102 protein-coding genes, 2 tRNA genes and 1 other RNA gene (2 of these 105 only partly in view) are annotated in these 115,343 nt (G+C 61.3%); 66 read left to right on the top strand and 39 right to left on the bottom strand.

The features are described from left to right. Positions 1-1,732 carry the 3' portion of a nitric oxide reductase activation protein NorD gene (locus M1D78_RS17000; protein WP_437421162.1) on the top strand. 113 nt of this gene lie to the left of the window's left edge, so 1,732 of the gene's 1,845 nt are visible here — the last part of the coding sequence; the start codon falls outside the window, past its left edge; it ends in the stop codon at positions 1,730-1,732. Positions 1,733-2,361: 629 nt separating this feature from the next. Here M1D78_RS17000 and M1D78_RS16995 read toward each other — a convergent pair. The 4 genes from M1D78_RS16995 to ytfE form a co-directional block, all read right to left on the bottom strand. Next, positions 2,362-2,544, bottom strand: a complete 183-nt coding sequence (locus M1D78_RS16995) for a DnrP protein (protein WP_437421161.1) — start codon at positions 2,542-2,544, stop codon at positions 2,362-2,364. A gap of 98 nt (positions 2,545-2,642) precedes the next feature. Then, positions 2,643-3,323: a Crp/Fnr family transcriptional regulator gene (locus M1D78_RS16990; protein ID WP_437421160.1), complete on the bottom strand. Its 681-nt coding sequence runs from the start codon at positions 3,321-3,323 to the stop codon at positions 2,643-2,645. A 139-nt stretch (positions 3,324-3,462) separates the two neighbouring features. Next, positions 3,463-3,600: a hypothetical protein gene (locus M1D78_RS16985; protein WP_437421159.1), complete on the bottom strand. Its 138-nt coding sequence runs from the start codon at positions 3,598-3,600 to the stop codon at positions 3,463-3,465. Between the two features lie 52 nt (positions 3,601-3,652). Beyond that, entirely contained in the window at positions 3,653-4,321 is a 669-nt protein-coding gene (gene ytfE, locus M1D78_RS16980) for an iron-sulfur cluster repair protein YtfE (protein ID WP_437421158.1), read from the bottom strand. A gap of 148 nt (positions 4,322-4,469) precedes the next feature. On the opposite strand from ytfE, the gene norR reads away from it, so the two are divergent. The 5 genes from norR to ubiT all read left to right on the top strand — a co-directional run bounded on the left by norR (position 4,470) and on the right by ubiT (position 8,859). Then, positions 4,470-5,999: a nitric oxide reductase transcriptional regulator NorR gene (gene norR / locus M1D78_RS16975; RefSeq protein ID WP_437421157.1), complete on the top strand. Its 1,530-nt coding sequence runs from the start codon at positions 4,470-4,472 to the stop codon at positions 5,997-5,999. 78 nt (positions 6,000-6,077) lie between these two features. After that, a complete protein-coding gene (locus M1D78_RS16970) occupies positions 6,078-6,287 on the top strand; it encodes a hypothetical protein (protein WP_437421156.1) in 210 nt (69 codons plus the stop codon). A 185-nt stretch (positions 6,288-6,472) separates the two neighbouring features. After that, positions 6,473-7,468 carry a ubiquinone anaerobic biosynthesis protein UbiU gene (gene ubiU, locus M1D78_RS16965; protein WP_437421155.1) on the top strand — a complete coding sequence of 332 codons (996 nt, stop codon included), beginning with the start codon at positions 6,473-6,475 and terminating at the stop codon, positions 7,466-7,468. A gap of 12 nt (positions 7,469-7,480) precedes the next feature. Next, positions 7,481-8,371: a U32 family peptidase gene (locus tag M1D78_RS16960; RefSeq protein WP_437421154.1), complete on the top strand. Its 891-nt coding sequence runs from the start codon at positions 7,481-7,483 to the stop codon at positions 8,369-8,371. Next, positions 8,365-8,859, top strand: a complete 495-nt coding sequence (ubiT, locus tag M1D78_RS16955; protein WP_437421153.1) for a ubiquinone anaerobic biosynthesis accessory factor UbiT — start codon at positions 8,365-8,367, stop codon at positions 8,857-8,859. The genes M1D78_RS16960 and ubiT overlap by 7 nt, the downstream gene beginning before the upstream one ends. Here the strand turns inward: ubiT and M1D78_RS16950 are convergent, their stop codons facing one another. Together M1D78_RS16950 and M1D78_RS16945 are read right to left on the bottom strand one after the other, a co-directional pair. Continuing rightward, positions 8,860-9,258 (bottom strand): putative zinc-binding protein, encoded by a 399-nt coding sequence (locus M1D78_RS16950; protein ID WP_243605934.1) that lies wholly within the window; start codon positions 9,256-9,258, stop codon positions 8,860-8,862. It abuts the gene before it with no gap. Positions 9,259-9,300: 42 nt separating this feature from the next. Continuing rightward, complete coding sequence (locus tag M1D78_RS16945; protein WP_243605935.1) at positions 9,301-9,978, bottom strand: Crp/Fnr family transcriptional regulator; 678 nt, start codon at positions 9,976-9,978, stop codon at positions 9,301-9,303. A 236-nt stretch (positions 9,979-10,214) separates the two neighbouring features. Here M1D78_RS16945 and M1D78_RS16940 point away from each other — a divergent pair, with 236 nt between their 5' ends. The 3 genes from M1D78_RS16940 to M1D78_RS16930 all read left to right on the top strand — a co-directional run bounded on the left by M1D78_RS16940 (position 10,215) and on the right by M1D78_RS16930 (position 13,301). Then, positions 10,215-12,221, top strand: a complete 2,007-nt coding sequence (locus tag M1D78_RS16940; RefSeq protein WP_437421152.1) for a ribonucleoside triphosphate reductase — start codon at positions 10,215-10,217, stop codon at positions 12,219-12,221. 218 nt (positions 12,222-12,439) lie between these two features. Further along, the gene (gene nrdD / locus M1D78_RS16935) at positions 12,440-12,604 is read left to right on the top strand and encodes an anaerobic ribonucleoside-triphosphate reductase (protein ID WP_437421151.1); all 165 of its coding nucleotides are present in this window, start codon (positions 12,440-12,442) and stop codon (positions 12,602-12,604) included. 1 nt (position 12,605) lies between these two features. Next, on the top strand, positions 12,606-13,301 hold the full coding sequence (locus M1D78_RS16930) for an anaerobic ribonucleoside-triphosphate reductase activating protein (RefSeq protein WP_437421150.1): 696 nt from the start codon (positions 12,606-12,608) through the stop codon (positions 13,299-13,301). Between the two features lie 894 nt (positions 13,302-14,195). On the opposite strand, the gene M1D78_RS16925 is transcribed toward M1D78_RS16930, so the two are convergent. Genes M1D78_RS16925 through M1D78_RS16910 form a run of 4 tightly spaced genes read right to left on the bottom strand, consistent with a single transcriptional unit; the run spans position 14,196 to position 17,327 of the window. Next, positions 14,196-15,572 carry a 4Fe-4S binding protein gene (locus M1D78_RS16925; RefSeq protein WP_437421149.1) on the bottom strand — a complete coding sequence of 459 codons (1,377 nt, stop codon included), beginning with the start codon at positions 15,570-15,572 and terminating at the stop codon, positions 14,196-14,198. After that, on the bottom strand, positions 15,569-16,426 hold the full coding sequence (locus tag M1D78_RS16920) for an FTR1 family iron permease (RefSeq protein WP_437421148.1): 858 nt from the start codon (positions 16,424-16,426) through the stop codon (positions 15,569-15,571). Before M1D78_RS16920 ends, M1D78_RS16925 begins: the two co-directional genes overlap by 4 nt. A gap of 21 nt (positions 16,427-16,447) precedes the next feature. After that, positions 16,448-16,780: a cupredoxin domain-containing protein gene (locus M1D78_RS16915; RefSeq protein WP_437421147.1), complete on the bottom strand. Its 333-nt coding sequence runs from the start codon at positions 16,778-16,780 to the stop codon at positions 16,448-16,450. Positions 16,781-16,793: 13 nt separating this feature from the next. After that, positions 16,794-17,327: an iron transporter gene (locus M1D78_RS16910; protein WP_437421146.1), complete on the bottom strand. Its 534-nt coding sequence runs from the start codon at positions 17,325-17,327 to the stop codon at positions 16,794-16,796. 310 nt (positions 17,328-17,637) lie between these two features. Between M1D78_RS16910 and mdtD the strand changes: the two genes are divergently transcribed. After that, positions 17,638-19,050, top strand: coding sequence for a multidrug transporter subunit MdtD (gene mdtD / locus M1D78_RS16905; RefSeq protein WP_437421145.1), 1,413 nt, complete (start codon positions 17,638-17,640; stop codon positions 19,048-19,050). 31 nt (positions 19,051-19,081) lie between these two features. Here the strand turns inward: mdtD and M1D78_RS16900 are convergent, their stop codons facing one another. Continuing rightward, on the bottom strand, positions 19,082-19,360 hold the full coding sequence (locus M1D78_RS16900) for a hypothetical protein (protein WP_437421144.1): 279 nt from the start codon (positions 19,358-19,360) through the stop codon (positions 19,082-19,084). Between the two features lie 326 nt (positions 19,361-19,686). Between M1D78_RS16900 and M1D78_RS16895 the strand changes: the two genes are divergently transcribed. Then, positions 19,687-19,932: a hypothetical protein gene (locus M1D78_RS16895; protein WP_437421143.1), complete on the top strand. Its 246-nt coding sequence runs from the start codon at positions 19,687-19,689 to the stop codon at positions 19,930-19,932. Here M1D78_RS16895 and M1D78_RS16890 read toward each other — a convergent pair. Then, on the bottom strand, positions 19,929-20,828 hold the full coding sequence (locus M1D78_RS16890) for a MurR/RpiR family transcriptional regulator (protein WP_437421142.1): 900 nt from the start codon (positions 20,826-20,828) through the stop codon (positions 19,929-19,931). The two genes, M1D78_RS16895 and M1D78_RS16890, sit on opposite strands and share 4 nt — an antisense overlap. A 231-nt stretch (positions 20,829-21,059) precedes the next feature. Here M1D78_RS16890 and M1D78_RS16885 point away from each other — a divergent pair, with 231 nt between their 5' ends. From M1D78_RS16885 to M1D78_RS16815, 15 genes are all read left to right on the top strand, one after another. Continuing rightward, a complete protein-coding gene (locus M1D78_RS16885) occupies positions 21,060-23,003 on the top strand; it encodes a bifunctional 5-dehydro-2-deoxygluconokinase/5-dehydro-2-deoxyphosphogluconate aldolase (protein ID WP_437421141.1) in 1,944 nt (647 codons plus the stop codon). A 42-nt stretch (positions 23,004-23,045) separates the two neighbouring features. Next, complete coding sequence (gene iolE / locus M1D78_RS16880; RefSeq protein WP_437421140.1) at positions 23,046-23,960, top strand: myo-inosose-2 dehydratase; 915 nt, start codon at positions 23,046-23,048, stop codon at positions 23,958-23,960. An 11-nt stretch (positions 23,961-23,971) separates the two neighbouring features. After that, positions 23,972-24,778: a 5-deoxy-glucuronate isomerase gene (iolB, locus tag M1D78_RS16875; RefSeq protein ID WP_437421139.1), complete on the top strand. Its 807-nt coding sequence runs from the start codon at positions 23,972-23,974 to the stop codon at positions 24,776-24,778. Positions 24,779-24,889: 111 nt separating this feature from the next. Beyond that, positions 24,890-26,359, top strand: coding sequence for a sugar porter family MFS transporter (locus M1D78_RS16870; RefSeq protein WP_437421138.1), 1,470 nt, complete (start codon positions 24,890-24,892; stop codon positions 26,357-26,359). Between the two features lie 78 nt (positions 26,360-26,437). Further along, a complete protein-coding gene (locus M1D78_RS16865; protein WP_437421137.1) occupies positions 26,438-27,937 on the top strand; it encodes a CoA-acylating methylmalonate-semialdehyde dehydrogenase in 1,500 nt (499 codons plus the stop codon). 28 nt (positions 27,938-27,965) lie between these two features. Next, positions 27,966-28,808, top strand: a complete 843-nt coding sequence (locus tag M1D78_RS16860) for a TIM barrel protein (protein WP_437421136.1) — start codon at positions 27,966-27,968, stop codon at positions 28,806-28,808. Positions 28,809-28,895: 87 nt separating this feature from the next. Beyond that, the gene (gene iolD, locus M1D78_RS16855; RefSeq protein ID WP_437421135.1) at positions 28,896-30,833 is read left to right on the top strand and encodes a 3D-(3,5/4)-trihydroxycyclohexane-1,2-dione acylhydrolase (decyclizing); all 1,938 of its coding nucleotides are present in this window, start codon (positions 28,896-28,898) and stop codon (positions 30,831-30,833) included. A gap of 52 nt (positions 30,834-30,885) precedes the next feature. Next, positions 30,886-31,896: a Gfo/Idh/MocA family protein gene (locus M1D78_RS16850; RefSeq protein ID WP_437421134.1), complete on the top strand. Its 1,011-nt coding sequence runs from the start codon at positions 30,886-30,888 to the stop codon at positions 31,894-31,896. A gap of 75 nt (positions 31,897-31,971) precedes the next feature. Continuing rightward, positions 31,972-32,832, top strand: a complete 861-nt coding sequence (locus M1D78_RS16845; protein ID WP_437421133.1) for a sugar phosphate isomerase/epimerase family protein — start codon at positions 31,972-31,974, stop codon at positions 32,830-32,832. Positions 32,833-32,939: 107 nt separating this feature from the next. Next, positions 32,940-33,956, top strand: coding sequence for a Gfo/Idh/MocA family protein (locus tag M1D78_RS16840; RefSeq protein ID WP_437421132.1), 1,017 nt, complete (start codon positions 32,940-32,942; stop codon positions 33,954-33,956). A gap of 393 nt (positions 33,957-34,349) precedes the next feature. Continuing rightward, on the top strand, positions 34,350-35,282 hold the full coding sequence (locus M1D78_RS16835) for a sugar ABC transporter substrate-binding protein (protein WP_437421131.1): 933 nt from the start codon (positions 34,350-34,352) through the stop codon (positions 35,280-35,282). Between the two features lie 145 nt (positions 35,283-35,427). Next, positions 35,428-36,660, top strand: coding sequence for a maltoporin (locus M1D78_RS16830; protein WP_437421130.1), 1,233 nt, complete (start codon positions 35,428-35,430; stop codon positions 36,658-36,660). 346 nt (positions 36,661-37,006) lie between these two features. After that, the gene (locus M1D78_RS16825) at positions 37,007-37,921 is read left to right on the top strand and encodes a substrate-binding domain-containing protein (RefSeq protein WP_437421129.1); all 915 of its coding nucleotides are present in this window, start codon (positions 37,007-37,009) and stop codon (positions 37,919-37,921) included. 56 nt (positions 37,922-37,977) lie between these two features. Next, positions 37,978-39,528, top strand: coding sequence for a sugar ABC transporter ATP-binding protein (locus tag M1D78_RS16820; RefSeq protein WP_437421128.1), 1,551 nt, complete (start codon positions 37,978-37,980; stop codon positions 39,526-39,528). A 59-nt stretch (positions 39,529-39,587) separates the two neighbouring features. Beyond that, positions 39,588-40,610 (top strand): ABC transporter permease, encoded by a 1,023-nt coding sequence (locus M1D78_RS16815; protein ID WP_437421127.1) that lies wholly within the window; start codon positions 39,588-39,590, stop codon positions 40,608-40,610. A 213-nt stretch (positions 40,611-40,823) separates the two neighbouring features. Here M1D78_RS16815 and M1D78_RS16810 read toward each other — a convergent pair whose 3' ends face one another. Together M1D78_RS16810 and M1D78_RS16805 are read right to left on the bottom strand one after the other, a co-directional pair. Further along, positions 40,824-41,561 (bottom strand): PIN domain-containing protein, encoded by a 738-nt coding sequence (locus M1D78_RS16810; protein ID WP_437421126.1) that lies wholly within the window; start codon positions 41,559-41,561, stop codon positions 40,824-40,826. Between the two features lie 301 nt (positions 41,562-41,862). Beyond that, the gene (locus M1D78_RS16805; protein WP_437421125.1) at positions 41,863-42,189 is read right to left on the bottom strand and encodes a hypothetical protein; all 327 of its coding nucleotides are present in this window, start codon (positions 42,187-42,189) and stop codon (positions 41,863-41,865) included. A gap of 828 nt (positions 42,190-43,017) precedes the next feature. Between M1D78_RS16805 and M1D78_RS16800 the strand changes: the two genes are divergently transcribed. The 12 genes from M1D78_RS16800 to M1D78_RS16745 all read left to right on the top strand — a co-directional run bounded on the left by M1D78_RS16800 (position 43,018) and on the right by M1D78_RS16745 (position 61,724). Continuing rightward, positions 43,018-43,665 (top strand): peptidase M15, encoded by a 648-nt coding sequence (locus M1D78_RS16800; RefSeq protein WP_437421124.1) that lies wholly within the window; start codon positions 43,018-43,020, stop codon positions 43,663-43,665. Positions 43,666-43,936: 271 nt separating this feature from the next. Continuing rightward, positions 43,937-46,300, top strand: coding sequence for an EcoAI/FtnUII family type I restriction enzme subunit R (gene hsdR / locus M1D78_RS16795; protein ID WP_437421123.1), 2,364 nt, complete (start codon positions 43,937-43,939; stop codon positions 46,298-46,300). Positions 46,301-46,335: 35 nt separating this feature from the next. After that, entirely contained in the window at positions 46,336-47,199 is an 864-nt protein-coding gene (locus M1D78_RS16790; protein ID WP_437421122.1) for an HNH endonuclease, read from the top strand. Positions 47,200-47,254: 55 nt separating this feature from the next. Further along, positions 47,255-48,088: an HNH endonuclease gene (locus M1D78_RS16785; protein ID WP_437421121.1), complete on the top strand. Its 834-nt coding sequence runs from the start codon at positions 47,255-47,257 to the stop codon at positions 48,086-48,088. 2 nt (positions 48,089-48,090) lie between these two features. After that, on the top strand, positions 48,091-49,557 hold the full coding sequence (locus M1D78_RS16780; RefSeq protein ID WP_437421120.1) for a type I restriction-modification system subunit M: 1,467 nt from the start codon (positions 48,091-48,093) through the stop codon (positions 49,555-49,557). Continuing rightward, positions 49,554-50,522 carry a RhuM family protein gene (rhuM, locus tag M1D78_RS16775; protein WP_437421119.1) on the top strand — a complete coding sequence of 323 codons (969 nt, stop codon included), beginning with the start codon at positions 49,554-49,556 and terminating at the stop codon, positions 50,520-50,522. The genes M1D78_RS16780 and rhuM overlap by 4 nt, the downstream gene beginning before the upstream one ends. Then, positions 50,519-52,186 (top strand): restriction endonuclease subunit S, encoded by a 1,668-nt coding sequence (locus tag M1D78_RS16770; protein WP_437421118.1) that lies wholly within the window; start codon positions 50,519-50,521, stop codon positions 52,184-52,186. The genes rhuM and M1D78_RS16770 overlap by 4 nt, the downstream gene beginning before the upstream one ends. Before the next feature lie 16 nt (positions 52,187-52,202). After that, complete coding sequence (locus M1D78_RS16765; protein WP_437421117.1) at positions 52,203-53,288, top strand: nuclease; 1,086 nt, start codon at positions 52,203-52,205, stop codon at positions 53,286-53,288. Positions 53,289-53,333: 45 nt separating this feature from the next. Beyond that, positions 53,334-55,679 carry an anti-phage ZorAB system protein ZorA gene (gene zorA, locus M1D78_RS16760; RefSeq protein ID WP_437421116.1) on the top strand — a complete coding sequence of 782 codons (2,346 nt, stop codon included), beginning with the start codon at positions 53,334-53,336 and terminating at the stop codon, positions 55,677-55,679. Beyond that, positions 55,679-56,443: an OmpA/MotB family protein gene (locus M1D78_RS16755; RefSeq protein ID WP_437421115.1), complete on the top strand. Its 765-nt coding sequence runs from the start codon at positions 55,679-55,681 to the stop codon at positions 56,441-56,443. Before zorA ends, M1D78_RS16755 begins: the two co-directional genes overlap by 1 nt. Beyond that, complete coding sequence (locus M1D78_RS16750; RefSeq protein WP_437421114.1) at positions 56,440-58,686, top strand: EH signature domain-containing protein; 2,247 nt, start codon at positions 56,440-56,442, stop codon at positions 58,684-58,686. The genes M1D78_RS16755 and M1D78_RS16750 overlap by 4 nt, the downstream gene beginning before the upstream one ends. Beyond that, a complete protein-coding gene (locus M1D78_RS16745) occupies positions 58,686-61,724 on the top strand; it encodes a DEAD/DEAH box helicase (RefSeq protein ID WP_437421113.1) in 3,039 nt (1,012 codons plus the stop codon). Before M1D78_RS16750 ends, M1D78_RS16745 begins: the two co-directional genes overlap by 1 nt. A gap of 538 nt (positions 61,725-62,262) precedes the next feature. On the opposite strand, the gene M1D78_RS16740 is transcribed toward M1D78_RS16745, so the two are convergent. From M1D78_RS16740 to M1D78_RS16690, 11 genes are all read right to left on the bottom strand, one after another. After that, positions 62,263-62,619, bottom strand: coding sequence for a hypothetical protein (locus M1D78_RS16740; RefSeq protein ID WP_437421112.1), 357 nt, complete (start codon positions 62,617-62,619; stop codon positions 62,263-62,265). A gap of 150 nt (positions 62,620-62,769) precedes the next feature. Then, positions 62,770-63,051: a hypothetical protein gene (locus M1D78_RS16735; protein WP_437421111.1), complete on the bottom strand. Its 282-nt coding sequence runs from the start codon at positions 63,049-63,051 to the stop codon at positions 62,770-62,772. Beyond that, entirely contained in the window at positions 63,032-63,868 is an 837-nt protein-coding gene (locus M1D78_RS16730) for a helix-turn-helix domain-containing protein (protein ID WP_437421110.1), read from the bottom strand. The genes M1D78_RS16735 and M1D78_RS16730 overlap by 20 nt, the downstream gene beginning before the upstream one ends. An 80-nt stretch (positions 63,869-63,948) precedes the next feature. Beyond that, a complete protein-coding gene (locus tag M1D78_RS16725; protein ID WP_437421109.1) occupies positions 63,949-64,686 on the bottom strand; it encodes a phage antirepressor KilAC domain-containing protein in 738 nt (245 codons plus the stop codon). Beyond that, the gene (locus M1D78_RS16720; RefSeq protein WP_437421108.1) at positions 64,687-65,085 is read right to left on the bottom strand and encodes a helix-turn-helix transcriptional regulator; all 399 of its coding nucleotides are present in this window, start codon (positions 65,083-65,085) and stop codon (positions 64,687-64,689) included. A gap of 228 nt (positions 65,086-65,313) precedes the next feature. Next, on the bottom strand, positions 65,314-66,552 hold the full coding sequence (locus tag M1D78_RS16715; RefSeq protein ID WP_437421107.1) for a tyrosine-type recombinase/integrase: 1,239 nt from the start codon (positions 66,550-66,552) through the stop codon (positions 65,314-65,316). Positions 66,553-66,716: 164 nt separating this feature from the next. Further along, positions 66,717-67,095, bottom strand: a transfer-messenger RNA (tmRNA) gene (ssrA, locus tag M1D78_RS16710). Positions 67,096-67,239: 144 nt separating this feature from the next. Beyond that, the gene (locus M1D78_RS16705) at positions 67,240-67,548 is read right to left on the bottom strand and encodes a hypothetical protein (RefSeq protein WP_437421106.1); all 309 of its coding nucleotides are present in this window, start codon (positions 67,546-67,548) and stop codon (positions 67,240-67,242) included. Between the two features lie 168 nt (positions 67,549-67,716). Continuing rightward, positions 67,717-70,554, bottom strand: a complete 2,838-nt coding sequence (locus M1D78_RS16700) for an FAD-binding and (Fe-S)-binding domain-containing protein (RefSeq protein ID WP_437421105.1) — start codon at positions 70,552-70,554, stop codon at positions 67,717-67,719. A gap of 59 nt (positions 70,555-70,613) precedes the next feature. After that, positions 70,614-71,789, bottom strand: a complete 1,176-nt coding sequence (gene lldD / locus M1D78_RS16695; RefSeq protein WP_243605957.1) for an FMN-dependent L-lactate dehydrogenase LldD — start codon at positions 71,787-71,789, stop codon at positions 70,614-70,616. Between the two features lie 147 nt (positions 71,790-71,936). Beyond that, positions 71,937-73,631 carry an L-lactate permease gene (locus M1D78_RS16690; protein WP_437421104.1) on the bottom strand — a complete coding sequence of 565 codons (1,695 nt, stop codon included), beginning with the start codon at positions 73,629-73,631 and terminating at the stop codon, positions 71,937-71,939. 279 nt (positions 73,632-73,910) lie between these two features. Between M1D78_RS16690 and M1D78_RS16685 the strand changes: the two genes are divergently transcribed. Then, complete coding sequence (locus tag M1D78_RS16685) at positions 73,911-74,702, top strand: GntR family transcriptional regulator (RefSeq protein ID WP_437421336.1); 792 nt, start codon at positions 73,911-73,913, stop codon at positions 74,700-74,702. Positions 74,703-74,723: 21 nt separating this feature from the next. Here the strand turns inward: M1D78_RS16685 and smpB are convergent, their stop codons facing one another. After that, positions 74,724-75,206, bottom strand: a complete 483-nt coding sequence (gene smpB, locus M1D78_RS16680; RefSeq protein ID WP_437421103.1) for an SsrA-binding protein SmpB — start codon at positions 75,204-75,206, stop codon at positions 74,724-74,726. A gap of 190 nt (positions 75,207-75,396) precedes the next feature. Between smpB and M1D78_RS16675 the strand changes: the two genes are divergently transcribed. Both M1D78_RS16675 and M1D78_RS16670 read left to right on the top strand, forming a co-directional pair. Continuing rightward, positions 75,397-75,831, top strand: coding sequence for a type II toxin-antitoxin system RatA family toxin (locus M1D78_RS16675; protein WP_437421102.1), 435 nt, complete (start codon positions 75,397-75,399; stop codon positions 75,829-75,831). Beyond that, positions 75,824-76,144, top strand: a complete 321-nt coding sequence (locus M1D78_RS16670) for an RnfH family protein (protein WP_437421101.1) — start codon at positions 75,824-75,826, stop codon at positions 76,142-76,144. Before M1D78_RS16675 ends, M1D78_RS16670 begins: the two co-directional genes overlap by 8 nt. 47 nt (positions 76,145-76,191) lie before the next feature. Here the strand turns inward: M1D78_RS16670 and M1D78_RS16665 are convergent, their stop codons facing one another. Then, positions 76,192-76,710 (bottom strand): outer membrane protein assembly factor BamE, encoded by a 519-nt coding sequence (locus tag M1D78_RS16665; RefSeq protein ID WP_437421100.1) that lies wholly within the window; start codon positions 76,708-76,710, stop codon positions 76,192-76,194. A 94-nt stretch (positions 76,711-76,804) separates the two neighbouring features. Here M1D78_RS16665 and fur point away from each other — a divergent pair, with 94 nt between their 5' ends. Further along, positions 76,805-77,212 (top strand): ferric iron uptake transcriptional regulator, encoded by a 408-nt coding sequence (gene fur, locus M1D78_RS16660; protein WP_437421099.1) that lies wholly within the window; start codon positions 76,805-76,807, stop codon positions 77,210-77,212. 204 nt (positions 77,213-77,416) lie between these two features. Here the strand turns inward: fur and recN are convergent, their stop codons facing one another. Continuing rightward, positions 77,417-79,090, bottom strand: coding sequence for a DNA repair protein RecN (gene recN, locus M1D78_RS16655; protein ID WP_437421098.1), 1,674 nt, complete (start codon positions 79,088-79,090; stop codon positions 77,417-77,419). Between the two features lie 230 nt (positions 79,091-79,320). Between recN and grpE the strand changes: the two genes are divergently transcribed. From grpE to M1D78_RS16615, 8 genes are all read left to right on the top strand, one after another. Beyond that, positions 79,321-79,890, top strand: a complete 570-nt coding sequence (gene grpE / locus M1D78_RS16650) for a nucleotide exchange factor GrpE (RefSeq protein WP_437421097.1) — start codon at positions 79,321-79,323, stop codon at positions 79,888-79,890. Positions 79,891-79,984: 94 nt separating this feature from the next. After that, complete coding sequence (dnaK, locus tag M1D78_RS16645; RefSeq protein ID WP_437421096.1) at positions 79,985-81,898, top strand: molecular chaperone DnaK; 1,914 nt, start codon at positions 79,985-79,987, stop codon at positions 81,896-81,898. A gap of 162 nt (positions 81,899-82,060) precedes the next feature. Beyond that, a complete protein-coding gene (dnaJ, locus tag M1D78_RS16640; protein ID WP_437421095.1) occupies positions 82,061-83,188 on the top strand; it encodes a molecular chaperone DnaJ in 1,128 nt (375 codons plus the stop codon). 83 nt (positions 83,189-83,271) lie between these two features. Further along, entirely contained in the window at positions 83,272-84,078 is an 807-nt protein-coding gene (gene dapB, locus M1D78_RS16635) for a 4-hydroxy-tetrahydrodipicolinate reductase (RefSeq protein ID WP_437421094.1), read from the top strand. Between the two features lie 180 nt (positions 84,079-84,258). Beyond that, complete coding sequence (gene carA / locus M1D78_RS16630) at positions 84,259-85,407, top strand: glutamine-hydrolyzing carbamoyl-phosphate synthase small subunit (RefSeq protein ID WP_437421093.1); 1,149 nt, start codon at positions 84,259-84,261, stop codon at positions 85,405-85,407. A gap of 30 nt (positions 85,408-85,437) precedes the next feature. Beyond that, positions 85,438-88,659: a carbamoyl-phosphate synthase large subunit gene (gene carB / locus M1D78_RS16625; RefSeq protein WP_437421092.1), complete on the top strand. Its 3,222-nt coding sequence runs from the start codon at positions 85,438-85,440 to the stop codon at positions 88,657-88,659. Next, the gene (gene greA, locus M1D78_RS16620; protein ID WP_437421091.1) at positions 88,656-89,135 is read left to right on the top strand and encodes a transcription elongation factor GreA; all 480 of its coding nucleotides are present in this window, start codon (positions 88,656-88,658) and stop codon (positions 89,133-89,135) included. Before carB ends, greA begins: the two co-directional genes overlap by 4 nt. Positions 89,136-89,145: 10 nt before the next feature. Beyond that, entirely contained in the window at positions 89,146-89,544 is a 399-nt protein-coding gene (locus M1D78_RS16615; protein ID WP_437421090.1) for a DUF4149 domain-containing protein, read from the top strand. A gap of 7 nt (positions 89,545-89,551) precedes the next feature. On the opposite strand, the gene M1D78_RS16610 is transcribed toward M1D78_RS16615, so the two are convergent. Beyond that, positions 89,552-89,863, bottom strand: coding sequence for a YhbY family RNA-binding protein (locus tag M1D78_RS16610; protein WP_437421089.1), 312 nt, complete (start codon positions 89,861-89,863; stop codon positions 89,552-89,554). A gap of 82 nt (positions 89,864-89,945) precedes the next feature. On the opposite strand from M1D78_RS16610, the gene rlmE reads away from it, so the two are divergent. From rlmE to M1D78_RS16530, 16 genes are all read left to right on the top strand, one after another. Further along, complete coding sequence (gene rlmE, locus M1D78_RS16605) at positions 89,946-90,581, top strand: 23S rRNA (uridine(2552)-2'-O)-methyltransferase RlmE (protein WP_437421088.1); 636 nt, start codon at positions 89,946-89,948, stop codon at positions 90,579-90,581. Positions 90,582-90,774: 193 nt separating this feature from the next. After that, entirely contained in the window at positions 90,775-92,685 is a 1,911-nt protein-coding gene (ftsH, locus tag M1D78_RS16600; RefSeq protein ID WP_437421087.1) for an ATP-dependent zinc metalloprotease FtsH, read from the top strand. 14 nt (positions 92,686-92,699) lie between these two features. After that, the gene (gene folP, locus M1D78_RS16595; RefSeq protein ID WP_437421086.1) at positions 92,700-93,551 is read left to right on the top strand and encodes a dihydropteroate synthase; all 852 of its coding nucleotides are present in this window, start codon (positions 92,700-92,702) and stop codon (positions 93,549-93,551) included. A gap of 8 nt (positions 93,552-93,559) precedes the next feature. Next, complete coding sequence (gene glmM / locus M1D78_RS16590) at positions 93,560-94,897, top strand: phosphoglucosamine mutase (protein WP_437421085.1); 1,338 nt, start codon at positions 93,560-93,562, stop codon at positions 94,895-94,897. Between the two features lie 65 nt (positions 94,898-94,962). Further along, positions 94,963-95,718, top strand: a complete 756-nt coding sequence (tpiA, locus tag M1D78_RS16585; RefSeq protein ID WP_437421084.1) for a triose-phosphate isomerase — start codon at positions 94,963-94,965, stop codon at positions 95,716-95,718. A gap of 4 nt (positions 95,719-95,722) precedes the next feature. Next, the gene (gene secG, locus M1D78_RS16580; protein WP_437421083.1) at positions 95,723-96,106 is read left to right on the top strand and encodes a preprotein translocase subunit SecG; all 384 of its coding nucleotides are present in this window, start codon (positions 95,723-95,725) and stop codon (positions 96,104-96,106) included. A 7-nt stretch (positions 96,107-96,113) separates the two neighbouring features. Next, positions 96,114-96,199, top strand: a tRNA-Leu gene (locus tag M1D78_RS16575). A gap of 93 nt (positions 96,200-96,292) precedes the next feature. Beyond that, positions 96,293-96,369, top strand: a tRNA-Met gene (locus M1D78_RS16570). A 128-nt stretch (positions 96,370-96,497) separates the two neighbouring features. Then, positions 96,498-96,956, top strand: a complete 459-nt coding sequence (gene rimP / locus M1D78_RS16565) for a ribosome maturation factor RimP (RefSeq protein WP_437421082.1) — start codon at positions 96,498-96,500, stop codon at positions 96,954-96,956. Between the two features lie 46 nt (positions 96,957-97,002). Further along, positions 97,003-98,484 carry a transcription termination factor NusA gene (gene nusA, locus M1D78_RS16560; RefSeq protein WP_437421081.1) on the top strand — a complete coding sequence of 494 codons (1,482 nt, stop codon included), beginning with the start codon at positions 97,003-97,005 and terminating at the stop codon, positions 98,482-98,484. A 29-nt stretch (positions 98,485-98,513) separates the two neighbouring features. Next, positions 98,514-101,012: a translation initiation factor IF-2 gene (infB, locus tag M1D78_RS16555; RefSeq protein WP_437421080.1), complete on the top strand. Its 2,499-nt coding sequence runs from the start codon at positions 98,514-98,516 to the stop codon at positions 101,010-101,012. Between the two features lie 116 nt (positions 101,013-101,128). Next, positions 101,129-101,518, top strand: coding sequence for a 30S ribosome-binding factor RbfA (rbfA, locus tag M1D78_RS16550; RefSeq protein WP_437421079.1), 390 nt, complete (start codon positions 101,129-101,131; stop codon positions 101,516-101,518). Further along, complete coding sequence (gene truB / locus M1D78_RS16545) at positions 101,519-102,436, top strand: tRNA pseudouridine(55) synthase TruB (RefSeq protein ID WP_437421078.1); 918 nt, start codon at positions 101,519-101,521, stop codon at positions 102,434-102,436. 112 nt (positions 102,437-102,548) lie between these two features. Further along, on the top strand, positions 102,549-102,818 hold the full coding sequence (rpsO, locus tag M1D78_RS16540) for a 30S ribosomal protein S15 (RefSeq protein WP_437421077.1): 270 nt from the start codon (positions 102,549-102,551) through the stop codon (positions 102,816-102,818). Between the two features lie 168 nt (positions 102,819-102,986). After that, positions 102,987-105,092 carry a polyribonucleotide nucleotidyltransferase gene (gene pnp / locus M1D78_RS16535; RefSeq protein ID WP_437421076.1) on the top strand — a complete coding sequence of 702 codons (2,106 nt, stop codon included), beginning with the start codon at positions 102,987-102,989 and terminating at the stop codon, positions 105,090-105,092. Positions 105,093-105,400: 308 nt separating this feature from the next. Then, positions 105,401-105,775, top strand: a complete 375-nt coding sequence (locus M1D78_RS16530; protein WP_437421075.1) for a BON domain-containing protein — start codon at positions 105,401-105,403, stop codon at positions 105,773-105,775. 53 nt (positions 105,776-105,828) lie between these two features. On the opposite strand, the gene M1D78_RS16525 is transcribed toward M1D78_RS16530, so the two are convergent. From M1D78_RS16525 to M1D78_RS16480, 10 genes are all read right to left on the bottom strand, one after another. After that, entirely contained in the window at positions 105,829-106,137 is a 309-nt protein-coding gene (locus M1D78_RS16525) for a DUF2845 domain-containing protein (protein ID WP_437421074.1), read from the bottom strand. 12 nt (positions 106,138-106,149) lie between these two features. After that, positions 106,150-106,449 carry a DUF2845 domain-containing protein gene (locus M1D78_RS16520; RefSeq protein WP_437421073.1) on the bottom strand — a complete coding sequence of 100 codons (300 nt, stop codon included), beginning with the start codon at positions 106,447-106,449 and terminating at the stop codon, positions 106,150-106,152. Position 106,450: 1 nt separating this feature from the next. Continuing rightward, positions 106,451-109,342 carry a DUF748 domain-containing protein gene (locus M1D78_RS16515; protein ID WP_437421072.1) on the bottom strand — a complete coding sequence of 964 codons (2,892 nt, stop codon included), beginning with the start codon at positions 109,340-109,342 and terminating at the stop codon, positions 106,451-106,453. Positions 109,343-109,528: 186 nt separating this feature from the next. Then, positions 109,529-110,404, bottom strand: a complete 876-nt coding sequence (locus tag M1D78_RS16510) for an oxygenase MpaB family protein (RefSeq protein ID WP_437421335.1) — start codon at positions 110,402-110,404, stop codon at positions 109,529-109,531. 78 nt (positions 110,405-110,482) lie between these two features. After that, positions 110,483-112,147 carry a glucose-6-phosphate isomerase gene (gene pgi / locus M1D78_RS16505; RefSeq protein ID WP_437421071.1) on the bottom strand — a complete coding sequence of 555 codons (1,665 nt, stop codon included), beginning with the start codon at positions 112,145-112,147 and terminating at the stop codon, positions 110,483-110,485. 357 nt (positions 112,148-112,504) lie between these two features. Continuing rightward, entirely contained in the window at positions 112,505-112,885 is a 381-nt protein-coding gene (gene panD / locus M1D78_RS16500; protein WP_437421070.1) for an aspartate 1-decarboxylase, read from the bottom strand. Positions 112,886-112,985: 100 nt separating this feature from the next. Next, positions 112,986-113,849, bottom strand: coding sequence for a pantoate--beta-alanine ligase (panC, locus tag M1D78_RS16495; RefSeq protein ID WP_437421069.1), 864 nt, complete (start codon positions 113,847-113,849; stop codon positions 112,986-112,988). Then, the gene (gene panB, locus M1D78_RS16490) at positions 113,846-114,646 is read right to left on the bottom strand and encodes a 3-methyl-2-oxobutanoate hydroxymethyltransferase (protein ID WP_437421068.1); all 801 of its coding nucleotides are present in this window, start codon (positions 114,644-114,646) and stop codon (positions 113,846-113,848) included. Before panB ends, panC begins: the two co-directional genes overlap by 4 nt. Before the next feature lie 161 nt (positions 114,647-114,807). Further along, entirely contained in the window at positions 114,808-115,302 is a 495-nt protein-coding gene (gene folK, locus M1D78_RS16485; protein WP_437421067.1) for a 2-amino-4-hydroxy-6-hydroxymethyldihydropteridine diphosphokinase, read from the bottom strand. Then, positions 115,303-115,343, bottom strand: the 3' portion of a protein-coding gene (locus tag M1D78_RS16480) for a polynucleotide adenylyltransferase PcnB (RefSeq protein ID WP_437421066.1). 1,354 nt of this gene lie beyond the right edge of the window; 41 of the gene's 1,395 nt are visible here — the last part of the coding sequence; its start codon lies off the right edge, out of view; it ends in the stop codon at positions 115,303-115,305.

The following is a 115,343-nucleotide window of genomic DNA, read 5'->3' as shown; positions in this document are numbered from 1 at the left end:
ACGCCCGCTCTCGGTGCTGTTTCGCGCCATGGGCGGCGCCAGCGGGGTGGATGTCGGCGCCGCCAACGCGCGTGACCTGATGCTGCGTCGCAACCTGCTGCAACAGGTCGCCGGAACCTGCAAGCAATTGCCGGTCGCCTGGTGTGATGCCAGCAACTTGCGCCTGCCGCAAAGCCTGGCCGTCTATCCTGAGCGATCCCTCAACGAAGACCTCTACCGCTGGCTCGCGCTGCTCGCCGCCCAAGCCGGTGAAATGCGCCACTGGGCGCGTGACAACCAACGCTGGACTCAGGCCATCCTCGAGCGCTTCCCTGCCATGCGGCCGCGCTATCGCCGGCTGGTCGAGGCGCACCTGCAACTGCGGCCCGACCCGGCCAGCCTGCCCAAGGCCGAAGGCGCGCTGGAGCAGGCGCTGTGCCAGGCCCTGCGCGAGCCGGGCAGTGTCGTGCAATTCCCGCGTAGCGAGGTCGCACCTTGGCCGCTGCCGATGTGGCTGTACCCGGCCGAGAATCTCGGTGCGCCCCAGGCCACCGACCTTGGCGAGGAGGATCAGGACAACCACCTCAGGGCACCGTCTGCCGAACAGAAGAGCATGCGCAAGCGGGCCAAGCGCGTCGAGGAGACGACCAGTAAGAGCGGGCTGATGATCTTCCGTTTGGAAAACCTGTTCAGCTGGTCCGAACACATCGAACTGGACCGCCAGGGCGACGACAGCGAGGACGAGGATGCGGCGCGCGTCGCCGATGACCTAGACGAGATTGCGCTGTCGCGCCAGCGCATGCGCAAGGGCGGCGGCCTGAAATTGCATCTGGATCTGCCGCCGAGCGATGTCGACGACATCCCGCTGGGCGAGGGCATCAAGCTGCCCGAGTGGGATTACCGCAAGCAGCGGCTGCAAGACGATTTCGTCAACCTGCAGATGATGTTGCCGCGCGGCTCGGAGCCCAAGGGCCTGCCGCTGCATCTCAGCCCGCTCGCCCGCAAGCTGCGCCGCCAGTTCGAGCATTTGCGCAGCGACCGCCAATGGCTGCGTGCGCAACCCCAGGGCTCGGAGCTGGACATGCAGGCCTGGCTGGATTTTCACGTCGAGCGGCAGCACGGCCAGTGCGCCGAGCGCGGGCTGTTCATGGAACAGCGGCAAAACCGTCGCGATCTGGCCTGCCTGCTGCTGGCCGACCTGTCCATGTCAACCGACGCGCACCTGGACGATGAGCACAAGGTGATCGACGTCATTACCGACAGCCTGCTGCTGTTCGGCGAGGCGCTGTCGGCGGTGGGGGACGACTTCGCGCTGTATGGTTTTTCCTCGCTGCGCCGGCAACAAGTGCGCATGCAGGAGCTCAAGCGTTTCGGCCAACGCTACGGCGATGACACCCGCGGTCGCATCCAGGCCATGCGCCCGGGTTATTACACCCGCATGGGCGCGGCCATTCGCCAGGCCACCGAGCTGCTGGGTAAATGCAAGCAGCGGCGTAAGCTGCTGTTGCTGGTGACCGACGGCAAGCCTAACGACCTTGACCTCTACGAAGGCCGCTACGGCGTCGAGGACACCCGCCAGGCGGTGCTCGAAGCACGGCGCCAGGGGCTCGTGCCGTTCTGCATCACCATCGACCGCGAGGCCGGCGACTACCTGCCGCACATGTTCGGCGCCAACGGCTTCACCCTGATCAAAGACCCGCAACAGCTGCCGTTCCGCTTGCCGCAGCTGTACCGGCAGTTGACGAAGGAATAGGTGCGTGGAGCTCAGAGCCTAACGCTGCTCGTGTTCTAGCGGCATGTCCGTTCACCTGTAGGAGCCAGCTTGCTGGCGATCCGGGAGGCTTCGGAGTTAGTCGGATCGCCAGCAAGCTGGCTCCTACGAAAGGCGATCGTTGTGGCGCGCTGGCGTGCAGGCAGTCGTCCATCGAGTTGAGCGCGATGGGGAGACAGGTTCGGCTTTGGAGGCAGATGTCTCCGTGGTTACCGCAGAACTACGCCAAACGCCCCAATCGGGGTAAAGCACTCACCTGCAGGAGCCAGCTTGCTGGCGATCCGGGGCTTCGGAGGTGAGCCGATCGCCAGCAAGCTGGCTCCTACGGAACATGCGCGGTGTGGCGCGCTTAGCGTGTAGGCAGTCGTCCATCGATTTGAGCGCGATGGGGAGACAGGTTCGGCATTTGGATGCATTCGCCTCCATGGTTACCGCAGAACTACGCCATACGCCCCAATCGGGGTAAAGCACTCACCTGTAGGAGCCAGCTTGCTGGCGATCCGGGTGGCATCGGAGGTGAGCGGATCGCCAGCAAGCTGGCTCCTACGAAAGGCGTTCGGTTTGGTGCGCCAGTGTGCAGGCTTTGGCAAAGCGCGAAGCGGCCGGCCGCTTCAGCGCGGCAACCACAGGATCATCACCGCGCAGAAGATCGTCAGGGCGATGCAGAAGAGAAGAAACTTGCGCTGCCGGCGAGCGCTGGCCGTGTCGGCAAGGGCGGGGAGGGGCATGCCGCAGTTTTGGCACTCGGCTTCCTGAGGGGGATTTTCGTCTTGGCAGTACAGGCACTTGGGCATGGCAACTTCCTCTTTACTGAAATCAGCTTGCCACGCCCCGTGCTCGTTCCCGGTTGACTGCGATCAACCGTCGCAGAAAGCCCTGGGCTGACTTGCCGTCATTCGAATTGCTCGAGGCGTTCCCGGTCGAGGATGGTGATCTGACGGCCGTCCTGGTCGATGATGTGTTCGTCGATCAGGCGCCGCATGATGCGCGAGAAGGTCTCCGGCTGGATCGATAAATGCCCGGCGATCAGCTGTTTGGCCATGGGCAATTCGAAACTGCTTCCCTCACGTACACGGGACAGTTGGGTCATCAGGTAGCGCACCACACGGTGGGTCGCGTTCTTCAACGACAGGGTCTCGATCTCGTTGATGCGCTGATGCAGGCGCACGCTGAGCTTGCCGAGCAACGCGAAGGACAGGCGTTGGTTGGCCTCGAGCAGGCGCATGTACGCCGCGTTGGAAAACCGGTAGGCCTGCGTCGGGCAAACGGCCTGCGCTGAGGCGACGTAATTGGGCGTGTCCATCAGCATCATGGCTTCGGCGAACGTCTGCCGATTGCCGATGACCTCGAAGACCTTCTCCTGCCCGTCGGGTGTCAGGCGGTAGATCTTCACTGCGCCGGAAATGACGAAATAGAACGAGTGCGCCGGCTCGCCCTGGTGAAAGAGGTTGTCGCCCTTGTCCAGGTTGAGCAATTGGCTGGCACCCATCAGCTCGTCCATCTGCTCGTCGTTCAGCGGCTCGAACAGGTGGTGGCTGCGGAGGATCTGGTTGTGTACGCGGTGAAGCACCATGCAAGGCATCCTGTTTTCTAGGTATGGACGAGGCGATCGTGCGGCGCGGGCGGCGACATCGATCGTCGGGATAGAGCCTAGCCCAGCACACCGGCCGGTTCATTGACGCAGGCCGGTGTCGTGGGCTGGGTAGCGGACGCTAGCGCGGCGTGAGCGGCGCCTCCTGGGGCGCTGTAGGGTTCGCGTGCACCGCCATGTCCAATGCGACGCCGCTGGCCAGCGCCAGGATGGTCGCCATCGCCAATCCCCAGGCCAAAGGTTGGATAACTGCTTTCATATCGCCTCCGCATGTTGCCAGGCGCGCCGGCGGGCGCGCGATGCTCGTCGGGTTACTGGGAAGCCTTGACGAACAGGATGTTGTTTTCAAGGTGAATGTGCTGCATCAGGTCGTCGCGCAGCGCTTCGAGGCCGCGGTAGAGCGCCCGCCAGGTGTTGCAGGCGTTGGCCGGCGGCACGATGTCGTTGGTCAGCGCGGCCAGGCGATCCAGCGCGGCGCCGTGCTGCTCGTGCTCCAAGCGCATCACCGCGATAGGGCCTTGCTCCTGCGGTACGCGCAGGCCGCGGCGGATCATCGGGAAGAGGATCTGCTCCTCCTTGAGCATGTGGCTCTCCAGCTCTTGCTGCATGCTCCACAGGTGCTCGGCGAGCCCGAGCGGGCAGTCCGGCTTGTTGCCGTGGACGTGCTCCACGCGGGTTGCCAGCTGGATCAGCTCGGGGAACTGCTCGCGGTGGCCTTCGTGGTAGCGTTCGAGGATATGGTCGATCAGCTCGCCGGCCGGTGCCTCTCGCCAGTCGGCCTGGGCGTCGGTTTCGCTGCCCAGGGCGGCCAGTTCACTGGCGATCAGCTGAGCGTCCAGCGCGTGATGCGCGGCGGCGTCGAGCAGGCGGGTATTGCCGCCGCAGCAGAAGTCGAGCTTGTACTGGCGGAACACCCGGGTCGCCCCGGGAATCTGGCAGGCGAGGCTGCCCAGCGTCTGTTCGGTCAACGCACTTGTCATGATGAGCGTCCTGATAGGGTGATGTGCCTGGTCCATCGCAAGCGGTGTGCCATCCCTAACTCGTTGATTCTCAGGGGCTAAAAATTAGCTGTGGTTGAAACGACCCGAACGGTTTAGGGTTTAAAAAACCTCGAAGGTAAGAACGACCATGATGGAAGAAGCCCTGCTGGCGGACCTGATCACCGAACTGCCCAATGCGGTGCGTCTGCAGCGCCTCGTGCATACGCTGCACCAGCGCTTTCGCTGCGGTGCCGTGGTGTTGCTGCGTCTGGATGAAGACACCCTGCGCCCGCTGGCCGCGGTGGGGCTGGTGCGCGAAGCCCTGGGGCGGCGCTTCGTGGTGGCGCAGCACCCGCGGCTGGCTGCGATCCTTTCGCAGCGCGAGCCGACCTGGTTCGAGCCGGACAGCCGCCTGCCGGACCCCTATGATGGCTTGCTCGACGAGCGCGTCGGCGAGCCCCTGCCGGTGCATGACTGCATGGGCGTGAGCCTCTACGTGGAGGGCAAGCTATGGGGCGCGCTGACGCTCGATGCGCTGCATGCCGGCACTTTCGATGACGACGCCCGGCGTGATCTGCAGCGCTACACGTTGGTGATCGAGGCGGCGATCCGTATCACGCGTTTGGAGCACGAAAACCGCAGCCTGCGCCTGGCCCGCAGCGACGTGCTCGAAGCCAGCCAGATGCCGCGCGACGGGGAAATCCTCGGCCAGAGCTCGGTGATTCGCGAACTGCTGCGCGAGTTGCAAGTGGTGGCGGATTCCGAGTTGCCCGTGCTGCTGCTGGGCGAGACTGGCGTCGGCAAGGAACTGTTCGCGCGCTGGTTGCACCGCCATTCGCGGCGACGCAACAAGCCGCTGGTGCTGGTCAATTGCGCCGCGTTGCCTGAGTCGCTGGCCGAAAGCGAACTGTTCGGCCACGTCAAAGGCGCGTTTTCCGGGGCGACCACCGATCGCCCGGGGCGGTTCGATGCGGCCAATGGCGGCACCCTGCTGCTCGACGAGGTCGGCGAGCTGCCGCTGGTGGTCCAGGCCAAGCTTCTGCGCACGCTGCAGAACGGCGAAATCCAGCGGTTGGGCGCGGACAAGCCACGGCAGGTCGATGTCCGCATCATCGCGGCGACCAACCGTAACCTGCGCGAGAGCGTACGCGACGGCCATTTTCGGGCGGACCTTTACCACCGGCTGTCCGTGTACCCGGCGCCGATCCCGCCGCTGCGTGAACGCGGCAATGACGTGTTGATCCTCGCCGGTTACTTCCTGGAGCTGAACCGCGCACGCCTGGGGCTGCGCAGCATGCGCCTGTCGCCGGCGGCTGAGCGCGCTCTACTGGGCTATGCCTGGCCGGGCAACGTCCGCGAGCTGGAGCACGTGATCAGCCGCGCCGCGCTGCGACTGCTTAGCCGCGGTGCGGCGCGCAGCGACATCCTCACCCTGGAACCGGACATGCTCGACCTGGACGCCTCAGCCTCCCTGGCGCCGGGCACCGCGGTCGAGGAAACGGCTGCGCCGGAGCCGGGCGAGATCCTTTCCCTACGCGAAACGGTCGATGCCTGCCAGCGACAGGCGATCATCCATGCGCTGGAGGCGAGCGGTGAGAATTGGGCGCAGGCGGCGCGCTTGCTGGATGTCGACCCAAGCAACCTGCACAAGCTGGCGCGGCGGTTGCGGCTCAAGTGACGGGCGCCGCCCGCCGGCTCGAATCAACCGCAAGGGGCGGTGGTCTACTCTGAAATCAATGCAACGGAGGAAACGCCCATGGCTCTCGACCACGACCAGTTCCATGCACTTTTGAACGAGGCGCAGGCGCACGCCGACCGCGCCGCCAGCGAGAGCGATCCGCAACACTACCGGCAGGCCTTCGAGGCGAGCCTCAAGGCCATGCGCCTGCTAGCAGAGGAATCTGGCGCGTGGCGGCAGATGGTGGCGCGTGCGACCGAGGAGTTCGAGGGCGACGAGGGCATCTAGCAGGCCGCATCGCCCCGCATTTAAGTGCTGTGCGCCTTGGCTTTTGTGGTTACAAGCCTGCGGGGCGCCTTGACCTTCATCAATGCCAAGCCGCAAGTGGCTACCTAGACTGCCCGCTTTGCGCCTACTCATGGGCGGCCGCCGGGCTCGCCCGGTGGGCATGAATCGAATGTCTAGGAGTAGCCATGCACCTGGTCTGTCCGGCAGGAAGCCTGCCCGCGCTCAAGGCCGCCGTCCAGCAGGGCGCCGATGCCATCTATGTCGGTTTTCGCGACGACACCAATGCCCGCCATTTCGCCGGGCTGAACCTCGATGAAAAGCAGCTCGACAAGGGCCTGCAGCTGATCCGCGAAAAGCGTCGCCAGCTCTATATCGCCGTCAACACCTACGCGCAGCCCGATGGCTGGTCGCGCTGGCAGCGGGCCGTGGACCAGGCCGCGGACATGGGTGTCGATGCGTTGATTGCGGCAGATCCCGGCGTGCTGGGCTATGCCGCTCGGCGCCATCCGCAGCTCAATCTGCACCTGTCGGTACAGGGCTCGGCGACCAATGCCGAGGCGCTGGCCTTCTATCAGGATCGCTACAACATCAAGCGCGCAGTGCTGCCACGCGTGCTTTCGCTCAAACAGGTCAAGCAAGTGGCAGTGAGCAGCCCGGTGCCGATCGAGGTATTCGCCTTCGGTAGCCTGTGCATCATGGCAGAAGGGCGTTGCCACCTGTCTTCCTACCTCACCGGCGAGTCGCCAAACCTTTGCGGCGTCTGCTCGCCAGCCAAGGCGGTGCGCTGGAGCGAAGAACCTGAAGGCCTGACTTCGCGGCTGAACAACGTGCTGATCGACCGCTACGCCGAAGGTGAGTCAGCCGGTTACCCAACGCTGTGCAAAGGCCGGTTCGTCGTTAATGGCGAGCGCTTTCACGCCCTGGAAGAACCGACCAGCCTGAACACCCTGGACCTGATCCCCGAACTCGCCGCCATTGGCGTGACGGCGATGAAAATCGAAGGGCGGCAACGCAGCCCCGCCTATGTCGAACAGGTGACTCGGGTCTGGCGCGCAGCGCTGGATGCCTACCTGCAGGCACCACAGCGTTACGCCGTGCAGCCGGGGTGGCGCGCCGTACTCGACGGCCTTTCCGAGGGCTCGCAGACCACCCTGGGTGCCTATCACCGCGCCTGGCAATAGAGGAGCCCGACCATGAAACTCAGCCTCGGCCCGATACTGTTCTACTGGGATCGGCAAAAGACCTTAGACTTCTACGCCGACATGGCCAGCCAGCCGCTGGATGTCATCTACCTGGGTGAAACCGTCTGCTCTAAACGCCGCAGCATGGGGCTCGACGACTGGATCGGCCTGGCCCGCGACCTGTCCGGCATCAGCAAGGCGCAGATTGTGCTGTCCGGGTTGACGCTGGTCGAAGCGGCGTCGGAGCTGTCTGCCTTGCGACGCTTGTGCGACAACGGCGAGCTGCTGGTCGAGGCCAACGATATGGGCGCTGTGCATTACCTGTCCCAGAAGCGTTTGCCCTTCGTGGGCGGCCCGGCGCTCAACCTTTATAACGGCCATGCCCTGGCGCAGCTGGTCGAAAGCGGCATGTGCCGCTGGGTACCGCCGGTGGAAATGTCCGGCGGGATGATCCGCAGCGCGCGCGACCAGCTCGAGCGGCTCGACGCTGCGGTGCCGGAAATCGAAATCTTCGCTTACGGCCATCTGCCGCTGGCCTATTCGGCGCGCTGCTTTACCGCACGCGCCGAGAACCGCCCCAAGGACGATTGCCAGTTCTGCTGCCAGAACTACCCCGAGGGCATCCCACTGCTCAGTCAGGAAGGCGAGGCGCTATTCACCATCAATGGCATCCAGACCCTGTCCGCATCGGTCAGCAACCTGCTCGCCGACTACCCCGCGCTGCAGGCCAGCGGCGCTGAGCTGCTGCGGTTGAGCCCGCGTGCGGCGGGCATGGCCGAAGTGATCGCCGCTTTCGACGCGGTCCGCAACGGCGCGTTGCCACCGCTCGCGGTGGAAGGCTGCAACGGCTACTGGCATGGCCAACCCGGCATGCTGCGTGCGGAGGAGGCCGGCCTGTGCTGAACCCCCGTGAGCATTTGTTGAAAGTGGGCGAGCGGCTATTGCCGTTGGCCGCCCGTACACCCTTCGCTCTGCAGCGCCTGGCACTCGAACGCAGCCTCAACCAGCTGTTCGCCGAGCCCCTGGCCGATGATGCCTTCGAGGCGCTCGAAGGCCACTGGCTGCGCCTCGAAGTGGCGGACCTGAAGCTGGCCTGGTGCCTGACCTGTGAGCGACAGCGTCTGCGGGTCGCCGAGCAGACGCCGGTCGCGGTGACCATTCGCGGCAACTGGCGCGAGTTCCTGCTGTTGGCCAGCCGCCAGGAAGACCCGGATACGCTGTTCTTCCGCCGCCGCCTGGTGATCGAAGGGGACACCGAGCTGGGCCTGGCGATCAAGAACCTGATCGACAGCCTCGACCCCGACCTGCTGCCGCCCTGGCTGTGGGCGCTGCTGCAATGCGCCGGCGCGGGTGTCGCCGAGGCGGGGCGGGCACAGCCGGCGCCCGGCTGATCACACCGGGCGCAACGGCTGGCGCGCCTGCATGCGGTCGCTGGCGATGATCCGGCGCATGTCCTCGAACAGCGCGTCGGCTTCGGCCTGGCTGCAGTCCTCTCGGTAGCGCTTGCGCAGCCCGTAGCGGCTCAAGGTGATGTGCACGTTCGCCGTGACGCCGTGTTGTGCCAGGCAGGCGCGGGCGCAGTGCAGCGGGCAACCGTCGATGGCGAGGATGGCGCGCCCGGAGTTGGCCTTGTTGACCAGTGAACCGACCCGCCCGCCAACCCCGGCGATGCACGACATCTCCGCCAGCCCGGCGCGGTCGAGGCGCACCGCGAGCGTGTTGGCCAGCTGCGCCACGTTGGAGCAGCCGGAGCAGGAATAGACCAGCGGGAGGTGGGTGGCACTGGGCATCATCATTCTCCGGTCGGTGCGAGGGAAGAGGGGTGGGCGAAATCACTCCTGATAGGCGGCCAGGCCCTGACTGTCGAGAATCTCGATGCGCCGGCGCTGCACGCTGATCATTCCCGACTCGATCAGCCGGTGCAGGATGCGCGAGAAGGTCTCCGGCTGGATGCCAAGCTTGGAGGCGATCAGCCGTTTTGGTACATCCAGGGTCACCACGCCGCTGTCGTCTTCCTGCGACTGGTAGAGGAAGCGCACCACCCGATGGCTGGCGTTGGCCAGCGTCAGGGTGTCGATCTCGTTCATGCGTTGATGCAGGCGGATGCTCAGGGTGGCGAGGATGTCCAGGCAGATGCTCGGGTGCTCCTCAAGCATGCGCCGGTAGTGTGGCCCATGCAGGCTCGCCACCAGGCTCGCTTTGAGCGCCGTGGCGCTGACCGGGTAGTGCGGCGTGCCGGTGAACAGCAGCGCTTCGGCGAAGGATTCGCGCGGACGGATGATTTCCACGAGCTTCTCCTGCCCGTCGCACACCACGCGGTGCAGCTTCACCTGGCCGCTGAACAGGAAATAGAAGCGCTCGGCGCGGTCGCCCTGGTGAAACAGCGCGGCGCCAGCGGGCACGCGCTTGAGGTTGGCCGACATGCAGACTTCCTGCAGCGCGGCCTCCGGCAAGCGGCTGAACAGGTGGTGTCGGCGCAACTCCGCAACGAGTGAAGGTTCGGTGAGCATGGTTCCTCCGCTGCGCGCGTCCGGGATGGTTCGAGCCTGCATCCTAAGAGCCGCCAGGCGCCGGTTTCCTTGATCGCGGACAAGATCGCCGGCCGCGACGGCGCGACCTCACGTTCGTGAAAACAGCCTCCTCGACTTGACGATGGTCAATTCATCGCAGCGCTCGATCTCCTACATTGCACCGCATCTTGTGTGTTTTATTTATCTGGTATCAACATATTGTGGTGGAGGTTGTGATGGACGGGCTCGCCGAGGGGCAACGACCGGTATCGTTACGCAAGCGCGACGGCCGGCTGCTGGCATTCGAACCGGGCAAGATCGAGCGGGCTATCACCGCCGCTGGCCTGGCGACCGGTGAGTTCGATGCCGCGATTGCATGCGCGCTGGTCGACCAGGTGTTGCGGCGGTTGCCATCGCGCATCGTTGAAGTGGAGCGCGTGCAGGACACCGTCGAACGGGTGCTCATGGAGGCGGGCCACTACGACACGGCACGCGCCTACATCCTCTACCGCGAGTGCCACGGGCGGTTGCGGCGCGATCGCAAGTCGCTGGTCGATGTCGCCGCTTCGATGAACGAATACCTGTCGCGCGAGGACTGGCGCGTGCGCGCCAACGCCAACCAGGGCTATTCGCTGGGTGGCTTGATCCTCAACGTGGCCGGCAAGGTGACGGCCAACTACTGGCTGGACGAGGTCTACAGCCCGGATATCGGCACCGCGCACCGCGAGGGCGACCTGCACATCCATGACTTGGACATGCTTGCCGGCTATTGCGCCGGCTGGTCGCTACGCTCGTTGCTCAACGAAGGCTTCAACGGCATCCCCGGGCGGGTCGAGGCGGGGCCGCCAAAGCACCTTTCCAGCGCGCTGGGGCAGATGGTCAATTTTCTCGGCACCTTGCAGAACGAGTGGGCCGGCGCCCAGGCGTTCAGCAGTTTCGATACCTACCTTGCGCCGTTCGTGCGTAAGGACGGTTTGGGCTACGACGAGGTGCGCCAGGCAATCCAGGAGTTCATCTACAACCTCAACGTGCCGTCGCGCTGGGGCACGCAGACGCCCTTTACCAACCTGACCTTCGACTGGGTCTGCCCCGAAGACTTGCGCGAGCAGATTCCCTACATCGGCGGCGAGGAGATGCCCTTCGCTTACGGTGAACTCGAGGCCGAGATGGCGTTGATCAACCGCGCCTACATCGAGGTGATGATGGCCGGCGATGGGCTCGGGCGGGTGTTCACCTTCCCAATTCCGACCTACAACATCACGCATGACTTCCCCTGGGATAGCGACAACGCCGAGCGGCTGTTCGAAATGACCGCGCGCTACGGTCTGCCGTACTTCCAGAACTTCCTCAACTCGGACATGAAGCCCAACCAGGTGCGCTCGATGTGCTGCCGCCTGCAGCTCGACGTACGTGAGCTGCTCAAGCGCGGCGGCGGCCTGTTCGGTTCGGCCGAGCAAACCGGCTCGCTGGGTGTGGTGACGGTCAATTGTGCGCGGCTGGGCTACCTGCACGCCGGCGATTGGGGCGGGCTGATCGACCATCTCGATGCGTTGTTGGAGCTGGCGCGACAGAGCCTTGAGGTCAAGCGCAAAGTCATTCAGCACCACATGGATGCCGGGCTGTATCCCTATACGAAGCGATACCTGGGCACGCTGCGCAATCACTTCTCAACCATCGGTGTGAACGGCCTGCACGAGATGGTGCGCAACTTCACCGAGGATGCCGCTGGGCTGCATACCGAGGCGGGGCGGCGCCTGGCGGTCGACCTGCTCGATCACGTGCGGGCGCGGCTAGTCCAGTTCCAGGAGGAGACCGGCCATCTTTATAACCTCGAGGCGACGCCAGCCGAGGGCACCACTTACCGCTTCGCCAAGGAAGACCGCAAACGCTTCCCGGACATCCTCCAGGCCGGTTCGGCGGCGGCGCCGTACTACACCAATTCGTCGCAATTGCCGGTGGGTTTCACGGATGACCCGTTCGAAGCCCTGCTGCTGCAGGACGAACTGCAATGCAAGTACACCGGCGGCACCGTGTTGCACCTGTATATGGCCGAGCAGATTTCCTCAGCGCAGGCCTGCAAGAACCTGGTCCGCACGGCGCTTGGCCGGTTCCGCCTGCCTTACTTGACGGTCACTCCGACGTTCTCGATCTGCCCGGTGCATGGCTATCTCGCCGGCGAGCACGAGTTCTGCCCGAAGTGCGACGAGGCGTTGATCGCCAAGCAAGAGGGCTGCTGCGCCTGAGCGCGCAGCGACTGCGGCCCAGTCGTTGCGCATTCCGGCGTAAGTGCAACCGGACCAACCTGTAGGAGCCAGCTTGCTGGCGATCACCGTTGCTGATGCGTCAACTGGCGCATCGGCCTGAACGGTGGAGGGACCTCGTTCGCAAAAGGGGTCGCCTCCGCATTCGCGAGCAAGCTCGCTCCTACAACAAATCGTTTTCACCACTGAAGGAGCGACACATGACCCAGTCCACTCAACTACCCGAAGCCCAACGCCAGCGCTGCGAAGTCTGGACCCGTGTGATGGGCTATCACCGTCCCGTTACGGCATTCAACCCGGGCAAACAGTCCGAGCACCGCGAGCGGAGGCACTTTACCGAGCAGGCGGCGGGGCTGGCTCGATAAGATGGGCGCTGCGCTCCGTGTCGGGGGGCTGGTGCCCCTGACCACGCTCGACTTCCCCGATCACCTGGCGTGCGTATTGTTCTGCCAAGGTTGTGGCTGGCGCTGCCGCTATTGCCACAACCCGCAGCTGATCCCGACGTGCGGCGCCGAGGAGCGCAGTTGGGGCAACATCCTCAGCTTCCTCGACCAGCGTGTCGGCTTGCTCGAAGCAGTCGTGTTCAGCGGCGGCGAGCCGACCTTGCAGCTGGCGTTGCCGGAGGCCATCGCCGAGGTACGCGCCAAGGGCTTCAAGGTTGGCCTGCACAGTGCCGGCATCAAACCGAAGCTGTTCCGCCAGGTATTGCCGCTGGTGGATTGGGTAGGCTTCGACGTCAAAGCCTTGCCTGAGCATGGTCGGCTTATCACGGGCGTCGAGGGCAGTGGCGTCGCGAACTGGAACAGTCTCGAAGCGCTCGTTAAAAGCGGTGTCGACTACGAATGCCGGACCACCGTGCACTGGCAGCTGTTCGATGCTGAGCGATTATGGGAAATGGCCCAGCGCCTGCGTCGGCTGGGCGTGGAGCGTTTCGCCGTGCAATGCGTTCGCACCGCCCGAATGCTCGACGACACGCTCGCCGACAGCCGCGCGCCATACGATCAGCAAAAGCTGTGGGATCGCATGGGCCGGCTGTTTCCGTCGTTCGTACTGCGGGGCTGACGCCCGCGCTCCGAAAGGTCGTTTTTTAAGCTGACTGTGGCTACGAGCCGGGCGCTGCGTGGCTACGGGTCGCAAGCAGAGCTTGCTCCTACATAGAGCGTGGTGCAGTGGTGGAGGCCGTTGCTCGTGTAGGAGCGGCCTCTGGCCGCGACCTGGGGTCTGCGCGGCTGCGGGTCGCAAGCAGAGCTTGCTCCTACATAGAGCGTGGTGCAGTGGTGGAGGCCGTTGCTCGTGTAGGAGCGGCCTTTGGGCGCGACCCGGGTTTGCGTGGCTGCGGTCGCAAGCAGAGCTTGCTCCTACAGAAAAGCATGGTGCGGTAATCGACGCCGCTGCTCTTGTAGAAGTGGCCTCTGGCCGCGATCCGGGATTTGCTTAGCTGCGGTCGCAAGCAGAGCTTGCTCCTACAGAAAAGCGTGGTGCAGTAATGGACGCCGTTGCTCTTGTAGGAGTGGCCTCTGGCCGCGACCCGGGGGCTCCGCGTGGCTGCGGTCGCCAGCAGAGCTTGCTCCTACAGAAAAGCATGGTGCAGTAATCGACGCCGTTGCTCGTGTAGGAGCGGCCTCTGGCCGCGACCCGGGATTTGCGTGGCTGCGGGTCGCAAGCAGAGCTTGCTCCTACAGAAAAGCGTGGTGCAGTGGTGGAGGCCGTTGCTCTTGTAGGAGTGGCCTCTGCCGCGACCCGGGGTTTGCGTGGCTGCGGTCGCAAGCAGAGCTTGCTCCTACAGAAAAGCGTGGTGCAGTAATGGACGCCGTTGCTCTTGTAGGAGCGGCCTCTGGCCGCGACCCGGGGCTCCGCGTAGCTGCGGTCGCAAGCAGAGCTTGCTCCTACAGGTGCGGGCTGGGGCTGGGGTTCTGCGGCAAGAGGGGCTTCAGTCCACCATCGAGTGAGAGCGAATCAGCTCCAGCCCCAGAACTGCAGGTACCAACCGTACCCGACCACCGCCGTTGCCAGGCAGACGCAGGCGAACGCCATCAGGCGGCGCAGCCCGTTAGCGCCATGACGTGTGATCACCTTCCATGCCAGCGTCAGGCTCCAGCCAATCGCACCGGCCAGCAGCAGGGCGCGTGTCGGTTGCGCCCAGGCGAGGATGAAGCCTTCGTAGCGCAGCAGCTTGATAGTGGTCGCCGACAGGCCCAGGAAAAGCCCGGCCCCGCCCAGCGGCGTGAACGACAACGCCAGATGATGAAACACGTTATCGCCCCGGTTCATCAGCCGCACGGCACCTTGCAGCAGGAGCCACAGCGCGCCGCCGATCACCAACGCGCTGGCGCCGATGTAGGTGAGAATCGCCGCGCCATCGAGCCAGGTGAAGGCATCGTTGTTCTGCGGGTAATGGGTCAACAGCCACCAGGGCGCATTGGCCTCCAGTGGCCAGAAGATGTCACGGTCGACCAGCCACTCGGCGGCGGTCTGCTTGAGCGTGATGAACCACGGGCTGACCGTCCACTGGAACGCACCCATGGCGAGCCCGATCATGCCGAACAGCAGCAACGTGCTGTCCCAGTGACCGTGCTGCGCCTGGTTGCCGACGATAAGGATTTCCTCGTTTGGCGAGCGAGCGGCGAGGGCGACGGCGCCGCGCTGGCCGCTGCAGCGTCCGCAGGCATGGCATTCGCTGTTGCCCTGCATGCGGCGGATGTCGATCAGTGGAGCACAGTTGGGTGTGGCGAGCTTCGGTGCCTGGTTGGCTTGCCAGCGCTCCTCGTCGACCTTGTAGTGCATCGGTGCCAGACGCGCCAGCAGGCCGAACACGCCACTGACCGGGCAAAGATGCCGGCACCAGACCCGCTTGCCGCGACCGTAGAGAAAGCCGACGAGCATCGCCGCCACCGTCGAGCCGCCGAGAATCAGCGCCGCGGCGCGGCCATAATCGTAAACGCTGATCAGCTGGCCATAGATGGTTGTCAGCACGAAGGCGACCGTCGGCCAGCCGCTCCAGCGAATCCATTGCGGGGTCCGCTTGTTCAGCCCGCGCCAGCTGATCCACTCACTGAGCGAACCTTCCGGGCAGAGCACACCGCACCAGAGCCGCCCGAACAAGACCATCGACAGCAACACGAACGGCCACCAGAGCCCCCAGAACAGGAACTGGGCGAACACCGTGATGTTGTCGAGCATGCGCGCTTCGGAGGGCGGCAGCGAGAGGAACGCCGGCACCAGCAGCAACACCAGATAGAAACCCACGACCGCCCATTGAATCAGGCGGATGGTCTTTGCGTGCTGGCGTAACAGATCGCCCGCGCGCGCCAGCCAGGGAGCGGTGCTGATCATGCAGTGCGAGCCTCCAGACGGGCCTCCGACCGGGGGCGCAGCCAGAGCCAGACGGCGAGCCAGTACAGCCCCATCAGCACGACAGCGGCCGTCGACGGCATCGCGCGGTAGCCGGTCAATCCCGCGACAGTGCTGCCCAGGGTGCTGCCATCATCGAGCAGCGCGGAGGTATCCCACAGCGGATCGCCGAAAACGGTATAGAGCACTTCGGGCACGTTCATGCCCATCAACTGACCGCTGAAACGGTCGAGCCCGGCCATCAGCAGGGCGGCGCCGAGCAACAGCAGCAGGGCTTCGCTGACCTTGAAGAAACGTTTCCAGGAGAACAGTCGGCTGCCGGCCTGCAGGGCTGCGTAGCTGATCAAGGCCAGAGCGAAGCCGAGCACTCCGCCGGTAACGAAACCGGCCAGGCTGGTGCCCTCCTGCTGATGGCCGATGCCGTAGAGAAACACGACGGTCTCGCTGCCTTCGCGTGCCACGGCAAGCATCGCCAGCACCAGCAGGCCTACGCCGCTACCCTGGCTCAGGTGCGTGGCGGCGCTATCGACCAGGTTGCGCTTAAGGTCGCGCCCGTGGTGATGCATCCAGCCCACCATCTGCAGGATTAGCAACGCGGCGACTACCAGCATTGCGCACTGGAACCATTCGCCCGCGGGGCCGGCCAGCCAGTCGCCGGCGCTGAGGATGCCCCAGGCCAGCAGCGAAGCCAGGCCGAGCCCCGCCACCACGCCACCCCAGAGCATGCGCAGCGCGTGGCGGTTACCGGGTTGCTGGCTGAGCCAGGCGTGCAGGATGCCGATGACGAGCAATGCCTCGACGCTTTCGCGCCAGACAATGAACATTGATTGGCCCATGTCGCGTCTCCTGTGACGGTACTACTTGGCGATGATTTCCCCTTCCGGGAGGTCCATGTGGAACTCGTCGAAGAAGGGGTAGCGGCCGGGTTTGAGCGGGTGGATCACGACGAACGAGGTGACGCCGGGCGAAAGCACCTTTTCAACCCGTAGGGGCGTGCTTTCGAATTCGGTGGGGCCGCTGCCCGCGTTGATCACTACGATCTTGAAGCGTTGGCGAGCCGGTACCTCGATGGTCGCGGGTTCGAAATGGCCGTCGCGGATGGTCAGTTCATACGTCGGCAGCCCCGCCTGCGCACTGCCAGCAAAGCCGGCAGCGAGCAGGGCGAGGGCCGGGAACAGGATGCGTCGCATGCCGGCCTCCGGATCAATAACCGCCTTTCTTGCCGATACCGGCATAGGTGAACTCGTATTTCAGCTCGCAGGTCTTGAACCAAGGCGCGACGCCGGTTTCCTTGTCGACGTGGCGGCCGAACATGGCGTGATCACCGCCCGGTGGCGAGACGGTAAAGGTCAGCTGATACTTACCCGGGCCCATCAGCTTGACGTTGTCCCCGTAGTGCGGGCCGTCGTTGGCGACCATCGGGTGAAACTCGCCCTCGATCTTCTCGTCCGAGCCTTTCTTGCTTAGCGCGTAGTGGATGTTCAGGTAGGAAACGAAGCTGCCTTCCTGCCAGCCGTTAGGGTTGCCCTCGGTGGCGGCGATGTCGGCTTCCAAGTGAACGTCCGCCTTGGCGGCGTCGAGCATCATGCCGGCTGGCTCCATTTCCACCGGCTGCAGGTAGACGGCACCGACCTCCATGCCGCCGCACTGTTGCGGTTCACCGATGGGGTATTCCTTGGCTTGGGCGAGGGGAGCGAGCAGCAATGACGCGACGGCGAGTGTGACGGGGATACGCATGAAGCCTCCGAAACGGAAAACAAGGTGTGGTCAGAAGATTCGCACCTGCGATGTTTAACGATAATGATTCGCGTCAATTCTGAACGAAATACTTTGTTACGTGTAGCCAGGCCTGACCGCTAGCCGATATCTACGCACCGGTTGGATGCAGCATTGGCGCGGCTTGTGCGCATAGGGTGCGTTGTGTTGTCACAGGAAGGAGCCTCGCGGGACGCGCCTTCGGTAGATGGGCATGGCGCATCGCGATTAAGGCTGCGGTCGTGATCGATAGCGGCCTAACATAGGGCTTTCATTTCAGCTGGGGATATCCATGCCGCACACCGCCGTGCTGGACGCCCGAACTGCCCGGGTACTGCCTTGGCTAGTCGCGATCGCGTTCTTCATGCAGACCCTCGATGGCACCATCCTCAACACTGCACTTCCGGCCATGGCGCGTGACCTGGCCGAAGACCCACTGCGCATGCAAGGCGTGGTGATCGCATACATGCTCACCGTGGCGCTGCTGATTCTGGCATCTGGGTGGATCGCCGACCGCTTCGGCACCCGGCGTATCTTCTTTGCCGCCATTGCGCTGTTCACCCTGGGTTCGCTCTTCTGCGCCCTGAGCGCCACTTTCAACCAGCTCGTGATATCGCGAGTGGTCCAGGCAGTCGGCGGCGCACTCATGCTGCCGGTAGGGCGGCTGGTGGTTCTGCGGGCTTATCCGCGCAGTGAGTTCGTGCGGGTGATGACCTTCATCGCGCTGCCGGGGATGGTTGGCCCGCTGCTCGGCCCGACGCTAGGCGGCTGGCTGGTCGAGGTTGCCTCATGGCATTGGATATTCCTGATCAACCTGCCAGTTGGCCTGGTTGGCTGCCTTGCCGCACTGCGCTTCATGCCGGATCTCAAAAGCGAGGCGCGTACCCGCTTCGATACCCTGGGGTTTCTACTGTTTGGCGGCGCGATGGTGCTCATCACCATTTCGCTTGAAGGGCTTGGCGAGATGCAGATGCCGCATGCTCGCGTGCTCTTGCTGATGGTGATCGGCAGCGCCTGCCTGGCGGCGTACTGGCTGCGTGCTGGGCATGTCGAGACGCCGTTGTTCAGCCCCTCTCTGTTTCATACTCGCAGCTTCGCGGTCGGCATCTTCGGCAACCTGTTCGCGCGCCTGGGTAGCGGTGCGTTGCCATTCCTGCTGCCGCTGCTGCTGCAGGTCGCGCTGGGATACTCCCCGGCTGAGGCCGGCATGAGCATGATTCCGCTGGCTGCTGGTGCGATGTTGATCAAGCCGCTGGCCAAGCCACTGATCGACCGATTCGGTTACCGGCGCATCCTCGTCGTCAACACGCTACTGCTGGGCAGTCTGATCGCCAGTCTGGCAACCATAGACGGGCAGACGCCGAATGCTTTACTGCTTCTGCATCTGGGCCTGATCGGCATGGTCAATTCGATGCAGTTCACAGCGATGAATACCGTCACCCTGGTTGGCCTGAGCAACAGAGACGCCAGTAGCGGTAACAGCTTGCTGTCGGTGGTGGTGCAGTTGTCGATGAGCCTGGGAGTGGCATCAGCGGGTGCGCTGCTTGGGGGCTTCACAGTGCCGGGCGCCGAAGGGGAGGAGGTGCTGCAAGCGTTTCACCTGACGTTCCTGTGCATCGGCGCAATGGCGATGTTGGCCGCGACGCTGTTTTTCCAGCTGGACAGCAAGCGGGTCATGGCTGCCCGGCTGGTGGACGAAGAATGAACGGCGGCGGCCGACCTGCTCGTAAGCGAGATCAGCCGAGGCAGATCTCGGCTTCTTCTTCCTCTTCTTCGGGCATTTCGTCGGTGACGATGACGCGCGCGTGGTAATCGGTGTCTTCCTCCATGCGGAGGCCGAAATACCGCGTGTCATACGCATCCCAGAACGCCTCGACCTGCGCCATGGTGGCGGCCTCAAGGAGGACCTCCAGGCTATGTTCCAGGACGATCGTGTAGAGTTTTTCGGCAGACATGGTTGGCAGGCTCGTGCTCGATTCAGGGCAGCCACTGCGGTCGTGCAGCGGTGATGTCATTCTGACAGTCGGCGACCCGGATACGGTGCCCACTCATCGCCTGCTCCGTGTCATCCGCTGAACGGTTGGTTCGACCTGCTGTCTACGTCGCGCTGTCTTGAGCCGCTTTGGCCGTCTCGCTATGTAAGCTTTCATGACAGGTCAACGCAGCCTCGTATCTCACCCCTATCGGTGAGCGTCCGCCATTGTGCGGGGCGTGTTCTCTGCGCCGCTGACTCACCTGCTTCGTTTGTTTACCTGTTCAAGTAAACATTATCGACCCGTAACTTACAGCGACATATCGTTTCGCTGGCTGGTATTTGGCCAGCGTGCAGAAAGGAATCGATATGAGTGGGTTGGGCGTGGCGTGGCTGATGATGGGCGTTTCGTTGTGTGCGGTACTGGTACTGATAATCCTGCAGTGGTTGCAGTGGCTCAATACACAGCAACACAAGGTGGAACTCACGGTGCTGCGCTCCTTGCTGCAGAGCCTGGGTGACGTCATCCAGCGGCTGGAACGCGAGAACGCCGAGCTGGCCGCTGCGCTGCGGGTTGAGCGCAGGCAGGCCGAGCAGCGCAAAGCAGGGCGCTAGTTTTCCAGTTCGGCCTGTTCCTGAATCTCGTCTACCGAGAGTTCAAGGCGATAGGCCAGTGCGATGAACAGCGCCTGGCACAGGCACAGCGTCGCACTCAGCGAGCGGAAGGCGAATGCGCTGCCTTCGTTGACCAGCAGCATCGCGTTGGCGCGCTTGGCCAGAGGCGAAAGCGGGCTGTCTGTGATGATCAGCGACTTGGCGCCGTTGTGTTGCGCGATGCGCACGCACTGCTGGCTCTCCTTGCCGTAGGGGCTGAAGCTGATCGCAATGATCAGGTCATTGGCGCGGATGCTACGCATCTGCTCGCGGTAGCTGCCGCCAAGGCCCGACACCAGATGAATGCGCTTGTTGGTGTGCTGCAGGTTGTAGACGAGGTAATCGGCCACTGCGAACGAGCGCCGCACACCTACCACATAGATGTTGTCCGCATTGACCAGCAGGCCCACGGCTTTGTCGAAGGCCTCGTCGTCCAGTTCGTTGCCCAGGCGTTCAAGCCCCGACAGGGTGGCATCGACGCACTCGCGCGCGAGGTCCGCGCTAGAGGCCTTGTGCGATTTGTCTGCAATCAGCTTGCGGATGCGCTGCTGATAGTTCTGCACCGGGGTCGCCTTCAGCGTGTAGGCCTCGCGGAACAGCCCCTGCATCTCGCTGAATCCTGAAAACCCGAAGCGCTGGCAAAACCGCACGATGGCCGAAGGGTGCACCTCGCACTGGCTGGCAATGTCGCTGATGCGGTCGACCATCACCCGGTCGGTCTGCTCGCTCATGTAGGTCGCAACCCGCTTGAGCTGTCGCGGCAGGCTTTCGAATTCCGCAGTGATGCGTTGCAGCAACTGATCAACGCTGGCTGGCGTCTGCCCGGCCTCGGCAGGGGTCGATTCGATCTCGGACATGCAGGTGTCATCCCTCCATTTTTCGACCAGCCTACGCGATCCGGTGCCGTAAGCGGAAGCCGCTCAGCGCGTCGTATCGATAGCAGCCGCATCTCAGTAAATGGAACTGAAATTCCACAAAATAAAAATATAGAAAAAAAGTTGATAAGGGCGAAGTGCCGCAGTAGGCTTCAGTCATCCCGATCGCACGCGCTGCGATGAAAGCAGGCCACAAGAACAATAGGAGCCGCCATGGGCGACATGACTTTTGCAAGTGACCGTCAGCTGGATCTGATCTGTCTCGGGCGCCTCGGCGTCGACCTTTACGCGCAGCAGGTCGGTGCGCGCCTGGAAGATGTCAGCAGCTTCGCCAAATACCTCGGCGGTTCCTCCGCCAACATCGCCTTCGGTTCCGCACGGCTGGGTCTCAAGTCGGCGATGCTGACGCGTGTCGGTGACGACCACATGGGGCGCTTCCTGGTCGAGTCGCTCAGGCGCGAAGGCTGCGACACCCGCGCGATCAAGGTCGACCCGCAGCGGCTGACCGCAATGGTGCTGCTCGGCATCAAGGACCGCGACACCTTTCCCCTGGTCTTTTACCGCGAGAACTGCGCCGACATGGCGCTGCGCGAAGAAGACATCGACGAAGCGTTCATCGCGTCCAGCAAGGCGCTGCTGATCACCGGCACGCACTTCTCTATCGAGGGCGTCTACAAGGCCAGCAGCCGTGCACTGGACTACGCCGAGAAGCACGGCGTGCAGCGTGTACTGGACATCGACTACCGCCCGGTGCTCTGGGGCCTGACCGGCAAGGCTGACGGCGAAACGCGCTTCATCGCCAGCGCCGAGGTGACCGCCCACGTTCAACGCATCCTGCCGCGCTTCGATCTGATCGTCGGCACGGAGGAAGAATTCCTCATCGCCGGTGGCTCGGATGACCTGCTCACCGCGCTGCGCAATGTGCGCGGTGTGACGGACGCGGCGCTGGTGGTCAAGCTCGGCGCCTTGGGCTGCACCGTGATTCGCGGCGCCATTCCGGCCCACCTGGAAGAGGGCGAGATCCACCGTGGCATCCGCGTCGAAGTGCTCAACGTGCTGGGCGCCGGCGATGCTTTCATGTCCGGCTTTTTGCGCGGATGGCTGACCGGCGCCGACGACGCGCGCTGCTGCCAGCTGGCCAATGCCTGTGGCGGGCTGGTGGTGTCGCGCCATGCGTGCGCCCCGGCGATGCCGACCATGGCAGAGCTGGACTACCTGTTCAGTCGCCCTGAGCCGCTCACCCGTCCGGATCAGGATGCCGAGCTCAATCGCCTGCACCGCGTCAGCGTGGCGCGCAAGTCGTGGAAGCAGCTGTTCGTCTTCGCGTTCGATCATCGCAGCCAGTTCGCCGACCTGGCGCAGCAGGTCGGTGGCGATGCGCGCGATATCCCGCGGCTCAAGCAACTCTTCGTCCAGGCCATCGAGCGGGTCGAGTCGGACCTGGTCAAGCAGGGCGTGACGTGCAACGTCGGGCTGCTGGCTGACGACCGCTTCGGTCAGGACGCCTTGAATGCCGCCACCGGCCGCGGCTGGTGGGTGGCGCGGCCGGTAGAGCTGCAATTCTCCCGGCCGCTGGCGTTCGAGCATGGCCGCTCCATCGGCACGCAACTGGTGAGCTGGCCGCGCGAGCAGATCGTCAAATGCCTGGTGCAGTATCACCCGGATGACGAACCGCTTTTGCGCCTGGAGCAGGAAGCACAGATCCGAGCTCTGTACGAGGCAACCCAGGCAAGTGGGCACGAGCTGCTGCTGGAGATCATTCCGCCAAAAAATCTTCCCGGCGAGCATCCCGATGTGCTGGTTCGGGCACTCAAGCGGCTCTACAACCTCGGCATTTACCCCGATTGGTGGAAGATCGAGGCGCAACCTGCGCCGGTCTGGCGACAACTGGATGAATTGATTCAGGCGCGCGATCCCTATTGCCGCGGCGTGGTGGTGCTCGGCCTCAACGCGCCGGTAGACGAACTCGCTGAGGGCTTCCGCCAGGCCGGTGATAGCGCCGTCTGCCGGGGTTTCGCCGTGGGCCGCACCATCTTCCAGGAGCCGAGCCGCGCCTGGCTTGCCGGCGAGTTGGACGACGAAGCGCTCATCGCTCGTGTGCAGGCCACCTTCGAACAGCTGATCGGTGCCTGGCGCGACGCGCGCCCGCAGGCCTGAACCGCCATTCCAATCGCCGAACAAGAATAAACAGGTGAGTAGATGAACAATTCCCCGATCCGGATAGGTATCAACCCGATCTCCTGGAGCAACGACGACCTGCCGTCGCTGGGTGGCGAAACCCCATTGGAAACCGCTCTGAGCGAGGGCAAGGCGATCGGCTACGAAGGCTTCGAGCTCAACGGCAAGTTTCCCAAGACCCCTGAAGGCGTGCGTGACGTCCTCGCTGCCCATGATCTGGCGCTGGTGTCCGGCTGGTATTCCAGCGGCCTGGCGCACCGCAGCGCCGAAGAGGAGATCGAGGCCATCGCTGGGCATTGCCGGCTGCTGGCCGAGAATGGCGCGACCGTGATGGTCTATGGCGAGGTCGCCGGTTCCATTCAGGGCAAGCGCGTGCCGCTGCTCGAGCGCCCGCGCTTCCACAGCCATGCGCAGTGGCAGGCCTATGGCGAGAAGCTCACCCGCGTCGCCGCCTTCACGCAGTCGCAGGGCGTGCGGCTGGCCTATCACCATCACATGGGCGCCTACGTCGAAACACCCGAAGACATCGACCAGCTGATGGCAGTCACCGGAAGTGAGGTCGGCCTGCTGTTCGACTCCGGCCACTGCTACATGGGCGGTGGCGACCCGCTGGCGGTGCTCGACCGCCATATCGAACGCATCTGTCACGTGCATTTCAAGGATGTGCGCCACGCCGTGATGCAACTGGCGCGCAACAACCAATGGAGCTTCCCCGACTGCATCGTCAACGGCGCGTTCACCGTGCCGGGCGATGGCAATCTGGATTTCGCACCGATGCTCGACCGGCTTTACCAGGCCGACTATCACGGCTGGATCGTGGTCGAGGCCGAGCAAGACCCCGCCGTCGCACCCAGCTACGCCTATGCCAAGAAGGGCTACGACACCCTGCGTGCACTGGTGGCCGTGACCGACGCCCGCCATCGCGCCCACGCCTGAGAGGAGGCCCTATGAATCTGCTCGTCAAAGGCCGCCAGGACCGTACCCTGGTCGAGGTACCCAGCAACGCATTGGAATACGTCGGCTTTGCCGCCTACCGCCTGGCTGACGGCGAGACCCTGCCGGTCGCCGGGCAGGATCGCGAAGTCTGCATCGTGTTGCTCAGCGGCCACGCCAGCATCCAGGGCCGCCATGCCCAGCACGGCGCGTTCGCCTGGCCGAAGCTTGGCGATCGCCAGAGTGTGTTCGAGGATAAGTCGCCCTATGCGGCATACCTGCCTGCGCATAGCGAAGCCCAGATCACGGCGCACGTTGCCGCTGAAGTAGCCATCTGCCTGGCGCCGGGCGAGACCGGCGAGAGCCTGCCGCCGCGTCTGATCGAGCCCGCTTCGATGAAGCGCTCGGTGCGCGGCAAGGACGCCAACACGCGCTACGTCTGCGACATCTTGCCCGACACCGAGCCGGCGCAGTCGCTATTGGTCGTCGAGGTCATCACTCCGTCGGGGCATTCGTCCAGCTACCCGCCGCACAAGCACGACACCGATGATCTGCCCGCGCAGAGCTTTCTCGAGGAGAGCTACTACCACCGCCTCGACCCGGAGCAGGGCTTCGTCTTCCAGCGCGTCTACACCGATGATCGCAGCATCGACCAGGCACTGGCGGTGGAGAACAACGACGTGGTGCTGGTGCCGCGCGGCTATCACCCGGTGTGCGTGCCTTACGGCTATCGCTCCTACTACCTCAACGTGATGGCCGGGCCGAAGCGCGTCTGGAAATTTCACAACGACCCGGCGCACGAGTGGATGTTGCAGGGCTGAGTCACCGACACAGGACAGTTCCCAGGCTCCAGGAGTGAGCCATCTGTACTGAAGCTGTAAGCAGTAGCTGACGTCTGGAACCCAATAACAAGAGCCAGAGAAGCGAACGATATGTCTGAATTCCATGACTCCACCCGAGGCCACGACGTGGCCTACGTGCTGCGCATCTGTGCGGTCGCTGCCCTGGGCGGCATTCTATTCGGCTATGACACGGCGGTAATTTCCGGCGCCGTGGATTCGTTGAAGCAGTACTTCGGTCTCACCGCGGCTGAAACCGGCTGGGCCGTTTCCAACGTGGTGATCGGCTGCATCATTGGCGCGTTGAGCGCCGGTTGGGTCGCCGGTCGCCTCGGTCGCAAGAAGGCCCTGGTGATCGCCGCGCTGCTGTTCACTGTTTCGGCCATCGGCTCGGCTGTCGCCGAGAGTTTCACCTGGTTCGTGCTCTACCGCATGATCGGCGGGCTCGCCGTTGGCCTCGCCGCTACGGTATCGCCGATGTACATGTCCGAGGTGTCGCCCAAGGGCATGCGTGGCCGTGCGCTGGGCATGCAGTCGATGGCGATCGTCTTTGGCCAGGTGGTTGTGTTCATCGTCAACTACCAGATCGCCAAGGGCGTCGCCGATCAGTGGCTGGTCGAGTACGGCTGGCGCTGGATGATCGGCTCGGAAGTGGTGCCCTGCGCGCTCTTCTGCCTGGTGGTCTTCGCCATCCCCGAGTCGCCGCGCTGGCAGGTCATGGTCGGCCAGGAAAAAGCGGCGCTGCGCACCCTGACGCGCATTTCCAACCGCGAGCACGCCACCGAGCTGCTCGGTGAGATCAAGGCTTCGCTCAAGCAGGACCGCCAGACCTGCCCCGGCAAGCTGGAATTGCGCCAGTCGGGCCTGATGCTGATCCTCATGGTCGGCTGCCTGTTGGCCATGATCCAACAGGTCACGGGCGTCAACGTAATGATGTACTACGCGCCCATGGTGCTTAAAAGCGTCACCGGCAGCACCGAGTCGGCGCTCTACCAGACCATCTGGATCGGCGTCATGCAGCTGGTCGGCACCATGATCGGCGCCTACCTGATCGACCGCGTCGGCCGCCTGGCGCTGATGCGCGTCGGCACCATCGGCGCCATCGCTGGCCTGCTGATCACCTCGTATGCGCTGTATCACCAGCAGACCGGCTATCTGGCGCTGTTCGGCATGCTGCTGTTCATGGTGCTGTACGCGCTGTCCTGGGGGATCGGCACCTGGGTATTGATCTCAGAGATCTTCCCCAACCGCCTGCGTTCGCTGGGCATGAGCGTCGCCGTCTGCGCCATGTGGACCGCCAACTTCCTGGTCACCCAGACCTTCCCGATGATCAACGAGAACCCTTACCTGCTCGAGCGCTACCACGGCGCCTTCCCGATGTGGCTGTTCGCTGGCTGCTGTGCCTTCGGCTACTGGTTCGTCACCCGCTTCGTCCCGGAAACCCGTGGCGTGGCGCTGGAGAAGATCGAAGGCGTGATGCTCGACAAGCTGCGCCCCGGCAAGCGCAAGGTGCGCGCCGAACATCGCCAGCCGGCCTATCAGGCGGTACGCCAGCAGCGCTGAACCCCACCCTCAACGGAGCCGCGGGGCGGCTTCAGGATCCCAGGCAATGCCGCACGAGGCGGCGAGAGGAAGCACGAAATGAGTCAGATCACCACCGTCGGCCACTACATCAATGGAGCCGTACAGGAGCAGGGCGAGCGTTTCGGTGAGGTGTTCAACCCGGCCACCGGCGAGGTCGGCGCGCGGGTCGCGCTGGCCAGCCGCATGACGGTCGACGAAGCGGTCGCTGCCGCCAAGGCCGCGTTTCCGGCCTGGTCCGAGCAATCGGCATTGCGCCGCGCGCGCATCCTGTTCAAGTTCAAGGAACTGCTCGACCAGCATCACGAGGCGCTGGCGCGCCTCATCACCCGCGAGCATGGGAAGGTGCTGTCCGATGCGATGGGCGAGGTCACCCGCGGCCTCGAGATCGTCGAGTTCGCCTGCGGCGCGCCGCACCTGATGAAGACTGCCTTTACCGACAACATCGGCGGCGGCATCGATAACTGGAACATGCGTCAGGCGCTGGGCGTCTGCGCCGGCATCACCCCGTTCAACTTTCCGGTCATGGTGCCGCTGTGGATGATTCCCATGGCACTGGCCACCGGTAATACCTTCATCCTCAAGCCGTCCGAGCGCGACCCCTCGGCCAGCCTGCTGATCGCTGACCTGCTCCAGCAGGCCGGGCTGCCGGCTGGCGTATTCAACGTGGTGCAGGGCGACAAGGAAGCGGTCGATGCGCTGCTCGAGCATCCCGACGTCGAGGCGGTGTCCTTCGTCGGCTCTACCCCGATCGCCGAGTACATCTACCAGGAAGGCACTCGTCGCGGTAAGCGTGTGCAGGCGCTGGGCGGTGCCAAGAACCACATGATCGTCATGCCCGATGCCGACCTCGACCAGGCGGCCGACGCGCTGATCGGTGCGGGCTACGGCTCGGCAGGCGAGCGCTGCATGGCCATCTCGCTGGCCGTCGCGGTAGGCGATGTTGGCGACCGGCTGATCGAAAAGCTGCGCCCGCGCATCGACTCGCTGCGTGTGCGCAACGGCATCGAGGCCGATGCCGACATGGGCCCGCTGGTTACGGCGCAGCACAAGGCCAAGGTCGAGGGCTATATCGGCAAGGGTGTGGAAGAGGGCGCGCAACTGCTTGTCGATGGCCGTGATTTCAAGGTGCCAGGCGCCGAAAACGGCTTCTTCGTCGGCCCGACCCTGTTCGACCGGGTCACGCCAGAGATGACCATCTACAAGGAAGAGATCTTCGGCCCGGTGCTGGGCATCGTCCGCGTGCCGGATTTCGCCGCCGCGGTCGAGCTGATCAACGCCCATGAGTTCGGCAATGGCGTCTCCTGCTTTACCAGCGACGGCGGCATCGCCCGCGCGTTTGCCCGCTCCATTCAAGTCGGCATGGTCGGCATCAACGTGCCGATCCCGGTGCCCATGGCCTGGCATTCCTTTGGTGGCTGGAAGCGCTCGCTGTTCGGCGACCACCACGCCTACGGCGAGGAAGGCCTGCGTTTCTACACCCGCTACAAGAGCGTCATGCAGCGTTGGCCCGACAGCATCGCCAAGGGCGCCGAATTCAGCATGCCGACCGCCAAATAACCTGCGTTTATCGATACGGAGAAAAAAGATGAGCCAGACCCTACGTTTTGCCCTCAACCGCATGTCCGCCCCACGTCTGCCGCTGGATCAGTTCATCGACATGGCCCTGGCACTAGGTACCGATGCGATCGAGATCCGCAACGATCTCAAGGGCGTCGAGATGGAAGACGGCACGCCGCCTGAGCGTGTCCGCGAGTTGTGCCAGCAGAAGGGTGTCCGCGTGTTGTCGATCAACGCCCTTTACCCCTTTGATGTGTGGAACGAGGAACGTCGTGCCCAGACGCTGAAGCTGGCCGCCTATGCCCGCGACTGCGGCGCCGAGGCGCTGGTGATGTGCCCGCTCAACGACCGCAACGACCCGCGCGACGAGGCTGAGCGTGCACGAAACCTGCGCACCGCCCTGAGCGAGATCGCGCCGATCCTGCGTGAGCACGGCATCCTCGGCTTCGTCGAGCCGCTGGGCTTCGAGGAATGCTCGTTGCGCCACAAGCGCAAGGCGGTCGAGGCGATCAAGTCGGTTGGCGGCCTGGACGTGTTCCGTCTGATCCATGACACCTTTCACCACCATCTGGCGGCCGAGCAGGAGTTCTTCCCCGAGCTGACTGGCCTGGTGCACATCTCGGGCGTCGAGGACGGCGAGCTGCCGATGGCAGATATCCGCGATGGCCACCGCGTGCTGGTCGGCGATGCCGACATCCTCGGCAACGCGCCGCAACTGCGTGAACTGCTGGCTCAGGGCTATACGGGTCACTGCTCGTTCGAGCCATTCGCCGAGACCGTGCATGCGCTGGACGATGCCGCGGCGGCACTCAAGGAAAGCATGGACTACCTGCGTGAGCGGGTGTTGGTAGCGGATGGGCGCGCGGCCTGAGGCGCGCCGACGGCAGGGCGCCGTGACCGCGACGCCTTGCCGGTTTCAAACCAAAGCGGCGATTGAACGATAGAAGGTGGTGTCGCTATGAATACGATCCGACTGACCATGGCCCAGGCCCTGGTGCGGTTTCTCGACAACCAGTACGTCAGCGTCGACGGTGTTGAGAGCAAGTTCGTGAAGGGAATCTTCACCATCTTTGGCCACGGCAATGTGCTCGGCCTCGGCCAGGCGCTGGAGGAGGACGCTGGCGAACTGGTCGTCCACCAGGGTCGCAACGAGCAGGGCATGGTGCATGCCGCCATCGGCTATGCCAAACAGAAGCGCCGCCGGCAGATCTATGCCTGCACCTCCTCGGTCGGCCCAGGCGCGGCCAACATGATCACCGGCGCGGCGACCGCAACAGCCAACCGCATTCCCGTCCTGCTGCTGCCTGGCGACGTCTACGCCAGCCGCCAGCCTGACCCGGTGCTGCAGCAGATCGAGCAGCCGCATGATCTGTCGATCAGCACCAACGACGCCTTCAGGGCCGTCAGTAAATATTGGGACCGCATCACTCGCCCCGAGCAGCTGATGAGCGCCGCGATCAACGCCATGCGGGTGCTCACCGATCCGGCCGAGACCGGCGCGGTCACCCTGGCGCTGCCGCAGGATGTGCAGGGAGAGGCCTATGACTACCCCGAGTATTTCTTCGCCCGCCGTGTGTATAGGCTCGACCGCCGCCTGCCCACCGAGGCGATGCTCGATGACGCCGTTGCGCTGCTCAAGGCCAAGCGCAAGCCGCTGCTGATCTGCGGCGGCGGGGTGAAATATTCCGATGCGGCCGACGCACTGCAACGCTTCGCCGAGCGCTTCGACATTCCGTTCGCCGAAACTCAGGCGGGCAAGAGCGCCATCGTCTCGGCCCACGAGCTGAACGTTGGCGGTATCGGCGAGACTGGCTGCCTGGCCGCCAACCTCGTGGCCAAGGAAGCGGACCTGGTGATCGGTGTTGGCACTCGCTACACCGATTTCACCACCTCGTCCAAATGGCTGTTCCAGAACCCGGACGTGCGCTTCATCAACCTCAACGTCAGCGCCTTCGACGCCTGGAAGCTGGACGCCGTGCAGCTGGTGGCCGACGCCCAGGTAGGCCTCGATGCGCTGGGCAACGCGCTTGGCCGTAGCGGCTACAAGGCGCAGTGGGGTGGTGCGGTGGCCGACGCTCGCGCGCAGCTGAAGGCCGAGGTCGACCGCGTCTACGCCGTCGAATATGGCACCGACGGCTTCGTCCCGGAGATCGACGATCACCTGCCACGACAGGTGCTGGAAGAGTTCATCGAACTGACCGGTTCGAGCCTGACGCAGAGCGCCGTTGTCGGCACGCTCAACGCCGAGTTGGCCGACAGCGATGTCATCGTCGCCGCCGCCGGCAGCCTGCCTGGCGACCTGCAGCGCGCCTGGCGCAGCAAGGGGCCGCACACCTACCACCTCGAATACGGTTATTCGTGCATGGGCTACGAGGTGAACGCGGCGCTGGGCGTCAAGCTCGCCGAACCTGGGCGCGAGGTCTTCGCGCTGGTCGGCGACGGTTCCTACCTGATGCTGCATTCGGAGTTGGTCACCGCCATCCAGGAGCGGCAGAAGGTCAATGTGATTTTGCTGGACAACATGACCTTCGGCTGCATCAACAACCTGCAGATGGAACACGGGATGGACAGCTTCGGCACCGAGTTTCGCTACCGCAACCCGGAGACCGGCAAGCTCGACGGCGATTTCATTCCGGTGGACTTCGCCATGAGCGCGGCGGCCTACGGCTGCAAGACCTACAAGGTGCGCACGCTCGACGAGCTGCGCGCGGCGCTGGCCGACGCGCGCCAGCAGCGCGTCTCGACCCTTATCGACATCAAGGTGCTACCCAAGACCATGATCCACAAGTACCTGTCCTGGTGGCGGGTCGGTGGGGCTGAGGTGTCGCAGAGCGAGCGCATCGCAGCCGTGTCGCGGATGCTCAAGGCCAACACGGCCAAGGCACGTCAGTACTGAGTTCCCAAACAGCGTTGCAAAACAAGAACCCTACGAATTGGAGACACGCATCATGACAGTCAGACTCGGAGTCATCGGCACTGGCGCCATCGGCCAGGACCACATCCGCCGCTGCAGTTTCGCCCTGGCGGGTTCGCAGGTCGTCGCGGTCAACGACATCAACGCCGACGCGGCGCGCAAGGTCGTCGAAGGGCTGGGCATTCAGGCCGAGGTCTATGCCAGTGGGCATGAGCTGATCAACGCCGACAACGTCGATGCCATCCTCGTCACCTCCTGGGGGCCGAGCCACGAAGAATTCGTACTGGCCGCCATTGCCGCCGGCAAGCCGGTGTTCTGCGAAAAGCCGCTGGCAGTTACCGCTGACGGCTGCCGCAAGATCGTCGAAGCGGAGATGGCGCATGGCAAGCGGTTGGTCCAGGTTGGCTTCATGCGCCCCTACGACCCGGGCTACCGCGCACTGAAAAAAGTCATCGATGAGAACGGCATCGGTGCGCCGCTGATGATCCACGCGGCGCACCGCAACCCCTCGGTGGGCGAGTCCTACAACACCGACATGGCGATCACCGACACGCTGATCCACGAGCTCAACGTCTTCACCTGGCTGCTTGACGATCACTTCGTCTCCGCGCAGGTGCTCTACCCGCGCAAGACGACCAACGCGCTGCCGCACCTGAAGGACCCGCAGATCGTTCTGTTGGAAACCGCCAAGGGCACGCGCATCGACGTCGAGATTTTCGTCAACTGCCAGTACGGCTACGACATCCAGTGCGAAGTGGTCGGCGAGACCGGCATCGCCAAACTTCCGGAGCCTGCCTCGGTGCAGATGCGCAGCGCGGCGAAACTCTCCAACACCATCCTGACCGACTGGAAGCAGCGCTTCATCGACGCCTACGACGTGGAGCTGCAGGATTTCATCAACGCCGTACGCGACGGCCAGATCGGTGGCCCTTCCGCCTGGGACGGCTACACCGCGGCGGTCAGCGGCGATGCCTGTGTGCTGGCGCAAACCAGTGGCAAGGTCGAGCCGATCGAGCTGCCCGAGAAGCCGGCGTTCTACGCCTGATTGCAATGCTGGGCGCGGGCTCGCTGGCAGGCCGGCCCGCTCTTGCGAAAGACACAAGAACAAGAGGACATGAACATGCGTATCGCCCTTGATCCCTACATGTACCGCCACTTGCCCATTGCGCAGATGGTCGACAAGGCCGCCGAGCTTGGCTACGAGTACATCGAACTGTCGCCGCGTGAGGACTTTTTCCCTTTCTACAAATACCCGCGTGTCGACAAGGCGCGCATCTGCGAATTCAAGAAGGCGCTGAGCGACACCGGCGTGAAGCTGTCCTCGCTGCTGCCGCTTTACCACTGGGCCGGCCCGGACGAGGAAATGCGTCAGGCCGCCATGCGCAACTGGAAGCGCGCCATCCAGGTTGCGGTGGAGATGGACTGCGAACTGATGAACACCGAGTTCGCCGGTCAGGCCGACAACGCGCTGGTCTGCGAGCAGCAGTTCATGAAGTCGATGGACGAACTGCTGCCGATCTTCGAGCGTGAGGGCATCAAGCTCGACATCCAGGCCCACCCCTACGACTTCTGTGAGCGCAACAATGAGGGCGTCGACCTGATCCGCGGATTGGACGTGGATTTCGTCAACTACCTGTACGCCGCACCGCACACCTTCTTCTATGACGACGGCAAAGGTGACATCGCGCCGATGCTCAGGTACGCCGGTGACAAGCTCACCCACGTGATCATCGCGGACACCTACAACCACCGCGCTTCGTCCAACCTGCGCTACATCGTCAACCCGCCCGGCGTCACTGCCACCGTGCACCAGCATCTGGACATCGGCCAGGGCGAAGTGAACTGGGACGTCTTTTTCACCACCCTGCGCGAAATGAAGTTCGACGGTGTCGCCACGGTCGCCGTCTTCGCCTGGGAAGACCGTGCCGACGAGTCCAGCCGCTTCATGCTCGAGCGTGTGAAGCACGAGCTGATGCGCTAACGGCTATGCGAACGGCCGCCCGCTGCGGGCGGCCTCTATCGATTCTGCGAGATGCTTGGGTCTGCTTTGCGCAGCGCCCCGGCCTCGCTTTGCCTTGAGGAAATGCCATGCGTATCGGTCTGGTGGGCTACGGCCTCGGCGGGCGGCTGTTTCATGCGCCTTTCATCGTTTCTACGCCGGGCTGCGAACTGGCCGGCGTCGTCACCCGCTCATCCGAGCGGCGCGCTGAGGTCGAGCGCGATCACCCGGGCGTACCGGTCTTCGATTCGCTGGAGGAGCTTGCGGCGGCAGGCGTCGATGCGGTGGTCATCTCAACGCCGCCAACGGTACGCCCGACACAGGTGCGAGAAGCCATCGAGCGGCGCATTCCGGTACTCAGCGACAAGCCTTTCGCGCTCAACGTCGCCGAAGCCTGCGACCTGACCAAGCGCGCCCGCGAGGCTGGCGTGCCGCTGTGTGTCTATCAGAACCGGCGCTGGGATTCGGAATTTCTTACCGTGCGCAAGCTGCTCGACAGCGGCGCGCTGGGTCAGGTCCACCGGTTCGAGTCGCGCATCGAGGGCTGGCAGGACGACGATCAGGGCAAGGCCACCGGTGGGGGCGCGCTGCGCGACATCGGCAGCCACCAGGTCGACCAGGCGTTGCTGCTGTTCGGCCCGGTGCGCTCGATCTATGCCGAGATGACCTATGTCGACGACACGCTCGACTGCGACTATTTCATTTCCCTGCGCCACCAGAGCGGCGTGCGCTCGCACCTGTGGGGCAGTGCCATCCAGCATGCACCGGGGCCGCGCTTTCGCGTCAACGGCACCGAGGGCTGCTACCGCGTCGAGCAGTTGGATGGTCAGGCACAGGCGCTGTTTCAAGGGCAGCTGCCGGGTCAGTTAGGTGAACGTTGGGGCGCCGAGGAGCACCTGCGCTGGGGCTGGCTGCAGCGCGGCGAAGACCGCGAGCTGATTCCCTCCGAGCACGGGCAGTGGCCTGCGTTCTACCGCCAATGGGTCGCTGCGCTGAAGGGCGAGGCCGAGATGCCGGTAGCGATGGACGAGGTGCTGGCGACCCAGCGTGTGCTCGACGCGGCCCGGCAAAGCGCGGCACAGGGGCGCGTGCTGACGCTGATGTAAAGGGGCGTCAAAGCGCGTTTGTAGACCCGCTCCGCATCACCTTTCCAGCAAGTGCAAACCGCCTGCCGGTTCTCGCCGCGCGGGCGCTTGCCGTTTCGTTTGATGCTTTGGAATGACCAAAAAATAAATTCCAAATAAAGTTGTAATAGAAAAAACATTCCACTACATTTCATCTCGCAGTTGACGTTTCACCGTCCACTTCGCCCAGCCGTATCAGTGTCGAGTCGGACGAGCCCCAACAACAATAAAGGTGCCGTCAATGAACACCGCTCGTAGTGTTGCGCTCCATCCTCCCTCCCGCCTGTGCCACCTGCGCCAAGCCCCACCCGGCATGGCGCGCCGCTGATTTGCACCCTGCATTCCATCGAATAAGAACAAACGGAGTTACCCATCATGCGGATCAAGACACGCATCGCCACGCTGGCGCTTTCCCTGCTCGTGACCGGCACCGCCATGGCCGAGATGAAATTCGGCGTGAGCATGTCGCAGTTCGACGACAACTGGCTGACCTACCTGCGCGAGTCCATGGCCAACAAGGCCAAGGAGGAAGGCGTGCAGCTGCAGTTCGAAGACGCTCGCAGTGACGTCGTCAAACAGCTCAACCAGGTGCAGAGCTTCGTCAGCCAGGGTGTAGACGCCATCATCGTCAACCCGGTGGACACTGCCGCGACGCGCAACATCACCCAGTCGGCGGTCAAGGCCGGCATTCCGCTGATCTACGTCAATCGCCGGCCGGATGATTCCAAGCTGCCCGAGGGCGTCGTTACCGTCGCCTCCAATGATCTGGAGGCCGGCCGTCTACAAATGGAATACTTGGCCCAGAAATTGGGCGGCAAGGGCAATGTCGTGATCATGCTCGGCGACCTGGCGAACAACTCGACGCACAACCGCACCAAGGGCATGAAGGAAGTGCTGGCCAAGTACCCGGATATCCAGGTCGTCGAAGAGCAGACGGCCAACTACATGCGTGACAAGGGCATGGACCTGATGAGCAACTGGCTGCTCTCCGGCCGCGAGTTCGATGCGGTCGCCTCCAACAATGACGAGATGGGTATCGGCGCGGCCATGGCCCTGCAGCAGGCCGGGCGCGGCAAGGGCTCGGTGCTGATCGGCGGCGTTGACGGCACCCCGGACGGTCTCGCGGCGGTCAAGCGCGGCATGCTCACCGCCTCGGTGTTCCAGGACGCACGCGGCCAGGCGCGCGGCGCCATCGAGGCGGCGATCAAAATGGCCAAAGGCGAAAAGGTCGAGCAGAGCGTATGGATTCCCTACGAGCTGATCACGCCTGAAAACGTCGAGTCTTTCCAGGCGCGCCTCAAGCAGTGACGCCAGTGGCGGCCCCGCATTCGCGCCGGGCCGCCTGATAACACCCCATTCGTTTCTCCGCCCGTGTGCGACACGCCTGGGTTCGCGGGCGTCGCTCGCCCCGAGGAAAGGGCACGGGCCACACGAGACCTAAGGAACAGACAGCATGAAAACAATAAAAACCGTCACCGCCCCGATTTGCCTCGCCGCCGCGTTCAGTGCTCCCGCGGCCATGGCGTTGGAAACCGAGGGCTACTTCCGCATCGGCGCCGGTGGATCGTCCGGCTCCGATTCGCAGCAATGCTTTCTGCTGCCGGGCGCGGCGTCCAAGTACCGCCTGGGCAACGAGTGCGAACAACTGATCGAGCTAGGCGCCTGGCAAGATTTCTTCCGCCTCGATGACGGCTCGCGCGTCGGCGTATACGGCATGGCGCAGCTGTTCAATGAGTACGACCACACGCCGCACTTCATGGGCGATCACGGCCGTGCGCGGATGGTCCAGGCCTACGCCTACTGGAACGACATCGCCGCACTCAACGGCGGATCGCTCTGGGCTGGGCGCCGTTACTACAAGCGAAACTCCATCGACATTTCCGACTTTTTTTACTGGAACCAGAGCGCGACCGGCGGCGGCATCGAGGACGTCGAGATCGGTGGGTTGCGCTACAGCTACGCCTTTTCGCGCAAGGACAACCTCGACCAGGAGCGCTACGTCAACCGGCACGATTTCAACGTCGCCGGTTTCGAAACCAACCCCGGCGGCGAGCTAGAGCTTGGGGCGAGCTACATCGACAAACCGAGCTGGCAGGACGATGCCCACAGCGGCTGGGCGCTGACCGCGCAGCACAAGCAGGCCGATTTCCTCGGCCTCGGCGGCACCAATACCCTGGCCCTGCAGTACGGCGCGGGACCCGGTATCGCATTGGGTTCGACCGGTGACGTGGGGCTCGACAGCGACAACACCAGCTACCGAATCGTCGAGTTCTTCGACTGGCAAACCACGCCGCGCTGGGGCGGGCAGTTCCAGGTCGTCTACCAGAAGGACGAGCGGCGCGACGGTGACGACCAGCATTGGCTGTCGGTCGGCGCGCGCACCGTCTACGGCTTCACCGAGCAGTTCAAGTTCGCCACCGAGCTGGGCCATGACCGGGTCCGCGCGCCTGGCGGCACCCGCACGCTCAGCAAACTCACCCTTGCACCGACCTGGTCGCCCAGCGGCCCGACCTTCAAGGGCGCGCACCCGGAGGTGCGGTTCTACGTGACCTACGCAGTGTGGAACCGCGCGGCTCAGAAGGCTGCCAGCGAGCTGATGGCCGGCTCGGCGCTGTCGGACACCGGCAGTTTCGGTAACGACCGCCACGGTGCCAACTTCGGCATCCAGGTCGAACATTCTTGGTAAGTGAGATATGGAAAATAAATTTCAATCATTCATTGAAATGGAATTTATAGTCCACTAGAGTCAAGTCAGGTTGACGACCAGGCGGGTGCTTCAACAGGGCGCCCGCCACGACAAGAACAAGACCAAAAACAGGTACTGTCGATGAATATCTTCTCCAGCCACCGGGGCGCCCCGTCTCCTGTGTCGCCTCAGCGCAACGCGTTTTCGCGTGCCCGCGCCCTGATTCGCCAGCTCGATCGCCTACACACTGCCTGCGTCTGCCAGCGGCATGGCGGGCGGCTCCTGTGCGGGCTACCCGCGGCCGGCTTCGTCCGCCTTCACTGACTCCACCACTCCGGAGACCGACATGCCTCTACGCATCCTCCTGGCCATCGGCGTATGCCTTTGGCTTCTCGGTACCCACGCCTATGCCGAGCTGCGCATCGGCGTGGCCGTCGCTCAATACGACAACTACATCGCTAACCTCGTCCGCGCCATGCAGGACCGCGCCGCCGATATTCCGGGCGGCGCGACGCTCAACCTCGAGGACGCCGGCGGCGATGTGGTGCGCCAGATCGGCCACGTCGAAAACTTCATCAGCCAGGGCGTCGACACCATCATCGTCAACCCGGCCGATACCGCAGCGACCGCGAAGATCACCGAACGCGTGGTCACTGCAGGCATCCCGCTGGTCTACCTCAACAGCCGCCCGGAGGTGGATAGCTTTCCGAAGGGCGTGGTGTTCGTCGGCACCGACGAGCGCGCCATTGGTGAAATGCAGATGCGTGCCTTGGCCGAGCGCACGCAGGGCAAGGGTAACCTGGCGATCCTGCTCGGGCGGCTGGCGCATGACGACACCCGCAAGCGCACCGAGGGCGTCAAGCGCGTGCTGGCCGATTACCCGGACATCCGCGTAGTCGAGGAGCAGTCCGGTGACTGGCAACGTGACCAGGGCATGAACTTGATGAACAACTGGTTGCTGTCGGGCGAAGAAATCGATGCGGTCGCAGCCAACAATGATGAAATGGGCATCGGCGCCGCGATGGCGCTGCGCCAGGCTGGCAGCGAGCTGCCGGTCGCCGGCATCGATGGCACCCCGGACGGCCTCGCCGCAATCGGCCGCGACCAGCTCGCCCTGAGCGTATTGCGCGATCCGGTGGCCATGGGCAAACAGGCACTGGATGCCGCCGTCGACCTGGCCGGAGGCAAGGCGCTCTCCGGCGACATCTGGATCGATGTGCATCTAGTGACCCGCGACAACTTCCAAAATTACCAACGCTAACGCGAAGACCGCAGCCGTCGGCGCGGGCGCCGGCGGTGCCCCATTGGAGACGCACCATGCTCAGTTCCGCTGCCATGACCCGTTCCGCCGAACCATCGATGCTGCAAGGCTCGGACTATCTGCTCGAAATCATCAACGTACATAAAGGGTTTCCCGGCGTTGTCGCGCTGGACGACGTGCAGCTGCGCCTGCGCCCCGGCACCGTGCTGGCGCTGATGGGCGAAAACGGCGCCGGCAAGTCCACGCTGATGAAGATCATCGCTGGCATCTACCAGCCCGACGCCGGCGAGTTGCGCCTGCGTGGCCAGCGCATGGAGTTCCAGACGCCATTGCAGGCGCTGCAGGCCGGCATCGCGATGATCCACCAGGAACTCAACCTGATGCCGCACATGACGATCGCTGAAAATATCTGGCTCGGTCGCGAGCCGCTCAATGCGTTGCATTTGGTCGACCACGGCGAGATGCGCCGGCGCACCCAAGACCTGCTCGACCGCCTGCGCATCCGCCTCGACCCGGATGAACCGGTGGGCGAACTCAGCATTGCCGCACGGCAGATGGTGGAGATCGCCAAGGCGGTGTCCTACGACAGCGACGTGCTGATCATGGACGAGCCAACCTCAGCGATCACCGAGACCGAGGTGGCGCACCTGTTCGAGATCATCGCGGACCTCAAGGCGCAGGGTAAGGGCATCATCTACATCACCCACAAGATGGACGAGGTGTTCAATATCGCCGACGAGGTCGCGGTGTTCCGCGACGGAGCCTACATCGGCCTGCAACGCGCCGACGCCATGGACGGCGACAGCCTGATCTCGATGATGGTCGGCCGCGAGCTGAACCAGCTCTTTCCCGAGCGTAAGGCGCCGATCGGCGAGCGCGTCCTGGCGGTACGCAACCTGACGCTCGACGGTGTGTTCCAGAACGTCTCCTTCGACCTTCGCTCGGGCGAGATCCTGGGCATCGCCGGGTTGATGGGCTCGGGGCGCACGAACGTCGCCGAGACGCTGTTCGGCGTTACGCCGGCCACCAGTGGTGAAGTCATCCTCGGTGGCGAAACGATCCGCATCACCGACCCTTGCCAGGCCATCGGCCGCGGCATGGCGCTACTCACCGAGGACCGCAAGGACACCGGCATATTTCCGTGCCTCAGCGTGCAGGAAAACATGGAGGTCGCCGTGCTGCCCAAGCACACCGGTGGCGGCTTCGTGAATGAAAAGGCGCTGCACGAGCTCTGCGAGGAAATGCGCCGGACCCTGCGGGTGAAGACGCCCTCGCTCGAGCAATGCATCGCCAACCTCTCCGGCGGCAACCAGCAGAAGGCGCTGCTGGCGCGCTGGCTGATGACCAACCCGCGCATTCTCATCCTTGACGAGCCCACGCGTGGCATCGATGTCGGCGCCAAGGCCGAGATTTATCACCTGATCGCCAAGCTCGCCGAGCAGGGCATGGCGGTGATCATGATCTCCTCCGAGCTGCCCGAGGTGCTCGGCATGAGCGACCGCATCATGGTCATGCACGAAGGCGAGGTGACCGGCTTTCTCGACCGCGCCGAAGCGACTCAGGAGAAGGTCATGCATCTGGCCTCGGGCCTGAACACCCTGCACTGACGGATTGAACGGATGGCCGTGCCCGTCCGGGGTGCGGCCCGCAAGCGAGGATAAGAACAATGAGCGCGATTTCCGAAAACAAGCCCCTCGAAACCCCGGCGCGTTCGCGTCGGCGCATGCCGACCGAGGTCAGCATCCTGTTGGTGCTGATCGGTATCGGCCTGATTTTTGAAGCCTTTGGCTGGGTGGTTCGTGACCAAAGCTTCCTGATGAATTCCCAGCGTTTGGTGCTGATGATCCTGCAGGTTTCGATCATTGGCCTGCTGGCCATCGGCGTGACCCAGGTCATTATCACCACAGGCATCGACCTTTCTTCCGGCTCGGTGCTCGCCCTCTCGGCGATGGTCGCCGCGAGCCTGGCGCAGACCTCCGATTTCGGCCGCGCGGTATTCCCGTCGCTCACCGACATGCCGGTCTGGGTGCCGGTCATGGCGGGGCTCGGGGTCGGGTTGCTGGCGGGCGTTATCAACGGCAGCATCATCGCCATCACCGGCATCCCACCGTTCATCGCGACGCTCGGCATGATGGTCTCTGCCCGTGGCCTGGCGCGTTACTACACCGAAGGCCAGCCGGTGAGCATGCTCAGCGAGTCCTATACGGCGATCGGCAGTGGCGCGATGCCGGTGATCATCTTCCTGGTCGTTGCAGTGGTCTTCCATATCGCCCTGCGCTACACCAAATACGGCAAGTACACCTACGCCATCGGCGGCAACATGCAGGCCGCACGCATCTCAGGCATCAACGTCAAGCGCCACCTAGTGATTGTCTACAGCATCGCCGGGCTGCTGGCCGGGCTGGCCGGCGTGGTTGCCTCGGCCCGCGCCGCAACCGGGCAGGCCGGCATGGGCATGTCGTACGAACTGGACGCGATCGCTGCCGCCGTGATTGGCGGAACCAGTCTTGCTGGTGGGGTAGGAAAGATCACCGGTACGGTAATCGGTGCGCTGATCCTCGGCGTTATGGCCTCGGGCTTCACCTTTCTCGGCGTCGACGCCTACCTGCAGGACATCATTAAGGGCGTGATCATCGTTGTTGCAGTCGTGCTGGACCAGTACCGCAACAAGAAAAAAGCCAAGCGCTGATGGCGGGAGAGGAAGCTGACAAAGCGAGGCCATGCCTCGCTTTTGTTGTTCGATCCAGTCACCGACCCATCAGGCTCGCCGAGTGCTCACGGTAGGTACGCCCAATTGAGTCCGAGCGTGTAAGAAGGGCGGTACAAGAGCCAGTATTGCATCCAGAACGGCGCAAACCGCTTCACTCTTGACCCAGGGCCATTCGAGCCAGGTCACGGATGATTAGGCATTGATGCCGGATGACCTTGTAGACGCCATTAAACTAGGCTCTCCGCACGCTGTCGGCAATGAATAAGAGACGTTCTTCCCGCTCTCCTTCACATATCCGTGTTGCCGCAGCGTGGCATAGATGCTCTCGACTTTCTCGATGGGAGTCGATTTACCAACCTTTGAATGAATGGTGCTAAGCAGAGTCTTGATCGTCTTGGGTTTGGATGCCTTCCGGCCTATAAGATCAGCGATGACAGCCTTGACCACCAGATCGTTGGAGACCGGTTCTTTAATCAGCGTTTTCTGAACAGGCTGAGGTTTCGGCTCGTGTGTAACGGCGACCAGCGCTCGGTCCGGTTGGACAGAGGCTTTGCAAAGCGCCTTGAAGCAAGGCATATCCTCGATCGATGCTGAACGTAACGCAGAAATGCCCCTGTTTTTAAGATGCTTTAAAAGCGGATCAAATCCCTTGTCCCGCGAAATGATATGGAAAAAGCCGGTAGGGTCTGCACTGGCTAGTTGTCCAAGGTAATACGCGATGTGGAAGTCCAAAGCATTCGCACCAGGGGTGTCGAGCAGAATATAGTCAGCTCTTTCACGTAGCCGATGGACAGCTACTGCCAGCTCCGTAGGAAGTCTGGTGTTATTGGGGCCAAGAAAAACCCTCAGGTGGAAATGAGGCTCAATGAGCCGTTCGAGGGATGACGCCTGAACGTTCTCGTAATCAATCAAAACGTAGTTGGCACGCATCCTTCGCTCCTGGCTCTCTTCCTTGACCGCATTCTGCTGAAGCGGTCCCACTGTGGAGTGTCGGGCTTGGCAATACCGATACTTGTACTGAAATCGATAGGCCTATAAGCAAAAACCCCTGATTCCTCAAGAATCAGGGGTTCCGAATTTGGTGGGCCGGGGCCACCCTGTTTCGTTGAATAACTTAATGATATATAAGAGTTTTTCTTTCTTATAAAAAAGTAGGGATACATGTAGGGATACATTTTCACGGCCGCTGTGTCTGTTTTCAACTTTCCAAGCCGCTGAAGAAACCGTCCGTCTATGGCTTCTGATGCTTGGCTGGATGCGCTAGTTTCCCAAGCTGAGTCAATCCATCGTCCAGTTTTGATTCGGACGTTCGTACGTCGGGTGCCTGTTTCGGCGGGTCCATCATGAAGCCGGGGCGACAAGTTCCGTCAGTCAGCATGATGCAGTAGAAATTTTCAGCATACGCCCGATCCTCCGCGGTAACTGTTTCGCCCCTATTCGGCTGCTCTTGATCTATCGCGGCGCCGCGGTGCTGTTTAGTGCGTTGCCTGAAATACAGCAGCAGGCCGAGTGAGATGAAGCTGAGAGCCATGACGCTTGCGAGCGTGAGAGTGTCCATAATGTCTCCGGCGATTCCATGCGACGTTTATGGGTGCATCGGGTTCTACCTAAGCCAGTCTATACCTGCTGACCTCAGTTGCCTGCACGTCCGAGTCGGGTATGACTGCTGTCGAGGCATCTGAACCGGCGTCGAACATTACGCAGTGAAAATGGATGCATTCTTGCCTTTACAGCCGGTTGCGGACTTTGTCGCCCTGTCCAGCCTGGTAGGCGGAGTAGCTGTCGCAAGTAGTCTCGAAATGAGTACATGATGCCCTCATTGCCCTCATTGCCCTCATTGCCCTAGCCAATGCTAGATATACACACTTAAACCTTCGAAATTTGCTGGTTTGGGTGGATACCAGCTTGGATACCGCTCTTTGGATACCATTGCGTTACTAACGCTAAGGGTTGAGAAAGCTGACCCGTCGAAGGTGCGCAAAGACATGGTACGCAAGCTGGTACGCACGGAAATGTACGTTTCAACGTTGCGTACCATGTTCTACGAACCTCTCACCCTGGGCCTGCAGCTGCCTGGTCAGCGTGTGCCAGCTCCGTAGGGTAGCGTTTACCATGTAACGTGATCCTGCACTTATTTGGGGCTGCCCTTCGAGCATAGAGGGGGGCACCTTCCGGCTATGCTGCCTAGCTCGCAGCAAGCTGTGACCGGAAATAATCCCGTCCGTAAACTTTACCTGTATGAGTAGCCAGACTAGATGTGTCTTCTCAATGGACATACCGTGTGAGCAGATCACCCAACTGAACTGTTCGACATTCGACTGAACGACGATCCGTTTGACGATAGCAGTGCAGGGCTGACCAACGCGGTAGCAAGGGACAAATACAGATGAAAAAACCGGCAACGGTGGCCGCCCTAGAGGATCTGGGACGCGTCAGGCTCTCCAAAAACTTCTTCATGCGAGACTTTCTGTACTCAGAAATCTCTCAGATCGAAGGCATACCTAACGTTCCGGATTACCCAGATCGCGCAGTCGAGGCTGGCCGCCAGCTTAGCGAGCAGTTGCTCGAGCCGCTCCAGGATCGTTTTGGTCGGATTTGCATTCGCTCCGCTTATCGTGCTCCGGCAGTGAATGCGAAAGGCGCTGAAAACGGAAACCAATATAGTTGTGCCTCGAATGAGAGCAACTATGGCGGACATATTTGGGACTACCTGGGCGCCGATGGCTACCTTGGCGCCACAGCCTGTCTCGTCGTGCCGGCTTTGTTGCCTTGGTACGAGGAACACCAAGATTGGACGCCGTTGGCTTGGTGGATTCACGACAACTTGCCGTACGCTAGCCAGTTCTGGTTTCCGAAAATGGCGGCGTTCAACTTGCGGTGGAGCAGCAATCCGAACTCGCTCCCGAGCATAAATACTCATGTGGTCAACCCGCATACCAGAGACAAGAAGGCGTTGGTGAAGGAGGGTGTCGCCACGCTTAGCCTGGATGAGCGTAAGGCCATTATTCGCCCTTGGTTAGCCAGCTTGGCATGATCAAACCATTTGATGCAGGAAGCCCCTCAGCCTCGTTCGATACTGGCAGAAGAGGATCGCCCAATGGCTCCGTTTGGCGGACTGTTCAGGTTGTAGCTTTACCCGGTGATGGCACAAAGATATTGTGGCCATCGCTGCACACCCAGGCGGTGCTACAGCGCCTCAAGGACGGCTTTAGGCGCGTTCTTCAAGTGCTTTATCTGTGATCCGGCTCGACTGTGAATTGCCTTGGCTAGGGCATCCGTATTGGTATCGTTTTTAGGACTGGTGCATGGACAAGAAGTCTTTATCCGAGCGGGACATCTGCAGCAAGTACATTTCTCCAGCCGTTGCGATGGCGGGATGGGACATGCAGAAACAAGTCCGTGAGGAAGTCAGCTTCACCAAAGGGCGCATCATCGTGCGCGGCAAGCTGCACAGCCGCGGTGAGTCACGCCGAGCTGACTATATTCTTTACCACCAGACCAACCTCCCGATCGCTGTCATTGAGGCGAAGGACAACAAGCACTCCCTGGGCTCGGGTATGCAGCAGGCGCTGGGATATGCCGAAGCGCTGGACGTGCCCTTCGTGTTCTCCAGTAACGGCGATGGTTTTTTGTTCCATGACCGCAGCGGCACGGGCGATCAGGTCGAAACGGAGCTGAGCCTCGGCCAATTCCCGAGTCCCGCCGAACTATGGCTGCGTTATTGCCGGTGGAAGGGGCTTGAAGGCGATGCCCGACAAAAGGCCGAGGCGCCCTATTTCGACGATGGCTCAGGGCGCTTGCCGCGCTACTACCAGACCAATGCCATCAACCGCACCGTTGAGGCCGTCGCTCGTGGGCAGGATCGCATCCTGCTGGTCATGGCTACCGGCACCGGCAAGACCTACACCGCCTTCCAGATTATTTGGAGGCTGTGGAAGTCGAAGCAGAAAAAACGCATCCTCTTTCTGGCCGACCGCAACATTCTCGTCGACCAGACCAAGAACAACGACTTCAAGCCCTTTGGCCAGGCGATGACCAAGATCGCCAAACGCCAGATCGACACTTCCTACGAGATCTACCTGTCGCTCTATCAGGCCGTGACCGGCGCCGAGGAAGAGCAGAACGTCTACAAGCAGTTCTCCCGCGACTTCTTCGATCTAATTGTGATCGACGAATGCCACCGCGGCAGCGCAGCGGAGGATTCGGCCTGGCGCGAGATTCTCGACTATTTCTCGGGTGCTACTCACATCGGCCTCACCGCCACGCCGAAGGAAACCAAAGAGGTTTCCAGCATCACCTACTTCGGTGACCCGGTGTACAGCTACACCTTGAAGCAAGGTATCGAAGACGGCTTTCTCGCACCGTACAAGGTAGTTCGCATCGACTTTGATAAGGACCTGCAAGGCTGGCGGCCGCTCAATGGCATGCTCGACAAGAATGGCGAGCTGATCGAAGACCGCATCTACAACCTCAAGGACATGGACCGCACCCTGGTCATCGAGGCGCGTACCCAGCTGGTCGCGCAGAAGGTCACCGAGTTCCTCAAGGCCACCGATCCGTTCCAGAAAACCATCGTCTTCTGCGACGACATCAACCACGCCGAGCGTATGCGCCAGGCCCTGGTCAACCTCAATCCCGAGCGCGTGGCAGAGAACCGCAAGTACATCATGCGCATCACCGGCGATGATCAGGAAGGCAAGGCCGAGCTGGATAACTTCATCAACCCGGAAGAGCGCTACCCGGTGATTGCCACCACCAGCAAGCTAATGACCACCGGCGTCGATGCGCAAACCTGCAAGCTGATCGTGCTCGACCAGCACATCAAATCGATGACCGAGTTCAAGCAGATCATCGGCCGTGGCACCCGCATCAACGAAGACTTCGGCAAATACTGGTTCACCATCATGGACTTCAAAAAGGCCACCGAACTGTTTGCCGACCCGGCCTTTGACGGTGATCCGGTGGTGATCTATGCACCTGAAGGCAGCGAGCCGCCCGTACCGCCTGACGACTTAGTTGAAGGTGACAGCATCAGCGCAGGCAGCGGTGCCGAAGGCGATGACCTAGAGTTTACCGGCGAGGAAGACGGCACAAAGCGCATCAAGTACGTCATCGACAGCATTCCTATCTACGTCATCGCCGAGCGCGTTCAGTACTACGGACCGGACGGCCGGCTCATCACCGAGTCGTTGAACGACTACACCCGCACCTGCGTGAAAAAGCAGTTCGCCTCGCTGGATGACTTCCTGCGCCGCTGGAGTGATGCCGAGCAGAAGAAAGCCATCATCGATGAGATGGCCGCCCAGGGCGTGATGTGGGAAGCCCTGGCCGAAGAAGTGGAAAAGAAGCAGGGCAAGCTGTTGGATCCGTTTGACCTGATATGCCACGTTGCCTTCGATCAGCCGCCCTTGTCGCGTCGCGAGCGTGCCGAGCAGGTCAAAAAGCGCAACTATTTCGCCAGATATTCCGGCGCTGCGCGTCAGGTGCTTGAGGCATTGCTCGACAAGTACGCCGATACGGGAATCGAGCACATCGAAGACATCAAGATCTTGCAGCTTGATCCTTTCAGTCAGTTAGGTGCGCCAGTGGAGCTTGTGAGGGCATTTGGTGGGAAGCCTGGCTATCAACAAGCCATTCAAGAATTGGAGTCCGAGCTTTACGCCTCGTGATTCCATTCCGTTTCTATTAACACGCGAGAATATTCATGGAGCTTCAAAACAAGGATCAAGTGCGGGCGCTAATTGAAAAAGCGATGAAAAATGCGCCTCCTGTACTAGATGCGCGTGCAATTCGGCCGGTTAGCGTGGGGGAATATGTACACGCCCTGCGCATCATCGAGCCGAACATGACCGATAATCAACGGTGCATGCTGGTGGGCCATGCGCAGGCGCCGGGGTTGGTCCTTACGATGTCAGAGCTTGCCGCTCTGGCCGGCTTTCCTAGCTACAGCGCTGCGAATCTGCAATACGGCCTGTTCGCAGGAAAATTGCTGGAAATCCTAGGCGTACCTCGCCCGAAATATCTTGTGTATGGGTTAGCACATTTCGATTCTGACCCAGACACAGCCCATAGCCGGGCGCATATGTACCCGCAATTGCACGAGGCCCTTCAGCAGCTTGGTTGGATCCCGCGGGCGACGCTCGGCCCGGCTGAAGACGCTCATGCAATCTCGACGCTTACCCAAACCGAGCGTCAATCCCTGTTAAATGTGCGTGTAGGGCAAACGCAATTTCGTTTAGCGTTGGTCGAGCGTTGGAATGGTCGGTGCGCTCTTACTGGCTGCGATTTGCTGCCTACGTTGGTTGCAAGTCATATTCGGCCCTGGGCGATGAGCAGTGATGAACAGAGGCTGGACCCTTTCAATGGGTTGCTGTTGTCCGCCAATGCGGACCGGTTGTTCGACCTGGGATTGATGAGTTTTGATAGCGCGGGCCGGGTATTGCTCAAGCCCATGGTTACAGATCAACACCTTGCATCACTCGGTCTGTCTCGCGAACTGTCGATAACCTCGCTTTCCGAAGAACACCTACCGTACCTGGCTGCTCACCGTTCGATTTACGGTTTCTGATTCACCGCAATCGGCAGTATAAGCGCGCTCAACATACAGACCTGCAGCCCTCCACATGCTTAGCATTCAAGAAATCATTACGACGCTGACACGCACCGGCTTCATGCGTCCCGAACAATCCGGATTGAAGGTCTTACGCTTCGAACATGCTCGGCTGCCTGCGCCGGTTTACGTCAAGCAAAGCAGCAGTATCCACGCTCGCCTGCAAGCGCCTCTCGTGCTTCATCCCCAGTACGAGGCTGACGTACGAGACCTACTATCGCTGCCCGGTATCGAAAGGGGGCATACGCGCTACTACCACAACAGCAATCTGCGCGGCTTTCCTAAGCGGCGCAACGGAGGGGCAAGCGACATTGCCTATGGTGTGGATGTAGGGTTCCACAACAGCGCGGCCTTGGTGATGCTGGTCGACCAGCTACTAGGCGAGCCGCGGACGCTGGTTTCCAACTCGGATCGCTCCGCCGAGCTAGCTCAGGTTCTACCAGAAGACATCGCTCTGACAGACACCGAACGCGAAGCCTTGATCAAGGCGCGTGTCGGTCAGAGCGGCTACCGCGATGAACTGCTTGGGTATTGGGGCGGCTGTGCCGTCACCGACTGCTGCGTGCCGATGCTGCTGCGCGCCTCACACATTAAACCCTGGCGCGTCGCCAGTGGGGCAGAGCGGCTCGATCCGTTCAACGGCCTTTTGCTGACACCAAACCTCGACCTGGCTTTCGACCAGGGCCTGATCAGCTTCGACGACCACGGGCAGATTCTCCTTGGCGAGGATCTGGACCCAAACAGCGCTCGAGCGCTCAATATCACCCCCGACCTTCGCCTGCGCCAGATCGACCCGCGTCATCGTGGTTACTTGGCCTGGCATCGTGACAATCTGTTTAGGAAGTAAGCATGTCCATCAGCTCCACCATCAAATCCATCCAAGACATCATGCGCAAAGACGTGGGTGTCGACGGCGACGCCCAGCGCATCGGCCAGCTGGTCTGGCTGCTGTTCCTCAAGATCTTCGATGACCGCGAGCTGGAATGGGAGCTGATGGATGACAACTACCGCTCGCCCATCCCCGAAAGCTGCCGCTGGCGCACCTGGGCTGCCGACCCGGAAGGCATGACCGGTGATGCACTGAAAGACTTCATCGACAACAACCTGTTCCCGCAGCTGCAGAACCTGCACGAATACAGCAATACGCCATCGGCCTTCGTAGTGCGCAGCGTGTTTGAAGATGCCTACAACTACATGAAGTCCGGCCAGCTGCTGCGCCAGGTGATCAACAAAATTCAGCAGGGCGTGGACTTCAACAAGGCGCAGGAGCGCCACGAGTTCGGCAACCTCTACGAACAGCTGCTGCGTGACCTGCAGAACGCCGGCAACGCCGGTGAGTTCTACACGCCGCGCCCGGTCACCGAGTTCATGGTGCGCATGGTCGATCCCAAGCTGGACGAGAAGGTGATGGACCCGGCCTGCGGCACCGGCGGCTTTCTCACCTGCACCATCGAGCACAAGCGCAGCCGCTATGTGAAAACCGCTGAGGATGAGCGCACCCTGCAGGCGAGCATCTACGGTGTGGAGAAGAAGCCGCTGCCGCACCTGCTGGCCACCACCAACATGATCCTCCACGGCATCGAAGTGCCGAACCAGATCCGCCACGACAACACCCTGGCGCGTCCGCTGATCAGTTGGGGGCCGAAGGAGCGGGTCGACTGCATCGTCGCTAACCCGCCGTTCGGTGGCATGGAAGAGGACGGTATCGAAACCAACTTCCCGGCTGCCTTCCGTACCCGCGAAACCGCCGACCTGTTCCTCGTATTGATCATGCACCTGCTGAAAGATGGCGGCCGCGCTGCGGTGGTGCTGCCCGATGGCTTCCTGTTCGGCGAAGGCATCAAGAGCCGCATCAAGGAAAAGCTGCTCACCGAGTGCAATCTGCACACCATTGTTCGCCTGCCCAACGGCGTGTTCAACCCCTACACCGGCATCAAGACCAACCTGCTGTTCTTCACCAAAGGCACACCGACCAAAGAGGTGTGGTTCTACGAGCACCAGTACCCAGCCGGCGTGAAGAACTACTCCAAGACGCGCCCCATGCGCATCGAAGAGTTCGCCGTGGAAGAGGCCTGGTGGGGCAGTGAGGCCGATGGCTTTGCCGCACGCGTGGAAAGCGAGTTCGCCTGGAAGGTCAGCCTGGATGAACTGAAAGCTCGCAACTGGAACCTCGACTGCAAGAACCCCCATGTCGGCGAGCAGATCAGCCACGACCCGGACCAGCTGCTGCGTGACTACGCGCAGCTGCAAGGCGAAATCAGCCAGCTGCGCGACCAGCTCAAGGCCGTGCTGGCCGAGGCGCTGGAGCGGCCATGAGCGACGTCGCCATCTACGAAAGTGCCAGCGGCCAGATCGCCGTCACCGTCGAGCACGACAGCGTATGGTTACGCCAGGAGCAACTGGCCGAGCTGTTCGGCCGTGACCGCACCGTGATCGGCCGGCACATCCGCAACGTCTTTGCCGAGGGCGAGCTGGAACGTGAAAGCAATGTGCAAAATCTGCACATTGCTGGCTCCGACAAGCCGGTGGCCTTCTACAACCTCGACGTGATCATCTCCCTCGGCTACCGGGTGAAGTCCCGTGAAGGCACGCGCTTTCGCCAGTGGGCCAATCAGGTACTCAAACAGCACCTGACCCGCGGCTATACGCTCAACCGCGCGCGCTTCGAGGCCAACGCCCGCGAGCTGGAGGCGGCGCTGGAGCTGGTGCGCAAGGCCGCTCGCACGCCCGAACTGGGCGAAGCCGGCGGGCGTGGGCTGGTGGAAATCGTCAGCCGCTACACCCAGACCTTCCTCTGGCTGCAACGCTACGACGAAGGTTTGCTCACCGAACCCACCGGCAGTCCCGGTGGTGAATTGCTTGATGCTACCCAGGCGCGCCGGCAACTGGCCGAGCTCAAAGCCCAGCTGATGGCCCGTGGCGAAGCCAGCGACCTGTTCGCCCGCGAACGCGGCGATGGCCTGGCTGCGCTGCTCGGCAACCTCGAGCAAAGCGTCTTCGGCGAACCGGCCTACCCGAGCCTGGAGAGCAAAGCCGCGCATCTGCTGTATTTCGTGGTCAAGAATCATCCCTTCGCCGATGGCAACAAACGCAGCGGCGCCTATCTCTTCGTCGACTTCCTGCACCGCAACGGCCGCCTGTTCGATGCCGACGGTAACGCCGTGATCAATGACACCGGTCTGGCGGCGCTGACCTTGCTGGTTGCCGAATCCGCCCCCGCACAGAAAGACACCCTGATCCGCCTGATCATGAACATGCTTGCCCCGGAAACCCGCCCATGACCGCTCTGCTGACCGATAACCTGCCGCTGCTGACCGGCGCGCCCAATGGCATCAAAAAGCTGCGTGAGCTGATTCTGGAACTGGCGGTGCGCGGCAAGTTGGTGCCGCAAGATCCCAGTGATGAGCCGGCCAGTGAGTTGCTGAAGCGCATTGCCGAGGAAAAGACGCGGTTGGTTGATGAGGGGAAGATTAAGAAGCAGAAGCCACTGGCTGAAATTGGCGAAGAAGAGAAGCCGTTTGACGTACCTACCAACTGGGAGTGGGTTCGTCTCGGGGAAATTGCAGAGATTATTCGTGGAGTCACCTACAACAAATCGGATGCCAGTGATGCTCCGTTACCCGAGCACGCCCCCTTGCTCCGAGGGAACAATATTAATCGGACGTTGAACTTTGATCGCCCGGTTTATGTTCCCCAAAAGATAATTTCGGAGCATCAGTACATCAAAGCTGGCGATATTGTTATTGCAATGTCGAGCGGAAGTGCTGACTTGGTCGGTAAGGCAGCGCAGGCTACAGCTAGCTTTGATGGTTCATTTGGAGCTTTTTGCGGCGTGGTTCGCTCACGTACGAGCGACCTTTTTCAGTTTTTTGGATGTTTCTTCCAGACACCGCTCTACAGGTCAAGGGCGGCGGGACATGGCAAAGGGATTGGTATAAACAATCTTCAAAAGTCGGCGTTGGAAAAACTGGAAATACCTATTCCCCCATTAGCCGAACAACACCGCATCGTCGCTAAAGTCGATGAACTGATGGCCCTATGCGACCGCCTGGAAGCCCAGCAGGCCGACGCCGAAAGCGCTCACGCCCAACTGGTGCAAGCGCTGCTCGGCAGCCTGACCCAGGCCGCCGATGCCAAGGACTTCGCCGCCAACTGGCAACGCCTGGCCGAACACTTTCACACCCTGTTCACCACCGAATCCAGCATCGACGCTCTCAAGCAGACCCTGCTGCAACTGGCTGTGATTGGCAAACTGGTACCGCAAGATCCCAACGACGAACCGGCCACCGAGCTTCTCAATCGTATTATCGAAGAAAAAACTCGTGCTGCCTCTCTGAACCGGAAGCGGCAAGTTAAAGAAGTAGTTGATAGCAGTGGTGATGTTGCTGGTCTGCTTGTGCCTAGAGGATGGGTTAAATCGACAGTTGGGGCAGTAACTATTTGCCGCGATGGCGAGCGCGTTCCGGTCGCTCAAGCTGAGCGGGAGGGGCGGGCAAAAACTTACGATTACTATGGTGCGTCCGGTGTCATCGATAAGATTGATGGTTATTTATTTGACAAGCCACTGCTTTTGGTTGGTGAGGATGGCGCGAATCTAATTAATCGCAGTACTCCAATTGCGTACATGGCTCGAGGTAAATATTGGGTTAATAATCATGCCCATGTCTTGGATGGGATAAGCGAGTCTCTGCTTCTGTACGTCTGCCTCTATTTTAACGCCATTGATCTAAAGCCCTACGTGACGGGCACGGCTCAGCCCAAAATGAACCAGGCAAAAATGAATGCAATTCCATTGTTGCTGCCTCCGGAGGCCGAACAACACCGCATCGTCGCCAAAGTCGATCAAATGATGGCGCTCTGCGATCAACTCAAAACCCGCCTGACCCAGGCTCGCCAACTCAATGAACAGCTGGCTACCGCATTGGTCGAGCAGGCCGTGGCCTAAACGCAGGAGTGCAGGGATGCCTATACGCACGCAAGTCTGGACCGTCGGAGCGCAACCCGTAGCCCTCAAGGCGGCGCGGTTAGTCAGCGAGCAGTTGCTCGAGAATATGATTGTCGCGGCGCCGGCACTACTGTCGGACGACTGGCTGCTGATCGGCCAGCAGGAAAGCACCGGCTATGGTGGTCGCATCGACCTGCTGGCGCTGGCTCCAGACGCCTCGCTGGTGCTGATTGAACTCAAACGCGACCGCACCCCGCGCGAAGTGGTGGCGCAGGCGCTGGACTATGCCGCCTGGGTGGAGCGGCTGGAGGCGGACGAGATTGCCGCCATCTATCAGCGCTTCAAGCCGCAGGGCGATCTGGCTGCTGATTTCCAGGCGCGTTTCGGTGCGCCGCTGGATATCGAGTCGCTCAATCAAAACCATCAGATCGTCATCGTTGCCGCCGAGCTGGATGCCAGCAGCGAGCGCATCGTCAGCTACCTCAGCGAGCGCGATATCGCGATCAATGTGCTGTGTTTTCAGGTGTTCCAACTCGGTGAGCAGCAACTGATCAGCCGCGCTTGGCTGCTAGACCCAGCCGAAACGCCGCAACCCACCGCCGTCGCCAAGCCCGGCACGCCCAGCGAGCCCTGGAACGGCGAGTTCTACTGCTCCTTCGGCCACGGCCTCAGCCGCTCTTGGCCCGAGGCACGGCAGTTTGGCTTCATCTGCGGCGGTGGTGGCAGCTGGTACAGCAACAGCCTGAAGGTGCTCAGCCCTGGCGACCGAATCTGGGTCAACGTACCCGGCTCCGGCTATGTCGGCGTGGCGCGAGTTACCAGCTATGCCACCCCAGCCATCGAGTTTCGTATTTCCTATCAGGGCAACGAGGTCCCGGCGCTGGAGCTGCTCAACGGCGCTAATTATCACCGCGATTTGGCCGATGACCCGGAACGCTGCGAGTACTTCGTGTCGGTCGACTGGCTGCTCAGCCTGCCGCTGAACGAAGCCATCAGGGAAGTTGGCCTGTTCGGCAACCAGAACACCATCTGTCGCCCGACAACCCCGAAGTGGCGCTGGACGGTCGACCGATTGAAAGAACGCTTCGGCGTGAAAGCCTGATTCGCTAATTGCTTTGATCCCCTGCTTTAAACGGACGCTTTGGTCATGATGGATTTGCTGCAACACCTGATCCCCGATTTCGCCCATATGTTCAGCGCCAACCCTAACGGCATCAGTGCCTGGTTCTGGTTGGTCACTGCACTGATCTTCGGGTTTTCGCTGTTCTTCCTGATGCTGCATTTCCGGCACTTCAAAATGCGCATGCGTGCACTGCGCTCGCTGCTGGACGGCCAGAGCAAGGACACCCTGGCTGCCAGCCGAAGAGAAACGCTACACAAGGCGCAGGAGCTGAAGGCATCCAATGTCGGCATGCTCTGGCGCGAGTTCGATGAAAGTCTCGTGCATTCGTCCGACCAGCAAAAGCTGTTCAACACTCTGGATGCCGAGCATTTCTTCAATGCGCGCACACTGGCGAGTGGTCTGACTGCCAGCCGTCTGCTGGCCGCAGCACCCAGTTTCCTGGTGGCGGTCGGTGTGTTGGGTACCTTCGTGGGTTTGACCGTCGGGCTTGAGGGGCTGGTGGGTACGTCCGACGAGATCGAGGCGCTGAAGGGCGGCATCAACAAGCTGATCTCCGGCGCTGCTGTGGCGTTCATGACATCGGTCTGGGGCGTTGCCTTTAGCCTGCTGCTGAACATCATCGAGAAGATGTTCGAACGTAGTGCGCTGATTGATATCCAGCGGCTGCAGCACGATATCGACTTCCTCTACCCGCGCATTCCAGCCGAGCAGTCGCTGGTGCATATCGCGGAATACGGGAAGGAGAGCAAGGAGGCGCTGCAGGAATTGCACGAGCGCATTGGGGATCGGCTGCAGGAAACCCTCAATGGCATGAATGAGGCCATGCAGACAGCGTTTACCGATGCGCTGAACAACATCATGGCGCCCGCTATTCAGACCTTGGTCAGTACCACCAGCCAGCAATCGACCCAGGTGCTGGAGACCCTGGTTGGAAGCTTCATGGACGGCATGACGTCGGTTGGCCGGGAGCAGGGCAGCCAGATGCAACAGGCCGCTGCCGACGTGAACGCGGCCGTAAGCGGCATGAGTGAGCGCCTGAACCAGCTGTTTACCAGTTTGAGCGAGCAACAGGGACGGCAAATGGAGGTTGCGCAGCAGCAGAGCAGCCAGTTCGAAGCTCAATTGCAACGCATTGCTGGCTCTGCAGATCAGCGGCAGGAACAGCTGGAGCAGCGTTTCAGCGAGCTGATGGCCGGACTGTCGAGCCAGTTGCAGGGGCAGTTGGGCTCTGCGCAGCGCCGCGATGAAGAGAGGCAGGCGATGTTCGAGCGTTTGCTGAGTGAGTCCAGTGCCAATCAGGCGGCGCTTCTGGAGAAGTTCTCCAGTTCCACTCAGGACCAGATGCGAGTGATGGCCGAGGCGGGCAATGAGCGGCATAACAACCTGGAGAAAGTGTTCTCCCGGTTGATGATGAACCTGAACACGCAGCTCGATACGCAGATGGGGGCCGCCGAGCAGCGTGAGCAGGCCAGGGCGCAGCGCCACGAGGAGCAGCAAGCGGCGGCACTGGCGCAACAGCAGCAGCTGATCGGCAATCTGGGCCAGACCAGCCAACAGCAGATTGGCGCCATTGCCGAAGCCGCGGCGACGCAACAGCGCAATCTCGAGGAAACGGTCAGCAAGCTGCTCGGCAGTTTCAATGAGCAGGTCAGCGGGTACGGCGTGCAGGCGGAGCAGCGTGAACAGAGCCGCCAGCAGCGCTTTAACGAACAACTGGAAAACATGGCTGCGCAGCAGCAGCAATTGCTGGCAGGTATCGCGTCCGCCGTTCAGGTTACGCAGCAGCAGAGCAGGCAAATGGCTGAGCAGCACCAGCAGCTGATGACGCGCCTGCAACAAGCTACCGAAGCGTCCGCGACCAGCAGCAAGCACTTGGATAGCAGCGCCAATCAGTTGGGCCTGCTTTCTGCCAACCTTCGCCAGGCCGCTGATGCGCTGGGCCAGCGCCTGGAGGCAGTAACCCAGAGCGTGGAAGCTGCGAGCACACAGAATGCCGCGTTGGCTGCACAACTGCAGGGCCAGGCAAGTTCGCTGTCGCAGCTGCAGGCAGCACTACTCGAGGGCGCGCAGCGCTTCGAGCAGGCCGCAAGCGAAGCGCGCACTGGCTTTGGCGACATGAAACAGACGCAGCAGGAATTCCTATCCGGCGTAAGGCATGAATTTACAACGCTGGGTGAGACGCTGCGTGCCCAGGTAGAGGCAATTGAAAAGCAAGCTGAAGAGTGGCTGCGTAGCTACGCCTCCGAAGTGCGTACGCAGACTGAGGACCGCATGAATAAGTGGAACGAGGTCTCGCTTGCCTATGCCGATCAGATGCATCGCAACGTCCAGGCGGTGAGCGGGATTCTGGATGAGCTGGAGGCACGCTGATGCGCTTTCGCAAGTCGCATGACGTGGCCGTCGATGAGGAAAACCCGTACTGGATGTCCTTCTCGGACATTATGTCGGCGCTGCTGGTGATCTTCATTCTGGCCTCGGTGATCCTGATCCTGCAGCTGATGGACATTCAGCAGAAGCTGGAGGAGCGGCAGGTCCAGTTCGAACAGGAAATCGAAGAGCTGAAAAAGGCGGAGCAAGTGCGCCGCACCATCCTCGATGAGGCTGTTGAGGCACTACGCAGGCGCGGCATCAAGGTGGAGGTCAGCGAGAATCACACGGTGCTGAGTATTCCCAACGATCTTCTTGGCTTCGATACCGGTGCCTATGAAATCCATTCGGCCTATCAGGCGCGAGCGCTTGAGATCGGCAAGGTCATCAAGGAGGTGATCTCGCGTGATGACCGGGTGGAATTCCTGGACACGATTTTTATCGAGGGCCACACGGATAACCGTCCATTGCAGGGATTTATGGGCAAAGGCAACTGGGGGCTTTCCACCTTTCGTGCTATTTCGCTCTGGCAGTTCTGGGGGGACGCCTTGGCGCGCGAGGAGCAGTTGTCGCGCCTGAACAACAAGGACGGAAAACCGCTGTTCTCGGTCAGCGGGTATGGCGAAACACGTCCGGCCGTGGCCGATCAGGTCACGGAGGAAGACTTCAAACGTAATCGCCGAATCGACATTCGTTTCACCATCCGTCGTCCGGATAGCGCGCAGTACGAGCAAGTCAAGGAACGTCTGGGGGAGGCCAAGCCATGAGGCTGCCTCCCGTAGAGTTTCCTGCGGCCAGCTGGGGCGCTCAGATGCTCGAGCGCTGGACTGTACTGGCAAAAAAGGCTGCCACTCTGGAGGCGGAGACCGGGAACAATGATGCGTTTGAGCGCATGCTCGCAGTGCTGCGTGGCATGGCCAGCTCGGGGCGATTCGATGGTCTGCCTGAGCTGCTGCGGCGGCGTATTACGGCTCGGGCGTTGAGCTGGCTGTGGCTCAATGACGAGGTGATTGCCAGCCGCCTGCTAAATACGCGCTTGTTGGCTGCCTTGCTGGACGCTCAGCAGCCACGTCTAACGCGTATGACGCTGCAGCAGTTGGCACAGCTGTATTTCCGGCGATTCGATCGGCTGGATGAAAAGGAAGGGGTGCGCGAGCTTCTGGAGCGAAGCCTGTTACAGCAGCTTGACCTGATACCGCCGTCGAAGATCCAGACATCAAGGGCCGATCCGCTGGTTACACTCAAGCGCGAGGGGCATTGGTTGCTTAGCCTCGATGGTCCACGTCATCTCGCTGAACGAGTGCGTCAAGGCGGACGTGAGCTTGGCGAGACGTTCATGGAACTCGGTCTGCACGGCTTTGATGATGGCCGTTATGGCGATATCTGCCGGGCGCACTTTTATCTCGAGACGTTGCGACAGTTACATCCAGGCGAGTCCGATCCGGTGCTGGATGAGTTGCTCAAGCCTGCAGTGGCCAAGGCGCCCTTCGAAGGCGCACGGCGTATCGGCCATGTTGCGCTTGAGATCCTCATTGATCGTGCCGGCCAGGAAGCCGGCGAAGTCTGGCAGAACTTTATCCTTAACATGGCAGGGGACCCACGTATCTCCAGCTCAGCGGTGAACTTCCGGGAGTGGTGGAAGCCGCTGGGTGAGGAGCGCATTCAAAAGGTTCGGGGCTGGTTGTCCAAAGAGGACCTGCGGCTGTTCCTGCAGGCCGTTGAGCAATACGGGCTTGAAACAGCCAATACGGAAATGCAGCGGATGTTCCCCGCCCGCAAGCGATTCCTTGAAGGGCTCTTCAAGCTGAAGTTAATTCGTAACACTCGCCTCCTACTGGGCGGCAAGGCTCAACAATCGGTCAAGCGGATCTTGGGTAAGGACGTTAAGACCAGCTTCGCGCGGATGGATGGGCAGATGACGGACAAGGCTGTCATTTATCTGGACTGCGGTGACTTCCATCTGGTCGAGGGCTCACATAGTTTCAAAATCTGGGTCTACTTGGCCGCGCCTGGTGAAGCCCTAAGAACATATGAGCGAAATACCTTCAGTCATCAAGACCTGACCACCACGGTCCCCGGAACTTACAAGAAACTCTACCCCGGGTTGCCTTACGACGCTTTCGTGCATACCCCATACACCTGGCAGAACAAGGTCTTCACCTTCCTGGCCGAGAATGGCATTGCCATCGATGTCGAGCAGCTCCTGAGCCCTGAAGATTATCGTCTCCAACTGCGCAAATTCGGAATCCCTGCCGTAAGTCCCAAGCGCACGGTGGTTCCCGCTCCGGCGAAAGAAGGGGCCAAAGCGGTAACGCGATCGCCGACGGCTGCTCAACAAGGAACTGAACACGCTGCGGCGCCGATGTCACGCAACGCCGATGTGCCAATCCCAGCACGGCGTTCAGCTGATGTTGCAGCTGCGGCCGCAAATGGTGCAGTGAAATCAGGCGCCGTTGCCTCCGGTCGCGACGACCCGGCTCTGCAACGAACGAAGCAGCCGTCCTTCAGCTCGCTCCAGCTAGCGGCCCTGCGCTATCTCGAGATTCATCCGCATTGCGGTTTCGGGGCGTTACTCGAAGCTGTAAGCAATCAGGGCGGCAATGTGTTGAACGTGAAGACGATGTTGGAAAGCAGCCTTTCGCAATACGTCCAGCAGGATGGAGAAGGGCGTTGGCTGCTGTCGGTGCATGGTGAGCAATTGGTAGCCGAGCTGACCCGGCCGGAGCCATCAAACGCAACTCAGAGCGTGCCTGATGCCGTAAGCGCAGGTTCGGGATTCGCTACGCTCGATCCGTTTGCGCTTGCCGTATTGCATTATTTCGCTGCCAACCCAGGCGATAAGGTTCGTTATGCGGCGAATGTTCTAGAGGTCGACGCGAGGCTGGTCAATCAGGCTCTATACGGCCCATTGAAAGGGCTTTGTATGCAGGATGATAAGTACGGTTGGCAGCTGACAGGCGCCGCTCAACGCGAGCTGGAAGCGTTCGAGGCTGAGGGGAGAGAGCAGTAATGAGCCTTTTAGATGTTCTGAAATCCCTGATTGGCGAGCGTGATGTGGCGGTCGGTAGTCAGGAGGGGTTTGCGTCGAGTGCAGACTCCAACGGAGCCAATTTTTATCTTCCCGTCCACACGTTCAAGGCGTTGCAGGAAGGTAAAGGCAACGCACTGCAGAAGGTTCAGCTGATTGTCCTGAACATGCTCGCAGAGCAGGGCATCGCAGAGCACACGGCCAACGGCTTTCATATCGGTGCTGAAGATATTGCCGGTATGGACAATGAGCAGGCCGACATTCTACGGCTGCCACGGCGATTCGCCGGTCGCTTTCAGGCCTTCATCAGCGGGCGTACAGGTAATAGCGCCTTCCGCGTTGGGATTGCGGTTGAAGTGGCTGAGGGCGTCACACCTTTCTCGCGCAAAGGCCCGTATTTATACCTGACGAGTACCGAACGCTATTGGCTTACGCCAGCTGAGTTGATGGGGCTGATGGCTTGGGAAAAGCACGAGTCGCTCGATCCAGCACAGCGAGGGGAGGCGGCTAACCTTCGCTTGATGGCTGAGCTACAGACAGCTGCCCGAAGCGGTATGCGCATCGATTTGAGTCATTTCGATCGACTCGATGTGGTCGTTCCGGAAAATGTTGGCGTTATTGCGACCCGACTGCCAGATGGCAGCCTGATGCTGTGCCCGAGTCTGGGGGATGGATCGACGCCCGATCAGCTGGAGAAGCGCTGGTCACAGCTCGACATGAGCGCTGACGGGGGTGTGCTGCGAATCGACAATCGTGTGGTGTTGCTCGATCAGGCGAAGATGGACGGCATTCGCAATGTGCTGGCCAACAAACGAATCCCGCCAGATAAGGTCGCTGAGTTTATCGCCTCGCCTACGGCCTTTTTGGATGCTGCACTGGTCAATCTCGAGGTCGGTTTCTCGGTCCGCGTAGCTGGTATTGGCAAGCTGCAGCATATGGACTTCGGCGCGTTGGATGCGGCCAAGAATGACTGGTTTGCCCTGGATAAGCGCCCCGCGCCAGCAGAGATCATCCCGAAGTTAGTTCAGACGCCAGAGGAGTTGGAGCGTTTTGAGGAGGTGCTGCGGTCCGCGATAGAGCAGGGTGCAACGAGTCTGAGCTTTGCTGGTGAGGTCATCGACATTTCAGACGCGCCGCTTGTGGCGCGTCAATTGGAACGGGTGAAAGAGACGCTCGAGAAGCCCGAGTTGTCGGAGCCGCCGGCCGCAGCTGAAGACCTTTTTGACGAGCCCAAGGAGAAGGTTGCCGTCATTCTTAAGGATGCCGGCGAAATCAACTCGACACTACTGGCAAAAGCCAGCAACGCTCGCTTACTGGAAGCACCAGACTGGTCCGCTTATGCGCGGCAGCCATTCCCGCATCAGGTCGAAGGTATTGAGTGGATGCTCAGGCTGATGAACGCCGCGTTATCTGACGATCATGATGACCTCTATCGCCTACAGGGCAGCCTGCTCGCCGACGATATGGGGCTGGGCAAAACATACATGTCGCTGGTCGCAATCGGTGAATACCTGGCAGCCCAGCGCCGAAGCGAAAAGCCGCAAAAACCAGTCCTGGTAGTCGCACCACTTAGCCTGTTGGAAAACTGGGAAGACGAAGTTGGAAAGACCTTTCTAAGCATTCCGTTCCGCGATCTCGTGGTGCTGCAAGCTGGACGAGACTTAAACCGCTACCGCGTCAAGGGCGCCGAGCGAGAGTCTGTTCAATTGGCTGCCCTGGCCGATGATGACGGCATGATGGATGCCCAGAGCATTCGTTATGCGTTGACCATTGGCCCGGAGGCGGGTGCTCAACGTCTGGATATGGACCGTCGTTTGGTTCTAACAACGTACCAGACGCTGCGTGACTACCAGTTTTCGCTGTGCAGGATCGACTGGGGCATGGTCATTTTCGACGAGGCGCAGAACATCAAGAACCCTAACGCACTGCAAACCCGTGCGGCAAAGGGGTTAAAGGCTGACTTCAAATTGTTGGCCACCGGCACGCCCGTGGAGAACAGCCTCGGCGACTTCTGGTGCTTGATGGATACGGCTCAGCCAGGGTTGTTTGGCAGCTGGGAAAACTACCGAGACACTTGGATCAAGCCGATTCTCTCGGCCGGGGAGGAGGAGCGCGACGAGGTCCGTGTTCGTCTGGGTGAGCAACTGCGCAAGGCGGTCGGGCCGTTCATGCTGCGTCGCGTGAAGGAAGACCAGCTTAAAGGGCTGCCTAGCAAAACGATCCGTAGTGGAGTAGAGCAGGTAGATCGAGGCATCCAGCGTTATGCGCCTGAGTTGGGCGCATCTATGCGCGGGATTCAGCTGCAGGTGTATGACGATGTGCTAGATGGATACCGTGCTCGACGCGCCAGCGCAGATGACATGCGTGGTTCGGCTCTAGCGGCGCTTACACAGTTGCGTTCTGTCTCGCTGCATCCTCGCTTGGATGACGAAACGTCGCTGTACAGCCGTGATGGACAGCATGCCCGTCAGTTAATGTCCGAGTCAGGCAAGCTGGCAGTGACGCTCAAGCTGCTGGACCAGATACGCGACAAGGGTGAAAAGGTCATCCTGTTCATGATGACCAAGCGCCTGCAGAGGGTTTTGAAGCTGTGGCTTGATCAGATCTACGGCCTGGACATTGCCGTTATCAACGGCGATACAAAAGCGGTAGCTACCAAAGCGGAAGACATGACCCGTAAGAAGCTCATATCAGCATTCGAAGCGAAGTCCGGCTTCAACCTCTTGATCATGTCGCCGGTCGCAGCGGGCGTAGGTTTGACCGTTGTCGGAGCTAACCACGTTGTTCACCTAGAACGGCACTGGAACCCCGCAAAAGAGGCGCAGGCCTCTGACCGCGTCTATCGGATTGGGCAGCAGAAGGAAGTGTTTATCCATCTGCCTGCCGTAACGCATCCGCAGTTCGATTCATTCGATGTGCATCTGGATCGGCTGCTGCGCGGCAAGTTGATGCTCAAGGACGCGGTGGTGACGCCCGAAGCGGTCAGTGAGAGCGAGATGATTTACTCGATGGGGCTTTAGCCTATAACCGACGTGACCGACGCGCGGATAATCTATGACCTAGATCGCTGGCCGTCAGGACGCTCGGCCCGCTGCGTGGCAGCTTTTCCGTGTTAACCAAGCTGTTAACCGATGTTTTGTTAACCACCAACCCTCGGAGCACTAATCTCAACAGGCCGAAACCGAGGGCGCGCCAATAATCATCATAGTCGCCGCCATTGATGCTTTGCTATTGCAGCAAAGAACACCCAGCGGCAGCGATTGGCGGGGCATCAAAGGTTACAGCCCGCGTGGCTCTCGATCGAGTAGACCGGTCGGTCGGGCGGCGGTAGATTGCGCACGGAGGGGATTACTGTGTACGAGGTCGGTTTAATGCTTGGTCTGCCAGTCTTCTGTGCCGCCTGGTCGGCTTTCGTTTGATTCATACCGGTTAGCCTTCAGGTCTTCGGGCGTCGGGTTTAATGTTTTGAGCCTGAGAAACTGCTGCGACCACCGAGGTTCAGCTCAGTGGTAGATCCTTCTCGAAACTTCAGGTGTAGATGTAGCCACGCAGATGTGCTTATCGGGCTTTCCTCGCTTCCAGATCGGCCAGCTCCCTAGTGGCCTCTGCCTTCCTCCTTTTCAGATCCTCGCCCTTGGCGGCGCGTTCGGCTTCCTGCTTGGCCTTGGCCGCCTCGGCGTTGCGCTCGAGCTGCGCCTTGATGGCCGCGCAGTGTTCGCGTACCTTGGCGCTGGCAAACGGAGCCACATTACCGGTGATTAGGCAGGCGATGGTGCTGCCCTCGGCGGTGACCGGCGCATGGGTCAGCTGAGCCAGGTGCCCGGCAACTTGCGGTGCCGGCAGACGGCCAAGGCGTCCTGCCTCCTCGGCGGCGGCTACGCGGCGCTGGGGTCTGTACCGAGGCTCAGCGTCCACTTGACCGGCTTGGCCTCGCGACGGGCTGCGTCCACTACTCGCACGTAGGCGGCCTTGAACGCCATCCGGGCGCCGATTTTGTCGCCGCGCTCCAGCGCTAAGCGGGCGGCGGATAGTGCGATGTGGAGCTCCTCGGTCTTCACCACGCTGTCAGCCTAGTCGTAGGCGCGTAGGCAATGCCCCAGGCCTCGACCGGTTCCGGCCCCCGTCGCGGTCCTGCAAGCGCTCAATGATGGAGGCCAGGGTCAGCTTTCCGGTCAGGTCGCGGCGGCAGGCCTGCTGCGCATCGGTGATCAACTCAGTCGGGTAGCCGGTCAGGTCGGATGCAATCAGTTCGGCAGCGCTCGCGCTCAGGGTCTGCCCGAGCGACTCCGCAGTGGCGCAGTTAGAGGCGGCCAGTTGGGCCTGTTGCTCAAAGGAAACGATTGGCATTGATACATCCCTCGCTACTAGCGCTGAAGAGCGCTACCAGCTCTTGTGCTGCGTTGATGTTCGCCTGAGTGGCCTCGATCTGGCGGGCGGTGGTCGCGTTCATCTGGCGGCCGGTGGCCCACTGGGTGTGGAAGGCCTCGCACTTAGCGAGCAGATTGTTCAGGCTGTGGCAGTCATTGACCAAGCGCGCGTCGTTGACGGTGACGTAGAACGCCGCGACGTGGTGCGCCTCATCGGCGCCCAGGCGGTCAACAAGTTGGCTGATCTGCCCGGCGGCCTTGGCGTTCCACTTCGGCCAGACGCTGTAGCGCTTGCGGTAGGCGAAGGCGTAGTTGGCCCACGCCTTGAAAGTCTTCGAGCTCGGGTCCTTCGGGCCGGGTATGTCTGCCTGGATCTCGACGCGAGGCGATGCGTCCACGACAACCGGCAAGGCCGCGTCAGCGGGCTGGCCCGGAAAGGTGTCTGTCGTAGTCTCTGCAGTAATCTCTGCTGTAGTCTCTGTAATAGCGAGCGGCTTTCCTGCAGGCTTGCTTGCAGCTTTTCTGCAGCCTTGTTTGCAGGAATCCTGCAGACTGGAATGCGGGTTTTCTGCAATCAAGCTTGTGCGGATCGCATCCATGTTTACCCGGTAGAACAGGCGGCACGGGACGCCCTTCTTTTTCTCCTCAAGCACGCCGGCACTCACCAGCTTCTTGCGCGCGCTCTCCTGCTCGGAGCGGGTCATTCCGGTTTCGGACGCCCATTCCTCCATGGTCTTGTAAAACCAGCCGTCAGCGTTGTCGGTGCGTTTCGACCAGTAGATCGCCTGGCTCAGCATCAGGGCACCAGTGATGCCGGCACCGAGGGAGACGAAGGCGCGCTGAAAGGCAATCGGACGGTCGAGAAGGTCATGCAGGCTCACTCTGCCACCTCCGGCTGATGCACAGCCCACAGGCCGGCGATCCACTGCACGCCCTTCGGGGTGAACTTGGAGGCGTTGAAGACATGACCGTTGTCTGCCTGACCGGTCTTCACCGAGAAGCGGCCGGCGTCAATGTGCTCGGCGAACGGCACCCACTCGCCGCTCAGGCGGTACATAACGCGCTTGTCTTGCAGGAAGGCGCGGAAGTCGTTCTCCTTTGCATGCAGCAGCTTGGCCACCTCGCGGAAGCCCTTCAGTCCGGTGCCGTCGACGTAGCGGTCGACAAACTCGGCCTTCGGCACGGCGATGGCAAGTAATGCTTGCTGCTTCTCGATCTGCTCGGCTTGGTCGGCAGCGAGGCGCAACGCTTCGGGGAAAGTCTCCGGAATATGCGGAGTCTGATGGGCCTCCAGCGACTGCCAGCGGTCCACCAGTGCCGCAGTGAACTCCGGCGAGAGCTGGGCGACAACAATAATGCTGTCGCGTTTGCCGCGTTCACCGGCGAAGACGTATTCGATAGCCGGGCGGCCTGCAGTGGGCTTTTCCTGCATTGCAGGTAAAGCGATCACGCCGCGCTCGGCCAATCGCTCAATAGCAACGCGCACATTGTCGTGACGCGACCCAACCAGCTCCGCAACCTCGCGGCTAGACATTGTCACTTTGCTTACGCCGGAGATGGAGTTCTGGCAATGCGCCCAGCTGCTCAGACTTTCGGGACGGATGGACGTTTTCATTTACCACCTCGCCTTTTCATACTGAGTCTCGCCATCCGCGCTAGACGCCACTCCTTGCGCCGCCAGGATCTCACACGACGCCAGCTCATCACGTCCATGCAGCGGCGAGCCGCCACCTTGAAGCGGAAGGCATTCAACTTTCGTGCGAGTTGCGATGCGAGAACGTACCCACTGTTGGACTTCAGCCAAAACGAAGCCAACTGGAGCTCCGCGGGCAGTGCTGTCACTCAGCGGAACAGGCTTAGGAAAGGTCGGGTCGTCCTTGAGGCGCTTGTAGATGGTCGGTCGCTTGAGGCTAGTGATCTTCTCGACTTCGGGGATCCGGATGATGACCAGAGAGGGGTCGAAACGCTGGATGCTCGCGGCATCTGGGATAACATGAGGAGACGGCATGAACATTTTGGGCACCACATTGGCTTATGTCGCCCCCAACGCTATGTGACTCTCTTTGTGTGTAAACAAGTAGAAGCAAGATTTTTATGCCTCCATAGCGCCTCACTGTTCCTCTCTAGTTCACCAGTCTTTTGCTTGAGAGAACCGTTGGGACCACCGTCTTTACAGACGGCACCCTCGGTTCCCAGTTACCTTAAGAAATCCCAACACAAGGGCACGTAGCACCGATGCCCTTCACGCCTGACGTTTGAGCTCAACCACATTGCCACCTGCCAGCATGTCCAGATGATCGGCATACCACTGCATCATGACCTTGCGCTGTTCTAGGTAGGTGCTCTTGTCATAGACGCCCCTCACCCCTTCCTTGACATGGGATAGCTGGGCTTCCACATGCTGCGAGTCGAAGCCGTTTTCGTTGAGGATGGTGCTTGCCAGGTGGCGGAACCCGTGACCAGTCTGCCGCCCCTCATAACCCAGACGGCGAAGTGCCATCAAGAATACGGTGTTGCTGCGTGCCTTAGTGGTGTTGCCGCGACCTGGGAACAGCAGCGGATATGCTCCGGTCAGGAAATGTAGGTCGCGTAGGAGCTGAACTGCTTGAGTTGGCAGCGGAACCAAGTGCTCGCGACGGCGTTTCATTCTTGCCGCGGGGATTAGCCAAAGCCCTGCATCCAGGTCAAATTCGTCCCAACGAGCCTCGCGTAGCTCGGATGGGCGGCAGGCAAGCATGCTCAACAGCTGCAAACCAATTCGTACATCTATAGTGCCGTAAGCGCGCATTGCTCGAAGCAGCGCCGGAAGTTCAGCGACAGGCACGTGCGCATAGTTTTCAGCTGGACGGGTCTGGAGAAACTTATGCAGTCCCTCGAGCGGGTTGTATTGCGCTCGCCCCGTTACTCGAGCCAGATCATAGATTTCCCGACACATGCCACGGACTCTGCTGGTCTGCTCAACGATTCCTTTTTGCTCCATGCCACGGAGCAGCTCCATCCACTCCATCGGTAAGATAGCTGTATAGGGACGCTTACCGAACGTGGGAAATACGTGCAGCTCAAGTGCGCCAATGGTCCGGACAGCCGTTCCCTCACTCCATCCCTTGCGCTTGGTGGCGTACCACTCCCGAGCGAGATACTCGAATGTGTTGTTCGCAGCTTCCACCTCTGCGGCTTTTCGTGCTCGTTTCGTTGCGAGTGGGTTGCTGCCCTCGGCTGCGTCGTCGCGCAGCTTCGCGGCTTCCTTCCGCGCTTGTTCTCCGGTCAGCTGATGGCTGCCTTTGCCATAGGCACCCAGTCCAATCCAGGACCATTTGCCGTCCGGCTTTTTGTAGCGGAACTGCCAAGACTTCGAGCCGTCTGGCCGAACGCGAAGGTAGAGTCCGTTTCCATCGTTCTCTCGATACTCTTTCTCCTCCGCCTCTAAGCTTGCCAGTACCGTATCCGCCATAGGACGCTTCTTGATGTCCTTGCGCTTCATGTCTGTATCCCTCAGATTCAATATTTACCGAAGATACACGAGAGGATACACGGCGGGAAGGTATAGGCGTAATCAAGGGGAGATAGCCAGAAACAAGAAAGCCCGCACAGCGCGGGCTTTTCAGGGAGATCGTAGACTGTTAGAGACAGGTCTAGATGAGTATTTGGTGGAGCCGGGGGGAATTGAACCCCCGTCCGCCAGCTCTCCACTGTCGGTACTACATGCTTAGCCAAATCTATTGAGTTAACTCCGCGCCGCCCGATTGGCAGGGTGCTTGGAGCGAGCTGCATGAGATTTAGCCGTTACGTCTGCAGCGAACTTGGCGGCGATCCTGTTCTATCTGACAGTCATTTCGGGTTTACAGGCATCCCCTAGTGACCGCTGGCGCCGAAGCGACCAGATGAAGGTTAGGCGGCTAGCGCGTACCCTTCGTAGTTGTCGTCGTTGGCAACTATAAGTTTGCAACAGTGGATTTACGAGTTCTGTTACCAACTCGGCATGCACCTAGAGTTTTGTTACCGGCGTCGAATCCTAATCGGCCCCATGAGACGCATCGCGTGCTCATGTGCGGCGCAGTGTACGCCAGAGGATGAGCTACGTCGAACGCTTGATGGATTAGATGGAGGTGATCTGTCGGATTTCAAGGGGTAGCGAGGCCGCCGAGTGCGGCGGCCTTGCCCAGGCCACTCAGTTGCCAGCGCCCGAGGCGGAGCCGGCGGTGCCGTTCGAGTCGGAGCTGCCAGGTCCTTTGAGTTCCTGCAGGGCCTTGGTGGTATGGGCGATGCAGGTTTCGGTATCGCCGGCTTGTTGAGCCTGGCGAGCCTGGCCGACCAGCTCCTCTGCTTCGCTGCGTGCGGGCTCGCCGAGTGTGGCCTGGTTGGTGGCCATCAGGTCGTCGATCTCTTGCAGGTTGAGCTGGCAGAGGTCTTTGTCGGCAGCAAACGCAGCGGGACTGGCGATAAGGGCTGCGGCGGCAAGTAGGGCAAATTTTTTCATGAGCATCCTCCAGGGAGTTAACTTCCCGGCGGGCCTGCCTGATTCTGCAATTGCACGCCGGCGCCGAGGCGGGTTTTCGGCCCAGTGTGTCGCCTGGGCTCTATTTGTCCGACTGCGGTTGCGCTCAAGCGTTTCATCCGTGCGTGTCAGCTGGCTGCCGGCTGCTCGCTAGCTGACCGCCGCAGCGGCTCTGGCGCGGCTGTTTCGGTTCACCAGATAAACGAGCCCGTGATAATCGATACCGCCATGCTGCGACAGGCCGATCTCGCAGGTGCGGCTGGTGGAGATGCCTTCCTCGCAGACCTGCACCGCCTCCTTGAGGCTGCGCAAGGCGTGTGCGTTGAGCTCGGGCGTGGTGAAGCCCTTGTCGCCGGCGAACCCGCAGCAATGGATGCCTTCGGGCACCACGACCTGCTTGGCGCAGCGACGGGCTATGTCGATCAGCGCCTGGGCTTCGCCGAGGTGTTGGGTGCTGCAGGTCACGTGGACGGCGATTGGGCTGTCCTGGGGTTCGAAGTCCAGCTTGTCGAGCAGGTGTGTGCGGATGAAACGCACGGGGTCGTACACCTGCAGGCGGGGTTCGCTCAGCTCTTGCACCAACCTTAGGGTGCAAGGGCTGGTGTCGCAATAGATTGGGTCAAGGCCGCCACGACTGGCCTTGAGCAGTGCACCCAGCGTTTCCTGCCGTTTGCGTTCGGCCTGTTCCGCGTAACCTTTGGAGGCGAAGGGCTGCCCGCAGCAGAGGTTGTTGAGGTCGTCGGGAAAGACGACCTGGTAACCGGCCTTTTCCAGCAGCGCGCGGGTGGTGTCCAGCAGTGGCTCCTGCTCCTGGTCGCGCGCCGCTGGGCCAGTGGCGCGCGAGACGCAGGCGGCGAGATAAACGACGCGGGGACGCTCGTCCTGATCCGCCGGTTTGGGCACATGCAGGCGCTGCAGGGGCTGCGGCATGGCTGGCGTCCACTGCGAGACGCGGCCCTGGCTGGCTCGGGCGAGTGCCGCGGATGTCTTGCTCAACAGGCGCGTGCCCATCATGAGGTGCGCGCCGTTGGCAACATGCAACATGAAGCGCATGCCTTGCACGGCCGTGCTGAAATGGTCGGCCAGCCAGTTCGCCGCGCGGATATGGTCGGCTTGCTCCCCGCGAAGCTTGCGCACCAGATCGCCCGTATTGATGCCGACTGGGCAGCGCTGGGCGCACAGGCCGGTCGCGGCGCAGGTCTCGATGCCGTGATAAGCGTACAGGCGCTCCAGCTCGGTGGTCTCGATGCCGGCACGCTTGCGCGCCTGGATGTCGCGCCAGACCACGATGCGTTGCCGCGGCGTCAGGGTGAGGCCGTTTGACGGGCAGACCGGTTCGCAGAAACCGCATTCGATGCACTTGTCGACGATCTCGTCGGCGGCTGGCATCGGCTTGAGGTGTTTCAGATGAATCTGCGGGTCTTCGCTCAACACCACGTCCGGGTTGAGGATGCCCTGTGGGTCCAGCAGCCGCTTGATCCGCCACATCAGCTCGTAGGCCTCCGGCCCCCACTCCAGCTCGACGAAGGGCGCCATGTTGCGTCCGGTGCCGTGTTCGGCCTTGAGGGCGCCGCCGAACTCGACGGCGACCAGCTGGGTCACGTCCTGCATGAAGGCTTCATAACGCGCGACTTGCTGCGGGTCGTCGAACCCTTGGGTGAAGACGAAATGCAGGTTGCCCTCCAGCGCATGGCCGAAGAGGATCGCCTCGTGGTAGGCGTGTTTATCGAACAGCTGGACAAGGCGATTGACGCCCTCGGCCAGCCGCTCGAGGGGGAAGGTGACATCTTCGATGATCACGGTGGTGCCGGTCTGACGCACGGCCCCTACCGCGGGAAACGTGTCCTTGCGGATCTTCCAGAGCTGGTTGTAGACGGCCGGGTCCTCGCTGAAATCGACCTGCTTCTCCACCGGAAAATGCGCAATCGACCTCATGATCTGGTTGATCTGCTCCTGCAGCAGCGTCTGGCTCGCCGCGCGCGACTCGATCAGGAGTGCACAGGCGTTAGCCGATAGCGTCTTGACCCATTCGGGCATGCCAGCCTTGTTCTCCACCGAGCGCAGGCTGCGGCGATCAAGCAGTTCGACGGCCGATACCGGTTGCTGTTTGAGGATCGGTACGGCGAGGCAGCAGGTCTCCACATCCGGGAAAACGACCAGCGCGCTGGCCTTGTGCGGGTGGTCCGGCACGGTGTGGTAGGTCACCGCGCTGATGAAACCGAGCGTACCTTCGGAGCCGACCATCAGGTGATTGAGGATGTCGAGCGGGTCGTCGAAGTCGATCAGGGCGTTGAGCGAAAAGCCCGTGGTGTTCTTCAGCCGGTACTTATGGCGAATCTTTTCCGCAAGCGCGGTGTTGGCGCGGGTGGCGCGGCCGAGGTCGGCGAGCTGGTCGAGCAGTTCGCTGTGGCTCTGGCGGAACGCCGCGACGCTCGCCGCATCTTCGCTGTCGACCAGGGTGCCGTCGGCCAGCACCAGGCGCAGGCCAGCGAGCGTCTGGTAGCTGTTCTGCGCCGTGCCGCAGCACATGCCGCTGGAGTTGTTGGCGAGGATGCCGCCGATTTTGGCGGCGTTGATCGAGGCTGGGTCTGGACCGATCTTGCGCTGCAGCGGGGCAAGGATGGCGTTGGCGTTGGCGCCGATGACGCCGGGCTGTAGGCGGATCTGCTCGCCGCCGTTGCGCAGTTCACGGCCGTTCCAGTTATCGCCCAGCACGATCAGCACCGAATCGGAAATCGCCTGCCCCGAGAGGCTCGTGCCCGCAGCGCGGAACGTTACGGGAATGCGAGCGCCTTGGGCCAGCTTCAGCAGGTCGATCACCTCGGCCTCCGACTCGACCCGCACCACCAGCTTGGGAATCAGCCGATAGAAGCTGGCATCGGTACCGAAGGCCAAGGTCGAGAGCGGGTCATCGAATAGCCGCTCCGACGGGATGAGGCGTTCGACGGCGGCGAGAATTTCGCCCGGTAGGGTGGCAGACGCGTTCATGCGGGCTCCGGTAGCAGGCAGGCCGCGTCGATGATCGCGCGGCGTCTCGGTGTAAGCGGTCAGGCCGGGTCGACGTGGCGACTGGTCTGGTAGTGGTCCACCTCGCGCACCAGCGAATCGGTCGTTATTTCGCTGATGGACTTGGCGCCGGTGAGCACCATCGCTACACGCATTTCCTTCTCGATCAGGTTGAGCAAGTTGGTCACGCCCGCCTCGCCATCGGCAGCCAGGGCATAGGCGAAGGCGCGGCCGAGCAGCACGGTGTCGGCGCCCAGGGCGATCATGCGGACCACGTCGAGGCCGTTGCGGATGCCGGAATCGGCGAGGATTTTCAGGTCGCCCTTGACCGCATCGGCGATGGCCGGCATGGCGCGCGCGCTGGACAGTACGCCGTCGAGCTGACGCCCGCCGTGGTTGGACACGATGATGCCATCGGCCCCGAAGGTCACCGCGTCACGTGCGTCCTCGGCATCGAGGATGCCCTTGATCACCATGGGGCCGTCCCAGAACTCGCGGATCCATTCCAGATCCTTCCAGGAGATCGAGGGGTCGAAGTTCGCCGCCAGCCAGCCGATGTAGTCTTCGAGTCCCGTCGGGTGACCGCGGTAGGTGGAAATGTTGCCGAGGTCGTGGGGCTTGCCGTGCAGACCGACGTCCCACGCCCAGAAGGGGTGCGTCATGGCTTGTAGCATGCGCCGCACATTGGCGTTCGGGCCGCTCATGCCTGAATGCGCATCGCGGTACCGGGCGCCGGGGGTGGGCATGTCCACAGTGAAGACGAGGGTGGTCACGCCGGCGGCCTTGGCGCGCTCGAGCGCGTTCTTCATGAAACCGCGGTCCTTGAGCACGTAGAGCTGGAACCACATGGGGCGCTTGATAGCCGGGGCGACTTCCTCGATGGGGCAGACTGACACCGTGGACAGCGTGAAGGGGATGCCCTTCTTGTCCGCGGCGCGAGCGGCCTGCACTTCACCGCGGCGGGCAAGCATGCCGGTCAGGCCGACAGGTGCCAGGGCGACGGGCATCGATAGGGTCTCGCCGAACAGTTGGGTTTCCAGGCTCAGTTCCGACATGTTGCGCAACACGCGCTGACGCAGGGCAATGCTGGCCAGGTCATCGACGTTGCGGCGCAAGGTGTATTCCGCGTAGGCACCGCCGTCGACGTAGTGAAACAGGAAAGGCGGAAGTTTGCGTTTCGCGGCGGCGCGGTAATCCGTAGAGGCAGAGATGATCATCGTGTGTTCTCACCGAGTGAACAAAGCCGGTCGGGACCCGATCTTCCCGGGTCATGCTCGAACCGAAGAGGCCCTGGACGCACACGGCGGCCGGGGCCAGTGTCGAACGCCACGGCCCGAGATGTTCGGGGCCGTGGATGCAATTTGTCAGACGCCGACCAGCGGGTCCGTCACGCCTAGCACGTAGATCGCCAGCAGACCGATCAGGCCGGTAGCCAGCACGTAGTACAGGGTAGGCCAAACGGTCTTGCGCAGCGTGATACCTTCGCGGCCCAACAAGCCGACGGTGGCGGACGCAGCGACCACGTTGTGGATCGCCACCATATTGCCTGCTGCGGCGCCGACCGCCTGGATGGCAACGATCATCGCACCGGAAATGCCAAGGGACTGTGCCACACCGAATTGGAACTGGCTGAACATCATGTTGCTGACAGTGTTCGAACCGGCCAGGAAGGCGCCCAACGCGCCGACCGACGGGGCGAGCAGCGGGTAGATGCCGCCTACGCTGTCGGCGACGTAGCGTGCCATCGCGATCGGCATGCTCGGCAGGTCGCCGGCGTTCACGCCCGAATTGATCAGAATGCGCACCATCGGCACGGTAAACAGCAGCACGAAACCGGCACTGAGCAACACGCTGCTCGATTCCTTGATTGCGGCCTTCAGCTCCGACGCGCGCATTCCGTGCAGGAAGTACGTGATCAACACGACCGCAACGAGGATCCCGCCCGGCAGGTAGAGCGGCTCGATGCTGGCGCTGACACCCGTCTCACCGAGGATGTTGGCGAAGGCGATGGACAGGGATTTCAGTGCAGCGGACACCTGCGGGAAGACGCGGCTGATCACCAGGATCGCGCCCACCAGCACATAAGGCAGCCAAGCCCGCAGGGCGCTCATCGGGCGCGCGGCGAGGTCGTCGAGCTTCATCTCGATGGTGCCGACCCATTCGGCCGGCCAGTCGCGCGCATCAGCGAAATCCCAGTGGCTCTTCGGTACAAGGAAATTGAAACGCGCCGCCGTGGTGACGATGGCCAGGCCGACCAGTCCGCCCAACAGTGAGGGGAATTCAGGGCCCAGGAACACGCCGGTAGCGACGTAGGGAAGGGTAAAGGCCAAGCCCGCGAACAGCGCAAACGGCAACACTTCGAACCCGGCTTTCCAACTCCGCTCTTTACCGAAGAAGCGCGTCAGCATCAGTACCATGATCAGCGGCATCACCGTGCCGACCAGGGCGTGGGTGACCGCGACGCTGCTGGTGATTTGCTGCAGGAACATCGGCCAGCTGGAGCCTTGTGCCACCAGTTGGGCGCCAAGCGTAGCCGTGTCCAGCCCGCTATTCACACCGACCACGATAGGTGTGCCGACCGCGCCGAAGGATACCGGCGTGCTTTGCACCAGCATTCCCATCAACACGGCGGCCATGGCCGGGAAGCCGACCGCGACCAGCAGCGGGGCGGCGATCGCCGCAGGCGTGCCGAACCCGGAGGCGCCTTCTATGAAACAGCCGAACAGCCAGGCGATGATGATCGCTTGGATACGGCGGTCGGGGTTGACGGTGGTGAAACCTGCGCGAATCGCCGTGATGCCGCCAGAATGCTTCAGCGTGTTCAGCAGTAGGATCGCGCCGAAGATGATCCATAGCAGGCCGAGCGTGATGACCAGGCCTTGTAGGGTCGAGGCGATGATGCGCGTCAGGCTCATGTTCCAGATGAACAGGCCGATCGCTGCGGTGAAGAGGAATACGACGGGCATGGCGCGGCTAGCCGGCCAGCGCAGGCCGATCAGCAGAACCGCCGCAAGCAAGATCGGGGTGAAAGCGAAGAGGGCAAGCAGTCCGTTGGACATGTCAGGCTCCCCGTCGCGAGTTGAGCAGGGAAATGGCCTGATAGGCCAGTGGCGAACCGGAAGTTGGAGACCGCATGAATAGCCCTCTTCTTGTTGGATGCCTTCGATGTAAATTGGTAATACCAATTGTCCGAAGGGTTTCGCCAGCGTAAGAGTTAGTCATTGCAGACGTCAATTCGGTCCATTTTAGACTTTGGTCGCAGCATCCCAAATTGCGCAAGTGAATCTGGATGGTTACGCTTGCTCCAACATAAAGTGGTAATACCAGTTGAGGGCGTCATGGAAGTAGGGGTGGTGCGCCAGCGGAAGCTGGCAGACAACATTATCGAGCAGCTTGAGGCCATGATTCTCGAGGGTACGCTCAAGGCCGGCGAGCGGCTGCCATCCGAGCGTGTGTTGGCGGAGCAGTTCGGCGTGTCGCGGCCTTCCCTGCGCGAGGCGATCCAGAAGCTGGTTGCCAAAGGCTTGATCGTCAGCCGGCACGGTGGGGGTAATTTCGTCGCCGAATCGCTGGGGTCTACCTTCAGCGACCCGCTGTTGCACCTTTTGGAAAACAGCGTCGATGCGCAACGCGATCTGCTTGAGTTTCGTCACACGCTAGAAGGCAGCTGTGCCTACTACGCGGCGCTCCGCGCAACTGACGTCGACCGTCAGCGGCTGGGTGACGCATTCGCTGCGTTGCAGGCCTGCTATGCGCGCGATGGCGCCGTGAGTCGTGCAGAAGAGGGGGCGGCCGATGCGCGCTTCCATTTGGCGATCGCGGAGGCCAGCCATAACGCGGTGTTGTTGCACACCATTCGTGGGCTGTTCGATCTGTTGCGTCGCAACGTGGTGACCAACATTGGTGGCATGTATGCGTTGCGCAACGAGACGCGCGACATGCTCATGGCGCAGCATCAGGAACTCTATGACGCGATCATGGCGCGCCGCGCGGTCGAGGCGCGGGACGTCATTCATCGGCACATTGCCTATGTGCAAGAAGTGCTGGCAGAAGGGCAGCAAGAGGCGCAGCGCTTGGCGCGTGCGCAGCGCCGCCAGCGGCAGGTGGGGAAGCCCGCACAGATGAATTGAGACGGCGGCTCGCCGGGGGGATTAGTCTTCCTTGCCCTTGGTGCGCATCGCCCGTTGGATCTCGCGGTCCGAGTCGCGCTCTTTTTCGGTGTGACGCTTGTCGAATTCTTTCTTGCCCTTGGCCAGTGCGATGTCGCACTTGATCAGGTGCTTCTTCCAGTAGATCGACAGGGCAACACAGGCATAGCCTTTTTGCTGGACGCCGCCGAACAGCTTGCCGAGCTCGCGCTTGTTCAACAGTAGCTTGCGGGTGCGTGTGGGGTCGGCGACGACGTGAGTGCTTGCAGAGGTCAGCGGCGTGATGTGGCAGCCCATGAGCCAGGCTTCACCGTCCTTAAGCAGCACATAGCTATCGACCAGCTGGGCCTTGCCGGCCCGCAGGCTTTTAACTTCCCAGCCGGCCAGAACGAGGCCCGCCTCGAATTTCTGCTCGACGAAATAATCGTGTAGCGCCTTCTTGTTCAGCGCGATGGTCCCGGGGGACTGTTTCTTCTGTTTGGCCATAGGCTGCGCATTATAGGGAGTCGCGTGGCGGCTGGCGATAACCTGCACCCTGCGACGGCATGAAACTTGAGAGGGGCGTGCTTATCCCAGACAATGACTTGTCCACCAGGGCTCGTGAAGGTGCGTCTGCCCGCCCTGGTCTCATCCGCGCCGTCGGCGAGGGCCGCTGACGAAGAAGTAGAAGGTCTTGATGACGACACATATCCAACGCTCGGCGTTGCTGCCATATCCGGCGCAGGCGCTGTTCGACATGGTCAACGATGTGGCCAGCTATCCCCAGTTCCTGCCCTGGTGTTCGGCGACCGAGGTCATTTCCAGCAGCGATTCGGAAATGCACGCGAGCATGACTGTGGCCAAAGCCGGTATCAGCCAGCGTTTCCTGACGCGCAACGAACTCCAGCCGGGCAAGCGCATCGAGATGAAGTTAGAGGAGGGGCCGTTCAGCCACCTCCACGGCATCTGGGAATTCAAAGCGCTTGGGGAAAAGGCCTGCAAGATCAGTCTTGATCTGACGTTCGACTACGCCGGGCCGCTGGTCAAGGCCACCTTGGGCCCGCTGTTCACCCAGGCCGCCAATACGTTGGTAGATGCGTTCTGTGATCGTGCTAAGCAGTTGTATGGATAGCGGAGTTATTGCCGTCGAGGTGGTGTACGCGCTGGCCGACAGGCAGAAGCTGCTGCAGCTGACCGTGCCGGCAGGCACGACGGCTCGGCAGGCTGCGCTGCAGTCGGGGATCGATGCTTATTTCCCCGGGCTCGATGTATCGTCTGCGCCGCTGGGTATCTTCGGCAAGGCCGTTCCGAAGCCGGATGAGCGTGTGCTGGAAGCGGGCGAGCGGGTGGAGATCTATCGGCCGCTCATCGCCGATCCGAAGGAGGTGCGTAAGCAGCGAGCTGCAAAGGCCGCGCGGAACAAGGCGGAAGGGGCGGTCGACTAGAGTATGCGCCAGCTATAAAAAAGCCCGGCAAGCCGGGCTTTTTTATGTCAGTCCGTTTCGATGCGTTCGGGGCTAGGAACCGGGACGGGCTCGGCGGCATCGACGTCGCGCTGGATCTCATCGAGCAGCGAGCCCGGCGCTGCCGGTTGTTCAGGCGTTGCAGCCGGTTGGGCGGGATTGGCCGCCTCACCAGCGGGGCGCTGTGTTCCAAGAATCGCTTCGTCGCGGCTTACGCCGGGTTTGAAGTCGCCTGCCAAGCCGGCCAGTTGATCATTGCCGTTGAAGACCAGGCTGACCCTCTCCTGTTGGCGCGGCCCGCCGCCCGGCTTGATGCTGTACAGATAATCCCAGCGGTTGGCGTGGAAGGTGTCGGTGATCAGCGGGTTGCCCATGATAAACCGCACTTGCGAGCGGGTCATTCCGGGGCGCAACTGGTCTATCATGTCCTGCGTGACGACATTGCCCTGTTGAATGTCGACCTTGTAAACCCCGGGGAATGAACAACCGGCGAGTGCGAACAGACCCACCAGGGTGAGGCTGGACAGCAGGAGCTTGGTCTTTTGCATCGGTAGGTGACTTCCACTATCTTGGCTGGGCAAAGACCCGGATCATACCCGCATTGAAGGAGGCTGCGAAACAGCAGCAGCGAGAAAGCCAACCATGGTTGAAAATAGCGAATTACGCAAAGCTGGGCTCAAGGTGACCCTGCCACGGGTCAAAATCCTGCAGATGTTGGACACTGCCGATCGGCGCCACATGAGTGCCGAAGACGTCTACAAGGCGTTGATGGAGGCCGGTGAAGATGTCGGGCTCGCGACGGTCTATCGCGTGCTGACCCAATTCGAAGCAGCCGGGCTGGTGGTGCGGCACAATTTCGACGGTGGCCACGCAGTCTTCGAATTGGCCGATAGCGGGCATCACGACCACATGGTGTGCGTGGACACGGGCGACGTCATCGAGTTCTTCGATTCGGATATCGAGAAGCTGCAGAAGGAGATCGTCAAGCGGCACGGCTACGAGCTGGTTGACCATAACCTGGTCCTCTATGTTCGCAAGAAGGAAAGCTGATAGGCCTTGCGTTATTGATGTAACGACTCCGGTGCCGTCTGAACGAAAACCCCGCTTTTGCGGGGTTTTCCGTTCAGTACATGCGTATGCCAGCATGGCCGTGTTGGCGCCGGTTCGTTATAGCGGGCGCGGCTGCGGTAGGCCCTCGGTCTATGAGAACGCGTGCTTGTTCGGCTAACCCTCTGTCCGCGTCTGGATGTTGGCTTACGCCTGGGCAGAGCCGATCATCTGCCGCGCATGGGCTAGGGCCTGTTCGGTCAGGTCGACGCCGCCGAGCATGCGCGCGATTTCCTCCACCCGCTCACTGCCTTCCAGTGCCGCTACCGCCGTGTGGGTTTCATCGCGGCCGCGCGCCTTGTGCACGAAGAGGTGATGATGCCCTTGGGCGGCAACCTGAGGCAGATGGGTGACGGTCAGCACCTGGCCACGCTCGCCGAGCCTACGCAGCAGTTGCCCGACCACTTCCGCGGTAGGTCCACCGATTCCGACGTCCACTTCATCGAAGACCAGCGTGGGGATGCGAGACGTCTGAGCGGTGATGACTTGGATCGCCAGGCTGATCCGAGATAGTTCACCGCCCGAGGCGACTTTCGCCAATGGCCGCAGTGGTTGTCCGGGGTTGGCGCTGACGAGGAATTCAACCTGCTCCATGCCGTGCGGCACGGGGTCGCCATCAGCCATAGGTTTAAGGGTGACGCTGAAACGGCCGCCGGGCATGCCCAGGCGCTGGATCTCGCTTTCGACGGCTCTGCCGAGCGATTCGGCTGCCTGCTGCCGCGCCTCGCTGAGCGCCTGTGCTTTCTCGCTGTAATGACGAGCATAAGCGGCCAATTCCTCGGCAAGCTGTTCCACCGCATCGTCGTCCGCATTAAGGCTTTCCAGTTCCTCCAGCAAACGCTGCTGCAGCGTGGGCAAGTCTGCTGGTTGGACGCGATGCTTGCGTGCAAGGGTGTAGATGCTGTCCAGGCGCTCTTCGAGCCATTGCTGGCGCTGCGGGTCGGAGTCGAAGTGATCGAGGAAACGGTTTAGCTCCCCGACGGCTTCTTCGACCTGGATTTGCGCGCTGGAGAGCAAGTTAACCGCTTCGCCGAGTGCGCCGGGCTGATGTTGAAACGCCGTCAAACGGTTGAGGCTGGCCGTTAACGCCGAGAGCACATTACCCGCGTCGCTTTCGCTGCACATGTCCAGCACCTGGCGACAGGCGCCGAGCAGTTGCTCGGCATTGGCGAGGTTTTTGTGCTCCTGTTCGAGCTGCTCCAGCTCATCCTCACCGAGGGCCAGGGTTTCCAACTCTTCGAGTTGATAGCTGAGCAGCTGGTGCCGTGCTCGCTGTTCGTCACTGCTATCACTCAATCGTTCCAGACTCTGGCGTGTCTGCCGCCAGCGCTGCGCGGCCAACTGCACCTGTCGAGCCAGTTCCTGGCTGCCGCTGTATTCGTCGAGCAAGCGCCGGTGGGTATCGAGCTTGAGCAGTGATTGATGCTCATGCTGGCTATGGATGTCTATGAGCAGCTCCCCCAGCGCCTTCAGGTCACCTTGCGGACAGGGGGTGCCATTGATGTAGCCGCGCGAGCGACCTTCGGCAGTGATCACTCGACGCAGGATGCATGGGCCGTCGTTGTCGAGGTCGCGCTCGGCCAGCCAGGCGCGGGCGTCGGGGATGTCGTCCAGGTCGAAGCTGGCGAGGATGTCGGCCTTGTCCGCGCCGATGCGTACCACGCTGCTGTCAGCGCGGTCGCCCAATGTAAGGCCGAGCGCGTCTAGCATGATCGACTTGCCGGCACCGGTTTCGCCGCTGATGACGCTCATGCCGCGTTTCAGCTCGAGATCCAGGTGTTCGACAATGGCGTAATTGTGGACGGACAGATGAACCAGCATGACGGGCTCCCGGTTTGGCGTGGCTGGCTATTTATACAGTGGTTCGGCTGGCCGCTACAAGCTGGCCTTCCCAGTGGCCTGTAAATAAATCAAGCGGGTCGGGTAGGAGTGATTCGTCGAACCCTACGACGCGCTGGAGTACTTATTCGCCCTTGAAGCCTGAGTCATCGTCCCCATATAGCGGCACAAGCGCGGGCGACGCCCGCTGATGTCTCGATGAGGAGGACCGCATGGCCGACGAGCAGAACCTGGACAACCAGATCCCGGAAGAGAACGAGCAAGAGCAGGCCGAGGTGGCTGAAGACCTGGCTGCTCGAGTGCAGTCGCTTGAAGAGCAGTTAGCGGCGGCGCAGGACCAGTCTTTGCGTGTCGCGGCCGAGCTGCAAAATATCCGTCGCCGCGCAGAGCAAGACGTCGAAAAGGCCCACAAGTTTGCCTTGGAGAAGTTTGCCGGTGACCTGCTGGCCGTCGCCGACAGCCTGGAGCGTGGGCTTGAGCTGTCGAATCCGGATGACGATGCCGTCAAGCCGATGCGCGAAGGCGTCGAGCTGACCCTCAAGCTGCTGCTCGACACCCTGGCTCGTCACCATCTGGAGCCGGTCAACCCCCAAGGCGAGCCGTTCAATCCCGAGCATCACCAGGCGATGGCAATGGAAGAGAGCACTCACGCCGAGCCTGGCAGCGTGCTCAAGGTGTTCCAGAAGGGCTACCTGCTCAACGGGCGTCTGCTGCGGCCAGCGATGGTCGTGGTGAGCAAGGCGCCAGCGCAAACCCCGCCTTCGATCGACGAGAAGGCTTGAATTTCGGCGACAGACCCCCATCTGGTAGCCAAGCGTTTTTGTTACCCGCAGCCGGTGAACAGGCGCGGACCAATCAAAAGTTCGGAGAGAAACAATGGGCAAGATCATCGGTATCGACTTGGGAACGACCAACTCCTGCGTCTCCATTCTGGAAAACGGCAAGGCCAAGGTCATCGAGAACGCCGAAGGCGGCCGCACGACCCCGTCGATCATCGCGTACGCCAGCGATGGTGAGACCTTGGTCGGCCAGTCCGCCAAGCGTCAGGCGGTAACCAATCCGCAGAACACCCTTTATGCGGTTAAGCGCCTCATCGGCCGCCGTTTCGAAGAAGATGTCGTCCAGAAGGACATCAAGATGGTGCCCTACAGCATCGTCAAAGCCGATAACGGTGACGCCTGGGTGGAAGTGAAGGGTCAGAAGATGGCCCCGCCGCAGATCAGTGCCGAAGTGCTGAAGAAGATGAAGAAAACCGCCGAAGACTATCTCGGCGAGCCTGTGACCGAGGCGGTGATTACGGTTCCGGCCTACTTCAATGACAGCCAGCGCCAGGCTACCAAGGATGCGGGCCGCATTGCCGGGCTGGAAGTCAAGCGCATCATCAATGAGCCGACCGCAGCCGCACTGGCCTATGGCATGGATAAGGCCAAGGGCGATCACACCGTGATCGTCTATGACCTGGGCGGCGGTACGTTCGACGTATCGGTCATCGAGATCGCCGAAGTGGACGGCGAGCACCAGTTCGAAGTGTTGGCCACCAATGGCGACACCTTCCTCGGTGGTGAGGACTTCGACATTCGCCTGATCGACTACCTCGTCGACGAGTTCAAGAAAGAGTCCGGCATGAACCTCAAGGGCGACCCGCTGGCTATGCAGCGCCTGAAAGAGGCGGCCGAGAAGGCGAAGATCGAGCTGTCCTCCAGTCAGCAGACCGATGTCAACCTGCCATATATCACGGCCGACGCGACCGGTCCGAAGCACCTGAACGTGAAGATTTCTCGTGCCAAGCTCGAGGCGCTGGTTGAGGACCTGGTGCAGCGCACCATCGAGCCGTGCCGTCTGGCCATGAAAGATGCCGGCATCGACGCCTCCAAGATCGACGACGTCATCCTGGTCGGTGGCCAGACTCGCATGCCGCTGGTGCAGCAGAAGGTGGCCGAATTCTTCGGCAAGGAAGCGCGCAAGGACGTCAACCCGGACGAAGCTGTTGCCATGGGTGCCGCCATTCAGGGTGCCGTTCTGGCGGGCGACGTCAAGGACGTACTGCTGCTCGACGTATCCCCGCTGACCCTGGGTATCGAAACCATGGGTGGCGTGATGACCGCGCTGATCGAAAAGAACACCACTATCCCGACCAAGAAGTCGCAAGTGTTCTCCACGGCAGACGACAACCAGAGCGCCGTGACCATTCACGTGCTGCAAGGCGAGCGCAAGCAGGCGGCGCAGAACAAGTCGCTGGGTCGTTTCGACCTGGCCGAGATTCCGCCGGCGCCGCGTGGCGTGCCGCAGATCGAGGTTACCTTCGACATCGACGCCAACGGCATCCTGCACGTGTCGGCGAAGGACAAGGCGACCGGTAAGCATCAGTCCATCGTGATCAAGGCCAACTCCGGTCTGTCCGAGGAGGAAATCGAGCAGATGGTGCGTGACGCCGAGGCCAACGCCGAGGAAGACCGTAAGTTCGAGGAACTGGTCACCGTGCGCAACCAGGGCGATCAGCTGGTCCATGCGACCCGCAAGATGCTGACCGAGGCCGGCGACAAGGCGTCCGAGGAAGACAAGGCCACCATCGAGAAGGCCATCGGCGAACTGGAAGTTGCGATCAAAGGCGACGACAAAGCCGAGATCGAGGCGAAGATCGCTGCGGTCTCCCAGGCGTCCACGCCTTTGGCGCAGAAGATGTACGCCGAGCAGCCGCAGGGCGGCGAAGGCGAGCAGGCCGGCAACAACGGTCAGGCCGGCGACGATGTCGTCGACGCTGAGTTCGAAGAGGTCAAGGACAACAAGTAAGCTGCGGCTTGTGTCCCCCTTGAGCGGGGGCATGGCGGCGTCCGTCGACGATGCCGCCTTTCGCTCCAGCCCGTCTCGTTCGAAGCGGGCCTGATCGCCGCGCGGGGGCTTGCTCCCGCGTCGGCGTGTCTGGAGGGTACGAATTGAAGGTTCAGGATATCTATGGCCAAACGTGATTATTACGAAGTGCTGGGCGTCGAGCGTGGCGCCAGCGAGGCGGAGCTGAAGAAGGCTTATCGTCGTCTCGCGATGAAGCACCATCCGGACCGTAATCCCGGAGACAAAGCCGCTGAAGAAGCGTTCAAGGAGGCCAACGAGGCTTACGAAGTGCTGTCCGATGCGAGCAAGCGTCAGGCCTACGACCAATACGGTCATGCCGGCGTCGATCCGCAGATGGGGGCGGGCGCTGGGGCTGCTTATGGCGGGGCGAATTTCTCCGACATCTTCGGTGATGTCTTCAGCGATTTCTTTGCCGGTGGACGTGGCAGTTCCCGTGGCGGCGCCCAGCGTGGCAGCGACCTGCGCTACACCTTGGAGCTCGATCTTGAAGAGGCCGTGCGCGGTACGACGGTAACTATCCGCGTGCCTACGTTGGTCGAGTGCAAGACCTGCGACGGCTCCGGTGCGAAGAAGGGCACCAGCCCAGTGACCTGTACCACCTGCGGCGGCATTGGCCAGGTGCGCATGCAACAGGGCTTTTTCTCTGTACAGCAGACGTGCCCGCGCTGCCATGGCAGCGGCAAGATGATTTCCGACCCTTGCGGCAGTTGCCATGGCCAGGGCCGTGTCGAAGAGCAAAAGACCCTATCGGTCAAGGTGCCGCCGGGTGTCGATACGGGTGACCGCATTCGGCTGACCGGCGAGGGCGAGGCTGGTGCGCAGGGCGGGCCAGCCGGCGACCTCTACGTGGTGGTCAATGTACGCGAGCACCCGATTTTTCAGCGCGACGGCAAACATCTCTTCTGCGAGGTGCCCATTAGCTTCGCTGACGCGGCGCTGGGTGGCGAGCTCGAGGTGCCGACCCTCGACGGTCGCGTCAAGCTGAAGATTCCGGAAGGAACCCAGACCGGCAAACAGTTCCGCCTGCGCGGCAAAGGCGTTGCCCCTGTACGCGGGGGCGCCGCAGGCGACCTGCTCTGTCGCGTTGCGGTGGAGACGCCGGTCAATCTCAGCAAGCGCCAGCGTGAGATGCTCGAAGAGTTCCGTGGGACCCTGCAGGGCGACACCTCTCATTCACCGAAGGCCAGTGGCTGGTTCGAAGGTGTGAAGCGATTTTTCGGCGATGTTTGAGTAGGGAGCTGGATGTCAATCGGCAGCCTGTAGTGCGCCGGAGTGGCTTCCATCTTCCGGCTTCCAGCTTGGAGCGATGAGATATGCGACGTATAGCAGTGACGGGCGCCGCCGGGCGCATGGGCAAGACGCTCGTGGAAGCGGTGCAGCAGACCGGCGGCGCAGCGGGCCTGACGGCGGCGATCGATCGTCCCGACAGCACACTGGTCGGTGCTGATGCCGGCGAGCTTGCTGCCATCGGGCGGCTCGGGGTGCCCCTGATTGGCGACGTAGCGAAAGTTGTCGAAGAGTTCGACGTGCTGATCGACTTCACCCATCCATCGGTCACCCTGAAGAACCTCGAAGTGTGTCGGCGCGCAGGTAAGGCCATGGTGATTGGTACTACCGGGTTCACCGAGGATGAGAAGGAGCGGCTCGCGGTCGCTGCGCAGGACATTCCGATCGTCTTCGCCGCGAATTTCAGCGTCGGCGTCAACCTCTGCCTCAAGTTGCTCGACACGGCGGCGCGTGTCCTGGCTGATGAAGTGGACATCGAGATCATCGAGGCGCATCACCGTCATAAGCTCGATGCACCTTCTGGCACGGCGCTACGCATGGGTGAAGTGGTCGCCGGTGCGCTCGGGCGTGAGTTGCGAGACGTGGCTGTCTACGGGCGGGAGGGTCAAACCGGTGCGCGTGATCGTTCCACCATTGGCTTCGCTACCGTGCGCGCGGGCGATATTGTCGGTGACCACACTGTGCTGTTCGCGGCCGAAGGCGAGCGCGTCGAGATCACACACAAGGCGTCCAGTCGCATGACCTTCGCCAAGGGGGCGGTGCGTGCTGCGCTCTGGCTCGAGCAGCGGCCGGCCGGCTTGTATGACATGCAGGACGTGCTCGGACTGCGCTGAGTGGGCCGCTGGGCGGATTTCGTCTGGACCTGAAAGGGCCGTTTCTGTAAGCTTTCCGTTTTAGTGTGTCCACTAAAAGTTGCGCAGAAATGACTCAAACAAAAAGCGGGATGACCTTCACACGTCATCCCGCTTTTTTACAATCTGCGCCTGCTTCAGCCTAGATCTTAGGGAGGTCTCTTGACTAAGCCAGCTCCTACGCCAGCCATACTGGCCCTTGCCGACGGCAGCATTTTCCGCGGTGAATCCATTGGCGCCGACGGGCAGACCATCGGAGAGGTGGTATTCAATACCGCCATGACCGGCTATCAGGAAATCCTTACCGATCCTTCCTACGCCAAGCAAATCGTCACTCTGACCTACCCGCATGTGGGCAACACCGGTACCACGCCGGAAGATGCCGAGTCATGGAAGGTATGGGCTGCGGGCTTGGTCATTCGTGATCTGCCATTGACCTCAAGCAACTGGCGTGAAAAACAGACACTGCCTGAATATCTGAAAGCCAACGGCACCGTCGCCATTGCCGGTATTGATACCCGCCGCCTGACCCGCATCCTCCGCGAGAAGGGCGCTCAAGACGGCTGCATCCTGGCAGGTCCTGACGCGACCGAAGAAAAGGCGCTGGAGCTTGCGCGCAGCTTCCCGGGTCTCAAGGGCATGGACCTGGCCAAGGAGGTCAGTGTCAAGGATCGCTACGAGTGGCGCTCGACGGTCTGGAACCTGAAGGATGACGGCCACGCCGAAATCCCGGCCAGCGAGCTGCCGTACCATGTCGTCGCCTTCGACTACGGCGTGAAGTACAACATCCTGCGCATGCTGGTTGCGCGCGGCTGCCGCGTCACCGTGCTGCCTGCGCAGACGCCTGCCAGCGAGGCTCTGGCGCTGAATCCTGATGGCATCTTCCTGGCCAACGGCCCTGGCGATCCGGAGCCCTGTGACTACGCCATCAAGGCGATACAGGAGGTCCTGGAAACCGATATTCCAGTGTTCGGCATCTGCCTGGGTCACCAACTGCTGGCCCTTGCATCGGGCGCCAAGACAGTGAAGATGCCGAGCGGCCATCACGGCGCCAACCATCCGGTTCAGGATCTGGATACCGGCGTGGTGATGATTACCAGCCAGAACCACGGTTTCGCCGTGGAAGAGTCCAGTTTGCCGAGCAATCTGCGTGCGACGCACAAGTCGCTGTTCGATGGCACGCTGCAAGGTATCGAGCGCACCGACAAGGTGGCCTTCAGTTTCCAGGGGCACCCTGAGGCGAGTCCCGGCCCACATGACGTGGCGCCGCTGTTCGACCGCTTCATCGATGCCATGGCCAAGCGCCACTAAGCCCGCCGAGCACAGAATTCGAGAGAGACCATGCCAAAACGTACAGATATCAAAAGCATCCTGATCCTTGGCGCCGGCCCGATCGTTATCGGCCAGGCGTGCGAGTTCGATTACTCCGGTGCACAGGCGTGCAAGGCGCTGCGCGAAGAAGGTTTCCGCGTCATTCTGGTGAACTCCAACCCGGCCACCATCATGACCGACCCGGCCATGGCCGACGCGACCTACATCGAGCCGATCAAGTGGGCCACCGTAGCCAAGATCATCGAGAAGGAGCGTCCCGACGCGCTGCTGCCGACCATGGGCGGCCAGACCGCGCTGAACTGCGCGCTGGATCTGGAAAAGCATGGTGTGCTGGAAAAATTCGGCGTCGAGATGATCGGTGCCAATGCCGACACTATCGACAAGGCCGAAGATCGCTCACGCTTCGACAAGGCGATGAAGAACATCGGCCTGGCCTGCCCGGTTTCCGGAATCGCCCACAACATGGACGAAGCCTACGGCGTCCTCGAAAAGGTCGGATTCCCTTGCATCATCCGTCCGTCATTCACCATGGGTGGCACCGGCGGCGGCATTGCCTACAACCGTGAAGAGTTCGAAGAGATCTGCGCGCGCGGCCTCGACCTGTCGCCGACAAGCGAGCTGCTTATCGACGAATCGCTGATCGGCTGGAAGGAATACGAGATGGAGGTGGTCCGCGACAAAAAGGACAACTGCATCATCGTCTGCGCCATCGAGAACTTCGATCCGATGGGTGTCCACACCGGCGACTCCATCACCGTCGCCCCGGCCCAGACCCTGACCGACAAGGAATACCAGATCCTGCGCAACGCCTCGCTGGCGGTGCTGCGTGAGATCGGCGTGGAAACCGGCGGCTCCAACGTGCAGTTCGGTATCTGCCCGAACACGGGCCGCATGGTCGTGATCGAGATGAACCCACGTGTGTCGCGCTCCTCCGCGCTGGCTTCCAAGGCTACCGGCTTCCCGATCGCCAAGATCGCGGCGAAGCTGGCCGTCGGTTATACCCTCGACGAGCTGCAGAACGACATCACCGGCGGTCGCACCCCGGCATCCTTCGAGCCGGCGATCGACTACGTCGTCACCAAAATCCCGCGTTTTGCCTTCGAAAAGTTTCCCAAGGCGGATGCTCGCCTGACCACCCAGATGAAGTCCGTCGGCGAAGTCATGGCCATCGGTCGTACCTTCCAGGAGTCCGTGCAGAAAGCGCTGCGCGGTCTGGAAGTGGGTGTGTCCGGCTTCGATCCGAAGCTCGATCTGGCCGATCCCGAGAGCGAAAGCACGCTCAAGCGCGAGCTGACCGTGCCGGGCGCGGACCGCATCTGGTATGTCGCCGATGCCTTCCGTGCCGGCAAGTCCGTCGCGGAAGTCTTCGACCTGACGCGCATCGATGAGTGGTTCCTGGTGCAGATCGAGGATCTGATCAAGGAAGAAGAGCAGATCAAGACACTGGGTCTGTCCAGCATCGATCGTGACGTGATGTACAAGCTCAAGCGCAAAGGCTTCTCCGACGCGCGCCTGGCCAAGCTGCTCGGCGTGACCGAAAAGAACCTGCGTGCTCATCGGCACAAGCTGAAGGTCCTGCCGGTCTACAAGCGCGTTGACACCTGCGCGGCCGAGTTCGCGACCGATACCGCCTACATGTACTCGACCTACGAGGAAGAGTGCGAGGCCAACCCGTCGAGCCGCGACAAGATCATGATCCTCGGTGGCGGCCCCAACCGCATCGGCCAGGGCATCGAGTTCGACTACTGCTGCGTGCACGCGGCACTGGCGATGCGTGACGACGGTTACGAGACCATCATGGTCAACTGCAACCCGGAAACCGTCTCCACCGACTATGACACCTCGGATCGGCTCTACTTCGAGCCGGTGACCCTGGAAGACGTGCTGGAAATCGTGCGTGTCGAGCAGCCCAAGGGCGTCATCGTGCAGTATGGTGGCCAGACGCCGCTGAAACTGGCGCGTGCGCTTGAAGAAGCGGGCGTGCCGATCATCGGCACCAGCCCGGACGCCATCGACCGTGCCGAGGACCGCGAGCGTTTCCAGCAGATGGTCGAGCGCCTGAATCTGCGCCAACCGCCGAACGCGACTGCACGCAGCGAAGAAGAGGCCCTGGCGGCGTCCAAGGTCATCGGTTATCCGCTGGTGGTGCGTCCGTCCTACGTGTTGGGCGGTCGGGCGATGGAAATCGTCTACCAGGAAGAAGAACTCAAGCGTTACATGCGCGAGGCGGTGAAGGTTTCCAATGACAGTCCTGTGCTGCTGGACCACTTCCTAAACTGTGCCATTGAAGTCGACATCGATGCGGTCTGCGATGGCGAGCACGTGGTGATCGGCGCGATCATGCAGCATATTGAGCAGGCTGGTGTGCATTCCGGTGACTCGGCTTGCTCGCTGCCGCCGTATTCGCTGCCGGCGCACATACAGGACGAGATTCGCGACCAGGTCAAAAAGATGGCCCTGGAGCTTGGTGTCGTCGGCCTGATGAACGTGCAGATGGCAGTGCAGGGCGAGGACATCTTTGTTATCGAAGTGAACCCACGCGCCTCGCGGACCGTACCGTTCGTGTCCAAATGCATTGGTGTTTCGCTGGCGATGATTGCGGCTCGCGTCATGGCCGGCAAAACGTTAGCCGAAGTCGGGTTGACCGAAGAAATTATCCCGAACTTCTACAGCGTCAAGGAAGCGGTGTTCCCGTTCGCCAAGTTCCCGGGTGTCGACCCGATCCTCGGCCCGGAGATGAAGTCCACCGGCGAGGTGATGGGTGTGGGCGACAGCTTTGCCGAGGCGTTCGCCAAGGCACAGTTGGGCGCGAGTGAGATTTTGCCCAACAGCGGTTGCGCCTTTATCAGCGTGCGCGACGACGACAAGCCGGACGTCGCCGACGTTGCGCGCGCCCTTGTCGGCCTTGGCTTCGATGTCGTCGCTACGGCCGGGACCGCGAAGATCATCGAAGCGGCCGGTCTGCCGGTGCGTCGGGTCAATAAGGTGACCGAAGGTCGGCCTCATGTGGTCGACATGATCAAGAACGATGAGGTCACACTGATCATCAATACCACCGAGGGGCGTCAGTCCATCGCTGACTCCTACTCGATCCGTCGAAATGCCCTGCAGCACAAGATCTGCTGCACCACTACGTTGGCTGGTGGTCAGGCGATCTGTGAGGCGCTGAAGTTCGGTCCCGAGAAGACCGTGCGCCGCTTGCAGGATCTCCATGCAGGAATCAACGCATGACAACGAAATTCCCGATGACTGTCCAGGGCGCGCGCGCCCTGGAAGACGAACTCAAACACCTCAAGACCGAGCTGCGGCCTCAGATCACTCAGGCAATCGCGGAAGCGCGGGAGCTGGGTGACCTCAAGGAGAACGCCGAGTATCACGCTGCGCGTGAGCAGCAAGGCATGGTTGAGGCACGCATTCGCGATATCGAGGGCCGCCTGCAGAATGCTCAGGTCATCGATATTGCCAACATCCCACATACCGGCAAGGTGATCTTCGGAACGACGGTAGAAATCGCCAATGTTGAAACCGACGAGAGCGTGACCTACCAGATCGTTGGTGACGATGAAGCCGACATCAAGGCTGGAAAAATATCCGTCAGCTCACCGATTGCTCGTGCGCTGGTGGGCAAGGAAGAGGGCGACGTTGTGGTGGTGAAAACACCAAGTGGCGTAGTCGAGTACGAAATCGTCGAGGTCCGCCATCTCTGACCTTCGCCCTATGCGAGCTGCTGCGATCAGCTGGCAGCTGGCTCAGACGTTCTGGGTTGGCGGCCTTTGGCTGCTGCAGTTCGTCGTGCTTCCTGCCCTTGCTAAGTTCGGTCTGGCGCCGCTCTTGATTGAGGAAATTGGCGCGAGCCTCAGGCCGTTGCTGGTAGGCTTCGCCGCGTTTTGTGTCATGTTGCAGGCGCTGGTGCTTGTTCAGTGCCGTGGTTTCGCGAGCCTCTTGCAGGATGTGCGAGGGCAGTTGTTGGTAGCCGTTCTGCTGTTGGCGGCAAGTTTCTTCGCAGTCCGTGCGGGCGTGTTCCAGTCGGCCTATTGGCTGGTGTTCAGCTATCTGGTGATTGGATTGTGCGGGCTGTTGCTAGTGATTCAGTCCGCTCCCGGACGGGAGCGGTAGGACGGCTTCAGGCCTGATAGCGGTGCACGTTGGAGAGCTGCTTGTTGACCTTGGGGTTCTTGCGGTAAACCAGCGCCATCTTGCCGATTGTCTGGATCAACTCGCAACCGCCGAGCTGGCACAGCTCCTCGATTACGGCGTGACGCTCATCGCGCTCACTGAGGCGCAGCTGCACCTTGATCAGTTCATGATCATTCAATGCACGTTCCAGTTCGGCCTGTACGCCTTCGGTCAAGCCGTTTTCGGAAACGATCAGAACCGGCTTCAGATGGTGGCCGATGGATTTGTACTGTTTCTTCTGCTCGTTTGTGAGCGGCATAATTCGACCCTTGCGTCAGAACCCTGAAAAACGGCGACCAGTGTACCTGACACGCCCTGAGCCGCACAGATGAGGTAACAGCTTGGCACGCTCCAAGACCAGCCAACGTTGGCTGAAAGAACATTTCGACGACCCCTACGTGAAAATGGCGCAGCGCGACGGCTACCGTTCGCGTGCTAGCTACAAGCTGCTCGAAATTCAGGAAAAGGACCGTCTGCTTCGACCTGGCATGACCGTCGTGGATCTCGGCGCGGCGCCTGGCGGCTGGTCGCAGGTCGCTAGCCGCGTGATCGGTGACCGGGGTCGGCTGATCGCGTCTGACATTCTCCCGATGGACAGCATTGCCGATGTAGCCTTCGTGCTTGGCGACTTCACCGAAGACGCTGTGTTCGAGCAGATCCTTGAAGCTGTTGGGGATTCGCAAGTCGACCTTGTGATTTCCGACATGGCCCCCAACATGAGCGGTGTGAAGGTCGCAGACCAGGCGCGTGCCATGTTCCTATGCGAGTTGGCGCTGGATTTGGCCATGAAGGTACTCGCTCCAGGGGGTGACTTCCTGATCAAGATTTTCCAGGGTGAGGGCTTCGATGCATACCTGAAGGAGGTTCGCCAGAACTTCGACAAGGTCCAGATGCGCAAGCCACTGTCTTCGCGTGACCGCTCACGGGAGCAATACCTCCTGGCGCGTGGCTTTCGAGGGCTGGGTAACGAGGCTTGAGTGGCGTTGTCGTATCTGACAGCGGATTCCGGGCGCGACCGGTAGCCGATTTGCGGCTAGGATGTTTCATATAGGGTTACAGACCAGGCTGCCTGCTTCGCGGCGTTGTGTAGTAAGTTAAGCGAGCGAACCATAGGCCGTCCTGCAGGTTCCGAACAGTGGGCCCGCTCCAGAGGGTAGTGAATTGAACGACATGGCAAAAAACCTGATTCTTTGGTTGATCATCGCCGCAGTCCTTGTGACGGTGATGAACAACTTTTCGAGCCCGACCGAGCCCCAGACGCTCAACTATTCGGACTTCATCGAGCAGGTGAAGGAAGGTCGGGTCGAGCGTGTCACCGTCGACGGCTTCGTCATCACCGGCAAGCGCAGCGACGGCGACACCTTCAAGACGATCCGACCCGCTATTCAGGACAACGGCCTGATCGGCGACCTGATCAACAACAATGTGGTGATCGAGGGCAAGCAGCCGGAGCAGCAGAGCATTTGGACGCAGTTGCTGGTCGCCAGCTTCCCCATTTTGGTAATCATCGCGGTGTTCATGTTCTTCATGCGCCAGATGCAGGGGGGCGCTGGCGGTAAGGGTGGGCCGATGAGTTTCGGCAAAAGCAAGGCCCGGCTACTCTCGGAAGATCAGGTCAAGACCACTTTCGCGGACGTCGCGGGCTGTGACGAGGCGAAGGAAGAGGTTACCGAGCTGGTCGAGTTTCTACGTGATCCGGGCAAGTTCCAGCGTCTTGGTGGTCGCATCCCGCGTGGCGTGCTCATGGTCGGCTCTCCCGGTACCGGTAAGACGTTGTTGGCCAAGGCCGTCGCTGGCGAGGCCAAGGTGCCCTTCTTCACCATTTCAGGTTCGGACTTCGTCGAGATGTTCGTTGGTGTCGGCGCCAGTCGCGTCCGTGACATGTTCGAACAGGCGAAGAAGCACGCGCCTTGCATCATTTTCATTGACGAAATCGACGCCGTAGGTAGGCACCGTGGTGCGGGCCTCGGTGGCGGTCACGATGAGCGTGAGCAGACTCTCAACCAATTGTTGGTCGAGATGGATGGCTTCGAGATGAACGATGGCATCATCGTGATCGCCGCGACCAACCGCCCCGACGTACTGGACCCGGCTCTGCTTCGTCCGGGCCGCTTCGATCGCCAGGTTGTCGTCGGGCTGCCAGATATTCGGGGTCGTGAGCAGATTCTTAAAGTGCACATGCGCAAGGTGCCGCTGGGTGATAGCGTCGAGCCTGCTCTTATCGCTCGTGGCACGCCCGGATTCTCCGGCGCGGATTTGGCGAACCTCGTTAACGAGGCGTCCCTGTTCGCCGCTCGTGCTGGCAAGCGCTTGGTCGAGATGAAGGAATTTGAGTTGGCGAAGGACAAGATCATGATGGGCGCCGAGCGCAAGTCCATGGTGATGTCCGAAAAAGAGCGCCTCAATACGGCTTATCACGAGGCAGGTCATGCCATCGTGGGTCGCGTGGTACCCGAGCACGACCCGGTCTACAAGGTGTCGATCATTCCTCGCGGACGTGCACTTGGCGTCACAATGTTTCTTCCCGAGGAGGACCGCTACAGCTTGTCCAAGCGCGCGCTCATTAGTCAGATCTGTTCGCTGTTCGGTGGCCGCATTGCCGAAGAAATGACTCTTGGCTTCGATGGCGTTACGACGGGCGCGTCGAACGACATCATGCGCGCCACGCAATTGGCGCGGAACATGGTGACCAAGTGGGGCTTGTCAGAGAAGCTTGGTCCGTTGATGTATGCGGAGGAAGAAGGCGAGGTATTCCTGGGGCGCAGTGCCGGTAGCCAGCACGCTAATGTCTCAGGAGACACGGCGAAGCTCATCGACCTTGAGGTGCGTAGCATCATTGATCATTGTTACGGCACGGCGAAGCAAATCCTGGCCGATAACCGCGACAAACTCGATCTCATGGCCGAGACACTGATGAAGTATGAAACCATCGACTCTGACCAGATTGACGACATCATGGCTGGCCGCACGCCTCGCGAGCCGAGGGATTGGCAAGGCGGTGCGGGGCCGAGTGGAACGCCGATCCAGCCGGAGCCGGGTCGTCCGCAGACCCCCATCGGTGGCCCTGCTGGCGAGCATTGATCGAGCTTTTTTAGATGGCTGATGCGTTTCACCCAACCCGGCTGCCTTGTGGCAGCCGGGTTCTTGATTTATCTCGCCCGCACGTGATGGGTATCCTCAACGTAACGCCAGATTCGTTTTCCGATGGCGGACTGCATGCCGGCGTCGACGCCGCGTTGCATCATGCTCAGGAGATGGTCGCCGCTGGCGCTACGCTGATTGACGTCGGCGGTGAGTCGACCCGGCCTGGTGCGAAGGTCGTGTCGCCAGTCGAAGAGCTCGAGCGAGTCGCGCCGGTTGTGGAGGCGATTGCAAGTGAGCTGGATGTCATTATCTCCGTGGACACCTCGAGGCCTTCCGTCATGCAGGAAGTGGCGCGGCTAGGAGCAGGGATGATCAATGACGTTCGTTCTCTTTCGCGTGAGGGGGCGCTGGATGCGGCGCTGAACACTGGGCTGCCGGTTTGCCTCATGCACATGCGTGGCGAGCCGTCCGACATGCAGAACGATCCTCGATACGACGACATCGTTGCTGAGGTCGAGTGCTTTCTTGCGCAACGAATGCAGGCCTGTGTGGCTGCTGGGTTCGCTTCCGATCGGATCATTCTTGACCCTGGTTTCGGGTTCGCGAAGACGCTCGCGCATAACTTAAGCCTGTTTAACCAAATGGAGCGACTGCATCTGTTTGGGCGGCCGCTTCTGGTTGGGGTGTCGCGAAAAAGCATGATCGGTGGCGTACTGGGTCGCCCCGTAGGCGAGCGTCTGTACGGAAGCCTCGCGCTGGCGGCATTGGCCGTTGCCAAAGGTGCGAAGATCTTGCGGGTTCATGACGTGGCGGAGACCGTCGACGTAGTAAGAATGATTGCTGCAGTTCAGGCGGCAGACTAGGAATAGACATGAGCAGAAAATATTTTGGAACCGACGGCATTCGTGGGCACGTTGGTCAGTTTCCGATCACGCCTGATTTTATGCTCAAGCTGGGATGGGCGGCGGGTATGGCGTTCCGCAAGCAGGGGAAGTGCCGGATTTTGATCGGTAAGGACACGCGAATATCCGGCTATATGTTCGAGTCGGCGTTGCAAGCGGGGCTCTCGGCTGCCGGTGCCGACGTGCTGCTTCTCGGCCCGATGCCGACGCCTGCGGTCGCTTACCTGACCCGGACCTTCCATGCGGATGCAGGGATTGTGATCAGTGCGTCCCACAACCCTCATCACGACAATGGCATCAAGTTCTTTTCCGGACGCGGGACCAAGTTGCCCGATGAAGTCGAACTGATGATCGAGGAGCTGCTGGATGCGCCGATGACTGTCGTGGATTCCGCGCAGTTGGGCAAGGCGTCGCGTATCAACGACGCCGCCGGGCGCTACATTGAGTTTTGTAAGAGCAGCGTCCCGACCAGTACTGACTTTGCGGGCCTTAAAGTCGTCTTGGACTGCGCGCACGGCGCAACCTACAAAGTTGCGCCCAGTGTATTCCGGGAGCTGGGGGCTGACGTGGTTGTAACGGCGGCACAGCCCGATGGCTTGAACATCAATGCAGGCGTTGGTTCGACCCACGTCGAGCAGTTGCAGAAGGCGGTCGTCGAGCATGGGGCTGACTTGGGTATCGCGTTCGATGGTGATGGCGACCGCGTAATGATGGTCGATCATACCGGCGCCCAGGTCGACGGTGACGAGCTGCTATACATCATCGCTTCAGATCTACAGGATCGAGGTCGACTGAAGGGCGGCGTCGTCGGCACGCTTATGAGCAATCTAGGGCTTGAGCTGGCACTCAAGGACCGTGAGATTCCCTTCACGCGCGCCAAGGTCGGAGATCGATACGTCATGGCCGAGATGCTGGATCGTCAGTGGGTGCTTGGTGGCGAGAATTCAGGGCATATCGTGTGTGCTCAGCACGTTACTACAGGCGACGCCATTATCGCCGCGCTGCAGGTCCTCCTGGCGCTGCGGCACCGCGATCAAAGCTTGGCGCAGGCTCGTCTCGCATTGAAGAAATGCCCGCAAGTGTTGATCAACGTCCGTCTCGCCGGCTCGCATGATCCTATTGGTGACCCAAAGGTTCAGTCTGCTTGCGACAGTGTTACACAGCGAATGGCTGGGCGCGGTCGGGTGCTTCTCCGCAAGTCCGGCACTGAGCCGCTGGTGCGCGTGATGGTGGAGGGCGATGATGAGGCTCAGGTGCGTGGCTACGCTCAGGAGCTGGCAGATGTCGTCAAAAAAGTTTGTGCGTGATCGCGCTTGCCAGACGGTTTTTCCTTGAGTACCATCTGCGCCCACTTTGACCGACGAGGTAAACGATGCGTCGCCCATTGGTAGCTGGTAACTGGAAAATGAACGGTACCCGCGCCAGCGTCGCTGAGTTGATGGTCTCGTTGAGTGAGCAGGAGCTTCCTGCTTCGGTAGAGGTTGTGGTATTTCCCTCTTGCGTGCATATCGCGCAGGTGGTCGCCGGGCTGAGCGGTCGGCCGATTGCCGTAGGTGCGCAGAATTGCGCTGGGCAAATTGGGTTTGGTGCGTTGACCGGCGAGGTATCGCCTGAGCAGTTGGTGGATGCTGGCTGCAAATGGGTTCTGGTAGGTCACTCCGAGCGACGCCTGGTTCTGGGCGAAAGCGACGAGGCGGTAGGTCGGAAGTTTGTGGCATCACTTGATTGCGGCCTGACCCCTGTGTTGTGTCTGGGTGAAACGCTGGAAGAGCGTGAATCCGGTAAGACGCTTGATGTGGTGGACCGACAGCTGACAAAGGTCCTGGATGTCGCAGGTATCGAGGCTTTCGCAGGTGCGGTTGTGGCGTATGAGCCTGTATGGGCTATCGGTTCGGGGCTGACGGCTACACCGGCTCAGGCCCAAGAGGTGCATGCCGCCATTCGTGAGCGGCTGGCTCGTGAAGATCGCGGGGTCGCCGCTGGTATCCGGCTTTTGTACGGCGGGAGCGTCAAGGCCGAAAACGCCGGAGAGCTTTTCGGTATGGCGGATATCGATGGGGGGCTGATCGGTGGCGCCTCGTTGAAAGCGAACGAATTCGGCTCGATTTGTCGGGCTGCTGGGGGCTGATCAGATGTTGCAGACTGTTGTGATTGTGGTGCATCTGCTGGTTGCCATCGGTGTGGTTGCGTTGGTGTTGCTGCAGCAAGGAAAGGGCGCAGATGCAGGTGCTTCTTTTGGTTCGGGTGCTTCTGCAACCGTTTTTGGAAGCCAAGGTTCTGCTACCTTTCTTAGTCGGTTTACTGCTATACTGGCGGGCGTTTTTTTTATGACCAGTCTTGGGCTTGGCTTCTTCGCTGCACAGCAAGCAGGTCGTCTGTCTCAGGAAGGTTTGCCGGATCCTGCGGTTCTTGAGGTTCCGGCTAATAAAGCGGAAGAGGGTGATGTACCTGTCCTCGAGTCCGCGCCGTCTACTTCTCCTGCTGACGAAGTTCCGCAGATTGAGGAGCAGAAGTAAGGTTTTTGCCGAGGTGGTGGAATTGGTAGACACGCTACCTTGAGGTGGTAGTGGCCATAGGCTGTAGGGGTTCGAGTCCCCTCCTCGGTACCAAACAAGCAGGCCCGCAGATGCGGGCTTTCTTGTTTCTAATGTTATTGGTTGACCTTTGGTCAAGTGCGGTCGTATAATTCGTGCCCAGTTTGACGCGGGGTGGAGCAGTCTGGTAGCTCGTCGGGCTCATAACCCGAAGGTCGTTGGTTCAAATCCAGCCCCCGCAACCAGTGATGAGAAGCCCCTATCGAGGGGCTTTTTATTGTTTCGAGCCAGGTCGCCGGCATTTCTACAGGCGGTCAATAGGGATGGGCGTTTCGCCCATTTTTCATTTTTACGGCATGCACGAGGGACTTCGATGTCGAGCAAGCTAGAACAGTTGCAGGCCTTGTTGGCCCCAGTGGTCGAGGCGCTCGATTACCAGTGCTGGGGTATCGAGTTCATCTCGCAAGGTCGTCATTCGCTGCTGCGGATTTATATCGATCACCCAAACGGCATTCAGGTCGATGACTGCGAGAAGGTCAGCCGGCAATTGAGCGGCGTCCTCGATGTAGAGGACCCTATCAGCACGGATTACACGCTTGAAGTTTCGTCTCCCGGGATGGACCGGCCGTTGTTCACGCTCGAGCAGTACGCGGCGCATGTCGGCGACCAGGTGAAAATCAAGCTACGGTCGCCTTTCGAAGGGCGACGTAATTTTCAGGGCTTGCTCCGTGGGGTCGAGGAGCAGGACGTGGTGGTGCTGGTCGATGATCACGAGTATCTCCTGCCTGTCGATTTGATCGACAAGGCCAACATCATTCCCCGATTCGATTGAGCGCGGATCCGCGGACCCCAATGGATTGCGAAAGGCGAGGCGTACGATGAGCAAAGAAGTACTGCTGGTTGTGGAGTCGGTCTCCAACGAAAAAGGCGTACCGGCTGGTGTGATTTTCGAAGCATTGGAGCTGGCATTGGCCACTGCTACCAAGAAGCGGTTCGAAGACGAGGTAGACCTGCGTGTCGAGATCAATCGGCACAACGGCAGTTACGAGACGTTCCGGCGCTGGACGGTTGTCGAGGAAGAAGAGTTCGACGATCCGGCGCACCAACTCACGGAAGATATGGAACAAGCCCGTCAGGCCAATGCTAAGGTCGGGGACGTGCTAGAAGAAAAGGTCGAGTCGATCGAATTCGGTCGCATCGCTGCGCAGACCGCCAAGCAGGTCATCGTTCAGAAGGTCCGTGAAGCTGAGCGTGCTCAGGTGGTCGAGGCTTACCGCGATCGTCTTGGTGAAATCATCTCCGGGACAGTAAAGAAGGTGACCCGCGACAGTGTCATTGTCGACCTGGGCAATAACGCCGAAGCCTTGCTTGCTCGCGAAGACATCATTTCCCGCGAAACCTTCCGGGTAGGCGCTCGGGTTCGGGCATTGCTCAATGAAATTCGTACTGAGAACCGTGGCCCGCAGTTGATTCTTTCGCGCACCGCGCCTCAGATGTTGATTGAGCTGTTCCGCATTGAAGTGCCGGAAATCGCTGAAGGCCTCATTGAAGTCATGGGCGCTTCGCGTGATCCGGGTTCGCGGGCGAAAATCGCAGTCCGTTCCAAGGACAAGCGTATCGATCCGCAAGGCGCCTGCATCGGTATGCGAGGTTCCCGTGTTCAGGCAGTTTCTGGCGAAATTGGTGGCGAGCGGGTGGATATCGTGCTGTGGGACGAAAATCCCGCGCAGTTCGTTATTAACGCCATGGCTCCAGCTGAAGTCGCTGCGATCATTGTCGATGAGGATGCCCACGCGATGGATATCGCTGTTGGCGAGGACAATCTGGCGCAGGCCATTGGCCGTGGTGGTCAGAACGTGCGACTGGCCAGCCAGTTGACGGGCTGGACGCTGAACGTGATGACCGAGGCGGACATCCAGACCAAGCAGCAGGAAGAAACCGGCGACATCCTACGCAGCTTCATCGAAGAGTTGGATGTCGACGAGGAGCTGGCTCAGGTGCTCGTCGAGGAAGGGTTCACCTCCCTCGAGGAGGTCGCGTACGTCCCGATGGAGGAGATGCTCGGCATCGAAGGCTTTGACGAAGACATCGTCAATGAATTGCGGACCCGCGCCAAGGATCGCTTGCTTACCAAGGCGATCGCGACGGAGGAGAAACTGGCAGACGCCCAACCGGCCGATGATCTACTCGAGCTGGACGGCATGAACAAGGAACTGGCGGTCGAGTTGGCAATGCGGGGCGTCATTACCCGCGAAGACCTGGCCGAGCAGTCGATTGACGACCTGCTCGACATAGACGGCATCGATGAAGAACGTGCCGGCAAGCTGATCATGGCCGCCCGAGCCCATTGGTTCGAGTAAGTATTCCAGCGGCCTGAGGAGAGAGATGCATGACGCAAGTCACGGTGAAAGAACTGGCCCAGGTGGTCGACACACCGGTCGAGCGCCTGCTGCAGCAGATGCGTGAGGCAGGACTGTCGCACACCAGCGCCGAGCAAGTAGTGACCGATAACGAGAAACAAGCCCTGTTGGCGCACCTCAAGAGCAGCCACGGCGCCAAGGTGGACGAGCCGCGCAAGATCACCTTGCAGCGCAAGACCACCACCAAGCTGAAGGTCGGCGGTAGCAAGACCATTAGCGTCGAAGTTCGCAAGAAGAAGACCTTCGTCAAGCGTAGCCCTGACGAGATCGAAGCAGAGAAGCAGCGGGAACTCGAGGAGCAGCGCGCAGCTGAAGAGGCTGCACGGCAGAAAGCCGCTGAGGAAGCACGTTTGCTTGCCGAGGAAGAGGCACGTCGAGAAGCTGAGCGTCGGGCGAAGGAAGACGCAGCTGCCGCAACCGCAGCGCCTGCTGCTCCTGCGCCTACGCCGGTGGCGGAGCCCGTCACGCCCGCGGCGCCTGTCGAAGAGCGCAAGAAAGAAGAGCCACGTCGCAGCGAGAAGTCCCGTAGCGATGACGACGAGCGCCGCGACCGCAAGCAGGCCCAGCATCGTCCTTCGCTCAAGAGCAAGGCGCCGTTGTCGCGCTCCGTTCGCAGTGGCGAAGACGACGCCGACGGTTTCCGTCGGGGTGGGCGCGGCAAGTCGAAGCTGAAGAAGCGCAACGCGCATGGTTTCCAGAGCCCGACCGGACCTATCGTTCGCGACGTGGCAATCGGCGAAACCATCACGGTCGCAGATCTCGCGCAGCAAATGGCGATCAAGGCTGCTGAAATCATCAAATTCATGTTCAAGATGGGCAGCCCGGTCACCATCAACCAGGTGCTGGATCAGGAAACCGCCCAGCTGATCGCTGAAGAGTTCGGTCACAAGGTCAAGCTCGTCAGCGACAACGCGCTGGAAGAACAGCTCGCCGAAATGCTGAAGTTCGAAGGTGAGGCGATCACCCGGGCGCCGGTTGTGACCGTAATGGGCCACGTCGACCACGGTAAGACCTCGCTGCTCGACTACATCCGCCGCGCCAAGGTTGCTGCGGGCGAAGCGGGTGGCATCACCCAGCACATCGGTGCCTACCACGTCGAGACCGATCGGGGCATGGTTACCTTCCTGGATACTCCTGGCCACGCGGCGTTTACCGCCATGCGCGCACGGGGAGCCCAGGCCACCGACATCGTGATCTTGGTGGTCGCTGCGGACGATGGCGTGATGCCGCAAACCATCGAGGCCATTCAGCATGCCAAGGCTGCTGGCGTGCCGCTGGTGGTTGCGGTGAACAAGATCGATAAGCCCGGTGCGGATCTCGACCGAATCCGTAGCGAGCTGTCAGTCCACGAAGTGACGTCTGAAGAGTGGGGTGGCGACACGCCGTTCGTCTCGGTCTCTGCGAAGATGGGTACTGGTGTCGACGAGTTGCTCGAAGCCGTACTGCTCCAGGCGGAAATACTCGAGCTGACTGCAACACCATCCGCACCTGGCCGCGGGGTCGTCGTCGAGTCTCGCCTGGATAAAGGTCGTGGCCCGGTGGCAACTGTGCTCGTGCAGGACGGTACGCTGCGCCAAGGCGATATGGCCCTGGTGGGCTCGAACTATGGTCGCATCCGCGCCATGCTCGACGAAAACGGCAAGCCGATCAAAGAAGCCGGTCCGTCTATTCCGGTCGAGATTCTCGGTTTGGACGGTACGCCGGATGCAGGCGATGAGCTGACCGTGCTGGCTGACGAGAAGAAGGCCCGCGAGGTTGCGCTGTTCCGCCAGGGCAAGTTCCGCGAGGTCAAGCTGGCCCGCGCTCATGCCGGCAAGCTGGAGAACATCTTCGAAAGCATGGGGCAGGAAGAGAAGAAGACGCTCAATATCGTGCTCAAAGCCGATGTGCGTGGTTCTCTGGAAGCCCTGCAGGGCTCGCTTGGTGGGCTGGGTAACGACGAAGTACAGGTTCGCGTCATCGGCGGCGGCGTCGGTGGTATCACTGAAAGTGATGCAAACCTGGCGCTAGCATCCAACGCCGTGCTGTTTGGCTTCAACGTGCGTGCCGACGCTGGTGCGCGCAAGATCGTCGAGCAGGAAGGCCTGGATCTGCGTTACTACAACGTGATCTACGACATCATCGAAGATGTCAAGAAGGCGCTCACTGGCATGCTTGGCAGCGATGTCCGGGAAAACATCCTGGGTGTGGCCGAAGTCCGGGACGTGTTCCGTTCGCCGAAATTCGGCGCTGTTGCAGGCTGCATGGTCATCGAGGGCATGGTGCACCGCAACCGTCCGATCCGCGTTCTGCGCGACGATGTGGTCATCTTCGAGGGCGAACTCGAATCGCTGCGTCGCTTCAAGGATGACGTGGCCGAAGTGCGCGCTGGAATGGAGTGCGGTATTGCGGTGAAGAGCTATAACGACGTGAAAGCTGGCGACAAGATCGAGGTGTTCGAGAAAGTCGAAGTGGCACGTTCGCTCTAAACAGCAGTTGCGGGCAGAGGCGGCAAGCGTCGAGGGGAAGCCCTGGTCGCTTGCCGTTTGCCTTTGCAGTGCATCGTTTTTCACCATTCGGCAGCTTGCTGCTCGAGGCAGATTTAATGGCCAAAGAATTCAGCCGTACCCAGCGTATCGGTGACCAGATGCAGCGCGAACTGGCGCTGCTGATTCAACGTGAAGTCAAAGACCCGCGCTTGGGGTTGGTGACGATAACCGCCGTCGAGGTCAGTCGCGACCTGTCTCACGCCAAGATTTTCATCACTGTCATGGGCAAGGATGACGATGAGGACGCGGTGAAGACCAACCTGCGGATACTGAGCGAGGCAGCGGGTTTCCTGCGCATGCAGCTGGGCAAGGCGATGAAGCTGCGCACCGTGCCGCAACTGCACTTTCACTATGACGCCAGTGTTCGTCGCGGTGTTGAACTCGCCTCGTTGATCGAGCGCGCTGTAGCGGAAGATCGCCTGCATGGCGACAAGGGAGACGAGTGAGTGGCGCAGGTCAAGCGTGTTCGCCGCGCCGTCAGCGGCATCATTCTTCTGGACAAGCCTCGCGGGTTCACGTCAAACGCAGCCCTCCAGAAGGTGCGCTGGTTGCTAAACGCCGAGAAGGCGGGGCATACCGGTAGTCTCGATCCATTGGCAACTGGCGTGCTGCCGTTGTGTTTTGGCGAGGCGACCAAGTTTTCCCAGTATTTGCTCGATGCGGACAAGGGGTACGAAACCGTTGCGCAGTTGGGCGTTACGACCACGACGGCCGATGCCGAGGGCGAGGTAATCGAACGCAAGTTGGTCGATGTCAGCGAGCAGTCGATCCAGGCGCTGCTGCCGCGCTTTCGCGGTGAGCTACAGCAAGTGCCGCCAATGTATTCGGCACTCAAGCGCGACGGCCAGCCGCTGTACAAGTTGGCGCGTGCCGGTGAAGTAGTGGAGCGCGAGCCTCGTTCTGTTACTATTGCGCGCCTGGAATTGCTGTCGCTGGACGCCGACAAGGCGCGCCTTGCGGTCACCTGCAGCAAAGGCACCTATATCCGGACTCTGGTCGAGGACATAGGCCGCGAGTTGGGTTGTGGCGCGCATGTCGCTGAGCTGCGGCGTACGCAGGCCGGGCCTTTCGATCTTGCTCAGACTGTCAGTCTCGAGACGCTCGAACAGGCGCATGCCGAGGGCGGAGCGGAGGCGGTGGACGCGTTCCTAAAGCCGGTCGACAGTGGGCTTGAGCATTGGCCGCTGTTGCAGTTCTCGGAGCATAGTGCGTTCTATTGGCTGCACGGGCAGCCGGTGCGGGCGCCAGAGGCGCCGAAGTTCGGCATGTTGCGGGTACAGGATCACAACGGTCGTTTCATCGGCATTGGTGAAGTGATCGAAGACGGGCGTATCGCACCCCGTCGATTGATTCGGTCGGAATGACCGAAGCGTTCGCTGCGTAGTAGCGTACGTCGAGGATGGCTGTTGGCAGGCACGGTCACGCCTCTTTTAAAACACGGGACTTGTCCCGGCCTGTTCAAAGAAGGAGCCCATCATGGCACTTAGCGTTGAAGAAAAAGCCCAGATCGTTAACGAGTACAAGCAAGGTGAAGGCGACACCGGTTCTCCGGAAGTGCAGGTTGCACTGCTGACCGCCAACATCAACAAGCTGCAGGATCACTTCAAGGCCAACGGCAAGGATCACCATTCCCGTCGCGGCCTGATCCGCATGGTTAACCAGCGCCGCAAGCTGCTGGATTACCTGAAAGGTAAGGACACCACTCGTTACAGCACCTTGATCGGTCGCCTGGGTCTGCGTCGCTAAGACGCGCTCGCGCTGGAAGCCGGAAGCTGGAAGCCTGAAGTTGAAAGCCGGGATACTCCCCGCAATCAGCTTCGGTCTTCCAGCTTTCGGCTTTCTTGCAGGTCGTATCGGGCCGATTCCCGAGCGTTCTGCCCATTTCCCCAAAGGCAACAAAGAGAAGGAATAACCGTGAATCCGGTAATCAAGAAATTCCAGTTCGGTCAATCGACCGTAACCCTCGAGACCGGGCGTATCGCCCGCCAGGCATCGGGCGCTGTCCTGGTATCCATCGATGATGACGTGTCTGTGTTGGTCACTGTCGTCGGCGCCAAATCGGCAGACCCAAGCAAGGGGTTCTTCCCGCTCTCGGTCCACTATCAGGAAAAGACCTACGCAGCCGGCAAGATCCCGGGCGGTTTCTTCAAGCGTGAAGCCCGCCCCTCGGAAAAAGAAACCTTGACCTCGCGCCTGATCGATCGCCCGATCCGCCCGTTGTTCCCAGAAGGTTTCCAGAACGAAGTTCAGGTGATCTGCACCGTTGTATCCACCAGTAAGAAGACCGACCCGGACATCGCCGCGATGATCGGGACGTCCGCCGCGCTGGCGATTTCCGGCATCCCGTTCAACGGCCCGATCGGTGCCGCACGCGTCGCCTTCCACCCTGAAACCGGCTACTTGCTGAACCCGACCTACGAGCAGCTCAAGGCGTCCAGCCTGGACATGGTTGTGGCTGGTACCAAGGACGCGGTACTGATGGTCGAATCCGAAGCCAAGGAGCTCACCGAAGACCAGATGCTGGGCGCCGTGCTGTTCGCTCACGACGAGTTCCAGACTGTCATCCAGGCCGTCAACGAGCTGGCCGCCGAAGCGGCGAAGCCGACCTGGGAGTGGGCTCCGAAGGCTGAGAACACCGAGCTTCTGAACTCCATCCGCAGCGAGTTTGGCGAAGCCATTTCCCAGGCTTATACCATCATCGTCAAGCAGGATCGCTACACCCGTCTGGGTGAGCTGCGTGACCAGGTCGTGGCCAAGTTTGCCCGTGAAGAAGGCCAGCCTACGGCCTCCGAGGTCAAGGATGCTTTCGGCGAGATTGAATACCGCACCGTTCGCGAAAACATCGTAAACGGCAAGCCGCGCATCGACGGACGCGACAACCGTACCGTGCGTCCGCTGAACATCGAAGTCGGTGTACTGCCGAAGACCCATGGCTCGGCACTGTTCACCCGTGGCGAAACCCAGGCGCTGGTCGTTGCGACCCTGGGTACCGCTCGGGACGCTCAACTGCTCGACACGCTGGAAGGCGAGAAGAAGGACGCCTTCATGCTGCACTACAATTTCCCGCCCTATTCGGTAGGTGAGTGCGGCCGTATGGGCGCGACCGGTCGTCGTGAAATTGGCCATGGCCGCCTTGCCCGTCGTGGTGTGGCAGCCATGCTGCCGAACGCCAACGATTTCCCGTACACCATTCGCGTAGTGTCCGAAATCACGGAGTCGAACGGCTCTAGCTCCATGGCTTCGGTTTGTGGTGCATCGCTGGCTCTGATGGACGCGGGTGTGCCGATGAAGGCGCCTGTTGCGGGTATCGCTATGGGGCTGGTGAAGGAGGGCGACAAGTTCGCTGTTCTGACCGACATCCTGGGCGACGAAGATCATCTCGGCGATATGGACTTCAAGGTTGCCGGTACCGTCAATGGCGTCACGGCGCTGCAGATGGACATCAAGATTCAGGGCATCACCGAGGAGATCATGGAGATCGCCCTGGGCCAAGCCCTCGAAGCCCGCCAGAACATTCTCGGGCAGATGAACCAAGTCATCGCGCAGTCGCGCAGCGAGCTGTCGGCGAACGCGCCGACAATGATCGCGATGAAGATCGACCAAGACAAGATTCGTGACGTCATCGGCAAGGGTGGCGCAACGATCCGCAGCATCTGCGAGGAAACCAACGCGTCGATCGACATCGAGGACGATGGGTCCATCAAGATCTTTGGTGAAACCAAGGAAGCAGCGGAAGCAGCCAGGCAGCGTGTGCTCGGTATCACCGCTGAAGCCGAAGTCGGCAAGATCTACGTGGGCAAGGTCGAGCGAATCGTCGATTTCGGCGCCTTCGTGAACATTCTGCCGGGCAAGGATGGTCTGGTGCATATCTCGATGCTGAGCGACCAGCGCGTGGAGAAGGTTACCGACGTGTTGAAAGAAGGTCAGGAAGTGAAGGTGCTGGTATTGGACGTGGACAACCGCGGCCGCATCAAGCTGTCCATCAAGGACGTCGCCGCTGCGGAAGCGTCGGGCGCCTAAGCTGTTACGCCTGATCGCCCGCCCACGGCGGGGAACGGTATGAAAGGCCCGCATCGAAAGATGCGGGTTTTTTTTGAGTCAGAAAAGATAGGAGATGGGCGTACCGAACCGAACGGTACCATGCAGAATGCATGCTCTAAATCGCCGTAACTTGCATCATGCTAGTGGCGCATAGCTAGTTATTGTTATTAAGATATTGATTTTGATGGTTTTTTATTTCAGCGAAACGTGGCACGCCGGTTGCGATAAGAAGTATGCAACTGCGGTCGGAGTCAAGCCGCAGCCCATACGAAAACAGGAGTGCCACTATGAAAACGATCCAGAACTCGCTTACCGCCGTCGCTGTTGCCGCTGCTCTGAGCTTGCCATTCGCCGGCGCTGCCCTCGCAGATGAAGCCCCGGCTTGGGATAAGACAGACACCGTTATGCTGGCCGCCAATGACAAGATGGATCAGGCAGCGGACGCAACCTCCGATACCTGGATCACCACCAAAGTGAAGTCGACCCTTCTTGCCGAAGACGCAACTCCCGGCATGGATATCGAAGTGGAAACCAAAAATGGTGTCGTGTCGCTATCCGGCACTGTGGCCACCGAGGCTGAGCGCGAAGCTGCGATCAGCAAAGCCAAGTCTATCGAAGGCGTTCGCGAGGTCGCTGCTGACGGCCTCAAAGCGGCCGACTAAGTTCTAGCGGTGCCTTCCAGAACCCCACCTTGCGTGGGGTTCTTCGTTTCTGCTCAGCGCCCGCGCTGGCTTTCGATGTCCTGCAGGCGATTTCCTTCGAAGCGTAGGTAGTGATACATCCCGTTGCTCGGCCCGTAGGTCCATTCCTCAACCTGCACCTCTTGGCGGAATCCCTGTTCGTCGACGCGTTCCTTGAGGCCGATGATGGCAGCATCCGCTGGGTTGCCACACTTGCTCCGAACCTCACTGGTCGAGGCGCCCACGCTGACCAAGGTGCTGTTGCAGCGGTAGGTGGATGACGCCAGCGCCGGCTCGGCGAGCAATAGCGTGCCCAGCAGGGCGAGTGTGTATCCAGGTTTCATGTGGGTTCCTTCTCAGCGCGAGCGGCGCGATTCAATGTTAGTGAGGCGGTTGCCCTGGAACGTCAGGATCTTCAGCGCCCCATTACGCGGTCCATATACCCATTCCTCGATCAACAGCTCCTCCCGGCCATGCGGCCCCAGGGTGTAGCCGAGGACATCGCGTTGAACGGGAGGGCCGCATCGGCGTTCGACTTCGAAGGCGCGGTCACCGGTGTTAACCAGTTGACTACCGCAGCGTAGCGTCTCGGCCGAGGCCATCGGGAGGGCCAGTATGCAGCAGGCTGGCCAGGCGTAGCGAGTAGTCCATCTCATCTCATTCCGCTCCAAGATGCAGGGTGGTGGGAACCATGCCGTTATCCCCGGCTTCAGTGATGCCCGTGTCGAGCAGGTACAACCGGGCATCTGCGAGCCCAGCCTGGTCGACCAAATAATCCTTGATTGCGCTGGCGCGTTCACGGCTCAGGCGGCGTAGCAGGGCTGGGCTGTCAGCCCGGCTAGCCAGTATCGCTTCGCGCATACGAGCGCTGCGGGCCGCTTCGTCGAGTTCGGCCCATTCTGCCGGCGGCTGCTGTTTCAAACGGCTTCGGTAGATTCCTTCGAGCAGCGCCGGTTTGCTGTCTTCGCTGACTTGGAGTTCGGCGGGGTCGGCAGGCACGGTTTCGCCGCTGCGCTGCAGCATGTTGTATTGGGTTTGCTGGTATTCGCGCGTCAGCCATTGCTCGGCCAGTAGCGGTCCATCCATCTCCGGTGAGCTCTGACCTTCGATCTCCAGGCGCAATACAGGGCGTTCGTTAAGTGCCCGGCCAAGCGTGTCCAGGTTCGAGCGGGCTTCTTGGCTCAGTTCGCTACTGCCGGGTGCGAAACGCACCTTGTCCAGATCGGCCTGCTTACCGCCGACAAGGCCGCCGAGAAACCTGAAGGGTGCCTTCGCTGCACGGGTGACCAGATTGCGTAGCGTCTGCCAGACGATCGGCATGACATCGAATTCGGGGTTGTTGAGGTTGCCCTGCACCGGTAGCTCCAGCGCGATCGTGCCTTTGCTGTCTTTCAGCAACGCCACTGCGAGGCGTATTGGCAGGTCCACGGCCTGTGGGCTGTCGACCTTTTCCCCTAGCTGCAGCTGCTGCAGCACGACTTTGTTTTCCGCATTCAGTTGACCTTGGTTGATCCGGTAATGCAGATCCAGATCCATGCGGCCCTTGCGGATGCGGTAGCCGGCGAACTTGCTGGAATAGGGTGACAGCGTGGTCAGCTCGACCTGCCGGAAGCTGGTGGCCAGATCCAGGCTCTGCAAGGGGTCAAAGGGCGTAAGGCTGCCCTTGATGGTGACCGGTGCGTAACGGTCGACCTTTCCGTTGACGTTCACCGAGGCCGGCTGTTGTTGCCGGTTGTCCAGCGTGCCGACCGAGCCATTGAGTTGCTGGACGGCAGTGATGAAGGGCGGTCGCAGGCTCAGATCGGAAAAGTTGGCTGACCCGTCTTCGATGCTGATGCCGCCGATACGGATCGCCAACGGAGCGGTGTCGCCTTCGCGGGCATCGCTGCCGGCGCCATTGGCAGCTGGTTTGTCGACGAGCAGATCATTGATGTTGGTCGTCAGGTCGGGGTTGATGATGAAGCGCGCGTAAGGCTGGGCCAGTGCAACCTGGCCTATTTCCAGCCTCTGGGGGTGGCGGTAGTGAATCCCGTCAAGATGCAGCCGTTGCCACTTCAGCAGGTCACGGTTGTTGATGGTGTCGAGGGCGTGCAGTTGGGTCACGTCAGCACTGCCGCTGGCTTCGAACGTAAGCGGGTCGGTACTCGAGAGCGCCAGGTCGAGTTGGCTGGACAGGAGCCCGCTTCGCAGTTCGAGGTGGACGAAGGGACTGAGATAGGCCTGGGCAGTCCTCAGGTCGATATCTTGCGTTTCGATCGAAAGGGTCCCGCTGGCGGGCGACAGTTGGAGGCGGCCCTCGGCCAACAGCGTTCCACGGTTTCCAACGCCCGCTTCGAGCCGAAGGCCGAAAGGCTGCTTGCCCAGGCTGTCGAAGTTGTAAATGTGGAGGCCAAGCGGACCCACGTCGAGCGTTACGGCTTGCTCAGGCACCTTATCCGTCAGGTGAAGGCGATAGTCGCGCAGTTCGCCGTCCCTGACCACGACTTGCCATGGTTGGGCTTGTGCGGCGCCGGGCTCCGCAGCTGTTGCGTCGCTTGGCGTATCTTCGGCCGGTGAGGCGAAGAGCTCGAGCCAGTCTATGCGTCCATTCTCGTTCCGGCTCGCCCAGGCTTCCAGGTTGCGGCTGCGCAGTGTACCGATCACTGCGCGTCGGGCCGCCAGATCAAGCGAGGCTTCGCTGATGCTCAGCGCGTCGAGCGTCATCAGTGGATCGCCAGCCTGTGTGGCGAACTCGAGAGAGCCGAGTTGCAATTCCAGGTTGCTCAGCATCAGCTCGGTGCCCTGGGAAAGGTCGAGCTGATAGTCGCTCCCGATGCTAGCGCGGCCTTGCTGGAGTTTCAGCGGTACGGCGTTTTGCGCGTAGGCCCAGAGATCCTTCAAAGCCAAGTTGTGGATTTCCAGATGCCCCGATGAGCTGATCGGAGCCGGATTGAGCTGCCCTTTCCATTCGATGCGCGCCCCGCTGGGGCCGGCAGCAACGAGGGTGGCGTTCGCGGCGGCGTCGCTACGCGTGGCGAAATTACGCAGCTCGAAGTCCAGCGAGTCGAGCAGGATATCCACCGGTTCGTCCGGCCTGGCGTCGGCAAAGTGGAGCCGGCCTTGCATCAGAACGAGCCGATCGACCTGCAGTGCAAACGGCTCCTGGTCATCGCGGGGCGGCGAATCAGATGGGGGTATGTCGAATAAGGTGCTGAGGTTGAGCGTGCCGTTTTCGTCGAAGCGCACCTCGCTCTGCAGCCCGGTCAGCTCGGTGTCGGCGATTTGCAGGGCGCGACGCCACAGGCTGCTCCACATGACGTCGAGGTATAGATGATCGAAGCCGATCTGCTCTTTTCCCTGCTCGCCGATGCGAAGGCCGAACAACCACAGCTCTAGGCTGAACGGGTTCAATTCGATTCGCTGTAGGTGCGCCGGAACTGTCGCGTATTGCCCCAGCTGTTGGTTGGCCACGCGCTGTGCGACGCCGGGCAGAATGAGAAAGCCGAGCAGGCAGTAACAGACCAGTGCCATGACCGCGCCGAGGAGGGCGCGTTTCAGTCCTTTGGGCATACGATGCGGATTTCCAGGCAGTTGACTGGCCTTGGAGTATGTCACGAGTGCCGGGTTCCTCCGCATCGTCATCCGCCACGCTTTGCTTGAGAGGTCGATGGGCGTGTCCGACAGGACCGTCAGTGGCGAGCGTCGGAGGAGGTTCCAGGCTTAGCTGGTCGCGGTTAGCGGCCTGGCTTTCGGTCATTAGTGGGCAGGCCGTTCCATGCGCCTGCGCGCCCGATGCGCTGAGCCGTTGCGCACCGCCCAGCGCAGAACCGGGGCCGTGCTCCGCACGCCTACCCGGATCGCCTGGCGGGTGACGGGGTGCTGATGCAAGCCAAGCATTTCACGGGCCCAGTCGGGCAGCAGCTCCACGCCGGCGCGCATCATCAGCGCACCGAAGGGACGGGCCAGGGCACTGGGCGCTGGTGCCGTGAATAGAATCCGCACGATCTCTCGGGAGCGGTCATCGCAACGGAGGCTAGGCCGTATGTCCTGTAGGTACCGTGCGACGGCATCGCGCGAACGCGGCACGTTCCGTGCGCCCAGCGCCTCGGCGACCTGCGCGACTTCGCTGTAGTAGCGGTCCTGTTCATCGCCCGGCAGCGCCGGGTTGAGGTAGCGCAGGTGTGCCTCGAGAAAGTTGCTCACTTCGGCGACATGGACCCAAGTGAGCAGGTCCGGATCGTACGCTGCGTAAGGGCGGCCATCCGGCGCTTGCCCGATGACCTTGAGGTGAATCGTCCGCACACGCTCGATCAGGCGCTGTGCGTCGGCCCGGCTGCCAAAGGTCGTGCCTGAAATGAACTGCCCGGTTCGACGCAGCCGCCCGAGCAGGTCCTCCCGAAAATTCGAGTGGTCCCAGACGCCGGCCAACGCCAGCGGGTGCAGGGCCTGCAGCAACAGCGCGGCGATACCACCGACCATCATCGACGTGAAGTCCCCATGGACGCGCCAGCATACCGAATCAGGCCCGAACAAGCCGGGGTCGCCCGGTGGGTTCTCGTAGTCCACGCCACCGATCGCCAGGCCAGTGAGGCTCATGACCTGGGCTTCGATGGTGCGGCGTAGGGCTTCCATAGCGGGAAAGGGCTGCGTTAGGCCAGCGATGCCGACCTGTCCGGTTGGCAGGTCGGATATGCTCAAGCGGCCAAAGCGTCAGCCGCGATGACGGCCACGGAAGAAGTCGATGAGCCCTTGGGTCGAAGCGTCCTCGGCTGGCGGCGCATCGAAGCTGGTCATCTGACCATAGACGGCCTTGCCAAGCTCTTTGCCGAGCTCCACACCCCACTGGTCGAACGAATTGATGCCCCAGATAACGCCTTGCACGAATACCTTGTGTTCGTAGAGCGCAATCAGCGCCCCGAGGCGGCCGGGGCTGATGGTTTCCATGACGAGCGTGTTGCTGGGGCGGTTCCCCGGGATCACCTTGTGCGGTGCCAGGCGCTCGATTTCGGGTTCGCTCAGGCCTTTGGCGCGCAGCTCGGCCTCGGCTTCGCTGCGGGTCTTGCCCAGCATCAGTGCCTGGCTCTGCGACAGGCAATTGGCATAGAGCCACTCGTGGTGATCGGCGACGGGATTATGGCTGACCACTGGCACGATGAAGTCGGCAGGGATCAGCGGGGTGCCCTGGTGCAGCAACTGGTGGTAGGCATGCTGGCCGTTGGCGCCGACCCCGCCCCAGATCACCGGGCCGGTGTTGCAGGACACGGGCGTACCGTCCTGGCGGACGCTCTTGCCGTTGGACTCCATGTCCATCTGCTGCAGGTGTTTGACGAAGTTGCGCAGGTAGTGGTCATAGGGCAGGAAGGCGTAGCTCTGCGCGCCCCAAAAATTGTGGTACCAGACCCCAAGCATGGCCAGCAGGACGGGCATGTTGCTTTCGAAGGGCTCGCTCAGAAAGTGCTGGTCCATGCTGTAGGCGCCGGATAGCAGGTCCTTGAAGTTGGACATGCCGATGGCCAGGGCGATGGGCAGGCCGATCGCCGACCACAGCGAGTAGCGTCCGCCGACCCAGTCCCACATGGGGAATATGTTTTTCTCGCGGATCCCAAACTCGATCGCGGCCTGCTTGTTGCTGGTCACCGCGATGAAGTGGCGGTAGAGCTTCTCTTCGGTGCCGCCCTTGCCGAGGTACCAGTTGCGCGCGGCCTGTGCATTCTTCAGCGTCTCAAGCGTGCCGAAGGTCTTGCTGGAGATGATGAACAGCGTGGTCTCGACGTTGAGCTTGGCGGTCACCTCGCGGAACTCGCTGCCGTCGATATTCGCCAGGTAGTGCGTCCGCACGCCGTGCTGGGTAAAGGGCAGCAGTGCCTCGGAGACCAGCTGCGGGCCGAGAAACGAACCACCGATGCCGATGTTCACGACGTCGGTAATGGTTTTGTCGCTGAAGCCTCGCCAGAGGTTGTTATGGATCCGGGTAACGATGTCCGTCATCTGCGCCAGCGCAGCGTGCACGTCGCGCATGACGTTTTGCCCATCGACGAGCACAGAATCACCCATCGGCCTGCGCAGCGCGGTGTGCAGCACAGGGCGCTTCTCTGAAGCATTGATTTGTTCGCCCTCGAACATCGCGCGGGCAGCCTGCTCGACACCGGCCTCGCGCGCGAGGTTGACCAGCAGGGTACGGGTCTCGGCGGTGATCAGGTTCTTGGAGTAGTCAAGGAACAGGCCGCAGCAGGACGCCGACAGTTCGTCGAAGCGTTTCGGGTCGGCTTTGAAGGCTTCGCGCATGCTGAAATTCTGCATGCTCAGGCGATGTTCTTCTAAGGCCTTCCAGGACGACAGGCCGGTAGCATCGAGAGGGGTCTGGTAATAGCTCATGGTGGTGCGGCTTCCTTTGCTTGGCGGACTGGCTATGGCGCGCATGCGCACGGGTGGCATGGCAACTGGATGCAGTCACCGACAATCATTCGATCTTGCTGGCACGCTGGCGTTCTTCCTGAAGCGGCAGGCACGTACCGCTGCGGTGAGACCGAAGCGGCCGCGGCGCATCCAGCGCCGCCGAACTGGTCAGACTGGAAAAACGCCGGGGTGTTCCGAAGCGCAAGCGCGGCGTTCGAGCCTGGTCAGGGCGCAGGGTGGGACCATTGCAGATTTGCCCGGCTCCTGGGAAGCCCGCAGGGACAAAAAAGCCCGCGACACGGTGGTGTGGCGGGCTTGGGTATTTCTCTATACCGGTCAGGCGACCTGCACCGGGATGGCGTTACTGGTATGGCTGAGCTCGCCGTCGGCCCCCATATAAAGGACGTGTGGCTTGAAGTTTGCCAGTTCCGCCTCGCTGTAATGTGCGTAGGCGCAGATGATCAAGCGATGCCCGACACCAGCCTTGTGGGCCGCGGCGCCGTTGACGGAGATGATTCGGGAGCCTTCCTCGCCGCGGATGGCGTAGGTGGTGAAGCGTTCGCCGTTATCGACGTTGTAGATCTGGATCTGCTCGTACTCGCGAATGCCGGCGAGGTCGAGCCAGTCACCGTCGATGGCGCATGAGCCCTCGTAATCCAGCACCGAGTGGGTCACCTGGGCGCGGTGCAGTTTGGCCTTGAGCATGATGGCGTGCATGGCGGGGTCCTCCGGGTGCGCAAGCGGCGCAGAGTGTGCCCGAACCCCGGGGTGCGATCAATACCGGGGTCGGACAGTCTGGTACCGGTTTTACCGCAGTTCAGGGCGTCGCCGATGGCGCCTCGACCAGCAGGTTATCGATCAGTCGGGTCTTGCCCAGGAAGGCAGCCGCCAGGATCACCAGCTCGCCGTGGCTGCCGTCTGCAGGTTGCAGGTCCAGCGCATTGCGAATTTCCAGGTAATCGGGCCGCAGACCTGCCGCCAATAGGCCATCCGTGCCGGACGCCAGTAGCGCGGCGAAATCGCGCTCGCCCTGTCGGATGGCGTCGGCGATCGTTACCAGTGTGCGGTGCAGCGTCGGCGCAACGGCCCGCTCCTGAGTGCTCAGGTAGCCGTTACGTGAGGAGAGTGCGAGACCGTCCTCGGCCCTTACGATGGGCTCGCCGATGATCTGGATCGGCATGTTCAGGTCGCGCACCATGGTGCGGATGACGGCCAGTTGCTGGAAATCCTTCTCGCCAAACACGGCAAGGTCCGGCAATACCATGTTGAACAGCTTGCTGACGACCGTGGAGACACCGTCGAAGTGGCCCGGGCGGCTGCCGCCGCAAAGCCCTTCGGACACGCCGGGTACGCGAACAATGGTCTGCAGCGCCTGGCCGTTGGGGTACATCTCCTCGACACTTGGCGCGAACAGTAGGTGGCAACCGGCTTCGACGAGCTTTTCCTGATCGGCCGCGAGGGTGCGCGGGTAGCTTGCCAGGTCTTCGTTGGGCCCGAACTGCAGTGGGTTGACGAAGATGCTCGCGACGACGAACTCGGCACGCTGGCCGGCCTTTTTCACCAGGGCGATATGCCCGGCGTGCAGGTTGCCCATTGTCGGCACGAAGCCGATGCGCTTTCCTTCCCTGCGCGCGCGCGATACCGCCGCGCGCAGGTCAGCTATTGTCCTGACCACGTTCATGCTGAAAATCCGTGTTCGACCGCAGGGAATTCGACGGCCTTGACCGCCTTGACGTAGGCCGCGATGGCTGAGGGAATGTCACCGTGCTCGGACATGAAGTTCTTGACGAACTTGGGCGCGCGGCCGGTCAGTGAAAGGCCGAGCATGTCGTGCAGGACCAGCACCTGGCCATCCGTAGCGCTACCGGCACCAATGCCGATCACCGGCACGCTGACAGCCTGGGTGAGGCGCTCGGCCAGCTCGCTGGGCACGCATTCGAGCAGCAGCATGGCGGCGCCGGCTGCTTCGAGCGCCTTAGCATCTTCGATCATACGTTGTGCCTGCGCTTCCTGGCGGCCCTGCACCTTGTATCCGCCGAACAGGTTGACTGCCTGTGGCGTTAACCCCATGTGCGCGCAGACGGGGATGCCGCGCTCGGCCAGCAGCGAGATCGACTCGGCCAGCCAGGCAGCGCCTTCCACCTTGATCATGTGGGCCCCGGCTTTCATGAGCTGAGCCGAGTTGTCCAATGTTTGCTCGACTGTCGCGTTCGCCATGAATGGCAGGTCGGCGACAATCATGGCGCCGCGATTGCCGCGTTTGACGCAGGCCGTGTGGTAGGCCATTTCGTCGACCGAAACGGGAAGCGTGCTGTCATGGCCCTGCAGCACCATGCCGAGGGAGTCGCCGATCAGCAGCATTTCTACACCGGCTTCGCTGGCGGTTTTGGCAAAGGTGGCGTCATAGCAGGTGAGCATGACGATTTTCTCGCCCTTTTGCTTGAGGCCTTGCAGGGTTGTCAGGGTTACGTCTGGCATGAATGCCGTCCTCCTAGAGCCTCTCGAGTAGCCATGCTGCACCGGCAGCGGGCGGCTTGCCCTATTTGAATGCGTGCCGGCGGCGGGCCGCTATAGTCCCGATGGCGGCAGGCTAAGTCAATCGGCAGTGTTACCGGCAGGTGACGCCTGTTACCCAAGCGTTACAGCGGCGTCTCGAGTCGCTCGAGCCCAGTGAATGGGCAATTGGCGAGCAGGTCTGCCAGAAGCCGACCGTCCGCCAGGCGCAAGTCAGGCGGCGCGATTTCGGCGAGTGGATACAGGACGAACGCGCGAGCCTGAATATGGTAGTGCGGCACCTTCAGACGAGATTCATCGATCAGACGGTCGCCGAACAGCAGGATGTCCAGATCCAACGTGCGCGGCCCCCAGCGCTCGGCCTTGCGCTGACGTCCTTGCGTGGCTTCGATGGCTTGCAGGGCATCCAGCAGTTCAATCGGCTGCAATGTCGTGTCGAGCGCGGCCGCAGCATTGTTGTAGCGTGGTTGGTCAGGTGGGCCCAGCGGATCGCTTAGGTATAGCGACGAGACGGCCGCTAGCCTCGTTCGGGGGAGCAGGGTCAGGGCCTCGAGCGCGGCGCGCAATTGCTGGCGGGGCTCGGCCAGATTGCTGCCAAGACCGATGTAGGCGCGCTCCATTCAGTCAGCAGGCGCCGGCGCGCCGTCGTTCGGGCCGGACT

The organism is Pseudomonas sp. SA195, assembly GCF_054131565.1.
The sequence above is the reverse complement of the archived record's forward strand: the minus strand, read 5'-3'. Positions and strand labels throughout refer to the sequence as shown.

Bases quoted from the DNA above. Each gene is read 5' to 3' on its own strand.
- carB (WP_437421092.1), top strand. From the start codon at position 85,438: ATGCCAAAACGTACAGATATCAAAAGCATCCTGATCCTTGGCGCCGGC.
- M1D78_RS16715 (WP_437421107.1), bottom strand. From the start codon at position 66,552: ATGAAGCGCAAGGACATCAAGAAGCGTCCTATGGCGGATACGGTACTG.
- M1D78_RS16890 (WP_437421142.1), bottom strand. From the start codon at position 20,828: ATGTCCGAGATCGAATCGACCCCTGCCGAGGCCGGGCAGACGCCAGCC.
- smpB (WP_437421103.1), bottom strand. From the start codon at position 75,206: ATGGCCAAACAGAAGAAACAGTCCCCCGGGACCATCGCGCTGAACAAG.
- M1D78_RS16840 (WP_437421132.1), top strand. From the start codon at position 32,940: ATGCGTATCGGTCTGGTGGGCTACGGCCTCGGCGGGCGGCTGTTTCAT.
- M1D78_RS16985 (WP_437421159.1), bottom strand. From the start codon at position 3,600: ATGAAAGCAGTTATCCAACCTTTGGCCTGGGGATTGGCGATGGCGACC.
- mdtD (WP_437421145.1), top strand. From the start codon at position 17,638: ATGCCGCACACCGCCGTGCTGGACGCCCGAACTGCCCGGGTACTGCCT.
- M1D78_RS16885 (WP_437421141.1), top strand. From the start codon at position 21,060: ATGGGCGACATGACTTTTGCAAGTGACCGTCAGCTGGATCTGATCTGT.
- rbfA (WP_437421079.1), top strand. From the start codon at position 101,129: ATGGCCAAAGAATTCAGCCGTACCCAGCGTATCGGTGACCAGATGCAG.
- M1D78_RS16865 (WP_437421137.1), top strand. From the start codon at position 26,438: ATGAGTCAGATCACCACCGTCGGCCACTACATCAATGGAGCCGTACAG.
- M1D78_RS16510 (WP_437421335.1), bottom strand. From the start codon at position 110,404: ATGGAAGCCCTACGCCGCACCATCGAAGCCCAGGTCATGAGCCTCACT.
- infB (WP_437421080.1), top strand. From the start codon at position 98,514: ATGACGCAAGTCACGGTGAAAGAACTGGCCCAGGTGGTCGACACACCG.
- folK (WP_437421067.1), bottom strand. From the start codon at position 115,302: ATGGAGCGCGCCTACATCGGTCTTGGCAGCAATCTGGCCGAGCCCCGC.
- M1D78_RS16870 (WP_437421138.1), top strand. From the start codon at position 24,890: ATGTCTGAATTCCATGACTCCACCCGAGGCCACGACGTGGCCTACGTG.
- M1D78_RS16825 (WP_437421129.1), top strand. From the start codon at position 37,007: ATGCCTCTACGCATCCTCCTGGCCATCGGCGTATGCCTTTGGCTTCTC.
- iolB (WP_437421139.1), top strand. From the start codon at position 23,972: ATGAATCTGCTCGTCAAAGGCCGCCAGGACCGTACCCTGGTCGAGGTA.
- M1D78_RS16830 (WP_437421130.1), top strand. From the start codon at position 35,428: ATGAAAACAATAAAAACCGTCACCGCCCCGATTTGCCTCGCCGCCGCG.
- rimP (WP_437421082.1), top strand. From the start codon at position 96,498: ATGTCGAGCAAGCTAGAACAGTTGCAGGCCTTGTTGGCCCCAGTGGTC.
- M1D78_RS16915 (WP_437421147.1), bottom strand. From the start codon at position 16,780: ATGCGACGCATCCTGTTCCCGGCCCTCGCCCTGCTCGCTGCCGGCTTT.
- M1D78_RS16910 (WP_437421146.1), bottom strand. From the start codon at position 17,327: ATGCGTATCCCCGTCACACTCGCCGTCGCGTCATTGCTGCTCGCTCCC.
- M1D78_RS16990 (WP_437421160.1), bottom strand. From the start codon at position 3,323: ATGGTGCTTCACCGCGTACACAACCAGATCCTCCGCAGCCACCACCTG.
- M1D78_RS16930 (WP_437421150.1), top strand. From the start codon at position 12,606: ATGGGCGCTGCGCTCCGTGTCGGGGGGCTGGTGCCCCTGACCACGCTC.
- M1D78_RS16785 (WP_437421121.1), top strand. From the start codon at position 47,255: ATGCTTAGCATTCAAGAAATCATTACGACGCTGACACGCACCGGCTTC.
- M1D78_RS16970 (WP_437421156.1), top strand. From the start codon at position 6,078: ATGGCTCTCGACCACGACCAGTTCCATGCACTTTTGAACGAGGCGCAG.
- fur (WP_437421099.1), top strand. From the start codon at position 76,805: ATGGTTGAAAATAGCGAATTACGCAAAGCTGGGCTCAAGGTGACCCTG.
- M1D78_RS16685 (WP_437421336.1), top strand. From the start codon at position 73,911: ATGGAAGTAGGGGTGGTGCGCCAGCGGAAGCTGGCAGACAACATTATC.
- M1D78_RS16790 (WP_437421122.1), top strand. From the start codon at position 46,336: ATGGAGCTTCAAAACAAGGATCAAGTGCGGGCGCTAATTGAAAAAGCG.
- M1D78_RS16525 (WP_437421074.1), bottom strand. From the start codon at position 106,137: ATGAAACCTGGATACACACTCGCCCTGCTGGGCACGCTATTGCTCGCC.
- M1D78_RS16960 (WP_437421154.1), top strand. From the start codon at position 7,481: ATGAAACTCAGCCTCGGCCCGATACTGTTCTACTGGGATCGGCAAAAG.
- M1D78_RS16900 (WP_437421144.1), bottom strand. From the start codon at position 19,360: ATGACATCACCGCTGCACGACCGCAGTGGCTGCCCTGAATCGAGCACG.
- M1D78_RS16770 (WP_437421118.1), top strand. From the start codon at position 50,519: ATGACCGCTCTGCTGACCGATAACCTGCCGCTGCTGACCGGCGCGCCC.
- M1D78_RS16815 (WP_437421127.1), top strand. From the start codon at position 39,588: ATGAGCGCGATTTCCGAAAACAAGCCCCTCGAAACCCCGGCGCGTTCG.
- M1D78_RS16670 (WP_437421101.1), top strand. From the start codon at position 75,824: ATGGATAGCGGAGTTATTGCCGTCGAGGTGGTGTACGCGCTGGCCGAC.
- M1D78_RS16520 (WP_437421073.1), bottom strand. From the start codon at position 106,449: ATGAGATGGACTACTCGCTACGCCTGGCCAGCCTGCTGCATACTGGCC.
- secG (WP_437421083.1), top strand. From the start codon at position 95,723: ATGTTGCAGACTGTTGTGATTGTGGTGCATCTGCTGGTTGCCATCGGT.
- ftsH (WP_437421087.1), top strand. From the start codon at position 90,775: ATGGCAAAAAACCTGATTCTTTGGTTGATCATCGCCGCAGTCCTTGTG.
- M1D78_RS16920 (WP_437421148.1), bottom strand. From the start codon at position 16,426: ATGGGCCAATCAATGTTCATTGTCTGGCGCGAAAGCGTCGAGGCATTG.
- M1D78_RS16850 (WP_437421134.1), top strand. From the start codon at position 30,886: ATGACAGTCAGACTCGGAGTCATCGGCACTGGCGCCATCGGCCAGGAC.
- M1D78_RS16810 (WP_437421126.1), bottom strand. From the start codon at position 41,561: ATGCGTGCCAACTACGTTTTGATTGATTACGAGAACGTTCAGGCGTCA.
- hsdR (WP_437421123.1), top strand. From the start codon at position 43,937: ATGGACAAGAAGTCTTTATCCGAGCGGGACATCTGCAGCAAGTACATT.
- M1D78_RS16925 (WP_437421149.1), bottom strand. From the start codon at position 15,572: ATGATCAGCACCGCTCCCTGGCTGGCGCGCGCGGGCGATCTGTTACGC.
- M1D78_RS16610 (WP_437421089.1), bottom strand. From the start codon at position 89,863: ATGCCGCTCACAAACGAGCAGAAGAAACAGTACAAATCCATCGGCCAC.
- M1D78_RS16705 (WP_437421106.1), bottom strand. From the start codon at position 67,548: ATGAAAAAATTTGCCCTACTTGCCGCCGCAGCCCTTATCGCCAGTCCC.
- M1D78_RS16800 (WP_437421124.1), top strand. From the start codon at position 43,018: ATGAAAAAACCGGCAACGGTGGCCGCCCTAGAGGATCTGGGACGCGTC.
- nusA (WP_437421081.1), top strand. From the start codon at position 97,003: ATGAGCAAAGAAGTACTGCTGGTTGTGGAGTCGGTCTCCAACGAAAAA.
- dnaJ (WP_437421095.1), top strand. From the start codon at position 82,061: ATGGCCAAACGTGATTATTACGAAGTGCTGGGCGTCGAGCGTGGCGCC.
- zorA (WP_437421116.1), top strand. From the start codon at position 53,334: ATGATGGATTTGCTGCAACACCTGATCCCCGATTTCGCCCATATGTTC.
- folP (WP_437421086.1), top strand. From the start codon at position 92,700: ATGGCTGATGCGTTTCACCCAACCCGGCTGCCTTGTGGCAGCCGGGTT.
- ytfE (WP_437421158.1), bottom strand. From the start codon at position 4,321: ATGACAAGTGCGTTGACCGAACAGACGCTGGGCAGCCTCGCCTGCCAG.
- M1D78_RS16675 (WP_437421102.1), top strand. From the start codon at position 75,397: ATGACGACACATATCCAACGCTCGGCGTTGCTGCCATATCCGGCGCAG.
- M1D78_RS16765 (WP_437421117.1), top strand. From the start codon at position 52,203: ATGCCTATACGCACGCAAGTCTGGACCGTCGGAGCGCAACCCGTAGCC.
- nrdD (WP_437421151.1), top strand. From the start codon at position 12,440: ATGACCCAGTCCACTCAACTACCCGAAGCCCAACGCCAGCGCTGCGAA.
- greA (WP_437421091.1), top strand. From the start codon at position 88,656: ATGACAACGAAATTCCCGATGACTGTCCAGGGCGCGCGCGCCCTGGAA.
- M1D78_RS16895 (WP_437421143.1), top strand. From the start codon at position 19,687: ATGAGTGGGTTGGGCGTGGCGTGGCTGATGATGGGCGTTTCGTTGTGT.
- rpsO (WP_437421077.1), top strand. From the start codon at position 102,549: ATGGCACTTAGCGTTGAAGAAAAAGCCCAGATCGTTAACGAGTACAAG.
- ubiU (WP_437421155.1), top strand. From the start codon at position 6,473: ATGCACCTGGTCTGTCCGGCAGGAAGCCTGCCCGCGCTCAAGGCCGCC.
- recN (WP_437421098.1), bottom strand. From the start codon at position 79,090: ATGCTGGTTCATCTGTCCGTCCACAATTACGCCATTGTCGAACACCTG.
- glmM (WP_437421085.1), top strand. From the start codon at position 93,560: ATGAGCAGAAAATATTTTGGAACCGACGGCATTCGTGGGCACGTTGGT.
- panC (WP_437421069.1), bottom strand. From the start codon at position 113,849: ATGAACGTGGTCAGGACAATAGCTGACCTGCGCGCGGCGGTATCGCGC.
- iolE (WP_437421140.1), top strand. From the start codon at position 23,046: ATGAACAATTCCCCGATCCGGATAGGTATCAACCCGATCTCCTGGAGC.
- M1D78_RS16805 (WP_437421125.1), bottom strand. From the start codon at position 42,189: ATGGACACTCTCACGCTCGCAAGCGTCATGGCTCTCAGCTTCATCTCA.
- M1D78_RS16745 (WP_437421113.1), top strand. From the start codon at position 58,686: ATGAGCCTTTTAGATGTTCTGAAATCCCTGATTGGCGAGCGTGATGTG.
- M1D78_RS16720 (WP_437421108.1), bottom strand. From the start codon at position 65,085: ATGTTCATGCCGTCTCCTCATGTTATCCCAGATGCCGCGAGCATCCAG.
- rhuM (WP_437421119.1), top strand. From the start codon at position 49,554: ATGAGCGACGTCGCCATCTACGAAAGTGCCAGCGGCCAGATCGCCGTC.
- iolD (WP_437421135.1), top strand. From the start codon at position 28,896: ATGAATACGATCCGACTGACCATGGCCCAGGCCCTGGTGCGGTTTCTC.
- M1D78_RS16735 (WP_437421111.1), bottom strand. From the start codon at position 63,051: ATGCCAATCGTTTCCTTTGAGCAACAGGCCCAACTGGCCGCCTCTAAC.
- M1D78_RS16995 (WP_437421161.1), bottom strand. From the start codon at position 2,544: ATGCCCAAGTGCCTGTACTGCCAAGACGAAAATCCCCCTCAGGAAGCC.
- panB (WP_437421068.1), bottom strand. From the start codon at position 114,646: ATGCCAGACGTAACCCTGACAACCCTGCAAGGCCTCAAGCAAAAGGGC.
- M1D78_RS16950 (WP_243605934.1), bottom strand. From the start codon at position 9,258: ATGCCCAGTGCCACCCACCTCCCGCTGGTCTATTCCTGCTCCGGCTGC.
- M1D78_RS16835 (WP_437421131.1), top strand. From the start codon at position 34,350: ATGCGGATCAAGACACGCATCGCCACGCTGGCGCTTTCCCTGCTCGTG.
- M1D78_RS16725 (WP_437421109.1), bottom strand. From the start codon at position 64,686: ATGAAAACGTCCATCCGTCCCGAAAGTCTGAGCAGCTGGGCGCATTGC.
- lldD (WP_243605957.1), bottom strand. From the start codon at position 71,789: ATGATCATCTCTGCCTCTACGGATTACCGCGCCGCCGCGAAACGCAAA.
- M1D78_RS16530 (WP_437421075.1), top strand. From the start codon at position 105,401: ATGAAAACGATCCAGAACTCGCTTACCGCCGTCGCTGTTGCCGCTGCT.
- pgi (WP_437421071.1), bottom strand. From the start codon at position 112,147: ATGAGCTATTACCAGACCCCTCTCGATGCTACCGGCCTGTCGTCCTGG.
- grpE (WP_437421097.1), top strand. From the start codon at position 79,321: ATGGCCGACGAGCAGAACCTGGACAACCAGATCCCGGAAGAGAACGAG.
- M1D78_RS16615 (WP_437421090.1), top strand. From the start codon at position 89,146: ATGCGAGCTGCTGCGATCAGCTGGCAGCTGGCTCAGACGTTCTGGGTT.
- dapB (WP_437421094.1), top strand. From the start codon at position 83,272: ATGCGACGTATAGCAGTGACGGGCGCCGCCGGGCGCATGGGCAAGACG.
- M1D78_RS16860 (WP_437421136.1), top strand. From the start codon at position 27,966: ATGAGCCAGACCCTACGTTTTGCCCTCAACCGCATGTCCGCCCCACGT.
- M1D78_RS16690 (WP_437421104.1), bottom strand. From the start codon at position 73,631: ATGTCCAACGGACTGCTTGCCCTCTTCGCTTTCACCCCGATCTTGCTT.
- M1D78_RS16665 (WP_437421100.1), bottom strand. From the start codon at position 76,710: ATGCAAAAGACCAAGCTCCTGCTGTCCAGCCTCACCCTGGTGGGTCTG.
- M1D78_RS16780 (WP_437421120.1), top strand. From the start codon at position 48,091: ATGTCCATCAGCTCCACCATCAAATCCATCCAAGACATCATGCGCAAA.
- dnaK (WP_437421096.1), top strand. From the start codon at position 79,985: ATGGGCAAGATCATCGGTATCGACTTGGGAACGACCAACTCCTGCGTC.
- M1D78_RS16845 (WP_437421133.1), top strand. From the start codon at position 31,972: ATGCGTATCGCCCTTGATCCCTACATGTACCGCCACTTGCCCATTGCG.
- M1D78_RS16515 (WP_437421072.1), bottom strand. From the start codon at position 109,342: ATGCCCAAAGGACTGAAACGCGCCCTCCTCGGCGCGGTCATGGCACTG.
- M1D78_RS16730 (WP_437421110.1), bottom strand. From the start codon at position 63,868: ATGCTGAGCCAGGCGATCTACTGGTCGAAACGCACCGACAACGCTGAC.
- M1D78_RS16940 (WP_437421152.1), top strand. From the start codon at position 10,215: ATGGACGGGCTCGCCGAGGGGCAACGACCGGTATCGTTACGCAAGCGC.
- M1D78_RS16945 (WP_243605935.1), bottom strand. From the start codon at position 9,978: ATGCTCACCGAACCTTCACTCGTTGCGGAGTTGCGCCGACACCACCTG.
- panD (WP_437421070.1), bottom strand. From the start codon at position 112,885: ATGCACGCCATCATGCTCAAGGCCAAACTGCACCGCGCCCAGGTGACC.
- M1D78_RS16755 (WP_437421115.1), top strand. From the start codon at position 55,679: ATGCGCTTTCGCAAGTCGCATGACGTGGCCGTCGATGAGGAAAACCCG.
- M1D78_RS16700 (WP_437421105.1), bottom strand. From the start codon at position 70,554: ATGAACGCGTCTGCCACCCTACCGGGCGAAATTCTCGCCGCCGTCGAA.
- M1D78_RS16750 (WP_437421114.1), top strand. From the start codon at position 56,440: ATGAGGCTGCCTCCCGTAGAGTTTCCTGCGGCCAGCTGGGGCGCTCAG.
- M1D78_RS16820 (WP_437421128.1), top strand. From the start codon at position 37,978: ATGCTCAGTTCCGCTGCCATGACCCGTTCCGCCGAACCATCGATGCTG.
- tpiA (WP_437421084.1), top strand. From the start codon at position 94,963: ATGCGTCGCCCATTGGTAGCTGGTAACTGGAAAATGAACGGTACCCGC.
- norR (WP_437421157.1), top strand. From the start codon at position 4,470: ATGATGGAAGAAGCCCTGCTGGCGGACCTGATCACCGAACTGCCCAAT.